Here is a 115,343-nt window from a genome sequence, read left to right as displayed (position 1 = left end):
TGCGGAGAGATCATCCTCGAAGGATACGATGTCCACTTGGTAGCCGCCATCATAGAAAGCCCGGTAATACTTATGAATTTCGTCGACATATTTCAAATCAACGGTCGGTCCGCTCGAATATTCGATTGCCCAGCGATTCTCCCAGTCGAACATAATGGCAACTCGGCTCGGCAGTCTCGAACCAAGAAGCTTCGTCCCCATAGCGTTCAGCTCAGCTCCAAGCTGTGCGCATTCGCGGAATACACGAGTATGCTCATGACCGACATGCTCAATAAGCGCGCCATGGTATTTCTCGCAAGCACCGACAGAGCGGCGCAACTGGAAGAACATCACGCTGTCCGAACCATGCGCGACGGCTTGATAGCTCCATAGGCGCATAATTCCGGGACGTTTGAGCGTGTTATACGCTTGCCAGTTCTGCTGGCTCGGCGTTTGCTCCATCAACAGAAACGGTGCTCCGCCTTTCAGCCCGCGCATCAGATCATGCGTCATCGCAACGTAGCTGGAGGGGGTATTCATGGAAGGATAGTTATCCCAGGCAATGATGTCCATATGCTTGGCCCATTTGAAATAATCAATTTGTTTATAGGTTCCCATTAAGTTAGTCGTAACGGGAATATCAGGCGTGTAAGCCTTAATGGCATCATATTCCAGCTTGTAACATTCAAGCATGCTGTCCGAATTGAAGCGGCTAAAGTCGAGCGAGATGCCTTGGAAACAAGTTTTGTCGTACGACCATTGCTCTGTTAGCGCGCTTGGCAGCACAATTTCGTCCCACTCGTAGAAGGTATGTCCCCAGAAACGGGTATTCCATTGTTCATTTAGTTTGTCCAAAGTGCCGTATTTCTTCTGCAGCCAACCGCGAAATGCGATTTCGCATTGATCGCAGTAACATTCGCCGCCATATTCATTGGAGACATGCCACAGCAGAACGGCAGGATGGTTCTGATAACGCTCTGCAAGCTTCGCGGCAAGGCGAGTGGAGTAGGTCCGGTAAACCTCGCTGTTTGGACAGGAGTTGTGGCGTCCACCGAATTTATGCTTCCGTCCTTCGAAATCGGTACGCAGAATTTCGGGATAACGCTTAGCCATCCAAGCGGGATGAGCACCCGTGCTTGTTGCCAAGCAGGCATAAATGCCGTTTGCATGGAGCATGTCCATAATCCGATCAAGGGTTTCAAAATCATAAGTATCCTCGCTTGGCTGAAGCAACGCCCATGAGAATACATTTACGGTAGCGATGTTCATTCCTGCAAGTTCCAGCATACGCATATCTTCCGGCCAGATGGCGGAATCCCACTGTTCGGGATTATAATCGCCGCCATATAACATTTTGGGCAGTTTCGAAGTATCCATAGTCGCAAATTCCTCCAGTGAAGTGAATGATAACAGCTTTATTTTATGGTAAGATGCGGATTAGAGATATATAAAAAAGAATAGGCAGGATATGATAATATGGAACAAATCATCGAGCGGAATAAAGGGTTCAATGACGGTCAGCAGCGCAGCCGCTACATGTTCACGCTGGGTGAGTACGAGCTGCCGCTTTATGTAGATAGTATCGGAATCAATCCGGACCAAGAAGCCGTGGACCGGACAAAGGGCTATCCGTGCTTCCATTGGCTGCAAACGATAGAGGGCGAAGGCGAGTTCGAGCTGAACGGAATTAAGTATTCGCTTCCGCCAGGCAACGGTTCCCTGCTATTTCCGGACGTCCCTCATTTCTATACAGCAAAGCCGGGCAAGAAGTGGGCGACCATGTATGTGACGTTCGGCGGTGTCCTGGCAGCATCGATGCTGGCTTCCCTGGGCATCCGGCAAACGGAATGGCTGAATTGGAACGAAGACGCGCCAATTACCTCGCAATTGGAGAGCATGATTGAACAAGCGCAGCATGATGAGGACAGGACAGGTCTGAATGCTTCCGCGCAGCTGTACCGATTTCTCACGATGATCAAAATATACGGCCAGAAGGGCGGACGTTCCTCAGTATTCCAGCATTTGGAGAAGCTGGACCCGCTTCTGCATTGGCTGGATTTCCATTACGGTGACCCGGATATCAGCCTGACCGATATGGCGGAGCAGCTTGGCATCAGCTCCCGTTATTTAAATTCATTATTCCGGCAGGCGTTCGGCATTACGGCCTATGCTTACTTAATTCGACTGCGGATGATTAAATCCAAGGAAATGATGAGCCTTGGCGACAAAAGGTCGATTAAAGAGATAGCGCAATTATCCGGCTATCGCGATCCCAGCCATTTCATTGCCGCATTCGGCAAAGCGGAAGGGATTACCCCGGAGCAGTTTCGTAAGCTGCACGGCTTAACGACGACCTGATAAGGAAACGGAGCGGAAGTGATTGCGATGGAGATGAAGCCATGCACGGCATGCAGAATAGAGAAGCCGCTTACAGCGTTCACGAAACGTGCGGGAAGCAGCGGCAGGCGCGGGATTTGCCGAACTTGTCTGCGTAAGAGGAAGCGGCAGACAGCGCCGGGAGATTCGGCGTTTGACAGTGTGGAGGAGGCTGTCCGGTTTCTGGAATTTGAACTTGAGGATGAGGAAGAGGACGGCGAGGCGCATGAATCTGTGCCTTTTGCAGCTGCCGATAATGATGCTCCCGCCAAGCCGACAAGGAAGCGGAAGCGTCGCCGCAAGAAGCGCAGTGCGGCCTCCAAGCCGACCGCCTCTGTCCATGATGGACAGTCAGCCTCTGCAGCGGCAGCTTCAGAGGCTGACCGTGAGCAGAAGGATGCAGCTGCTGTACAAATACAACCATCTGCATCGACTGCCGCGGTCGAAGCAGCGCCAATACCTGCAGCGAAGCGGAAGCGCAAACGTCGCCACAAACGATCGAAAGCCGCGAAGATCAAAAGCTTAAAAGCGGAAATCAGCGCTATAGAACAGGTTGCAGTTCGCCCGCCGGATCGGAACATAAATCCGATTAAAGGTGCTTTTACATACAAAACCTCGCTCCTTAATGATCGTGGCCGCGGACATATTCGGCTGCGCGGTCACCGCGAAACCGGGAAACGCTGGTCGACCGATATTCCGACGGAGATGGCTGTGCGGATGGTGGAGGAAGGTGCAGCCGGCATTATTAATCCCGGCTTGATCCACAAGCTCTATACGAAGACGGATTTCCGGCTGCTGGTGCTGCAGCGCGACGACTATATTTGCAAGTATTGCGGCCGTTATGGGGACACGATCGACCATGTGCTGCCGAAGTCAAAGGGAGGACTTTCGTCTCCCGCAAATTGCGTCTGCGCATGTGCCGCCTGCAACCTGAAAAAGGCGGATAAATTGGACTTTGTATTTGATGATTTTTAGCATCCAATGAGATGGTTTCCATATTTTATGAGGTGTATTTTGCTATTTCCCCGTGTTAACATGGGTGGCGTCGAAAGGTCGGCACACACGATAACCATAACAAGGAGGAAATATTCATGAAGATGCAACCATTTCGTATAGGTGTAGCTAGCGTACTCGCAGCCGGTTTGATCGTAGCTGGAGGAGGAGCAGCCCTGCAGAAGGCAGAAGCAGCCACAGTGAACAGTTCCGTCTCGTATAAGGTTACGAGCAGCGACACGATGTACAAGATCGCAACGAAATACGGGGTCAGCCTCAGCAAGCTGATTGCAGCGAATCCGAACATTGCGAACCCGAATGTCATTTGGGCGGGCATGACGATTAAGGTTCCGGTAACGACAGGTTCCTCGAACAGCGGATCGTCGAACAGCGGATCATCTAACACCAACACAGGAACCAGCACAACAGATAAGAGCACGTTTGCCGCTCAAGTCGTTACATTGGTTAACAAAGAACGTGCCAATGCAGGTCTGGGCATATTGAAATCCGATACGCTCTTGACGAAAGTCGCTTTGGACAAGGCGAAGGATATGTATGCGAACAACTACTTTGATCATAACTCGCCCACATACGGTTCGCCGTTTGATATGATGCGTGCTTATGGCGTTTCTTACTCCTATGCAGGTGAGAATATCGCGAAGGGTCAGCGTACGCCGGCAGAAGTCATGCAGGCATGGATGAACAGCCCGGGCCATAAAGCGAACATCCTCAGCAAAAACTTTAACAAACTCGGCGTTGCATATTACAACGGCGAGTGGGTGCAAGAATTCACGTCCTAATAATAAGATTAAATAGCTAAGAGCGGCCGTACATCGGCCGCTCTTTTTGCGTGTTATAAGTTGACGTTGTAATAACCGTCGGTTATTCTGTGACCAATGGTTATCAAACTAATCGAGACTAAATATGAGGTGCCGGTGCTATGACTACAAGAAGGCAACAATTAACGGAAGAGATGAAAGCAGCGATTCGTGCCGCAGCGGCAGCTTTATTCGCGGAGAAAGGGTATTCGGCTGTTACGATGCGTGAAATTGCCAAAGCAGCAGGCTGCTCGCATACCGCCATATATTTATATTTCAGAAATAAAGAAGAACTGCTTCAGCAGATTGCGATTCCCTCGCTGCTCAAGCTCGAACAGAAGCTGCAAGGCGAAATCAACAAGCCGGATACGGCGGCCCTGGATAAGCTGCTTGCCGTATGCAGCGAATATATCCTCTTCAGCCTGACGAGCGGCAGTCTGCAAACCGTCCTGTTCATGTCCGCCTCGGTACGAGTGGATGAACTGCAGCCGGAACTCGAGGTCAACGTCATTCGCAACCGACTGTTCGCTCACATAATGAAGGTATTGCATAGTGCGGTCTCTGAAGGGTCAGAGGAAGTGATGCAAGAGGCAGCATTGAATAATGGCCGGATCTTATTTTACTACCTGCAAGGCTTCATCAGCACCTACAGCAACCACTCCGAACCGACGGATGAGCTGCTCGCGCGGACGATGCCGATTTTCAAGCAAGGCATACAAACGCTGATTCGCGGTATGCGTTCACATTAAAACTTTCTCACTGAGCAGGGTTTGCAAGAATTAGAGGCGAAATCCTTAGGAAGACTTCATCACCCGGAGGGTATGAGACATGAGGCGTAAAGCCGTATATTGTAACAAGCCGCTTGCTGTGAATGTGAAGAGGAAGCTGGGTAAAGGGAATCATGGCGTGGACGATATCGATGCCAGATCTGATATGCACAATTACCAACGATTGATTAAATATTTGCCGGAGCCGATTTTTGTACATGACGGGAACGAAATCCTGTTCGCCAATCAAGCAGGTCTTAAACTGTTGAATATTACGGACAGCGGCGTCATTACAGGCGAGAAGAGCTTTCGTTACATACATCCGGATTATTGGGAGCGATCCGCAGAACGAGTTCAAGCGATTATGGAGACGGACGAGCCCAATGAATTTCTCGATTGCAAGGTGATTGCAGAAGGCGGGGAGATCATTGATGTCGAGGTATCCAGCACACGAATTCGCAATTACTTGAATAAAGGCACTGTTGTGCAGAGCGTGTTTCGCGATATACGCGAGAGGAAGAAAGAAGAGGAAGCGCTGATTCAATCGGAGAAGCTGTCTGTGGCCGGCCAAATGGCTGCAGGTATCGCTCACGAAATACGCAACCCCCTTACTTCGCTGATCGGCTTCTCTAAGTTTCTGAAGACGAAGATTGATCAATATCATGAGTATTTCGATATTATGCTTGTTGAATTGGACCGAATCAATTCGATCGTGCAGGAATTTATGGCGCTTGCCAAGCCGCAGGCCAATCAGTTCCGTAAGCATGACTTGGTCAAAATCATTCAAAGTGTATTGACGCTGCTTGAGACGCAGGCGATTCTGCGCGATGTGCAGATCGTCTCGCGTGCGGATGCCACTTCAGCGGAGCTGCTTTGCGACGAGAATCAGCTGAAGCAGGTATTCGTCAACGTGCTCAAGAATGCGATAGAGGCCATGCCGAGCGGAGGCGTAATCACGATTGACGTGAAGCTGCACCAGCAGAGCGAATTAATCGTTGAAATCATCGACCAAGGTGTAGGTATTCCACAGGATCAGCTGCCTAAACTGGGCGGCCCGTTCTTCACTACGAAAGACAGCGGAACGGGTCTTGGACTTATGATTTGTTATCGCATTATCGAAGGTCATCGAGGTCGAATGGACATTACGAGCATCCCTGAGAAAGGGACAACGGTGAGCATTTTTCTCCCGCGAAATGTATAGAAGTGGTAATTTCAAGAGCTGTTCCTGTATTTACCGGTAGGATTTGCTTTGCCGGATATGGTATTCTATTACGCGAGCCGAAACGTAACGTACGGGGGATCTTTTAGGGAGTGGCATAACTGCCCTCCGGCCTGTATTTCCGCATAAGGGAATGCAGCGCTGAACGCGCATATGGCGCTGGGGTGAATCGCTTATTCACGAAGCGTAGGGTTGAACTCCTCAATCCGAATCCGACAACTAACCTCGCAGGCCGCATGCGATAAGGAAGTTTATGACATAGCTTGTATAGCTGTGTGTCCTTCATCGCGATGACGGAATAAATCCGCACAAGCACAACGTGGATGATAGCCGTAAATCAAAAGGAGGCAATACAACTTGATGAAACATCTTTGGAAGAAAAGCGCGGTAATTGCAGCGCTTAGCTTTGCTGTTCTTACACACACGGCAAGCGCGGCATCGACGTACAGCGCGAAAGACGGCGACACCTTCTGGGAGCTTTCCAAGCAATTCGGCATTTCATTGGAGCAGATGCTGAAAGCTAATCCGATGATTGAGCCTACCAACATCTACGCGGGGCTTAGCATTGTTATCCCGGCTTCGAGTGTTGTGAAGACGTCGACGACTGCGAAGACAGCGCCGAAGGCGGAAGCGAAGGCTACTGCTAAGGCTTCACCTAAAGCAAAAGCAGTACCTAAGACAGCAGCAAAGGCAGCTCCGAAAGCCAAAGCGAAGGCTGCGCCGAAAGCTGTGAAAGCTGCGTCTAAAGCAGCAGTCGGTAAGTCGATGAAAATGACCTCCGTGGACAGAGAAGAAGAAATCATCACCATCGGCAGCAGCAATTATAACTATTCGGAAGTTGTTCAAGCTAAAGCAAGTGCGTATACAGCCGCTGCTTCTGAGAACGGCTCATGGGGCGCTGTTGACTACTTCGGTAACCCGCTTAAGCTTGGAACAATTGCAGTTGATCCGAAGATCATCCCGCTTGGCAGCAAGGTCTATGTTACTGGCTATGACCATGCCGGACTTCCGAGTGGCGGCATGATGGCCATTGCAGCTGATGCAGGCAGTGCCATCAAAGGCCAGCGTATTGATATTTTCATACCGCAATCACAAGAGCAAGCCAAGACGTTTGGCTTCCAATACGTGAAAGTATTCGTTCTGGAATAGCATATAGAGATGCAAACGGCAGCCCGGTCGGTGGGGCTGCCGTTTTGTTCGTTTCCATTACCTTGTCCGTGCACCGCGAGCCTCGGATTTATTCAGCAGCTCGGGCAGCGTGACGATCTGATACCCTTTGCTGCGGAGCAGCCGGATGAGCTTTGGCAGCGCAGCGACCGTGCCTGATAAATCTTGTCCTTCGCCGCCGCCGGCATGCTGCAATATAATCGAACCGGGCTGCAGCGTTCTCTTGATGTTGATGAGAATGGTGTTGCTGTCCAGGCCTTTCCAATCGACGGAATCCACATCCCAATTGACTACAATGTAACCACGCCGCCGCAGCCAGTCTACTTGCTGCGGCGTAATCTCGCCGTAGGGCGGCCGTATAAATTTGGGACTGTATCCGGCAAGAGGACGCAGAATCCAATCGGTTTGCCAAATTTGCTGCTCGAAGGCATAGCGGGAGATGCGTGAGAAGACCGCATGATCATACGAATGATTGCCGATAATATGGCCTTCCTTACGCATGCGCCTTACAAGAGCAGGGTGTTTCGCAGCGCGGTTGCCGACGACAAAGAAAGTCGCTCTTACTTTATAGCGAGCCAGTATTTCCAGTACCTGAGGCGTGTATCGCGGATCGGGCACATCATCGAAGGTCAGCGCCACTCTTCTTGATCCTCGCGGTCCCCATACAACGAATGAACCGGGAAATTGTTGCTGCAGCTTTACCCATGATATGGCGCTGCGTTTCTTCCTGCGTTTCTGCTCGCTGTTGAAAGAAGGCTGGGCATGCTTGGCACCGGCATTGATCCCGTGTCCGTCCGCGGCTTGCTCAGGCGTATTAGCACTGCTGACCTGCGGAAAGCCCTCAGATGAGGACCTGGCATCGTCAGCATATGTCGAGGAACTTAATAATGCGGACCAAGCAAGCAGAAGCAGCAGCACTAACACCCGCTTTGTTACAGGCATCCCGAACATGTTCTTCGTCCTCCGCTCCGTGCAAGAATAGCCGTGCAGTAACCGGTCGATCTCATTTTGCCCTGCCGTTCTATGATCATGCATGAAAAGATCCCTCTTTACACGGTTAGTCTCAAACACGTAACATGTAAGGGAATAAGTTGAAAAGGGGATAGAACATGCCAGCCATTGATATGCCGCTTCAAGAATTGAAAACGTATTCAGGAATCAATCCGAAACCTGCTGACTTCGATGCATACTGGGAACGCGCATTAACGGAAATGCGCCATACAGATGCTGCCGTCGAACTTATTCCTAGTTCCTTCCAAACGCCGCAGGCGGAATGCTTCGATCTCTACTTTACCGGCGTCAAAGGTGCGCGTGTTCATGCGCAATATGCGCGTCCTCGGAACGCGGCAGCGCCACATCCTGCAGTTGTTCAATTTCACGGTTATACCGGCCACTCCGGCGATTGGACGGAGCGTCTTGCTTATGTATCCCTTGGCTATTCCGTATTCGCTATGGATTGCCGCGGCCAAGGCGGCAAGTCCGAAGACACCGGCAGTGTGAAAGGCAATACCCATCAAGGCCACATCATCCGCGGTCTTGACGATGAGCCGGATCAGCTGCTGTTCCGTCACATCTTCCTCGACACAGCTCAGTTGGCAGGCATCGCGCTGAATATGCCTGAAGTCGATCCAAGCCGAGTCTATGCAATGGGCGGCTCGCAAGGCGGCGCTTTGACGATTGCCTGCGCGGCGCTTGAGCCGAGAGTAGCTAAGCTAGCGCCTGTATTCCCATTCCTCAGCGACTATAGACGCGTATGGGAAATGGATCTGGCGAAGGACGCCTACCATGAGCTGCGTACTTACTTCCGTCATTTCGATCCGCAGCATGAGCGCGAAGATGAAATTTTCACGAAGCTGGGTTACATAGACATTCAGCATTTAGCCGACCGGATTCAAGGCGAGGTGCTAATGGGCGTAGGGTTAATGGATACGATCTGTCCACCGTCCACACAGTTTGCGGCCTATAATAAGATTACCTCGACGAAACGCCTTGAAATTTTCCCGGACTTTGGTCATGAAGGGCTGCCGGGCTTGAATGATAAAATTATGCAATTTTTCTTAGCAGAATAGGGAGGGTACGTTCATGTTATTAGAAGCGAAGGATAAGCTGGTTATGATTGGCGATTCGATCACGGATTGCGGCCGGGCACGGCCTGTAGGAGAAGGGCTGTTCGATGCCATTGGCAAAGGTTATGTAGGCACTGTTGATGCATTGTTAACAGCAGCATATCCGGAGCGCGATATTCGCGTCGTGAACGTAGGAACGAGTGGCAATACAGTTCTTGATTTGAAGGCGCGCTGGCAAACGGATGTACTCGATTTAAAGCCGGATTGGCTCTCCATTATGATCGGCACTAACGATGTATGGCGCCAATTTGATACACCGCTTATTACAGAGTCGCATGTTTACCCGGAAGAGTACGCAGCAACACTGGAGGAACTCATCGTTCAGACAAGGCCGAAGCTGAAAGGGCTTGTACTCATGACGCCGTTCTACCTTGAACCGAATCCAAACGATGCGATGAGAGCTCAGATGGATCGCTACGGCGCAATCGTTCGTGATCTGGCAGCTAAGCATGATGCGCTGTTTGTGGATACGCAGGCTGCCTTCAACCGGGTTATGGAGCATATCTACCCGGCGACGATCGCATGGGATCGTGTTCATCCGAGTCAAGCCGGTCATGCGGTACTCGCAAGAGCCTTCCTGCAAGCGGTCGGATTCGATTATTCACAAGGGCTATAAGATAGCTGCTTCTGCCGATACAACAGAAGACCTCCCGATCAACCAGCGAAGGCTGAAGCGGGAGGTCTTCTTTATGCTGCTATGTATTTAGATTTTGAAGATCGCCATTGTACGCTGCAGCTGCATAACCGTCTGCTGCATTTTCTCGGTTTCGTTAACAACGGCTTGGACAGAGCCGATTTGATCGTTCATCGATGCAGATACTTGCTCGGTTCCCGCTGCGGATTGCTGCGTGATTGCAGAGATGCTTTGGATGGCGCTTGAAATTTTGCGGGCGCTCTCCATCATTTGGTCACTCTCGCCGGAGAATTGTGCAATCTGCTCGGTAATAAACTCAACGCTTGTCACAAGCTCTGTGAAAATCACTTCAGAGTCCCGAAGCATCTTCATTTGGAGCTGAACGACCTCTTCATTGACTTTGATGTTCTGGATGGCTTGTTTAACGCCCGTATCGATGCTGCGGACTAGATTGAAAACTTCCTTCGTGGAGGAAGTGGACTCCTCAGCAAGCTTGCGGACCTCTTGGGCAACGACTGCGAATCCGCGTCCATGCTCACCGGCGCGTGCTGCTTCAATGGAAGCGTTCAGCGACAACAGGTTGGTTTGCTCAGCCAAATCCGAAATCGTGCGCGTAATAGCGGAGATACCCGCTGCTTTGCGTGCCAGCTCTTCAATGGCTTCGGATACTTGGGAGGTTGCCTCAACGTTGCGCGACATCCCTGTCGACTGACTCTCAACCGCTTGCCGTCCGCGTTCAACCAAACTCAGCGTCTGTTCGGAGCGTTCGTTCATCACTTTCGTGGAGTGAGCGTAAGAGGATACTTTGTCTTCAATTTCGCGGATGGAGTCAGCCATGTCGCCGACATCCTCGGAAATTTGATTCGCCCCGGTTGCAAGTTCACCTGCAGAAGAGGCTACTTGCTCCATCACTTTTTTTAAATCAATATTTTTATCAAAGATGCTGCGGCTTGTGTCGTTGACGATTCTTGAGATCGTCGAGGTTTCTTTCAGAATATCACGGAGCTTGTCCACCATGCTGTTGAAGGAATGGCCAAGTTCGCCGAGCGATGCGGAGGAGGATACATCCACCTTCTGCGTAAAGTCGCCTTTCGCGATACCAAACGCGATTGAGGTCATTTCATCAATCGATGATGTAAGCGCTGTCTCGATTACTTTGACAAGAGGGAAGGTAACAGCTGCGGCAAGTACAATGATGACTAATCCAAGTATGAGACTTCCGCCGGTAAGTGCAAGGCCAAGCAATAGAGCGATGGAAAATGCAGCAACAATCGTGTAACAGCCGACAAGGAGCTTATTTCGAATAGATAAGGAATGGAACCATTGCATTATGGAAGCTCTCCTTTATATGGAATAGTTATATTATAGCACCACAGTACTTTTTGTCTATATTCGTCTATATCGGGGTGAATGTGTCGAAAGGAGGAGATGTATTTGTAAGGTAGATGTCGAAAGAACCAAAAATTTGTAATGTTTTTGTATAATTATTATTGTGCGAACGAAATTCATGTCTTATAATGGGCCTATTGGATGACTTGGAAAAATCATCTAAATAAGGATCGTGGAGGCGGAAACCTATGAATGTGGACGCAATGCCTTTAACTCGACAAGTGGACTACGTCTTTAAGCAATTGGCAGAGGAGCTTCTTCACGCTCAAGCCGGAACGGTAATCATTCAAATTCGCAATAATGCTGTCGGCAAATATGGCATTCGTCATCATCCGATTGAAAGCAGAAACGGTCAAATCGGGGAGTCTGAGCAGGGGATGACACATGAACAGGTACAAGCCTTCAGGCAGATGGCAATCGATTCCATCAAGCTGAAGCGGAACTGGACACATGGAGAAATCATGTATGATTTCTCGGTTCGCACCGGCACCGGCGCATGGTCAGCAAGCATTCTGTTCGAGAGTAACTACAACATGGCCAGCAGCATGTTCCGCTATACGCCTAAATTTGCACAGCATTCTTTTCGGGATGCTCCTTAATTAGTCACAGCAAAAAGCTGCCTCGGCACTCTGGGGCAGCTTTTTATTTGCCTAAATACGGCGATTTAACGAGAAGATCTACCTGCAAGCTGCATTTCTGCAATTTCAACAAGTTTGCGAGTAATGTTTCCGCCGATATAGCCGGCATCACGAGTTAACATGTCGCCGTAGTATCCGTCTTGTGCGAAAGAAATGCCAAGACTTCTTGCTACTTCATATTTCATTTGATCAAGTGCTGCACTAGCACCAGGTACGACCAAGCTGGAAGCCATCCTAATCACCTCCTTTGTGTACCCTTAGTATGGATTCACTGGAAGCTTTTATACGATTAAATTGGCATGATTTAGCATGTAATTTTTTCCAATTATTTCTCCTTTTACAATAGGAAGCCAAGTGCAAGAGGGAGCAAGAACAAACCATAATAGAAGACATTTGCAATCGTGGAGTGGGAAGGGTCGTGGTTGCAGTCACATGCGGCTGCATCAACACCACGCCAGCTGTCCCAGGCAGAATGAAGCTGATAGATGGCCGTAGCGAAGAGACCCATTGCGGAGAGCTTCACATAGAGGCCAAGAGCAGGCTCCACATATTGAAGCAGGCTTCCTGTCCGGACCAAATAGATAATGAACACACCGAAGCAAGTGAGAATGCAGCTTCTGATCAGATGATGAATGACGGCTCGTCGCTGCGCGGTAGCCAGCATATCCACGCCTCCTTATTGTCTGAAGATGAGTTTCTCTGTCACGATGGACAAGAGCCACACAGCAGCTACCAGGTACAAGCTGATGGCAATAATAACTTTGCTGCGGAACGCGGAGAAGAGCATGAGCAAGCTCTTCACATCTACCATCGGGCCGAACACCAGAAACCCAAGAAGCGCGCCGGGACCCAAGATTCCGTGAAACGACGAGGCGACAAAAGCGTCCGAGGTGGAGCAAAGCGACAATGCGAATGCGGCACCCATCATGAAGATATTCGCTTCAGCCGGATGCTCGCTGAACGACAGCAGTACGCTCGGATTGACTGCGGATTGGACAAGGGCCGTTAGGAAAGCGCCGATGATCAAATATTTGCCGATATCAAAAAACTCATCGGAGGCATGGTTGAAGGTAGCATGAATGCGTTCGCGGAAGCCGCTGTTCAAGCTGCCATAATTGTAGTTGTGGCCGTAAGCCGATTCGCCGGAGCGTCCGCCAATAAACGAATGCATGCCGAGCTTGAGCGGACTTCGTTTCATGAAACGAACCATGAGCAGTCCAAGCAGCATACAAACGAGGAATGCAAGTCCGATTCGAGAGTAAGCCATGGAGGGCTCGGAGCGGAAAGCGCTCAGTGTAGAAGCAAATACGATGGGATTAATGATTGGGCCGGCGAATATAAACACCATTCCGATGTAAGGCGGCATTCCTTTGCGAATCAGCCGCCTCACGACGGGAATCATGCCGCATTCGCACAGCGGCAAGAGCAGTCCGAGCAAACAGCCGAATAAAACGCCGACGATTGGATGGTTTGGCGTTATTCGGGCGATCATCGCATCGGAAACAAATACCTGCAGGAGTGCTGAGAAGAAGACGCCGAGCAGGATGAACGGGAAGGCTTCTATGATAATGCTGATGAATATATGCTGGAAATCATGCATGGCAAGTCGAGGTCTCCTTTCGGCGAGGCGAGGGAGGATCGTCCAGGCTCTCCCTACGATACAAGGTATGCTCGAAGTGAGCCAAGCAGGACAGCCGTCCGGAGACAATTTTACGTTGGCAGAATAGGCGCAGGCCGCTCTTGACATTTCATCCGGAGAGAGTATAATTCACGTAAATGCAATGATGGGAATAAGTAAGCGGGGAATGAATGCTTCAGAGAGCCGGTGGGTGGTGCGAACCGGTGCATGCGTCCGACTGCCGAATGGATCCTTGAGCAGAGATGAGGAAAGCTGGTCCGAAGTGACCTGCCGTATGCGTCTTCGTTTCGCTTCGCGTTAGGAAGCTTGAGGTTTACGGAGCAGAAGCGCGTTCTCATACGCTGTTCGTAAACAAATTAGGGTGGCACCACGGTCCTCGTCCCTTGCGGCGGAGGGCTTTTTTTGCGTTCAAATTTGGCAGTACAACAAGATCACAACCAATCAACCATAAGGGAGGAACCGACTATGCCACGCGTATTATCTGGCATCCAGCCAAGCGGTCAATTGACACTCGGCAACTACATCGGTGCGATTCAAAACTTTGTTAAACTTCAGGAAACCCATGAATGTTTCTTCATGGTCGTAGACTTGCATGCAATTACGGTCCCTCAGGAGCCCGCGGCACTAAGAGAGCAAACGGAATCGGTTGCGGCGCTGTTCATCGCGGCAGGTATTGATCCTGCTAAGGCGAGCGTATTCGCGCAATCTCATGTATCTGCGCATGCGGAGCTCGGCTGGTTGTTTACGACGCTTGCCTATATGGGCGAGCTTGAGCGGATGACACAATTCAAAGACAAATCGACAGGCAAAGACTCCGTCGGTGCCGGATTGTTCGTTTATCCGACGCTGATGGCTGCCGACATTCTCATGTACAATGCAGACCTTGTTCCGGTTGGCGACGACCAGAAGCAGCATCTGGAGCTTACGCGCGACTTGGCGCAGCGCTTCAATCAGCGCTACGGCGATATGTTCACCATTCCGGAGCCGTATATTCCGAAAGTCGGCGCACGTATTATGTCGCTCGATGATGGCACGAAGAAGATGAGCAAGAGCAATCCAAACCCGGCCAGCTACATTGCGCTGCTTGATCCTCCTGATGTGATTCGCAAGAAAATCAGCCGTGCAACGACCGATTCCGGCCGCGAGGTGAAGTTCAATCCGGCTGAGAAGCCGGAAGTCAGCAACCTGATGAGCATCTACTCGCACTGTGCGGGGCTTACGCTTGATGAAATCGAAGCGCGATATGAGGGGCAAGGTTACGGCGCGTTCAAGAAGGATCTGGCAGAGCATGTCGTTGCAAAGCTTGAGCCGCTGCAGCAGCGTTATGCGGAAATCCGCAGCTCGGGCGAAATTCATGAGATTCTCAAGCAAGGTGCGGAACGTGTATCCGTCATTGCCGATAAGACGCTTCGTGATGCGAAAGAGAGAATGGGCTTCCTTCTGCCGCGTTCTTAAGTTTCCTATATTGTAAGAAAGCTTAACGCCGCAGCCAAGGGAGGCTTCATCCTTGATTGCGGCGTTTCATTTTGGCATTAACGACGAACCCGGCACCGATACTGCAGATGGTCAATATGAACATCAGCACGGCAACCCACCCATTATAGCTAATGGAAATAGCTGTGGCACTCATGAGCAATACCGATAAAACCGCGAAAAACAAAGCCATTGGCTTCGACATTTGCGCACTCTCCTTAACCTTATAAAATTGTTTTTAAACTTTAGCATATTCTTCTCGCAAACGAATCATAATAAGTTTGCAACACACCATCGTAAGAGATGAAAGGAGAAATTCCACATGGCAGGACAACAATCTCGTAGCAGCAATACGCTGGTCGTACCGCAAGCAACCGCAGCGCTTCAACAAATGAAGTTTGAGGCAGCGCAAGAGTTGGGTATTCAAATTCCTTCAGACGGCTACTATGGCAACGTCTCGACTCGAGACGCAGGTTCATTGGGCGGTTACATCACTCGTAAACTCGTCCAAATTGCGGAACAGCAACTATCGGGTCAATCCAACTACCGTTAGAACGCTGCTAAGCAACAAATAATTACCGAAGAGTAACAGTCAGAAGCTCAAGGGCAACCTTGAGCTTCTGCTTTGTATGTTTACAGAATCAAATGTACTTATTGTTTCTTTCGAATAAGCTTCCTAAACGATAACAAGCGAAAAGCCTCTTCTATTGTGCAAGAAGAGGCTTCTCTAAGTCAATACGTATTCATTCTCAGCCGCTTCTGCAGCCGATCCTCGCTTAGCCATCCGACATAGGAGCCTAGTGTTTTAAACTCTGTATCCATCAGCAGCACCCCGACAAATGGATATTGCTTGCGATGACGATAACGCACATCCGACCAGCGAACTTCATAGCCCCAAGGATGCTCCTGCACCTCGGCGCAGGCGAAAGAGGTGAAGTAGAGGAAGGCACGAATGGAATGATCGTTCTTAGACTTCTCAACGGCGGGATGATCAGAGCATTTGGCTCGATCCATCCAGCGCAGCTTGCCTTGCCGATAATCACCGATTAAGAAGGAGTCGTCAGCGCGGCGTTTCACGACATTCCAATCATATAGCGATATGGTTGGAATCAAGATATAACGGTCACCGGCCTCATGCACGGTATCGATACGCACGAGCTGCTTCTGAAGCGCGTAATGCGCTGCCGTTCGCCAGCAATAGTAGACAATTAAGAAGGCGTAGAGCAGCGGGAATACGATTTGCGGATTTCCGATCTTAAGCCCCCACATTACGATCGCAATGAGATGAGCCAAGAAGATGACCGGGTCGAAAATATGGATAATGTTCCACGAAATCCATTTCTGATTGAACGGCCGCATCGCCTGCGTGCCGTACGTATTGAACAAGTCTACGAATACATGGACGACGACAGCGAGCAGTACCCAGCCCCCTAGATGGAGCCATGGAAGCTGAAAGCGAAATATCGATTGGAGCAGCAGGGTGATTAGCGCGGTCCAGATGCCAATGGCCGGCAGGGAATGTGATGCGCCGCGGTGGTTTCGGATGTAAGCCGCATTGCTCTTGAAGCGCAGCAATCCATCGAGATCGGGAGCTTGTGAACCAAGAACTGTGCCGATCAGCACGGCGGCATAGAGCGTTTGGTCAGAGGCGACGGCGGGATCAACAGAGGCGAGCCCTGCGAGTCCTAGTCCCATGACCAAATGCGTTCCGCTATCCATACAGGGAACCTCCTCGTGTTAAATATGCCTTGGTGTGGAAATGCTCAATCTGTGTAAAAATAAGAAAGTTGATACTTCTATTTGTACGCTTAAGTATTTTCCGAATCGTGGGCGATTATAAATAAATATTTGTTAACTCGGATTTGGGCCCCGAGAGGCTCAATAACTTTGCTGTCGAAAGGAAGAATGGCACATGTATATCTGCTTTGTTGAGTATCATATTGCACCTGAAAGTGAATCCTTATATCGTAGCTGGATTGCGGACAAGCCCGGCAATGGCGAAGCGTTCAAGCTGTACGAGGGCACCGACCAGCCGCTTCTCTTCGTTGAGATGTGGGAAGCGGCGAGCGAGCAGGAAGCGACGGACATCAAAAAAGAACGCTGCGGGGAGCGTTCTTCTTGGCGGGAGATGTCACAGTGGGTGCCGGGCGGCGTCCCTAAAGTCCATGCTTGGACCTTTAAGCCGATTAGCGGCCTGTCGGTACCGGAGTAGCTACCGGCGTCGTATTCGTAATCGTTTGGCCGTTAAACGTATATTCGTAGTTGATCGGGCCATCGAATGTAACGTAATCGAGATTAAGCGTAAGCAGTAAGTAACGCATTCCTGTCGACGGATCGCTGATAATGATATGATCGCGTCCAGCGGCTTCGATGATTCCGCGGAATACTTTGGCGTTCCATTCCCGGTTGTTCTCGTACGTCATATAAAAGGTTGCCATTTTACCGCGGTTCATCCGCAGAATATTCTCTACATAAGACTCTTCACTAACCGGAACCGTTACGACATTACCGCCGGACGGTGTAATGAATGAACCACTTGGTACCATGGGCGGAGCCATAGAAGCACCTGCAACGAAAGGTGTTGGCACCGCTGTCGGCATTGGTGTCGCTGTCGGATGCTGGTAGTAGCCGTAGCCGCCATACCCCCCGCCCGGGAACCCTCCCGTATTTGCTGGACTAACCGCTGTATTGTACCCATAACCGTTTGACATAAGAATTAATTCCTCGCTTTCGCATTATCAACTTTAAAAGGATCATTAATAAACTGCCGGGCACTCGCTCTGTTTCGGAGAATAGAAGCAATGTGCCTTGAATTTACCGACGAGCCTCTGATCCCACCATGTTGGAGGGCAACTGCCTGCCGGACGGAAGTACCACAATGCGTTCGTTGAAGGCCACAGGCGTTCACCGTTTATGACGCGTTTGGCCAGTGCGAGCTCATTGTCTCTGGCAGCTTGATAGAAGTAGCCTTTCTGCGTTGCTTCGAATCCCCCGGGGCTTTGGTATACCATCTGTTGAATGGTGCGAATGTTTTTGAAGTCGATGCAATTGCCCAGCACACGGTTGACACCAACATTACCTACCATCAACATGCCCTGGTTGCCTTCGCCTTCAGCTTCAGCGCGGAGGAGCCTTGCAAGCAGTTTGACTTCTTCGGAGTTGGATTTAATAGCTGCCATATCGCTTGAGTTCCACTTCCTTTCCATCAAGTGGGCCAATAACCACATTGATAGTGTATTGAGATATGGGCAAAATGGTTCCATAAGGTGTCAAATTCATGAACAAGAACCGCGAACATTGTCAACAGCTTGTTTTTTCGGTATGATAAAGAACGATTTTAAAACAAAAAAGATGGGTTAATTTTCACTCATAGGCATTGGAAGCGGGGAGACTGGCTGTGTTTAAAGAATATGTGGCCCTGACAAAACCGAACCTAGTAAGATTGAATGCTTTCGCGGGGTTTGGCGGGTTTTGGGTCGCTTCCAAATGGGATATTGATTGGTTGCTGCTGCTCTACATGCTGATTGGATCGGTCCTCACGATGGCTTCGGCATGTGTCATTAATAATTACTGGGATCGTGAGCTGGACAAGAAGATGGAACGCACGAAGAATCGCGCGCTTCCGACGAATCGTCTGAGTCCGACTAATGTATTGGTGTACGGGATCGTGCTTGGTATTGCAGGCGTTACCGTGCTGTTCACCATGGTGAATGCGCTGAGCGGCTGGCTCGGACTGCTTGGGTTTTTCGTGTATGTCGTCATATACACCATGTGGCTGAAGCGCACTTCGACTTGGAGCACGTCCATTGGCGGCGTTTCAGGCGCGATGCCTCCGGTAATCGGCTACTGCGCTGTAACCGGCGTTGTGGATGAAGGCGCATGGTTGTTGTTTGCACTCCTGTTTCTGTGGCAGCCTGCTCATTTCTGGTCGCTCGCAATCAGACGGGTGGAAGAGTATCGCGCGGCAGGTTTCCCGCTGCTGCCGGTCGTCAAAGGCGTTCATCGCACGAAGCTGCAAATGAACCCGTACATTCTGCTGTTGATTCCGACAGGAATTCTGTTCTTCACTTATGGTTACGTTGGTTATGCGTTTCTTATCATTTCGCTTCTCGGCGGTGTGCTCTGGCTGGTTCACACGTTGATCGGTCTTAAGGCGCAGGATAACAACAAATGGGCGAAAACGAATTTTATTATTTCCATTAACTATTTGATGATCGTATTTCTAGTCATGATCGTCGATACGAACGGCATCGGTTAGGAGGGCGATTCATGCCTATTATACGCAAATACGGATTTGCAATTGCAGTGCTGGCGTTATGTTTGGTCATGGCGATTTACTTGTACCTCTCCTCATCGAAAGATGCGAAGCCGAATTTGGATCAGAATTTGAAGGCACCGAGCTTTCAACTGACGGATTTGGATGGGAAGGAAGTAACGCTTGACGATTCCGAAGGTAAAGTGCGTGTTATTTACTTCTTCTATGCCAATTGCCCGGACATCTGCCCGCCTACGACTTATCTGATGACACAGGTGCAGGACAAGCTGAAGGAGAACGGAACCTTCGGCAAAGACGTGGAATTCATGTCGATCACCTTCGATCCGAAGCGCGATACGGCCGAGGCGATGCGGAAATTCGCCGGCAAGTTTGACATCGATGCGAGCGGCTGGAAGTTCCTCCGGGATGACAGCGAGGAACAAACGAAGCAGCTGATGAAGGACTTTGGCCTCGGACTTCTCAAAGATGAGGCAACAAACCTATTCACGCATACGGACACGATCACGTTCGTTGACCGGAAAGGCGTTGTTCGCAAATATTTAACGGGTTCGATCGACGAAACGCAAAGTCCGGAGAAGATTGTTAACGTCATAGACGCATTGGTAGAAGAGTAGCATGGCCATATTCTTATCGATATTATGGAACAACATCATCCCGTTGTCAGTCATGATTGCTATAGGCATCACGCTGCATCGGGTTTTTTCTTTGGATATCAAAACCTTATCCAAGCTGAACTTTTACTTGTTTTCACCGGCTATTATTTTTAAATTACTGTATACGACGGAGGTAACGCTGCAATCGGCGATGACCGTACTGTTGTTCTTCGTTATCTTTATGGGGCTTATGTATATCTGTGTGGAAGCAGTCATTCGGCTGCGGGGAATTGCCGGGGGAAGGCGCGGGGCGATGCGAAACAGCGTGCTGTTCTATAACAGTGCGAATTACGGGATTCCGCTCAATGAGCTTGTATTTGCCTCTAATCCGTTCACGTTGTCGATTCAAGTGCTGATTATGATGCTGCAGGCCTTGCTGCCGAACACCTACGGGATCTACAGCGTCAACGCACACCGAATTAGCGGCAAGGAGATTATACGGACGATTCTTAAGCAGCCGGTCATCTATGCGATTCCACTTGGGTTTCTGATGCGAGGTTTTCATGTACCGATCCCTCATGCCTTATCCGTACCGCTTGATTATTCGGCTAACGCCTTTATCGGTACGGCGCTTGTTACGCTTGGCGTTCAGCTGGGGAGTATGAAGTTTTCCATTCACAGCTTCATGGTGAAGGAAGTGCTGATTTCGTGCAGCATGCGTCTCTTACTGGGGCCGGTGCTGGCGTTTCTCGTGGTGTGGATGCTTGGACTGGATGGGCTGATGGCAAAGGCGCTCATCGTATCCTCCAGCGTACCAACCTCGCTTTCCAGTGTGCTGCTCGCAGTAGAGTTCGACAACGAGCAGGAATTTGCTTCGCAGGCTGTGTTGGCTTCAACTGTCTTAAGTATTGTAACGGTTACGCTCGTGATCTTCGTATTGAACGTTTAGCTTCTCGCTATTATAGGATTGAATCCTTAGAATCCATCTTCTTTACTCCATAGGGCGGTGCCTTGAGCAGGATACACGATGTATTCCTCGAGGCCCGCTTTTTCTAATTGCTCGATCAAGTATTCCTCAGGGGTCTTCTCTACACCAGGAAACCCGCGCCGCGTATGGATATGATCGGCATCCGGGAATGCATCCCGCAGCATGCCTCTGATTCGTCTGCCGGATGCATCATTATCGGTGAAAATGTATGCATGACGGTCGCCGACCTGTCGGCGCAGCTTCTCGATCTGGTTGACACCCGGCGTGCCCATCGTGCAGAAAATCGGTGTCTCCTCCGCAAGCACACGGCGCAGCCGGCTTCTGTCGTTCTTGCCCTCTACAATGATGGCGATATCATCCATCGCAATTCTCACCTCTTTCCACCATCTTATTATATTCCACGGGACATGGAAAACGAAAAACGGCCTGCCGTTAGGCAAGCCGTTTATGTCCGTGATTTGGGGATGTGGATTAGTACCAGCCGCCACAGCCGCAAATTACAATGACGAGCAGGATGAAAAGCACCAGGATGGAACCAGCAGAAGTAAATGCGCCATGATGGCCATGTCCTCCGCGATCAGCATCTACGAATTGAGACATTGTGAATGTCACCCCTCTTTCGCATGATGTCTAACAGGGCGTTTGGGGCTCTGCTTCACTGTGTAAAGCATTCTAGCCTCTTGCCACACTGTAATGTATGCCCCTGAGTGATAACAGCCCTGTGCAGTTACCCAGTTCCGGAAAAATGGGCGCTGGAGCTTGATCCACCTGCTTTGGTAGGCGAAGCATAGAAGGGGAGCACGCAAACGGCGATCATGAGGCTGAGGAAAGCAATGTAGTAAGGGGAGATAAATTCGCGTAACTGCCCCGCAAGCATCGGGCCCATGAAGGCGCCGATGGAGAAGGCGATGGATAAGATCGAGAACATCCGGCCATATCGGGTCCCGCCGCTTCGTTCGATGAGGAGCGAGGACAGTGCCGGGAAGATGACGCCTTTGGCCATGCCGACGAATAACAGCATGACCATGAAGGGAAGCGGGACACCGGCTGCAATGGCGAAATAAGTAAGTGCCAGCATGAAGGCTCCCCATAATGAGCGAAGAAACGGCGAGAGCTTGTTGAGGAACAGCATGCTGAGCGTGAACAGTGCGCCAAGGCTGACGACGGAGAACAAGAGCCCTGTTGTCATCATTCCTTCCTTCGTGGTCGACATTAGCGGCAGCTCGAAGGAAAGGATGCCTTGGGCACAGCTCATGGCAATGGGCAACGTGAAGATCAGCCATGGTATGGGAGGTGCCGGCTCCTTCGCGGCTCCCCGCATGCCAAGCGCCTCAGCATTCGCTTGCGTTGCCAGCGCTGTGGACTCCGGCGTAGTAGCTTTCAGAGGCGCTAATTCGCGGATAAAGAACATCGCGCAAGCAGCTGTCGCGATCAGAATCCAGCCGAGCACGGTGAAAGCCGTCGTGAAGCCAATCTGGGCAACGAGATAAGCGCCGACTGCAGGCGAGATTACCGATGCGACGGTATGCACAAGGCCATTGCCGGCCATGAGCTTGCGCTGCCGGATTTGGCTTGTAGCAATGCGTGCGAGCAGCGACATACAGGCCGGTGACAGAAAGGCGAGTACGAATCCGCTAATCGATCGGAGCACAAGCAGCTGCCATGGATTCGTCACCATGGCTTGCAGCAGCAGGATGCCGCCGGCAGCAGCCAGGCTGAAGACGATGAATAGCCGGCTGCCGAAACGGTCGACCCCATAACCGGCTATGAGATTGCCCGGCAGATGGGTGATGGAGTAAAGTCCCATCATCAGCCCGATAAAGGACGGTGCCGCGCCGAGCGAGACGGCAAATGGGGTCAAGATGGGATACTGGGCATGTAGATCAAAGAATGCCACAAACAGAAACAAATACAGCCAAATCGCAGTTTTCACGGGAATCCTCCTTCGGATTTGCATAAGCGCGCAGCGATATCGGTGTGGACAGTATGTTACTACTTGTACGCTTGGCCGGGCCGTGATATGTCTCACGGCGTTCAGTTGGTTTACGGTGGTAGGGTCATGGGTTATAATGTTTTGTATGTAGACTTTTTGGCAGGTATAATGGAGGAGACCAATCGATGGGCTTGGATTTTAACTATGATTTGGACACGTACGTACAATTCTTCAAGGACAAATGGCTATTTCTGGTTATAGCGCTGGTTGTGCTGTTCATCGTCGTTCGTATCGTAAAGACGGTCGTGAAATGGCTGATCGTGGTGGCTATTCTTGCAGGCGTCGTATTCTATAGCGGACATTCGCTTGAAGAATTGAAGAATCTCGGATCCGAGCTCGGTACGAAGGTTGCGGACAGCGTGAAGCAAGAGGCAATCTCAGCGATGGCCGGCGAAGCGCAGGATGCTACATTTACGACGAACAGCGACGGTACGTTTACGGTGAAAACCAAGAACTTAGAGCTGGACGGAACACCTGGTGAGAAAGAAGTGAAAGTGACCTTCCGCGGTACGCCGCTTGGCACTTGGAAGATTGATGCGACAATCCAATCCTTAATTGATCAAGCAAAGAAGAACGTCTAGTCTAGCCGAAGGCAAGTTTATGGACAAGTCTACGTTTAGGCGATGGAAGGAGGCTTCATCATGAATGCTTGGGTCGCTCCCTTATTGAAACCGGAACCGGTTGCGCTCATGGTGCTGATTATCCTGCTTGGCTCATTCATTCAAGGCATGAGAAGAGGTGCGTCGGGATCCGCGAAGCACCTTTTCTTTTTTATTTGGCAAGCGATTTCGGTCGTGATTGCGCTTGTGCTTGCCGGTAAAGGGGCTTCGCGGCTATCGCCGGTAATCCGTGATTGGCTGGAAGCCAGACACATCGTCGTGCCGCAGGAAGAGCTCAGTGCTGGGAAAGAGCTATGGTACACGGTAGTGACCAGCCTGCGTGACTTTGAGCTGCTTCGCTTCGGCGTGCTGTTTCTGATCTTGTACTCGTTCGTCCGATACTTGCTTCGGCTGCTGGAGCCGCTATGCTACATGCTCTATGATGCGCTGGTGCGGCCGGCGAACCAGGCGGATCAGGTCATTCGGCAGGGCCGGGCTTCCGCTTATGGCAAGCTCTCCGGAACTGCGAGCAGGACGACCGGGGCATTAATCGGCGCACTGCTGGGCGGAGGACGAGCCTTTCTTGTTATTGCCGTGCTGTTTGTGTATGTCACACTTGCTCCTCATGCGCTTGGAGCGGATGCCATTCGGGCGTCTGCGATTTACGCGAAGACGGCAGCGGAGCTGCTGGACCCGGTTGCAGGCGATGTGCTGAAGCGCGGACCGGTCATTACCGACGCGGTTCAGGCGGAGTTTCGCCGTGTGCTGCAGCGCAAATATGAGGTTATCGATGCAGCGGTCCCTGCCAACATTGAGGCCGCTGCGGCAGAAGTGACGAAACAATCGGATGATGACGAGGCGAAGGCGCGGGCACTCTATGATTGGATCGGATCACGTATTGCATATGACTGGGATAAAGCCAATAATTATGTAGAGCAAGGTGTTTGGAAAGAACAAACGCCAACTGAAACTTTTGATACCCGAAAAGGCGTCTGTATAGATGTGGCTAGATTGTATGCGGTGATGGCGCGTTCAGTCGGGCTTGATGTGCGTGTCGTTACGGGACTCGGCGCAACAGGCAACGGCAGTTATGGACCCCATGCTTGGAATGAGGTGCGTTTGGCAAGCAGCGGTGCTTGGATTCCGCTTGACGCAACATGGGCCTCCTCAGGCGATTGGTTTAACCCGGCTGGGTTCTCGAGCACGCATATAAGGGAAACTTGACCGTGTAGAAAGGAGATTTACAGTGGTGCAGGATGATCCGCAGAAGCGGGAGATTGTGAACCGGCGACATTTCTCGTTCCGGTTGAACTTATTCTTTTTTGCTACGTTTTTCGTATTCAGTGTACTTATTGTTCGATTAGCTATTTTGCAGTTTGTTGAAGGGCCCTCTCTGCGTGAGGAAGAAGAGAAGCGGGGCTCGAAGGATGTCCTGATCCCGCCGATTCGCGGCAATATTTATGACTCGGGCGGTGCGCCGATTGCCTATTCGACTTCGACCCAGTCGCTCCATTACAGCATAGAGCCGGGAACGAAGAAGGCAGATTCGATCGCCATGGCTCAGAAGCTGTTTGACGTGTTTCAGAAATACGGAAACCCAAAGGCTGCCGTGTCTTTAGAGCAAATTATTAAAAATATGGATCTGGACTACAAGAAAAATACGGTCACTGTCCCTAGGCGCATCAAGAGTGGTTTGACTCAGCAGGAGATTGCCTACTTCATGGAGAACCGCGACTTGTATCAAGGGATCGATATTGTAGAGGAAAGCATTCGGCATTACGATACGAGCCAGTTTGCTGTCCAATTAGTCGGCTACCTGAAGAAATTCGGCGGCGGTGCAGAGAACAATCTGTATAAGGATCGCGCCAAAACCGATGATCCTCGCCTGAAATATTTGCAGCAGGAGGATGTCGGCTACGACGGGCTGGAGTATATGTTCCAGGACGTGCTGCGGGGCAAGAACGGATTGAAGACGTATCCGGTGAACGCCGCAAGCCGAGTTATTGGACCGCCGGTCATTACGAAGCCGGATAAAGGCGATAACGTTTATCTGACTATCAATCGTAATGTTCAAGAAACAGCGGAACAAGCAATCATGGATCAGCTTCATTTTCTGCAAACGACGTCGGATCCTGATCGCCATGAGAAAAATGCGAAGACCGGCTACGCGGTAGCGATGGAGGTCAAGACCGGTAAAATCATTGCGATGGCCAGCATGCCGGATTACAATCCGAACATCTGGGAAGGCGGCACGATCAGCAAGGATGATTATGACAGCATTCAGTATGTGCTGCAGAATGGTACGATCAGCTCGGTAATCGGTCCTTATAGCGATCCGAAGGAGCAGCGTAAGCATCCATCTTCCGTCGTTTTCCTTGGTTCCACGCAGAAGCCGTTGTCTATCCTGATCGGGCTGAACGAGAAGCTTTTCACAACGACGACAACTTATACAGATACCGGCTCGTTCTTTTACGGTCGGGAAGGCTCAACCCGCCGCAGAATCGGGAATGCCAAAGGGCATGTGTACGGTGTGCTTGATCCCGCCAAAGCCATCGCGAAATCCTCCAACCCCTTCATGGCCAAGATGGTCGGGGATGCGCTTTACAGAAAAGAGCCGAAGAACGGCGTAGAGATCTGGGATTCCTACGTGAAACAATTCGGCCTTGGCGTAAATACCGAAAGCGGACTTCATAACGAGAGCAAAGGCGTTATCGGGTACTTCCACGAGAAAGAAGCTGCCAGTGTGCAGTCTGCATTAATTCTGGCTTCTTTCGGCCAGATGGGACGATATACGACGCTGCAGCTTGCCCAATATGCAGCAACGCTTGCCAGCCATGGCAAACGAATGAAGCCGCAGTTCGTGAAGGAAATCCGCGATGCGGATGGCAAGGTTGTGCAGGGCTTTCAGCCTGAGGTGCTCAATACCGTTAATTTCCCGGAGAAATATTGGGATGAGATCGAGGATGGCATGTCGAATGTTAGCGTAACTGAGTTCAACAACGCACCTTACAAGGTGCTCCGGAAAACCGGTACTTCGCAGCAGCAAGTTAGTGGAGCAACCGTTGAGAACTCCGTGTTTATCGCGTCTGCCCCTGCGGAAGACCCTGTTATTGCGGTAGCGGTTGTTATTCCGGAAGGCGGCTTTGGCGCTTATGGCGCGGCTCCTGTTGCGCGTAAGATTCTCGACGCGTATGACGATGCAATCGGGATGAACGGCGTGCCGAAGAAGCCGAAGGTTCCGGCGAAGGCACCTGTGCCACCAACGACGAACGGTACCGCCGGAACTCCGGCAGGTACGACAACGGAGAACGGCAAGACGGATACGACACAATGAGATGAGCATTTCACAGCGATACATGAGGGTTGTCCCGAAGTCAAGTTGGCTTTCGGGGCAGCCTTTTTAATGGGGAATAAGTTGCACATGAGAAACATTTTTGCATAAGATAAAACATGAAAGGATGCCATCCAATACCGCAAGGAGGGATCCATATGCGCCGTTCCAAGAAGCACGCCGCCCTTCGTCGCTTGCTGTACGCTATTTTATTTCTTACCGGTACACTTCTAGGGGTATAAGAGCAAGATGGAACACAAAAAGCACAAGATTGAATAACGCGTTTACGTGCAGGACTCACTATAATTAGAAAAGTAACGAGGCGCGATTGCCGCGGACGTTCATGGAGCAGGTTTGGATTCTGTTCAGAGTGTGCTAAAATTGGTACATTGATCGGTTGCAGTATTTGCAGTTCGCTTTATAGGGAGGGCTTCATGGGAACAATCAAGCTAGTCGCACTCGATATGGATGGAACATTGCTTAACGATCGGCAAGAGATTAGCAGTGAGAATGCGAAGTGGATTCACCGAGCGCTGGATGCCGGCGTAACCGTTTGTTTCGCGACCGGACGAGGCTTTCCGAGCGCACTGCCTTATGCAGAGCAGCTGAAGCTGGATACACCGATGATTACGGTGAACGGCGGGGAAATTTGGAAGCGTCCGCATGTGCTTCACAAGCGCACACTGATGTCGGCATCAACGTTGAAGCGTCTCCACGAGGAAGCATTAAAGTATCCGGAATGCTGGTACTGGGCTTATTCCACGATGGGGATCTACAACAAGGAACAGTGGATCGAGCCTGCCGGCGATTACGAGAATCATCATTGGCTGAAATTCGGTTATCACACCGAGGACGCGGCAACGCGCGAAGCTATTCTGAGAGAGACCTCAAGCTGGGGCGGGCTGGAGATTACGAATTCCTCGCCGTGGAATCTGGAGATGAATCCGGAAGGTGTATCCAAGGCTTCGGCCATTCGCGAGCTGTGCACGCTGCTTGGCATCGACATGTCGGAGGTTGCCGCAATGGGCGACAGCTTGAACGATATCGCGATGATCCGAGCCGTGGGTCTAGGCGTTGCGATGGGCAATGCGCAGGACGAAGTGAAGGCTGCGGCGGATGTCGTCACGGTGCATCACAATGAGGATGCGGTTGCGCGAGTGATTCAGGACTATGTGCTGAGGGGATGAGTACAGCATGGAGATAGCCGGTTGGATCTTAGTCATCATCTTGTTTGTGATTGGTATGGCCGGAGCCATTTATCCGATTCTGCCGGGTGCGCTTGCGATCTACGCGGCATTCTTCGTTTATGGCTTCTTTATCTCGTTCTCTCCGTTTGGCTTCTGGTTCTGGACGATCCAGTCACTCATCGTCATTGCGCTGTTTATCGCGGATTATGCCGTCAGTGCGTGGGGCGTCAAGAAGTATGGAGGCTCCAGGGCCTCGGTGATAGGCAGTACGATCGGATTGATTATCGGACCATTCGTCATTCCTGCCTTCGGTATCATTCTTGGACCGCTGCTTGGCGCAGTAATCGGTGAGCTGTTTGCCGGCGCGAAAGTGGACAAGGCCCTCAAAGCAGGGCTTGGTGCGGTAGTTGGGTTGTTCTCCAGCATGGTCGCCAAATTTATTATGCAAGCGGCTATGATTATTATTTTTATCATTTGGATCTAATTTGAGGAGGCAGACGAAGTTGATTAAAGTTACAGTATGGAACGAGTTTATGCATGAGAAATCCAATGAGGCCGTCATTAAGGTTTATCCGGATGGGATTCATACCGCTATTAAAGCAGGTATCGGCACGGACGGCTTCGAAGTAGCGACAGCTACATTGGAACAGCCTGAGCACGGCTTGACGGAGGAAGTGCTTGCGAATACGGACGTTCTGATCTGGTGGGGCCACATGGCTCACGATAAAGTGGAAGATGAGATCGTTGAGCGTGTACATAAACGCGTTATGAATGGCATGGGTCTGATCGTGCTTCATTCCGGTCACTTCTCTAAGATCTTCAAGAAGCTCATGGGCACAGGCTGCGACCTGAAATGGCGCGAAGCCGATGAGAAGGAGCGGATCTGGACCGTTAATCCGGCTCACCCGATCGCCGCAGGCATTCCGGAGCATTTCGAGATGGAACGCGAAGAAATGTACGGCGAGCACTTCGACATTCCACAGCCGGATGATCTCGTATTTGTCAGCTGGTTCGAAGGCGGCGAAGTATTCCGCAGCGGCTGCACTTGGCACCGCGGTCAAGGCAAAGTGTTCTACTTCCGCCCCGGTCACGAGACTTACCCGACTTATTACAACGAAACGATCCTTCAAGTAATTAAGAACGGTATCCGCTGGGCGGCTCCATCCAATGCGGCAGCACCGGTTCGGGGTCACCATCAACCGCTTGAAGTTATCAAAGCGAAATAAAGTTAGTGGTCAGGAGAACCAATGGTTAAAAAGGATTCTTTAATCAAAGGCACTATCATACTCGCAGCGGCAGCGCTGGTCGCCCGGTTTCTCGGGATCTTCCAGCGCATTCCGCTGGACTATATGACAGACAGCAACGGCGGCGGTTATTTTACCGTCGCTAATAATATTTATTTAATGCTTCTTATCGTAGCAACCGGAGGCATCCCAAGCGCAATCAGCAAAATGGTCTCTGAGCGGTATGCACAGGGCCGTCCGGATGAAGCGAAGCGGATTTACAAAGCGGCGCTCATATTCGGTTCAATTACCGGCGTGGTCATCACGATTCTGCTGCTTGTATTTGCTCCATTCTATGCGACGCATATCGCCGAGAACCCCGGCGCTGATTTGGCCGTGCGGGCCATTGCGCCTGCGCTGCTGTTCTTCCCGATCATTGCGATGATGAGAGGATACTTCCAAGGTCGTCAGCTTATGGCAGCCGGGGGCATCTCTCAAATCATTGAGCAAATTCTCCGTGTTATTACAGCGGTAGGCTTAGCTTATATCGTACTTGCTTGGGGCTGGGGACAGAGCTGGATTGCCGCTGCTGCGACCTTCGGGAGTGTGTTCGGGAGTGTCGGCGCTTTCTGCGTGATGCTATTCTACGCCAGGAAGCTGCGCAGACATGATGCGCTGGAGAAAGCCGGAGCTCCGGTGGCGGAGACGAAATCGGCTGCTAAGACGGGTCGTGCACCTCTGTCATTTAAGACGATTTATAAGGAAATGTTCCGAATATCAGTGCCGATCGTCATTACCTCGATGACCGTGCAATTTATTTATTTCTTTGACACGTCGCTCTTCATGAAGCTGACGCACGGGTATTACAACGCCGATGATGCGCGTCAAACGCTGGACTGGCTTGGGTTAAAGGCGCAGGCGTTGGCGGGCATTCCACCGATTCTGGCGATCGCGCTCAGTCAATCGATGATCCCGGTCATATCCGCTGCGTATTCCGTGCGTAATATGACAGAGGTAGAGCGTCAAGCCTCGCTCGTCATGCGCATAGTTGTCTTTACAGGCGTACCGGTTGCGCTCATTATGACGATTGCCGCTACGTCGATTAATGGTTTGCTCTTCGCGAATACAGGCGGTAGTTTGGCGATTGCTGCATTGACGGCCGGAACGATTTTCCAAATAACGATGATGACTAGCAATACCGTTCTAACCAGCATGAACAAGCCGCATATGCCGATGCGCCATGCTTTGATCGGTATTGTCGTAAAGGTTGTGACGAGCCTGGCTCTGGCGCCGTTCATGGGCGTTTACGGTCTGATCCTCTCATCGACGATTTGCTTTATGACGATTGCATCGCTCAATTTCCGCGCCATTCGCAAGGAAATTTCGCTGTCTATCCTCGGACGGCGTTGGGTCGGTTATGCCATTACGATCGTGGCGGCATCCGGCGCAGGCTGGCTCATCGATTATGTATGCAGACACTATATCAGCGGGATCCCGGCTAAGCTGACCTTCCTGATATCCTGTATCGCTGCAGGAGGCATCTCGTTCGGACTCTATGTCGCGCTGCTTGTGCTTCTTCGTGTCGTGAAGGCCGAAGATGTTCGGCAGTTCCCGGGGCCGCTGCGCAAGCTGCTGAACCCGCTGATGCGAGTTGCGGCGCGCTCATAAATACTGGATTGTTATTCCCACAAATTCCTCTTCATGGTAAAATGGACCTTAGTCTTTTTACCGCTGGAGAGGAGTTTTTTTATTGAAAAAGTGGCCCAGGTTGTGGAGAAATTCATGCTTACTGTTATTATCGATTCTAATATTGATTATGGCCGGATGTCAGGCACTCGGCGGCGTAGATTTCAATGCGATGCTGAAGCAGTCGCTGAAGGTTACCTCGTATGAAGGCAGCCAGTCGGTGGAATTCAAGCTGCTGTTGAAGGAAAATGCGCTTGTTGATGCTACAGATGAAGAGAAAGCAGTGCTCGATTTGATATCATCGGTCAAGCTTCAGCTTGACCATGTGATGGTCGCGCAAGCCGGTGCCATGTCCGTTACGGGCAAGCTGTCGCTTGGCGAGAAATCCATTGCGTTTAACGCTCAGATGGATGACAAGCTGACTGTGATTGACCTTGAAGGGGCGAAACGCCCGATCGTCATACATATGGCTAGTCTGACAGGTTCGGAGGAAGAAGGCGGATCAGGGCTTGACGATGCCACAGAAGCTAAGCTGACGGAAACCGTCAAGCAGATGATGGATGTCGCAGGCGACTATACGATTCATAATCTGCCGAATCCGAAGCACTTGTCCGTTAATGTCGGGCAAGAGCAAGTAGCCGACGAAACCGTAAACGGGATGAAAGTTCATGCGGAGCTGACAGGCATCGAGCTGTGGGATTGGGCGAAATCTTACGTAGAAGCGCTTCTTAGCGATAAGGCTGGGCTGAAAGACATGCTCACCCAATTGCTTGAGCTGGTTCAAAGTCAGAGTGATGCCTTGAAATCTACCGGTGCAGAGAGCATATTCGGTTCGCTGCCTGAAGAAGAGATCGATGGGGAGAGCGTAGAGGAAGCGACCGACAGCGTTGTGGAAATGCTAACGGAGCTGAAGGATGGAATGGCTCAAACCGAGCTGGAAGATCAAGAGCAGCTTAATCAGATTTTAACCAAAGATACGTATGTGAAAGGCGAGCTGTTTATCGACAGCAAGCTTGATATACGCAAGTCGGTAATCGAGGCATCGATTAAACCGAATCTGGCCGCGTTAGATGCTTTGGCTGCTGAAGCAGACGAGGCTGCAGAAGCAACGGTTGGTGAGGAAGAATTCGATGAGGTTCATATAGGAATAGGTGAGCTGGAAGACGCCTCTCCGATTGAAGGCATCTGGCTCAAAGTGACGACCGATCGCTGGAATGTGAACGGCAGCGTGACGCCGGATCAGCCGGTAGCGCCACGTCTTGCGATCGATGGCGAGCAATTGATGGAGATGGAGGGCTATGAAGTTCTTCGCACACTCGAGCCGGATTCCGTCTTATACAGCTTGCTACGAGAACAAGCGCACATTAGCAAACAAGCGATTACGATGTATGCCGCATACAGTGCAACTCCGCCGATTATAACGCCTGACGGCATAACGCTGATTCCGCTTCGCCGAACCGTTAACGGCTTCCATGCAACTATTCGGAAGGAAGCAGGCACACTAGTCGTATACGATGATGCGACCGGTTCTACGCTGGGGATGAGAACAGGCAGCAATAGTGTTAAACTAAACGGAAAGACCGTGACATGGAGCTTCCCGCCTACGGTCATCAACGGTGTCACTTATGTACCAGCACGCGATTTCGTGAAGGCGTTCGGCGGAACGCTGCAATGGAATACAGACGATTTCGAGGATGACTATCTGGTCATTTCACGCGAACCCTAACAAGGCTTCAACATTGAAAGGAGTACAACATTATCATGCAGATGATTACAACTGAACAAGCATTCCGAGATGCGGTCAACCGCGAGGATCTCGTAACGGTAGCGGTTTTCAAGACTACCTGGTGCAAGGATTGCCATTATATCGAGCCATTCATGCCTGATATCGAAAGCAGCTATGGAGACCGCATTCAGTTTCTGCAGATTGATCGCGACGATTTGCCGGATCTATGCAGTGAGCTGAACATTCTTGGCATTCCAAGCTTTATCGCGTTCAAGAAAGGGCAGGAGCTCGTTCGTTTCGTCAGCAAGCTGCGCAAGTCACGGGAGGAAATTGAGCAGTTTCTGGATCGGGCCGTACAAGTGGCGGAAGCACTTCCGAGTTCATAACGTAAACCCGGGTAAGGGAAGCCCGCAATGTGTCCGAATTGGCGCAGAGCGGGCTTTTCTATCTCGGAGTGAGGGCAGGCTGTGTTCACAGTTTGAACATGGTATTTGCCAACATAGTTCGTTATAATTGAGGTGATTCTTTCTGGAAGTTAGGTGGACATGTTGAATTCTAACCGATATCGTGCGCTTGCGATTGTAACGTGCATAGGGATGTTTTTGGTGTTGATTGCCGGTGCGCTTGTGACGAATACAGACTCCGGTCGCGGTTGTGGAACCGATTGGCCGCTATGTAACGGCAAATTTATACCGGCGTATACGCTGGAATCGTTAATCGAGTATTCGCACCGTTTGATTAGCGGAGGCATCGGCCTGCTTGTGCTTGCGACATTTATTGCAACGCTGAAGTGGTACCGCAATTTCAAAGAGCCGATTATTTACGCGTCAGGCTCAGGCTTCTTCACCTTATTGCAGGCTTTGCTCGGCGCTGCTGCGGTTGTATGGCCGACAACACCTGCCGTTCTCGCCCTTCACTTTGGGTTCTCTATTATGGCCTTCATGTTTACGCTGCTGCTTCTCTTATGGACCGGTAGGATGAAGAGAGGCGAGCTAACGGACAAGCCTGCTGCTCGTGTACCTCAATCCGTGTTTTACATGTCATTAGCTATTCTGATCTATAGCTATTTCGTTATTTACTTGGGTGCCTTTATCCGGCACACCGATTCAGCGGGCGGATGCATCGGCTGGCCGCTGTGCAACGGCGACCTTATTCCCGATATGGAAGGCGCCACAAGTTACGTCTTCATTCACCGAGTTGCTGCCGCCGTACTGTTCATTCTGATTACCTGGTTAATGATGCATGTGAAGCGCGTAGCGAGCGGAAATCAAGCGCTTCGCAGTACGATATTTCTCGTTTTCGTGCTTGTCGTCAGCCAAGTTCTGAGCGGAGCACTGCTTACGAAGACGATCGGCAATGAGGATTGGTTTGTTTTCACAAGTATATTGCACAATATCATCATCTCCATCCTGTTCGGGATTCTGTGCGACTTTATGATTCGAGCATGGAAGTGGCGCGAAGGACGAGGTTAATGCATTTCTAAGAAGACAACTTGTAACTTCAGGAGGACTGCCTAGTGCTTAGAATGCTGTTTGGTGAACCGCCGCGTGTCTCGGATGGCAAACTGCTTGAAACTTTGCAAGCGATGGAGCAGTACGCTGCTGCGCTTCATAAGTTAATCGAGCAGAGTCATGATGAGAATCACAAGCTTCGCAAATACGAAATTTACACACTTGGTCTTATTTCCTCGCTGGATGAGCTTGAGCAAAGTCAATATGCGGCGCGCAAATTCAGCGGCATGATTACGTCGGCTTCCTATTCGGTTATGTCTCCTGAAGAACAGTTGAATTATCACCGCTACGTGTACTTTGACAAGAATGCCTTCATCCGGCTGTTCTCGCTGCTTGATAAACTGGGTACGCTGATGAACGACTATCTTGGTTTACAAACAGAGCGGGTTAAGCCGCATTTCTCGTATTTCACCGTGCTGCGTACGATGGTGCAGCGGAAGGCATATTCAGAGCTGGCGCTGCCTCTATTCGAGCTCAAGGAGCTTGGTAAACCGACGATGAACCGAATCCGCAAACGGCGGAATACGGAGATCCATTTTATGAATTCGGAAATGCAGGACGATCTCAGACAAAGCCATGATTCATATTCAGAGCAGCATCAACTGGAGAATATTTCGCAGCAAATGAGCGATCTGGATGAAATGATGGATATGGTGCTGGACACATTGAAGCTAACCTTTCACCATGCTTATCGCCAGATGAGAAAATGATCTGAACTTGGGAGGGTGCCCATGGAGCTGGAAGGACGAACGGCTTTAATTACAGGCAGTGCGAAGGGTTTAGGCAAAATGACAGCGATGTCACTGGCTCAAATGGGCTGCGACATCGTACTGAACTATAAATCAAGCGAGCAGGAGGCGCTCTTGCTCGCTGAGGAAATTATCCGGCAATTCGGCGTTCGCGCAACAGCAATAGGCGCTGACATCGCCGTTCAAGGCGATGTAGCTCGTCTGGCCGCAGAGGCGCAGGCATGGTCGCAAACGGGCAGCATTGATATTCTGATCAATAACGCCGGCCCATTCATTCGCGAACGGCGGTTATTCGCGGATTATTCCGCAGAAGAAGTGATCGGCTTGGTAAACGGCAATTTGCTTGGCGTTATGCTGCTCGACCACCATTTGCTCGCAGGGATGCGCAATCGGCAGTGGGGACGTATTATCCACTTCGGCTTCGGTCATGCCGGAGAAGGCCGTGCATGGCCTCACAGAGCCGTCTATGCTTCTGCCAAGACGGGACTCGTATCCTTCACGAAGACGCTGGCTGTCGAAGAGGCAGGCAACGGCATTACGGTTCACATGGTTTGCCCTGGCGATATTCGCGGCGTGAACAAGGAGCGGACTATCGCGGAGGTTTCCGGTGAGCAAGATGACGAATCGCCGAGAGGGCGTCCCGGAAGCGGGGAGGATGTCGCCCGTGTCATTACGTTCCTATGCTTACCGCAATCGGATTATTTGACAGGAAACATCGTCGATGTAACCGGAGGTTTCGATCCGATTAAGACCTCCATTAAAACGTCATCCAACTAAACAAAAGAGTCTTGCCGTATCCGCCTTAGAGGCTGGATAACGGCAAGACTCTTTATTGTAAATAATGGGTGAAGAGGTTAAGAGATTAGAATACTTGCATAACCTCTTGTACGCCTTCGACTTCTTCAAGCAGAGCGCGTTCGATCCCTGCTTTAAGCGTAATTGTCGAGCTTGGGCAGCTGCCGCAAGCACCCACCAAACGAAGTTTCACAATGCCGTCCTCTACGTCGACGAGTTCAACGTCGCCGCCGTCGCGCTGCAAGAACGGGCGCAGCTTGTCAAGAACATCCAAAACTTCATCGTACATTGTGCTTTGTGCATTTTCACTCATTGCAATCCACTCCTTTCTCCCCTATTATAGTACAAAGCAGAGCAATTGAAAATGGATATCAACCACTCAAGTGTAGGTGAATAAATAAAAATGTTAAAAACTATGATAGAATTTTGTGCTAGCAATATGCACCACGGCACCGACCGTCTCATGAAGAAGCTAGAGGAAAATCCGGATTATGATGTGATCGAGTACGGCTGCCTGGGCAATTGCGGTGAATGCTATTTGGCTCCATTTGGTCTCGTGAATGGCGAGATCATCGCCGGCGAAACCATTGAAGAGTTGGAAGAACTAATGATGAAGGCCATTGTGAAGCAGCAGGCTGACCGTGAAGCATTAGATCGGCTGATCGATGATATGTAACCCATACTACCAGTTAGGTTCCATATCTTACTAGTTTAGCCGAAATGATGCTTCGACATCCATAAGACACCGCTCTTGAGAACACGTGGCACGCGGCCCATTAGAGGGGTACGGCCCATGAGTCCGAAGCCGGCTTTTTTACCAAGTGAACCGAGAACGCCTTTGAGCTTGATTTTGCCAAGTTTAGGTGTTTTGCCGCTCCATGTCGCTTGCATGACTTCCGCAACTTGTTTGCCTTGCCCTTCTGCAGCCTGGGCGCTTGGAGAGAACGGCAGGGAGGCGCAGTCGCCGACGATGAATACATCATTGTAATCCGGCAGCTGGTGGTTCTCATTAATGATGAGACGGCCTTGTGCGTCCTTCGGCAAGTTCATACGCTGAACCAGCGCAACAGGTTGAATACCTGCAGTCCAAACCGTTACGTCAGACAGAATAGGGCTTGGATTGTTCAGGTCATACAAGCAGCCTTCTTCAAGCTTATGCAGCGAAACATGACCGCGCATTTCCACTTCATGCTCGATAAACCACGATGAAACATATTCCTGCAGCTTACCCGGAAATGCAGACAGAATGCTCGGTCCGCGATCGACAATCCGGATATTGAGGTCAGGTCGACCTTCGCGCAGCTCCGATGCTACTTCTACACCGCTCAAACCACCGCCAACAATTGTGATTTGTCCGTATGGCTTCACATCGTTTAGTGCCAAATACGTTTTACGCGATCCGGAGAACGTCTGAATGCTGTTGGAGTACAGCTCCGCACCATCAATACCATGATATTTGTCCGTACAGCCAAGTGCGACTACGAGCCACTCGTATTCAAGCGGATCTTGGCCGGCAAGCTGGATATGCTTCGCATCCAAATCGATATCCGTTACTTCGCCATAAGTTACGATTAAACGTGGATCGGAAGGGAATGCAACACGCAGATCAATATCTGCAGCCGTTCCCGCTACTAAAGAATAATACTCCGTTTTCAACCCTTGAAACGGCATACGGTCAATAAGGACGACGATTGTGTCGTCTGGCAGTTCGCCCTCCAGCAAGGAATGGGCGACTGTAAGTCCTCCATAACCGCCGCCAAGAATGACAAAACGCTTCATTGTAATCCCAACTTTCTTTGTGTGCAATAAAAATCTTCTGCATTTCGTTAGTTATGCGGCGCCGGAAGCCGGCGTCCGCTGTTTGCTCTTACTCGTAGTATATGCCTCTGCGACCTAAGCCATCAGTGCTTGTCCTATCCAAAACGATGCCAAAACCTGCTTATTCGAAAACCTTCACTTCGTTGTAGAACGTATCGCGTTCAACCGGAATACGACCGGCCCCTTTAATGAGCCAGATCAAATCTTCGCGTGTAATGCCCTCTGGCGTAAGTGCGCCTGCTGCATGGCTGATCCGTTCTTTCACCATCGTGCCGTGTACATCGGAAGCGCCCATTGTAAGCGCAACTTGCGTGAGCTGTGTACCGATATTGATGAAATACGCTTTAATATGCTGGAAATTATCAAGCAGCAAGCGGCTGATCGCAATGGCCTTCAGATCGTCAAAGGCGGAGTTGCGGCGGCGAATGCTCGCTTTGGGGCTGATTGGCTGCATGGAAAGTGGAATGAACACTTGGAAGCCGTTCGTTTCATCCTGCAGCTCACGAATTTGAAGCATATGGTTGACGCGATCTTCGGTTTTCTCGACAGATCCGTAGAGCATGGTTGTGTGTGTGCGAAGACCAAGATTATGTGCCGTGCGATGTACCTCAAGATATTGGGAAACGTCGGCTTTGTCTACGCGCATCTTCTTGCGGTATTCGTCAGACAGAATTTCAGCGCCGCCGCCGGTTAAGCTTTGCAGGCCGGCTTTCATGAGCTCTTGAATAACTTCTCTGTAGCTTAGGCCGCTAATCCGCGAGAAAAAGTCGATTTCAGCAGCTGTGTACGCTTTGAGCGCAACATTAGGGAAGCGATCATGCAACGCTTGAAGCGAATCTACGTAGTATTGGAAAGGCACATGTGGATTATGGCCGCCGACGATATGGAATTCGCGTACATCAGGATGAATATGCTTCTCCACATACTCAATCATTTGAGCGCCGGTAAGCGTGTAAGCTCCTTCTTGACCTTCATCTTTGCGGAAGTTGCAGAACGCACAATGAGCTTCACAAACATTTGTGAAGTATAAGCTCATATTTTCGATAAAATATACTTTGCGTCCGTTCTTCTTGAGATTGACTTCGTTCGCCATTTGACCGATGGTGAGCAAATCGTCGGAACGATATAGAAATTCTCCATCTTCCCGAGTGAGACGTTCACCAGCACGAACCTTCTCGACAATAGCTTGCATTCGTGTAGCATCTGTAGGTATTACGACATTCATAAGAGTATCCTCCCAGTCCGCCGGGCACTCATTTCCAGGTCCGGTGTATAATGTATAAATTTAAAAAAAACAACATTGTGAAAAAAATTACTTACCCATACTCCAAAAACCCCACGCAAATAACTTCCCTTATTATAAACCTCATCATCAAGAGCGGCAACTATTAAGTCATGCCAGAGGACCTAATGGATGGAAGAAGCAGGGGGCAGCTTCCTTTCGATGCCGTGAAATTTAGGTTACAATAGGTAACAGAGGAACAAATCAATAAGAAAGAGGTGGACTTCATGGCGAATACATATACGTATTCTCGCAGGGAAGAAGTAGCCAACGCGATCACTCATGGCTTAGGTGCTGTATTAAGTGTTGCTGCGCTGGTACTGCTAATCGTGTTTGCTGCAATTAAAGGAAATGCTTCGCATGTGGTGAGCTTTACGATTTACGGCTCCATGATGCTGCTGTTGTATATTTCGTCTACACTCGTCCACAGCTTTCCGGAAGGGAAAGCGAAGAACGTTTTTGAAATTATGGATCATTCCTGCATTTATTTGTTCATAGCCGGAACCTATACGCCGATTGTGCTTCATATTGTGCAAGGGGCAGCAGGATGGACACTGTTTGGCATCGTATGGGGACTCGCATTGTGCGGTGTGGTGTTTAAAGCATTCTACGCCTCCAAGTTTCTCTTCACGTCCACGCTGCTTTATATCGGAATGGGCTGGATCATCGTATTTGCTTGGGGACCGCTTAAAGCACATCTGGCACCTGGCGGATTGCAGCTTCTGATTATCGGCGGTGTGCTGTATACGGTTGGTACTTTGTTCTATGTTTGGCGTAGCTTTAAGTATCATCATGCCGTATGGCATCTATTTGTACTAGGCGGCTCAGTGCTGCATTTCTTCGCGATTCTGCTGTATGTGCTGCCTGCGTAACCACTACAATTGGGTTGTCCGTGTATTGAGTCCTACTGCAATGTGGAGTATACTATAAAATATATAGTGAGTTAATTGCGATAATACAGGAGGGATACCATGATTAATATAAGCGAGACTGCAAACGAGAAAATCAAGGAAATGCTGGAGGCTGAAGAGTCGCCTGAGTTGTTCCTGCGCATTGGCGTGAAGGAAGGCGGCTGCAGCGGATTCTCATACGGCATGGGCTTCGATGACGAGCTTAACGATACAGACAAAACGATGGAGTTCAGCGGGTTGAAGGTTGTCGTTGACGGCGACAGCATGAAATACCTGAACGGCCTTGAAATTGACTATAAAGAATCCGCAATGGGCGGAGGCTTTACGATCAACAACCCGAACGCATCTGCAACATGCGGCTGCGGTTCGTCATTCAGAACGGCATCGGATGCGGGCAAACCTGCAGAAGCCGGCGAATGCTAATCGTTTGAAAGTAAGAAACCTCCCGGGGATTGAATGGGAGGTTTCTTTGTGTCTGCATTCGCAATATTAAACATTACCCAACCGCAATAGCCCGAATTTCCGCCATGACTGCGTCATCAAGCACCACATCGATCGCCGGTAGAACACCGAGAATATGGCTCGGCTTGCGTACGCCGACCAGAGCGCTTGTCAGAGCAGGGTGCGCAAGATCATATGCGACTGCAAGCTGCGGCAGTGTAATCTCATAGCGAGCAGCGATTAGTTTAAGCTTCTCGGCTCTGTCGACATTGCTGCGGAGGCCTTCGCCTGTATGCGCTTTGTTGCGTGAACGCCAATCATCTTCGCCAAATTTGGTGTCATACGTATAGTTGCCCGACAGCAAACCGGAAGTCAGGGGGCTGTAAGCGACAACGCCGATGCCGTTAGCCAAACAGAATGGAAGCAGCTCTTGCTCGGCTGCCGGACGCAAGATTGAATAGGGAGGCTGAAGCGAATCTACGTGTCTCACTGCGAGTGAACGTTCTAACTGCTCGACATTGTAGTTGCTGACGCCAACGTATCTGACTTTGCCGTCTTGAACAAGCTTGTCCATCGCACGCATCGTCTCTTCCGCTGATACTTCGCTATCCGGCCAGTGCATCTGATACAGATCAATATAGTCTGTACCGAGCCGCTTCAGAGAAGCTTCCGCTTCACGGATGACGGAATCGTAAGCACCGCTCTTGGTGATCGTTCCGGCATTATCCCAGACTAAGCCGCATTTTGTCGCGATTATGACCTTATCCCGATCGCCGCGAAGCGCTTCTCCGAGTACGACCTCCGAGTGTCCAAGCCCATAAACGGCTGCTGTATCATAGAAATTAATGCCTGCGTCAAGTGCTGTACGGATGCTGTCCACGGATTGAGCATCATCTTGATTGCCCCAAGCACTCGCCCAGCCGGCGCCTCCGATTGCCCATGAGCCAAAGCCGATTACAGAGATCTCAGGACCATTCTTGCCTAACTTACGATACTTCATCGTGGATTCACTCCTTCGTTTGGGTTACTTTCCCATTATAATAAACCGGAAAGCAAGAAGAAAGAAATCTGCACGAGATTGAGCATCAGTGATTTTTTGCGGAAGCGGCAAAACACCTAAGTCCGCTCATGAAGGTGACCTTTTTTCTGATTGTGACGTCGAATTAAGGTTCAACTCGGACGTCTTGGCACCGCATTTACAGTCTGGCTTCCTATCTTTTATGAGTAAGCAGCTAGAAGAAGAGTCCTAAACTAATATCATATTAAGTCCCGATTTTAACCTTTCAACACCCGGTAAGACGTGCATAAAGCGTCCATACCGGGTGTTTTGCGTGCGGCAAATGTCTCCCGTTTCATTGCCCGGGCAATACTGGGCACGATTTCTGCTCTATCAGCCTATTAAATAAGGCGAGTTTACCCTAACAATCATCCAAGAGATAGATGTCTGCGAGGCATATGCTGTCAACTATAGAACAGATATCAAAGAAAGGATGGGATTACGGAATGATGATATCGGAACAAGGCAGACAGTTGGCGAGCAAATGGGCGAAAACGGAGGCATTATTGTCGCACAGTCGTATAGCCCCTCATATTCCTCCAACACGCATGTTCTCGAGGATGAATTTAAACAGCATGCTGCAGTCGCATGGAATGGTCGTAATAAAGCCGGTATGCGGAGCAGGCGGCAACGGCGTCATTAAAGTGTCCAAAGAATCGGGTACCTACAAGTATACCTATTACTCCAAAACAAGCCGATTCAGTACGTTTGACGGCATGTATCAGTCTCTGCTTTCGAAGAAGAGCTCTCGTCGCTATTTGATTCAGAAAGGAATTCGTTTGGCTACAATTAGCGGCAGACCTATCGATTACCGTGTGAAATACGTGAAGCAGGCGAGCGGGCAATGGGCGATTACGGCGATCGTAGGTCGCTTGGCTAAACCGGGCTTATTCGTCACCAATATTTGCCGAGGCGGTACACTTCTCAGCGGTTCCGAGGGCATCAGAAGATCGTTCTCGAGCGGTGCGGTTGGTTCCAAGAAGCGTGAAATGCGGCTGCTTACTCAGCTTTCCACTGAAGTGCTTGAGGGGCGGTTCCCGGGGATTGGGCAGTTAGGCTTTGATTATGGCATCGACATGAATGGGAAAATATGGATTTTCGAAGTGAATACGAGGCCTCAATAGTAGTTAACCGGATTTAATATAATAGATTAATAGGTTGATAGAGTGTCATTAAACTTTTTTATCAAAAGTGGTTTTTGTCGGGCTGTGTATAACCGTATCCACAATATCCTCATTGGTATTTCCTCATTTTTCGACGATTACCCACATCTTACCAACATGCTGTCCACAAGTGTATGTGGATAAGAGGAACGCTTGTTCCTTCCTATTTGGACATGCTAAGATGAATTTGGATAAAAGAGGGAAGGAGTGGAGGATATGGATCAGCTGTCAGACGACCTTTTGCTCGATGCCTATGACGCAGCACATAAGTTCGAATTGGATCCGGAGTTTATTCTGTTACTGCGAGCGGAGCTGAAACGCAGACAACTTAATCCGGAAAATTACCGCAATACTGCCTAGAACTCGTCCCCGTATCAGTGCCACTTAGAAACAAACACTTCAAACGTCTTTACACAGTTTGAGCAATATACGATATGTCCACAGCTCTGTTCTGATTGTGACCATGAAGGAAGCGTCTCGTTATTTGTATACGTGTCAGGCTGATAAGGAGCATAAGGACCGGCAAAGTCTTCAAGCCGTCCGTAATCATCAGTTTGTAAGGAGCAAACCGGACAGATAGCCGTAAGCTGCTCCAAGCCATTGCAGATGGGACATAACATAGATAAGGGTACCCTCCTTTGCCATTGCGACGTAAATCAGCATGTCAGGCTAAAGACTAGGATACCCTTTTTTGATTTGTAATACGTGCAGAAAGTCGAAGGCTACAGCTTCATATTGCTGCTATGTCCGGGTGAGAGCTTAGCGGTAGGATCTACATAAACCTTGGCATTGTTGATGGCTGTGGGCGCTTCACCGAATCCAACTGCAATTAGCTTCAGCTTCCCGGGATAAGTGGTAACATCGCCTGCAGCGAATATACCGGGAACGCTCGTTTCCATCCGAGAGTCTACAACAATGGAGCCGTTATCGATCCGGAGTCCCCATTCGGCAATCGGACCAAGGGATGAAACGAAACCATAATTTACGATGAGGGCATCGACGACCGGAAGCTCCGTGAAATCGGATGTTTTGCCATGCTGTAAAGTGATGCGTTCAATATGGTGTGTACCATGCAGGGAAGTAATTTCATATGGTGTTAGTACGCGGACAGTGGACTTCAGTAAATTCTCGACGCTGTGCTCATGAGCTCGGAATTTATCTCTGCGATGCACCAACGTTACGCTTGCAGCGATTGGTTCAAGCATGAGCGACCAATCAACGGCCGAATCGCCGCCACCGGTGACTACGACATGTTTGCCTTTGAATTGATTCAAATTGCTAATGAAGTAATGGAGATTTTTTTTCTCATATTGGGTCGCTTGCGCGAGCTCCAACCGTCGCGGCTCGAAAGCACCGACTCCGGCGGTAATGATAACGGCTTTGGCAAAATGCGAGGTTTTGTCCGTCACAATCTCGAAAGAGCGCTCATCGTGCTTTATGACGTTGACGACTTTCTCCTCCAGGTGAATGTCCGGTTGGAATAATTCCATTTGCTTCTTCAATTGCTCCACAAGCTCACCTGCGGTTACTTTCGGAAATCCAGCCACATCATATATATACTTCTCCGGGTATAGCGCGGCTAATTGGCCCCCCAATTGAGGCATACTTTCAATGATCTTGACTGAGGCTTGGCGCATACCGCCATAGAATGAAGCAAACATACCTGCAGGGCCGCCGCCGATTATCGCAATATCGACATGCTGGGGATTAGTTGAGTTGGACACAGTTGACACCTCCAAAAAGGTAACAAAATGAACGAGCACATGCTGCCTTACATTTGGATGAATCTACATCTTCTTGTACATTATATCTGTTCGACAAGCTAAGAGGAAATAAGAAAATTGGATGTTATTCTAAATATTTTCGTATAAATTACCCTTGAACTTTACTGAAAAAGTTTGTAATATGTGAGGTATTAGTATTCGATTTGTCGAAAGTAGACACGGGCTATCATAAAAGTGGGATATGGGTCACACACTAACATTATTCATTGTCTGTGTTTGTGTAATTTTTCACAAAGTCTGTAAAGAAAAAGAAATTACGAATGGATGGGATCCTGCGATGAGCAACATACCGAAAATTGTTATTCTTGGTGCCGGTTACGGCGGTATCTTGACAGCACTGCGTCTTCAAAAAGAACTGAACTACAATGAAGCTGATGTAACGCTTGTAAACAAGCATGACTACCACTACTTTACAACGCATTTGCACATGCCGGCTGCGGGTACAGACAAAACCGAAAACGCGCGCGTGAGCATCTCCAAGCTGATTGACGAATTCAAAATCGATTTCGTTAAATCGACTGTTGTTCAAATCCGCACGCAAGACAAGAAGGTCATTCTTGAAGACGGTACGCTCTCTTACGATTATCTTGTAATCGGCCTTGGCGGCGAGCCGGAAACGTTCGGAATTCCAGGTATGCTTGAGCATGCAATGAATATTCGCAGCATTAACTCCGTTCGTCTAATCCGCGAACACATTGAGTACCAATTTGCCCGTTACAAACGCGAACCACACCGCACAGATTACCTTACTTTTGTTGTCGGCGGCGCCGGCTTCACAGGTATCGAGTTCGTGGGCGAGCTTGCTGATCGTCTTCCAGAGCTTTGCAAGCAGAACGACGTGGATCCATCGCTTGTTAAACTATATAACATTGAAGCTGCTCCAACTGCGCTTCCAGGTTTCGATCCGGAGCTCGTTGAGTACGCTATGCAAGTATTGACGAAGAAAGGCGTTACATTCCGCATCGGAACAGCGATCAAAGAATGTACTCCTGACGGCGTAGTCGTAGGCGACAACGAAGAAATTAAAGCAGCAACCGTTATCTGGGCAGCTGGCGTACGCGGTAACCGCTTGATCGAAGAAGCAGGCATCGAAACGATGCGCGGACGCGTTAAAGTGGATGAGTCGCTTCGCGTTCCGGGCCACGAGAACATCTATGTTGTTGGTGACAACTCCTTGATGTTCAACCCAGAAGGCCGTCCGTTCCCGCCAACTGCACAGATCGCTATGCAGCAAGGCGTAACTTGCGCGCACAACCTGGTAGCTTCGATTCGCAACCAACCGCTGAAGAAATTCGAATTCAAGAACAAAGGTACAGTTGCATCCCTTGGTAAAGGCGAAGCAGTGGGTCTTGCATTCGGCAAGAAATACAAAGGCGGCGTAGCAGCATTGCTTAAGAAAGCAATCGACGTTCGTTACCTGTACATCATCGGTGGTATTCCACTCGTACTTCGCAAAGGTAAATTCCTGTAATGCGACACTGCAGCGTGCAGGTTCGTGGTTTGCTGACGCGCGATGAACTGGATCGGTACAACGCGCTGATGGAAGTAGGCTCCTTCTTGGAGTCGCAGAACCGTTACGACTTGGCTTATACGGTGCAGAAGGAAGTCGATATTCTCATTTTGCCGGGCATTGAGCGGCTTAAGGAGAAGGGCAGGGAGCGCGACCGTCAGACGGAAGCGTATCTCGAAGCGAAACGTATCCTCGAAGAGGACGACGAAGACTAAACAAATAAAGCGGATGAGGCGTCCTGAGACGTTTCATCCGCTTTTCTTTATGTTATATGGCGAATAGCTCTTGCAGCTTCTCATCGGTCATCCGGTTACCGAGATAGAAGTCGCCGAAGTCGCCGAAGCGCGCACTTACTTCATCGAAGCGCATTTCATAGACGAGTTTCTTGAACTGAAGTGCATCTTCCGCGAACAGCGTGACACCCCACTCCCAGTTGTCGAAACCGACAGAACCGGTAATGATTTGTTTTACTTTGCCTGCATAGGTGCGTCCGATCATACCGTGGCTGCGCATCATTGTGCGGCGCTCGTCCATGCTGAGCATGTACCAGTTATCGTTGCCTTCGCGGCGTTTGTTCATTGGATAGAAGCAGATATGGTTCCATTTTGGCAGAATCGGCTTCAGTCGAGCGAGAATTTCCGGGTTTTGCATCGGGTCAGTTCCCGGTGCTGCCATATAGTTGCTCAATTCCACCACACTTACATAAGAATGAGCCGGAACTGTGAATTGGGCGAAGGTTGTTTTATTGAATGCATTCTCGATGTCATTGAGCTCTTCCAGCGTTTCGCGCAGATGCATCATGACGAAATCCGCTTTCTGGCCAACGATGGAATAGAATGCCGTGCTGCCTTGTTTATTATCTTCAATTGTCTGCCATTCGCTGAGGAAGGATTGAAGCTCGTCCAGCGCAATGGCGCGTTCGCCTTCATCCGCAAGCTTCCAAGCTGTCCAATCTATTGAGCGAAAATCGTGCAAGGCATACCAGCCTTCGAGCGTTTGTGCTGCTTCACTCATATTGCTCACTCCTTGTCATTTGTCTTTGTCGTCTACATTGTAACGTAACGCAGCAAAAGAGAGCAAATGACGGACTTGTGACAACACGCCTGAATGAATTGACTTCGGATGTGCCATCTACTACACTATTCGTAGCGAAAGGGGTAGACGACTCGGATGAACGGTGACGTTAATATTTTACAGCTGGTTATTGCAACAGTATTGTTCTTTGTAATGATGTTTGGAATCGGATTTATTCTGAATATGCTGCTGAAAACAACATTTATGCCGATTTACGCATTTATACTTGTACTTGTACCGCTTTTTGTTTGGCAAACATGGGATCATTCGAAGAGCTTTTCAGGCAATTTCACATCCTTTACCTTTGTAGATATTTTGCCGGCAATCGGTGCGCTGATCGGCGCTTATGTAAGTGGAGCGACCATTCGTGCGCTGCGCAAAGGCGGATACAAAATGTTCTAAACATGAAACATCAAACGGCATGGCCATACTAAGGGAAATTCGCAATCAGCTCTACTCGGGCTGACAACGAAAGCCGAGGTGTTGCGTTATGCCGTTTTTGAATATTGGCGATACCACACTGCATTATCATCAAGATGGTTCCGGGCAAACGCCTATCCTATGTGTTCATCCGCCTTGCTTGACCAGCCGATTGTTCGCAACTGTTCAGGAGAAATTAACGGCGAGTACCAACCTAATCCGCTTCGATATTCGCGGTCATGGATACAGCGAGGCGGGCAGCGGAAAGCTGACACTTGCGTTAATAGCGGAAGATATAAGAAGGCTGCTCGATGGTCTTGGGGTGAAGCAAGCGTATGTATGCTCCTATGGGGCAGGCTCGTTTCCGGCTTTGGCGGCCATGCTCGCTTATCCGGAGCGATTCCTCGGAGGCGTTATTGTATCCGGCGCTTCTGCTTATACGGATATCGTCACGCGCTCGAAGCTTCAGGCTGCATTCGTTTCAAGCATTCTCGGCCCCAAAGGACCCATTGCCTTCAAAGCGGCTTGGTCGGAGGCAGGGAGCAAATCCTCCTTCGAAGAGCTGCATACGGAAGCAAAGCTTGGCGACTCCACGAAATGGCGGGAATATACGGCTGCTTGCCTGGATAGTTCCGTCCAGAAGCGGCTTCCTCAATTGAAGCAGCCTGTTCTCGTTTTATATGGAACTGCTGATAAGACCGGTCAGAATTATGCGGCCGAACTTAAACGCCGACTGCCAAACAGTGAGCTGTATGGCATCATTGGAGCGGGGAGGCAGCTTCTTACGAAGGAGCCGGTGACGACAGCTTTCGTCATGACGCAGTGGCTGGCGAAACAGGAGCATCCTGAAATCGCGGATACGTTCGAAGAGCGAGAAGCCTTGCTGGATGAACTGATCAGCAAAGGCGTTCAAGAAGGAGCAGTTGACACGGCCACTCACCATTAGGTTTGCGAAAGTTCCCTCTGGCGGGGGAATTTTCTTTTTTCTGTGCCTCAAATGCAGGCCGCTTTTATGGTAAACTAGTAGGAAGAATAAAAGGCGGATGGAGTCAAATGAGATGCGGATCGGCAATTTGCACCACTTTACAGAGCATCATCGATGCTACATCTTTCGCGATTTTTCGCTGAGTGCGGTTGATCGCAAAATGGTCGGATTGATCTATCAATCTATGATTGGAGCGTTCGCGGCAGGGTTCTATCAGTTTCTATATCAGCAGGTGCCTGACGACCGAGTCGGTTATTCACCGCTTGAAGCGCAGCGCAAACTGCTGCTGGGGCTTGGCCTCGAAATGAACGAACGCGGCAGGCAAGATTTAATCAACCAAGCTTCTAAGCTGGAAGCGGTCGGCCTTCTGCAAGTGTCCAGGCTTGGAGTGCCGGACAATGACGATGTCGTGTATGAATACGAGTTGGTCAAGCCATTATCGCCGGATGAATTTTTTGGAAGCCCACATTTGACATTGCTGCTTCGCGATAAGGTCGGCAAGCACTCCGTTATTGCCCTGAGGGAATCGTTCTATGCCAAGGAGTCGGACGAGCTTGCCAGCGTGGAGCTGCAGCGCGATAATATAACTGTACCTTTCTACGAGCTGTTCCGATTGAATACGCAAGGCATTGACTTGGAGCTCGAACAGGCGCTTACAGAGGTTGCGCCGGCACGACAGCCTGCACCGAAGCCGCAGCTGGAAACAGCTGGTATTGGATACGGCGATATTATAATGCGATTCCCGCGTAATGCAGCGAACAGACATCATGTTGAACGGCTGCGCGGTGATCATGAAGCAGTTGCTCAATTGAATTACGTCGCTTATAAATACAATTTAACCGTAGTTGATTTAGTCCGGCTGCTTGATGAGGACCATGTATTCTCCGGCAAAGGCGATCTGCTCATCGATGAGCTTCAGCTGAAGGCCAATCAAATGTACCGTCAAGATCGGAAGCGCACGGATGAGCGGCAGCGTTTATATGGACGAGTGGCTGCGGCCAAAGCAGATCATGGATCGGACGACAGTGAAGAGCCGCCGGATGAAGTGGCTGTTCAGGCGGAGCACTACATGGAGGTTCCGACGCAGCTGGCAGGACGCTGCGACATTCATCAATATAATATGCTGATGCGGAATGAGCCGCACACGCGCTTTATTTCACGCTTTTTCCCGGGAGCTGTTCCGGATTGGATGATTCGGGTATTCGAGAAGATTGATCTTAATTATCGCATACAAGGTTCTGTTATTAACGTACTTATTCATTATGTAATCGTTCTAAATGATTCTCAGCGCGTTACTGAAGCGTATATCGACCGAGTAGCATCCAATATGCTCGTCAAAGGGATTGACTCGTTCGAGAAAGCAGTCGGTTATGTGCGTGACCAGGTGAAGCTCGAGAGCGACAAAGAACGCCGCCGCGACGGCGTGCAGCAGGCTCCGAGAGGGAACACGGGAGGCAGCTCCGGTGCACCGCGCGGACGCCGTAAACCGGCGATTCCGATCATGCCCGAAGCGCCAAGCGGAACGCCGCTTTCGGCCGAAGAGATGGAGGAAATCCGGCGAATGGCTCGCAAGCTGGATGGGAAAACGACGTAATTGAGGTGAAGGTTTATGGGGATGGAATCGCTGGGTGATTTGCTCAAGCAGATGCCGGGAGGCGGAAGCGCATTAAGGCAAGCGGATAAATTAATGGAAGAACTGCTTGCTGACCCACTCGTAGGCAAGCTTCGTTCCAAATATCCGGAGCTGGATAATGAAACAATACGGCTTAATTTAAATAAAATTTATCAATGTACCAAAGAATTTCGGATTTGCAGCAACTGTCCGGGACTTGACCAATGTCCGAATGATTTCGAAGGACACTATACAGAGCTCAGCTGTGAAACAGTTGGCGGCCAGGTGCAGTTGAACGATCGCAAAGTGACTTGCAAGAAGCTCATTGCCAGACAAAGCGAGAACAAGATCCGCAGTCGCATTCGCAGCTTCTATGTAGATGATCGAGCTTTATTAGAAGGCTACTCCGCGGATGAGATCGTGTCGAAGGATATCGAACGGATGAAAGCTGTCGGTCAGATTATCAAGTACATTAACGTAACCAAAGAAAGCGGACTCCAGAAGGAAGGGCTCTATCTAACAGGGTCGTTCGGTACGGGCAAGACGTTCCTCATGTGCTATATGCTCCATGAGCTTGCGAAGGCAGGTTTCACTGGCGCTATTGTGTATATGCCGGAGTTTGTGGAAGACTTGAAATCACTGATGCTGGAGCAAGGCAAGCTGAAGGAAACAGTCGATCTTATGAAGGAGACGGATCTTCTGATCTTCGATGATATCGGAGCGGAGAATTTGAATCCATGGGTGCGAGATCATGTTCTTGGTGCTATTCTGAATTATCGGATGAACCGTAAGCCGACGTTCTACACGTCCAATTATGGGTTAGATGCAATCGAACAGCATTTCAGCTTTACGAACAAAGACGGTGACGAGCTGCACAAGGGGCAGCGGCTGATGGATCGAATTCGGCCGTACGTCCAGCCTGTTCATGTGACAGGACATAATAAACGCGGCCTTCGTTAATTGTCTCCACATATACAGAAGAGCCTGCCGTCCATATAGACGGCAGGCTCTTTGCTTTACGCGCGGTACAGCAAGTTATAGAGCACTTGTGCGGATTCTGCGCGCGTTGTATGGCTGCGAGGAGAGAAGAGATGGTCACTGCCAACCATAAGGCCGGCATGAACGGCGGCTTGAACCGCTTCCTTCGCCCAGCTGCTGATGGCATTCTTGTCGTGGTAGGAATCAATGTCAGTCGCGCTGCCACTGGCTTGGCCGTGCTGCTTCTCATAGACGCGAGTAATCATAAGGGCTAATTCTTCGCGTGTAATCGGCTTGTTCGGTTCAAACTTTCCTGCGTTTGTGCCGGATGTAATGCCGTTCTCGTAGGCTGCAGCAGCAGCATCGGCATACCAGCTGCCGGCTTGGATATCGCTAAAAGGTGCAGCTTCTGTTGCTTTCAGGCCGAGGGCGCGAATGAGCATCGTAACAAACTCGGCACGCGTTACTTTCGCTAGAGGGCCGAAGCTGTTTGTGGAAATCCCTTGCACGACATGCTTCGCAGTCAACTCCTCAATCACATCAGCTGCCCAATGAGTCGCTGGTACGTCGACAAACTTCGTTGTGTACGAGAACACGCCATATTGACTGAAGTGGCCCACTTCGGCAGTTAAAATGTTACCTTTAAGGCTACCGCCGATGTACTCGATTACACCGCCATCCGAGAGATAATAAATCCCGGCGAGACGGGCATCCGCGCCTTCCGAGAGTTGAAGCTGCAGCGTTACCGGCTTCGTAAAGCTGCTTAACTTGTTCTTGGAGCCATCCTTGAATGCGATCGCAAGGGTCAGCTCAATGACTTGGCCTTGCGGCTTAAGGCCGGTAGCGGCTTCACCGAGCTTAGCAAGAGCAGAAGCAGCTTCACTGCTTGTCAGCTTGTTGAATTGAAGCGAGAGGCTGGCATCCTTATCGGAGCCGGCTAGCGCGGAGAGAGCGCTTAGCACTTCCTTCGGCAGTGTGACGGTTCCATTCGGAAGCAGAATTCGGAAGCTGTTATCGCCGATGGTTGAAATGACGGATGCTGGGATGTGCAGGTCCGAGCTAGCGGAAGTAATCTCACGGGCATCCAATGTGGCTACACCATTAGCAGCGGAAGAAACGTCCGACAGCTCGAATGGAACGATCGTCACACCTTCTGGAGCTGTTGGGTTGCCGTTATCTATGGGAGATGTAGGAATGCCGCTGCCGCTTGAGACTACAGTAAATGTCCTGGTCGAGACGTCAGTACCTTGTCCTGCTATAACTTGATAGCTGCTGCCGATTGCTGCGGTGCTAGGTAGTGTAAATGATGTGCTATAACGGCCATCGGCCGACTTCACGATATCGAAGAACAGGATTGTACTATCTGGACTGATGACCTTTACGATGACTTCAGCAGCATTAGTTGTGCCGCTGATCGAAACCGAACCGCCGGCAGTGACACCGGCTACAGCGTCAATTGTCGTGCCAGCAGCAGCTTGCGATGAACTCTCGGCATAGGCAGCTAATGGAGCTGCGACAGGGACAGCTAACGCGAATGACAAAGACAATGCCGTTAAGAGGAATGCTTTTCTCTTCAACTTGATGCTCCTTTCTAGTGTGGTGACCCGGACGGGACGTGGCAGGGGCAGGTGAGTGACAGTAGTCCGGGTTCACCGCTGTAAAAGCTGATTTTATGGAGTTGTCGTCATATTCGTGATCCGGCCTTTTACAGCCGCGGTAATGGTTCCGTAATTGAACGTTTTCAACACATAACTGTAGAAAGCATCAATATCGGTCGGTCCTGCTATCGGCTGCTTGCCTTGTGTAAGGATCGTGTAGTTGTCGCCGCCGGCTGCCATGAAGTTATTGACTACCGCTGTGTATTCAGCCGTATCGGTAATTGCGGTGCCATCTTCTTTCGTTAAGGAGACGATTCGCTCCGCGATCGGTTTACTGAAATCGGCCGTATAACGAAGTCCGGAGATTTGCAATGTTTTCGTGCTGGCTGCCGTTTCTCCCCATTGCTGCTGCAGCAATGTCTTAATTTGCGCGCCGGTCAGCGTCATCTTAATGAGCTGGTTCCCAAACGGTTGAATACGGAACAGATCGGAGTAGAGCACATTACCGAGCGGTAGATCAGCACGGATGCCGCCCGGGTTCATGAATGCAAAATCGGATTGCATAGAATCCTTCATGGCATCGGCGATCAAGCTGCCAAGCGCAATTTCTTGCGTATAGGCATTTTCTTTCTTATAGGCAACTTCAGTGGAGCCCACCGGCAGGGAAAGCTCTGGATGTCTGCCAAGGGCTGCTTGTACCATTGCACTAACTGCAGCATCCGGCGTGATACCGGCTTGATTGACGTCGACAATCGTCGCTTCCTTCTTCACGATATCATGTGTTTGCGGATCGATTTCAAGATCAACGTCGGCAAATGCCGTACCATAAGAGTAGGCTTGGAAAACGAGTTTGTTGTCGACGATTCCGTTTACTTTCGCATGGTTGTCACCGGCGAAGATAACGTCAACCTCGTCACTTACGGCATTTGCAAGGTCAGCTGCCTCGCCGGTAATTGTCGTACCGCTTTGTGAAGCGGGGTCGTGAGCAAGCACAACGATCGCTTTGACGCCTTGTGCGGTTAATTCATCAACGGCCGCGTTTACCACAGGAGCTTGATCCACGATATTTACCGGTGCAAGCGCGGAAGGAGAGACTTTGCTTGGCGTCAACATTGTGACAACACCGATGAAGCCGATTTTTTCCCCGCCGACCTCCTCAATGACATACGGTGCAATGATAGGTTCACCTGTCACTTTGTCGAGCACATTGGCATTGATATAATCGATAGTGGTTTTGGCATACGTGATACTCGTATTGATTGGATCTTGGCCCCCATTTAATTGAGCCATGAGCGCTGGAACCCCTTGATCAAATTCGTGATTGCCAAGTGTTCCGACTTTAAATCCGAGCAGTTCCATGAAATCGAGAGTAGGCTTGTCGCGCTCAAGCGATGAAACCGGCGAGCTTGCACCTACTGCATCGCCATTATGGACGAGCAGGGTATTTGCCGGGTTATCTGCTTTGTGCTGCTTGAGGTAGGTTGCCAAGTAAGCTGCACCACCCAGAACATTCCCTCCGGCTATGGTGGAGTAGTCCAACTGACCGTGAAAATCATTAATACCTAACAGCTGAACCTTCACATTCTCTGTTGGCTGTGTTGCATCACCGTGAAGATCAAGCTTGAAGACGCCGAATCCTTTCTCGTCGGTACGCTCAAGCGATGTGATTCGCGGATTAGCACTCAAGTATGTTTTGGCAGCCGGAGAAGTTGTAAACGTGACGTTAAGATCGCCTTGAACGGGTGCGATCGACCAGTTGTTGTCAGCGGCCGGATTAATCGTACCTTGCTCCGAGATGTAGTCCATCAGAACTTGGCGATTCTCGCTAGCGGAATCCAATACGAGCGGAGAACCTTTCACGCCAGGGAAGTTGCCTCCACCGAAAACACGGTAATTGTTGCTGACCACGATGAAATCTTGAGCTGGATCAACCGGTTGCCCGTTGTAGAGCAGGTTAACAATCCGGCTGGATGCTGCATCGTTGATTGTACCGTCTTTGGTGTACTTCGCCGGTTTAGTGACATCTACCTGATACGTGACGCCATCGATGACATCGAAGTTGAAAACCGGAAAGGATGAGTTCAGCAGCGGCTGTTCGGCTGTTTTGCTCGGATCGATCTGATTGAAAATTCCGGCAGACATTTCGAGCCAATCCTTAACGACGGAGCCTTTTACTTTAATGGCCTTCAGCGTATTGTCGTAGAGATACAAATCGCTGGCGCTCTTAATGGCAAGATCGCCTGCCTTAATATCCGAATATTCACTCGGACCATTGCGGCCGGCTTTGAACGGGGCGCCTACGGATAGAATCGGGAGATCCTTGTCCGGCGAGTTCTTAGTATTCAATTCTTGCTGTACGAACCACTTCTGCGCTTGCGTAACGATTTGCACGGAAGGGTCGTCCTGTACGAGTGCAAAGTAGCTGTAAATAGGAGCCGAAGTTTGACCAATCGCTTGGTTTGCATAGGCGATTGTCGCTGCATGTTCGGCTTTAATTGCATTGACGACCGCAGAATCAGCGTCAACAAGCGGAAGCTTCTTCACACTGTCATAGATATACTTGTTGGAGGATTGCGAAGCAGTAACCTTCCATTTGCCATTGGTTTTGTTCAGCGTAAGGTCGATGATGCCAAGATTGGCGCCGCCAAAACCAGCCTGTACAGCCGCAACGCCATTGATTGTGCCTTTCGCATTATCGACACCGGGAAGCGGGTTGCCGCCCGCGTCCTTGAAGAGCGGATCAAGCGCGCTGACACTGGCAGCAGGGAAAACCTTATGAGTATGCGAGAACGTAATGGCGTCGATGCCAGCAACTTTACTGAGCGGATAAACCGCATCCTCAGCACCTTTATCTGCCTCAGCATTAACATTGAAGCCGGAGTGTGTGAGGGCAACAACGACTTCTGCGCCTTCAGCGCGCATAAGAGGAACGAATTTCTCGGCTGTCGCTACGATGTCCTTCGTAGTGACTTTACCGTCGAGATTGCCTTTATCCCAATCCATGATTTGAGGAGTAACCAATCCGATGAAGCCTACTTTTACCGTCTGCGATTGACCGTTCTCGTCCTTGAACGTTTTGTCCATAATGACATACGGCTTGTACTTATTAACGTCGTTGCTTGGATCGGTGTCGTGATCGTCTACATAGACATTCGCGTTGACATACGGGAATTTAGCGTCATCGATGGCTTCATTCAAATAATCAAGTCCGTAATTGAATTCATGATTGCCGAATGTTGCAATATCGTAGCCCATTAAGTTCATTGCTTTATAGGCAGGATGAACGTCGCCGTCTTGGAGCGGCGCTACTTTGGCCATATACGTGCCGAGCGGCGTGCCTTGAAGCAAATCGCCGTTATCGACAAGCAGCGTATTCTTCACCTCTGAGCGTGCTTGCTTCACCAAAGTGGCTGTTTTAACTAGTCCAACATTCTCGGCGGGAGCATCCTTGTAATAATCGTAGTTCATGAAATTGGTGTGTACATCCGTCGTTTCCATGATGCGCAGCTTCAATGTCGAACCGATCGTGATCGGATCGGCCAGACTATTGCCCACATCAGCGAGCGTTCCGCTATAGGAGTCAACAACAAATACTTTGACGGACAGGCTGCTTCCCGTCTTATTGAAATGCGCTGTCACTTTCTCGCTGCCTGCAATATCTTTGGTCAAAGCTGCAATTCCGATCGGAACAGCGCCATCGAACAGTTCGAAAATAACCGTTTCTTCCCCGGCATGTCCTACAGTTGACGGGGCTACGACAGCACTGGCCAGAACACCGCCGGATGTATCCATCATTGCGTTTGTAATCGTAAAGGCTCGCTCATCGGCGGCTTGTGCGTGTACAGGGCTCGGAAGATAAGATGATGTCAGAAAGCCTGCGAGAAGGGAGGCGGCAATTGCAGTCCGCGACATTCTCTTGCGAATAGAAACCATTTTCTAGTAACTCCACCTTTCAATTGGTATAAGAAAAGTGTAACAACTAAGGTATTAAATTGGGTTAAAGATTATGTTCTATTCTTGTAAAGCAGGGAATGTATAGAAAAAACCGTACATCGGTTAGGATGTACGGTTTTTGGGATGAGATGCGATTATGGTTTGTAAATATCGTCGAACACGCCGCCATCGCTAAAGAACTTCGTTTGTGCTTTGTTCCAGCCGCCGAAATCGCGGATGTTCGTAAGCTCGACGTTTTTGAAGTTTTTCGTGAATTCCGCAGCGATTTTCGTGTTCGTCGGACGGTAGAAGTTCTGAGCAACGATACGCTGACCGGCGTTCGTGTAGAGATAGTCGAGATAGGCTTTAGCCACTTCCCGTGTACCGTGTTTCTCAGCGTTCTTCGTGACGACAGCAACCGGTGGCTCTGCAAGGATGCTATAGGAAGGGGTTACGATTTCAAAATCCTTGCCATGCTCTTTCAGCGCCAGGTAGGCTTCGTTCTCCCATGCCAGCAGCACATCGCCGATTCCTCGTTCAACAAAAGTCGTTGTCGAGCCGCGAGCACCGGAATCCAGTACAGGCACGTTCTTGAACAGCTTGGTTACGAATTCCGTTGCTTTCGCTTCACTGTTGTTATTGTGTTTTAAAGCATAACCCCATGCAGCAAGGAAGTTCCAGCGTGCGCCGCCGCTTGTTTTGGGGTTCGGTGTAATGACGGACACTTTATTCTTAACCAGATCGTTCCAATCTTTTATCTTCTTCGGGTTCCCTTTGCGTACTAGGAAGACGATTGTGGAAGTGTATGGCGAACTATTCTTAGCAAACCGCGATTCCCAGCCGTCATTAATCAAGCCGGTTTTCTGAATGGCATCAATGTCGTAGGCAAGAGCAAGTGTAACAACATCTGCTTGCAGCCCATCGATAACAGAACGAGCTTGTGCGCCGGATCCGCCATGCGATTGCTTAATCGTAACTTTCTGTCCGGTTCTGGCTTTCCAATAAGAAGCGAAGGCTTTATTGTACTGCACGTACAGCTCACGGGTCGGATCGTACGAGACGTTCAGCAGCTCGATATCCGGTTTTGCCGGTTTGGTTACGGCTGCAAAGCTGGTGGAGGATAAGGATAGGATTAATGCCAGTACGGTGATCGTGAGTAGCAGTTTTTTCTTCATCGTTCAACTCTCCCTTTATTATAGTGCTCCATCCCGATCTGACTGATTGGACAAAAAAGGAGGCCCAGGCAGAGTGCGTCCATGAAGAGAAACTTCAGGCTGCTGTTACTTGCCGGGGCCTCCGGTGGACCGGTGGGCTCGATGGATTCATCATAAGCTGACAATTCCTACCTGTCAACTATGAATTTAAAAGAAAACTAAAAATAAGCAAAACTAATCTATTTCATAAATATGTTAAAAAAAAGGATTGACAGGACAGCTTATCCATTGCTATCATCATCCCATAACCAACTAAACAGGTAGGATTAATTCTATTTCAACTACCGGTCAACGCGGAGTGGAAAAGCGTTATTTATCTGAAATAAGATGATGAGAGGTGCTTTTACATGACAAACATGAAAAAGAAGAATTCCAAGTTAACGCTCCACACGCTGTTGATCTTTATCGTATTTTCCCTCGCGCTGACAGGCTGCGGCTGGGACTCCAATTCCCCATCGAACACGAATCAAACCAATACGAATACAGGTGCAGCCAATAATACCAATGCAGACGGTACAGAACCAGCAACCGATAACGCGGCAAACACAGAATCTACTGAGCCGATCGAGCTGCTGAATGTTTCTTACGACCCGACGCGTGAATTATATGAAGCTTACAATAAACTGTTCGCCGATTATTGGGAGAAAGAGCATGGCCAGAAAGTAACGATCAAACAATCACATGCCGGCTCCGGCGCTCAATCGCGGGCTGTCATTGATGGACTCAAAGCCGATGTCGTCACACTTGCACTCGGTTACGATATCGATGCAATTGCAGAGAAAGGCCTGATCGATCCCGATTGGCAGCAGCAATTTGAGAATAACAGTGCGCCATATACATCGACGATCGTGTTCCTGGTTCGCAAAGGCAATCCGAAACAGATCAAGGATTGGAACGACCTGGTGAAACCGGGTGTAGAAGTCATCACGCCAAATCCGAAGACAAGCGGCGGCGCACGCTGGAACTATCTCGCGGCATGGGGCTATGCGCTTAAACAGAACAATGACGAAGAGTCGAAAGCACAAGAATTCGTCTCTAAGCTTTTCAAAAACGTACCTGTACTCGATTCCGGGGCACGCGGATCGACAACAACCTTCGTAGAGAAGGGCATCGGCGACGTGCTGCTCGCTTGGGAGAATGAAGCACTTCTTTCCGTGAAGGAGCTTGGCCCGGATAAATTCGATATTGTCTATCCTTCCATCAGTATTCTTGCAGAACCGCCGGTTGCCATTGTCGATAAGAACGTCGATAAGAAAGGTTCGCGCACAGTTGCGGAAGCTTATCTGGATTACCTTTACACCGAAGAAGCACAGAAGCTAGTCGCACAGAATTTCTACCGCCCGCAGCTGGCATCGGTAGCGGAGCAGTACGCGGAGCAATTCCCGGAAATGACTTTGCTGAATATCAACGATGATTTCGGCGGCTGGGCTGTTGCACAGAAGAAGCATTTTGCAGACGGCGGCGTATTTGATCAAATCTACGCACCCGGCTCATAAGCGAATCGACAGGAGCTGACTCTTCTAATGAAAAGTTCCACTTCAAGCAAAGCGAAGCCGCGCAGCATATTGCCGGGTTTCGGACTTTCCCTTGGATTCACCATTTTCTACTTGAGCGTACTGGTCATTATCCCGTTAGCCGGTATCTTCATTAAAACATCCGGTTTAACGCCGGCTCAGTTCTGGCATACGGTGTCTAATGCACGGGTAATCGCATCCTACAAAATCAGTTTCTTAACATCCTTCTATGCTGCACTAATCAATCTCGTATTCGGACTCGTCGTTGCCTGGGTGCTGGTACGCTACAAATTTCCGGGGAAAAAGCTGGTCGACAGCCTGATTGATTTGCCCTTTGCACTGCCAACCGCTGTTGCCGGCATTGCATTGACCGCAATCTACGCACCAAACGGCTGGATTGGTTCTTTGCTTGAACCGCTCGGTATCAAAGTGGCCTTCACGCCGCTTGGCATCACGTTAGCGCTTATCTTTATCGGATTGCCTTTCGTCGTAAGGACCGTTCAGCCTGTTCTTCAGGATCTGGATAACGAGGTGGAGGAAGCAGCCGTTATGCTCGGCGCATTCCGCTGGCGGACGTTCCGCCGGGTCATTCTGCCGGAGCTGATCCCGCCGCTGCTCACCGGATTTGCGCTTGCTTTTGCAAGAGGAATTGGTGAATACGGTTCGGTCGTCTTCATCTCCGGCAACATGCCGATGAAAACCGAAATCGCGCCGCTCCTGATCATGACGAAGCTTGAGCAGTACGATTACAAGGGAGCGACCGCCATCGCGCTTGTCATGCTGGTTGCATCCTTCCTGCTTCTTCTATTAATCAATTACTTGCAATGGCGGAGCAATCGCCGCGTTATTGCGGAATAGGAGCGTGTAAACTATGGCTGGTGCAGTTACGGTTCATTTAACCGAGAAGTCCGCGCAGCGTCCGAAACATATTAACGAGTCTGCCGGCATTCGAATAGTACTCATCTCCGTCGCGCTGCTGTTCCTGGTGCTTGTGGTGCTGCTGCCGCTGCTGTCGGTCTTTATTGAAGCATTCAAACGCGGAACAGAGGTGTATGTAGCCGCGCTGAAAGATCCCGATGCTTGGTCGGCACTGAGGCTGACTTTATTGACGGCAGTCATTGCGGTACCGCTTAACACGGTATTCGGCGTTGCCGCTGCTTGGGCCATCAGTAAGTTCCGGTTTCGGGGCAAAAACATACTTATTACGCTGATTGATTTACCTTTTGCCGTATCACCGGTCATCTCGGGTCTGGTCTTCGTGTTATTGTTCGGCGCACAAGGCTTCCTAGGACCGTGGTTGTCGGATCATAATATCCAAATTATCTTCGCATTGCCCGGTATCGTGCTTGCGACAACATTCGTTACGTTCCCGTTCGTTGCACGCGAACTGATCCCGCTGATGCAGGCGCAGGGCGTACAAGAAGAGGAAGCCGCCGCAAGCCTTGGCGCGAAGGGCTGGCAAATCTTCTGGCGCGTTACTCTCCCTAACATCAAATGGGGATTGCTCTACGGCATCATCCTCTGTAATGCGAGAGCGATGGGGGAGTTCGGTGCGGTATCGGTCGTATCCGGCCATATCCGCGGCGAGACCAATACGCTTCCGCTGCACATTGAAATTCTGTATAACGAGTATCAATTCTCTGCTTCGTTTGCGGTGGCTTCCTTGCTGGTGATGCTGGCATTGCTGACGCTGGTCGTGAAGAGCTTCATCGAATGGAAAACCGCGCAGAAAACGCCGAAAGAGGAGGGCTAAAGGATGCATATCGAGGTTCGCAACATCAATAAATCCTTTCAAGGCCACCAAGCCGTCAATGATGTCAGCTTCTCGATTGAACGCGGCAAGCTGATTGGTCTGCTTGGACCGAGCGGCGGCGGCAAATCAACGCTGCTGCGCATATTAGCGGGACTCGAGACACCGGATTCCGGCGATATCTTCATTAACGGGAAGCGGGTTAACGATGTTCAGCCGCAGCTTAGAGGAATCGGCTTTGTATTTCAAAATTACGCCTTGTTTAAACATATGACCGTGTTCGATAATATCGCGTTTGGACTGACGATTCGTAAGGCCAGTAAAGCTGAGATCAAGGAACGAGTCGGGGAGCTGCTCGACTTGACGGGGCTTCGGGGCTTCGAGCATCGCTATCCGCATCAGCTCTCGGGCGGACAAAGGCAGCGGGTGGCATTCGCAAGAGCGCTTGCTCCTAAGCCGGATCTGCTGCTGCTCGATGAGCCGTTCGCGGCCATCGACGCAAAAGTGCGCAAAGAGCTTCGCACTTGGCTGAAGCAGCTGATCAGCACGCTCGGCATCACCTCCATCTTCGTCACGCATGACCAAGACGAGGCGGTCGAGGTGGCGGACGAAATGCTGATCGTCCAGCAAGGAAAGCTGGAGCAGCAAGGGTCGCCCGTTCATATTTATACAGATCCGCAAACCGCATTCGTGGCGGGGTTTATCGGTCATTCCAGTGTGGTGGAGCAGCCTAGCGACCTTCGCGGCTTCGGCGGTTCCTCCTTGGCAGAGGGTGCTAAAGCGCTCATCCGTCCGGAGTTTGTCGAGGTAGGGCGCGAGCGGGAGATTCCGTTCCCATCCGCTGCCGAGAAAGGTAAGGTTCGTCATATTTTCTTCCGTGGCGCTCATTTGGAGCTTGATGTGGAAGTGGGCAACAATCGGTTGTCGGCACACCGTTCTCTGGATCAAGAGCCGTTGCAGCCGGGTGATGAAGTTTCCGTCCTTATTCACCGTTTATACGTTATTACTGACAAGTCGGCGACGATTGTGGAGAATCCACTGAAGATCGATCCGCTGCCAGTTCATATTTAATTCGTCCGGGAGGGATTTATAATGGCAAAGCCAATCGTACTGGATCAAGAATGGTTAGAGCGCATAGCAACACAGGTAAATGGGCTTGAATATGGTTCGGTGCTCATTACGGTTCATGACGGCAGAGTCGTCCAGATCGACCGTACAGAGCGCAAGCGGTTCGATGCGGCGACTGCCAAAACCGGGCAAACGGGGCAACAACGACAAGAACCAACAAACAGCACCGATAAATTAAAGGCTGTTAACGGATAGGATCGAGATTGAAGAAGCGCCGGACCACTCGTTGTGACGAGTGACCCGGCGCTTTTTGCTTTTCTGAGGGAGGGCTAATCGTTTCGTCAAGATTCGTTGCCTGTGCGTGTTGATCGTTCCGATTTCAAAGCTGCGGAAGCGGGCCAGAAGGCAGCTCGACCGCAAAGTACGGTTATCGCAGGAACTAGGAAAGGCCTTACGATAAAGGTATCCAGCAGCACACCGATTGCCGTTATTGTGCCGAACTGCACAAGCACTTGAATTGGCAAGGTAGCCAACACTGCGAATGTGCCTGCTAGAATCAGTCCTGCCGAGGTGATGACGGAGCCGGTCTGGGACACGCCTTCTTTCACCGCTTGGCGCAAGGGCATGTGACGTGCTTTCTTCCAAATGCTCGAAATCATGAAGATGTTATAATCTTCGCCTAGCGCAACGATAAAGACAAAGGAATACAGCGGAATGAGCCCCTGAATCGCTTCTGTGCCGAACAAGTAATGAAGCACGACCCAGCCGAGCCCAAGTGCGCTGTAGTAGGATAACAGTACGGTTGCTATCAAGTAGAGCATCGCTACCAAGGAACGCAAGTAAGCGAGCAATAGAATCGCGATGAGAATCAAGATGACCGGAATGATGAGTTTCGCGTCATCGCCGGTAGTTTGCTTGGTGTCGTACTGCTCTGCGGTTTGGCCGCCGATCCATACCTGCTTCGCGGTATCGGCTGTGCTGACGCCCGTCGTCGCAGTCAGTGCTTCTTCTGCTGCATGCCGCAGCTGCGGGATATGAGCAATCGCTTCGATCGAATACGGATTCACTGCCAGCTCGACCTCAAAGCGGAGCAGATCCGAATTCGTCGCGCCACGTACCGGATCGGTTACTTTCTTCACGAAAGGAAGAGCAGCCAAGGCGGATTGGACCGCTTCGCCTTGTTCTGCGGATTGCGTCTCTGTGATCACTTGCACAGGTGCGAGCTCACCTGCATTGAAATGACCTGCAATGAGGGTAAAGCCTTCTCGTGAAGGAGAATCCGCCGGGAACGACGATAGCGTGTCGAATGTGTATTTGATTTGGGAGGCGAAAATAACACAGATGACCAGGATGATCGTCGTTATAACCGCTATCCGCTTCGGCTTACGGACAACGAATTCTCCCAGTCGATCGCCAAGGGTCTGGCGTGCTTGTAGGGCAGGCGCGGCTTTACCTTTCTTCTTCGCTCGCGCGGCAGCCATCTCTTGCGTTCTCGGAATGAACGGGTAGAAGGATGCTCGGCCCAGTAGGCTGAGGAACGCAGGCACGAGCGTCAAGCTTGCGATCATCATGATCAGAATGGCTAAACTGAACGGAACCGCGAAGCGCTGAATGCTGCCGAACTCTGCCAGCAGCAGCACGAGCAGGGAGAAGACAACGGTTAGTCCGCTCATGGCAATCGCGCCGGAAGAGCCGCTGAACGCTTGTTTTAATGCTGTGAAAGGTTGGCGTTCTTCCTTCAATTCGCTGCGGAATCTGGCAATTAGGAAGAGGCAGTAATCGGTTCCGGCACCGAACAGCAGGACGGTCATGATGGATAAGCTCTGGGAGTCATAAGCAATCCAGCCCTGATCCGCCATCCAGCCTAACAGCGGTGTAATAGCACCGTATGCGAATCCGACCGCGATCAGCGGAATGAGAGCAAGTACCGGCGAACGGTAGATGAGCAGTAAGAAGAGCAGAACCAGAAATACGGTAGCAAGAAGCAAGGAAACGTCAGCGCTCTTGAACAAACCTGTTGCGTCAACTGAGATGCCCACAGGTCCTGATGCACGAACGGCAAGGCCGCTGCCGGACTCGTCTGCAAGCTTGGTTTGAAACGGATTTGCGGAATCCTTGAAGATAAGCGCTGTTTCAATCTCTATCTGGGTCAGGCCTTCTTTGAGTCCGTCGCTGCCTGCGGATTTATCAAACAGCACAGGCTGAACTAACGTAGTGCCGTCCTCAGAAACTTGCTGTTTCAGCGCCGGAAGCGGCAGCTTATCAAGCGGGACGACACTTTCTTGATGAGGGACAGGATGTGCTGCGAGCTGCTTCGCCAGCTGCTGAATGCCGGCCAAGTCCGCATCGGTGAGTCCATTCCCGCGGTACCAGGTTAAGAGTGCGGGGATACCGGTTTCGGATGGGAACTGCTCGGCGATCAGCTTCTCGGCTTGAACGGATGGTTTGCTTGCATTGAAGTTCGCCAGCGTATCGTCCTTCTGCTCTGAGGAACTAGGCAGGGTCATGTTGAGCAGAGCGACAATAACGATCCAGGCGGCAAGCGTTAGCCAGCGGCCGCGTTTGCCTCCGACTGCTTGCGTGAATGCTTCGAGCCATCTGACTATCATGTGGATGTACTCATCTCCTTTTGATTTTCACTTATCAAGCGATAAGTGATGATTAGAAAAAAAGGGCTATTCAGGCCGCCTACTCCGAAGGAGGTGAGGTGGCCGATAGTCCGAATAACAATACGTTGATGAGCATTTGGGCTTGATCATCCCAATTTTTCTTTGTGTCTGCTGCGCCTGCCGGAGAGAGGGTAGAGGCTGCGGCCAATGTCTGGTTGATGAGCCCCATCAATAGCCGCGCTGATTTCTCGGCATCCATTCCGAACTGTGCCGAGTCGCGCAGCTGTCCATTCTGCTGACCTGCTTCGAATATGGTAAGCAGCGGCGAAAGATAGGCGCTGCGCCATAGCTCATAGATAATTCGCTGAGACTCCGGAGCAAGCTCATGCCGAATGTCGTGAAACATCCGGCTGAGATCCTCGGGGTGATTAGCAAGCATATAGGCAGTGACATGGTAGAGGCGATGCCTTACATCTGTTTCTCTTCGAATGATGCCGCCCAGCGCACTTCGCGTACCTTCGCACACCGATCGCATGACATCTACGTACAGCGCTTGCTTATCCTTGAAGTGATGATATAACGCAGGCTGAGTTAAGCCGCAGGCATCGGCGATTTGTCGCGTGGATACGGCGCGGTAGCCGAGCTCCATAAACAGTTCCTTCGCCGTTCTAATAATCATGGCGCGTGTCTCTTGCGATTGATTCGATTTGGTGGCTACCATTGAAGAGGAAAGTTCCTTTCCCGCTAAATCTGCTTATCGCTTGATAAGCCGCTTGCTAAGATCATACTACTCCGCGAATCGCCAGTCAATTAATCGATGTCCAGCTTGTGCTTGACGTAGCTTGTGCGTGCTTCGATCCGTTTATCAGCGCTTTTCTTCTGCCGCTTGCTGACGGATTGCTCTTTGCGCGCTTGATGCGCCAGCTCTCGCCCGGTTTTCTTGTAGCTCTCATAGCGGCGCTCATCGAGCGCCCCGCTGCGCAGCGCTTCCTTCACGGCGCAGCCTTGCTCCGCTTGATGGCGGCAATCGCGGAACCGGCAGGTCTCTGCAATCGCTTCGATATCGGAGAACGCTTCCTGCCAGCCGTCATCGGCTTCCCACAGCTGCAGCTCGCGCATCCCCGGCGTATCCATCATGATGACGCCGCCCGGAAGCGGGAAGAGCTCGCGATGCGTAGTGGTATGGCGGCCGCGCGCATCATCCTCGCGGATGCCTTGCACGCGCTGCAGGTCGCCGCCCGCCAACCAGTTCAGCAGCGTTGATTTGCCGACGCCGGATGAGCCGGTTACGGCAATGGTGCGGCCTTGGAGCATATAAGGCGAGAGCGATTCGCGGCCTTCGTTCTCCAGAGCGCTGACCGCATGGACAGGAACCCCCGGTGCCGCGGCCTCAACTTCGGCGACTCTGCTCTCCGTATCGGTGCAGAGATCGGCTTTCGTCAGCAGAACGACAGGTGTTGCGCCGCTTTCCCAGGCTGCGATGAGGTAACGTTCGATCTTGCGAACGTTGTAATCCCCGTTGAGCGCATTGACGATGAAGAGCGTGTCGATGTTGGTGCCAATGACCTGTTCTTCCGGCACGCTGCCTGCTGCACGGCGGATCATCGCCGAGCGCCTTGGCAGGATACTGTGAATAATGGCACGCTGCTCACCGGGCAATAATTGTACGGCGACCCAGTCGCCGACGGCAGGGAATTCGCTGCGTGATGCAGCTTGGAATTGAAATTTGCCGCTGACTTCAGCGGCGTATTCACCGGCGTCGGTCATAATGCGATATCGATTCGTAAATTGAGCAACGACTCGTGCAGGCTCAAGGCTTACGCCGCTGCTGCTTTTGCCGCCGTTACTGTTGCCGGAAACATGGGTAAAAGCGTTCTCCCAGTATTCATTCCAGCCGTAGTCTTTCAGCCCGTAATTGTTCGAGCTCTCTTGCATGGGATGGTTCATGTTCAAAGTTGGTGTACCCCTTTATTAGTTGGATTGGTGGATGGATAACAAAAAAGACCGCAGGAAATAAACTCCTGCGGTCTTCGCTCTGATACGTTCTACGTACCGAAACGGACACAAAAAAACCGCAAGAAACCGGATTACGGTCTCTTGCGGCGGCTTGGGCGATCATAAATAAGCTAGGGCTGTATCCTTAGCTTACTTATTCATTCCCGAACTTGATCCGTCTGAGACCGATGCAACTGCAACTACTTCTTGTACGTTCATGACATTAGCTACCATTTGACATCAGCCTCCTTAGTTATCGTTAGTTGTCATTCTATGCGCTTCGAAGCGCCTTGTCAACTCATTCCATTAAAATGGCCTTGCTCCCGGATTCCGAGGCAAGGCCACATTATTACGAAATGATGAATTTGATAATCACCGCAGCGGCGAAAATAACGAACATCAGTCCAAAGAATCCGCCAAAGCCAAGTGCAACGTCGAATAGATCGTCGCGTGGTTCCTCGTTCAAATGCTCACGTGGGTCTCTTACATTTTCCATCGTTTTAACTTCCTCCTTAGACAACAACGATTGCTCCCCCTAGTATACCCAACTTCCAGAATAATTGTAAAGTCGGAGGTCGTGACAATTGTGAGGCAAATTTGTGCCGAAAGCCACTTCCAAGCGAGCCGAGTTCTACCGCAAAATAAGGCTCATTGTGGTACAATAAAGGATAGCCATGTGCCGGGAGGAGGACGACAATGGAGGATCAACCGAGAACGGAATCGGCCGCAGACAAGCGCCTTGCCGAGGAACGAATCCGCAGTAAGCTGGCTTTGCTGCCGGATCAGTCGGGCTGTTATTTGATGAAAGATGCCGAGGGCACCATTATTTATGTCGGCAAAGCTAAGGTACTGAAGAACCGGGTACGTTCGTATTTTAACGGCAGTCATAACGGAAAGACATTGCGGCTCGTTTCCTTGATCCGCGATTTCGAATACATTGTAACTTCGAGCAATATGGAAGCGTTGATACTGGAATGCAACCTGATTAAACAATATCATCCCCGTTATAACGTCCTGCTCAAAGATGACAAGACGTTCCCGTATATCAAAATAACGAATGAAACGCATCCGAAGCTTGAGGTAACGCGCCGGATCGTCAAAGATAAAGGCAAATATTTCGGACCGTATCCGAATGCATTCGCGGCTACTCAAACGAAGAAGCTGCTGGACCGGTTATATCCGCTGCGCAAATGCGGCACGCTGCCGGACAAGGTATGTTTGTACTACCATATCGGGCAATGTGTAGCGCCTTGCGAGTTCGATATTGCGCCGGGTACGTACGAGAACATGGTGCAGGAGATCACTCGATTCTTAAATGGCGGTCATGATGAAGTGAAGAAGACGCTTCAGGCTAAGATGGAATCGGCTGCAGAACTGATGGAATTCGAGCGTGCGAAGGAATATCGGGACCAGCTCATTGCCATTGATGCTGTCATGGAGAAGCAGAAAATTACGCTCAACGATGCGATGGATCGCGATGTCTTCGGTTATGCGATTGAGAAAGGCTGGATGTGCGTACAAATTATGTACATGCGGCAAGGGAAGCTGATCGAGCGAAGAGCGACGACGTTCCCGTATTACGGCGCGGCATACGATGATTTCATGACGTTCGTGACTCAGTATTATTCGGAAAATCCGGCGCTGCCTAAGGAAATTTTCTTGCCTTCCCCGCCGCAGGAAGCAGAGCTGGAAACGGCTGCGAGCGTGCAGGAGTCAGGCGTAGAATACATGGTAGAGGCCGTTCCTGCCGAGCATCATGCCGAAGGCGATGAGCAAGGTGAGCCGGAAGCAGGTTCAATGGAGGCCGAACTGCGAAATTCCTTGCAGAAATGGCTGAAGGTGAAGGTGTTCATGCCGCTGCGCGGACGCAAACGCGATGTTGTTACGATGGCAGTGAATAATGCAAAGGTGACGCTGGATGAGAAATTTAAGCTGATCGAGCGGGATGAGGAGCGCACCTTCAAAGCATCGGAAGGGCTGGCGGAGGCATTAGGCCTGTCGCAGGTTCGGCGTATAGAGGCATTCGATAATTCAAACATTCAAGGGACGGATCCCGTTTCGGCGATGGTGGTCTTTATGGATGGCAAGCCGGATAAGAAGGAATACCGCAAATACAAGGTCAAGACGGTCGTCGGACCTGATGATTATGGGACGATGCGTGAAGTCATTCGCCGCCGCTATGAGCGTGTGCTGAAGGAAGAGCTTCCGCTGCCGGATCTGATCATTGTCGACGGCGGTCGCGGTCAAATCTCCGCAGCACTCGATATTCTGGAGAATGAGCTTGGCTTGATGGTACCGGTGTGCGGACTTGTGAAGGACACCAAACATAAAACAGCGCAGCTCATGACGGGGGATCCGCCTGAAGTGGTGCCGCTGCCGCGCGACAGCCAGGAATTCTACTTGCTGCAGCGGATTCAAGACGAGGTTCACCGTTTTGCGATTACGTTCCACCGCGAACAGCGGGGCAAATCGATGGTGGCTTCCAAGCTGGACTCGATTCCGGGCATCGGAGAGAAACGGCGTAAGGCGCTGCTGAAGCATTTTGGCTCCATTAAGAAAATAAGAGAAGCAGCCATTGAAGATTTCCGGCCGCTGTCGATTGGCGAGAAGCTTGCCACTCAAATTATTGAAGCGCTGAAGGAAGAACAGCAGGAATAAGACCTTTCGGAAGAGAACGCCAGCTCTAAGATGAGCTGGCGTTTTTGTGAAACAGTTACCTTTATGGGCGGAGGGAATACAGGATGAAAGGGAAATGGATTCAAGGTCTCATGGTCGTTTCCGCTGTATCCGGAATGATCTGGCTGGGCGGGCTGGCATGGACGATGCAGGATTATTATACCGGGGGGTCCGGCAAGGGGGCTGCCCCGGTAACGTCTCTTGAAGTGAAGCCACTGCCGAATTTCAATGACGGGAAGTTCCGCGTCGTGGCACTGGGCGACTCCCTTACTCGCGGAGCCGGCGACCCGGAAGGCAAAGGGTACGTCGGGTACATGGTGGACGAGCTGAAGGCGAAGGCGGTTGGCCAAGAAATTCTCGTGAAGAACTACGGTGTTAATGGGATGCATACCCCTGAATTGACAGCATCGCTCGACAAGCCTGACGTTCGAGGAGAACTTAAGGCAGCGGATGTCATCGTAATCAGTACCGGCGGCAACGATCTGTTCCTGGGCGGCGAGACGCTTGTTAACTTGGATCCGTCCAACATCGCTGCGATTCAAGAAGCCTATGCGGAGCAATTGAATAACGTACTGAAGGATATACGATCCGTTAATCCTGCCGCGAAACTGTTCCTGATCGGGTTATACAATCCGTTTATCGCCTTGAAGGAAACGCAGACTACGACCAAGATCGTACGGGATTGGAATTACCAAACCGCAGAAACCGCGGCCAAATATACGGACACCGTGCTCGTGCCGACGTTGGATCTCTTTCAGTTGAAGGTTCAGGATTATCTGGCCAGAGATCAGTTTCATCCGAATGCGGAGGGCTACAAGCTCATCGGTGAACGGGTCGCGTCGCTCATCACTTGGGAGGGGGAGCGCAAATGATCAGCAAGGCAATGGGGATGACTGCTGCAAGCGAAAGCGAAGAGATTACTTTAGCTGTACAGGGACTCCGGAAAGTAATCGGTAAGCGGGAAATTATCCAAGGGCTCGACTTCGAGCTGAAACGAGGCGAGGTGTTCGGATTTCTTGGGCCCAACGGAGCGGGCAAGACGACGACCATCCGCATGCTCGTCGGTTTAATCAAGCCGACAGCCGGAACGATAAGGATTTGCGGTTATGATCTGCACTGCCAGTTCCCGGAGGCGACGAGGAACATGGGCTGCATCGTGGAGAATCCTGAGTTGTACAGTTTCTTGAGCGGCTGGGGAAATTTACAATACTTCGCCCGAATGATGCCTGGCATCGATGAGGCGCGGATCAACGAGGTTGTAGAGCTTGTCGGGCTGACAGCACGGATACACGATAAAGTGAAAACATATTCGCTGGGCATGAGGCAGCGACTGGGGATTGCTCAAGCGCTGCTCGGGAAGCCGAAGCTGCTCATTCTCGATGAGCCGACGAACGGGCTGGATCCATCGGGGATTCGGGAAATGAGAGAGTTTATCCGCTATTTGGCTGAACGTGAAGGACTCTCCGTGCTGGTATCGAGCCATCTGCTGAGCGAAATCCAACTGATGTGCGATCGTGTTGCCATCCTATCGAAGGGCCGCGTCATCCGTGTCGATACGGTAGACAACCTATTAGCTCAGCAAGAGAGAGTCAGCTGGCGGCTTAAGCCGATGAGTAAGGGAGAGGCATTGCTCCGGGAGTTGGCTGGCTCAGCCGAGGTACAGGGAGAGATGGTGCTGACGCCATATAACGAGGACGAGATCGGACGGTGGAACATGGCGCTAGTCGAGTCCGGTGTGACCGTAACCGAGATGAGCCGCAAACTGCCTTCGCTTGAGGACCTGTTCCTTGAGCTGACGGGAGGGGAAAGCATTGGTTAACCTCGTTTATAACGAAATGATCAAGATCACAGGCAAACGCAGGTTGTTCGTTGTCGCGCTAATCATCGCGATTCTGATCTCATTGTTCACTTATGCCCAGTATCAGCAGGCGGCGGAGAACCAGAAGCGCTTCGGCGACGTCGATTGGCGCACCGCACTTGAACAGCGAATCTCCGGTTGGGAAGCCCGGCTTGCTAATGGCGGAGGACGCGGCGACGAAGGTGAGCTGGAGCTGCGCATCGCCCAGCAGCAGTACTACCTGGATCAGAATGTCAACCCGTCAGAGCCGGGCGCGCCAACCTTTGTTCGCGGCTTCGTCGAGAATGGCATTTCGCTTCTGCTGCCGCTCATGATGATGATTGTCGCCGCTGACTTAGTTTCCTCCGAACACAGCTCAGGCACGATTAAAGTGTTACTGACCCGCTCTGTAAAGCGTTGGCGAATACTGCTTAGCAAATATTTAGCTCTCCTGTTATCGGTCTCTATTATCATTACGTTGTTCGGATTGTTGTCGGCGATTATTTCGGGTATCGTGTTTGGCTTTCAAGGCGGGGCTGCGCCGGTTCTGACCGGCTTCTCGGTGACAGGCGGTGAGCTTGATACTTCCGCTGTGCGAATCATACCCCAATGGCAGTTCATTCTCATGGAGATGGGACTCGCCTGGTTTGTGTCTGTTGTGGTGGCGACCATCACCTTCATGTTATCCGTTCTGGTTCGCACAACCGCTGCGGTCATGGGGATCATGCTGGCTTGTCTTATTGCGGGCACCATCTTGCGGTCGATGGTCGGTTCTTGGGAAACGGCGAAGTACTTGTTCATGGTCAACTTGGAGTTGATCGACTACTTACAGGATGCCGAACCGCCGATTGCGGGGATGTCGCTTGGTTTCTCGCTCCTGGTGCTGCTTCTCTGGGGAGTCGGTGCTTTGATCGTATCGTTCGTTTCCTTCACGCGGCGAGACGTTTATTAGCAGTCACAGTAAAGGCTCTCCCGGATCATGTGCCGGGAGAGCCTTTTATAGTGATTATATTGTATGAGGTTTCGGACGTTTTCTGTTGTCCGCGAATCGCATGAGCCATGCAATTGGAATCGGAAGCACGATGTAGACGATACCGACCAGGATATTGCTGGCCGAGCCCATAAACATCAAGGAGATCGCCATCATAACACTATCGAAGATCGCATGTGCGAACAACACTGTAATAAACCCGTATCGCAGGAACAAGAAGCTGAAGATCAGTCCGATAATCGTTAGCTCCAGCAGCCGCGTTGTAGAGGGGAATATCGGATAGGTAACATGACCCAGCGCCCAGATGACAGTTGGAATGAGGGAAGCGACGAACGAGTTCTTGAACCAACGCTTCATCAGACCGATACCGAACAATCGGAACACCGCTTCTTCCGAGATCGCGGCACACCAAGCGAGTACCGGGAAGATTAATGGTGCTGCCAGGTTATAAGGTGATTGGGTGACATCGGTCGTGGACCACGAGCCGTTTACTTGCATCAGGACGATAAAGATAACGGTTTGTAAGCCAAGCAGCATAAACGCGCATAGATAGCCAAGCCACATACTCCGCCATACATGCTCTCCATAGCCCGCTTGCCCGAATCGAGGCCATAAATTTCGGCCCATTCCCTTCCATAAACCATCTCCGCCAACGAGGGAGAAGTAGACGGCGAGCGCCATAATAACGGTGATCAAACAAGTGACGATCACCGCAACATACGCGACGGTGTCCGCATGCAAGATTTCGCCGTAGCCTGCCACAATTCCGTCTGTCATGTTGAAATCATTAGCCAAATACATAGCCAAGAAAATCACGGTTAATACGATTCCACGCAAGAACGACGTGTGTTTCCGATAAAGTGACGCATAAATGATGGCGAGAATAAACAACACGAAGGACAGGAACAAGCTGCCGATCGTCGACAAATAATTCGCGATCTGTTTCTGATTGTTCACATAGCTGACGTAATCGGAAGGGACTTGGAATTTCGGCTTATAGGAGGCAATAAGGAAGCTGCCATTCGCAAGCTTCTCACCACGAATGCTTAGCAGGAGCGGTGCTTCTCCAATAGAGGAATCTGCTGCTTTGTACCAAATTTGGCCTTTGGCATCATCCGTCTTATGCAGGGACAGCGCTGATTTAGCAAAGCCCTTGGAGGCTGCAAAAGCTAACGCGGCATCTGTGAGCTCTTTGCCTTGCGCAGGTACGGTATCCGATTCATTCAACCGATTCCACGCGACTACCGTCCCTTTTTGCATATGCACATAGACGAAAATCTCACTCTTATCCGGCATTTCCGCCGTTACTTGAAACGTGTCCGTAGGGTAATCCGTATCATAGTTCTTATTGTAGGTTTTCGTCAGCTTATTCTTCTCCAGGTAACCGTAGAGGAGGCTGTCGGATTGATGAACGGCATGCACATGTGCCGGGGGAGCGTGGAACTGCTTCTGTATGAAGGAAGAGGCAGCCGCTTCTGCTTTGCTCTTGGAAATGACCGACTCGCTGCCCGAATCGAAGAAAGTCTCAGCTGTGGAAGGAACGATTTGGATGAGTAAATAAATGATGATACCTATGCCGGCAAGCCAGGAAAATAATTTCCAATGGGGCTGGAGCTGCGTCGTATTCATTTGAACACCTCTGTCTCGAATAGTAGAACGATTGCGTGATATTCATTACCTTAACATAAATGAAACAATATTATCCATGGAACCGGGACCGTCCTACTTGGAAATGAAGGCAGGAACGGTTTATAATGTGAAACATTGGCTGGCAATGGCATCAGAAACATGGATGTCTTTGTCCTAACGGTTACGTTCATCAATTATATGAGTTTCATTTTGTATATAGTCGAGTCGAAGCAGAAGAAATCATGTTTGGATAGGGGATTAATACCATTATGAAAATCAATCAATTTGTCATTATAGGACTTGGCCGGTTTGGCTCGAGCTTGGCTCGCGAGCTGATTGAACTTGGCTACGACGTTCTTGGAATCGATAAAGATCCGGAAGTTGTACAGGATCTGAGCCAGGTTCTCACGCATACGGTAACGGCGGAATCGACTGATGAGGAAGTACTTCGTTCATTAGGCGTACGTAACTTTGACTGCGGAGTCGTGGCTATCGGAGATGACATTCAAGCGAGCATTCTGACTGCTATTCTGCTGAAGGATCTGGGCGTGAAGAAAGTCGTTGCCAAAGCGATGACCGAGCTTCATGGGCGTGTGCTTGAGAAAATCGGCGTGGACCGCGTCGTTTATCCGGAGCGGGATATGGGCATTCGTGTTGCGCATCAGCTGGTTTCGCCGAATTTACTCGACTATATCGAGCTGTCGAAGGATTACACGATTGCCGAGCTGGCAGTGCCGAAATGCTTGAGCGGCGTCTCGCTGCAGGATTTGAATGCGCGTGCGCGGTTTGGCTGCAGCATCGTTGCGATCAATAAGCCGAAGGGCATCATCATCGCGCCGACCGGAAACGATGTGCTCACGGAGAAGGATGTTATGGTGATCATCGGCACAAATCAGCAGATCGAGGAATTTGAAGATACCGTTATTCATTAGGAGAATGCAAGCGGTATGGTATTGGATACGAAAAATGGCAAACAATAAAGGACAGGGCCGGATTCGGCTTCTGTCCTTTGTTGTTTTTCGGGAAGAGGAGAGCTTCCTGCGTTGAGCTGTGACAGCCTTCCGCCTGCTGTTAAACCCGTGATCATTATTGAACTTATTATGCTGAGGTTTGATCACGGATTTAAAGGCAGGACGTAAACTCTCCAGGCTGTCACGCTCCCCTCCGGTCGCCTCTTCCCAGAAGCAACAATAAAGGACGGCACCCGAATCGGTGCTCCCGTCCTTTATTGTTGCGGGAGGGAGCGACTCCCACCACGCCGCATACCCGGCGTGGTTCGGATGAGGTGGATTGAACCGCTGGCTCTGCGCGGTTCAATGCTGTTAGCCGCAATCTCATGTGCGGCGTGATCATGCACCTAAGATGAATGAGCCGCAGAGCTGCGGGGGCAGCGATTGCGGCTCTATCCGGCCACCAGCGGAGCAGAATTTGCGGAGCTGGTCGCTCTTGGAAGTGCAGCGGGAAGGGGGGATGAAGATGGAGGGGCGTGGGGAAAGGGAACTGGCTGTAGAGCGTTAGCGATCACCTTTGAAAACGGGAATACACCGCGAGGTGCAAGTTCAATATTCCCGGGTTCAACAGCGACGGAAGCAGTTCCCTTGGACCTAAGCCCCGCCACTTCTTCATCCCTTTCTCCCGCATGCAGCACTCCCAACTCGCTACCCCCGCTTATAATGCGTAGCGATCTCGTCGATCCAGAGCCGTACCACCGGGCTTAAGCTCTCTGATTGCGCATGAATGAGCGAAGTCGTCCGCTTGGACTCGACTAATTCGCGGATCGGGATAACCAGGAGATCGTTATCGCGAAGCATCTCCGGCCGCAAATATGATTTGGGCAGCAGCGTGGCGGCGCGGCACGTATGCAACAGCCGGAGAATTGCTTCGAAGGAGTCGATTTCCATACGTACATCGGGGAGCAGGCGGTATTTTTCGAACAGTTCATCGGTCATAATTCGGTACCATGTGCCTTTGGAGAACAATATCATCGGCAGCGCGTTTAAATCGTTAATAACAGGCAAGCCTTTATCCATGACGAAATGATTGCGCGGCAGCACGAGCACTAGGTGATCGTCGAAGAGTGGCACGCATTTGAGCTGAGGATCATCGATGCGCGAAGCGACAATGCCTAGGTCGGCTTTGCGCTCGCGGACGAGTGTGACGATCTCATGTGTTTTGCCGGTGATGGCCTTGATATCGAGCTCGGGACTGCGGAGGGTCAGTGCTTGAATAAGATCAGGCAATGTCGTTTGCAGTGTCGTAAGACTCGCGCCAATGGTTAGAGTAGAACGGCCTGCGCTCTTATAATCGGCGACAAGGCTGAGATAGCGTAAGTGCTGCTGCCTGGCCTCGATGGCATACTCGTACGTAAGCTGTCCGATTCGAGTCAGCTCAAGCCGCTTGCCGACTCGGTGGAAGAGCAATGCGCCAAGATCCTGCTCCAGCTTGGCAATTTTGCGAGAGAGCGCGGGCTGGGATAGATTCAATGCGGCAGATGCCTTATTCATGCTGGATTGCTCCACGACAACGGCAAAAACATGTAATTCGTCTAACACAAGCAATCACCTCGCAGCTCAAAGTCTATATGCAAAAAAGGTATAACAATTAATGAATAATAAGCAATTCCATTATAAGCATAAAAGGAGTATCATGTGTACTGTGCCACCATAATGTATAAATCTATTATTTATTGACGCCCTCTGGGGCTAGCGTTACAATGGAGAATGGTTTTGGCGAATTATGGCGAATGCTACCCCACAGTTTGGAAAGGAGAACGTACAAGTTATGAAAGGAAATTCGTATTTATCGCGTAAGATCCACTCCTTACTCGGAGTAATTCCACTCGGTTTGTTCATCATCGAGCACATGATTACAAACTATTCGGCCTATGAGGGTGGAGCACAGGGGTTTTCGGATAGCATCAAGTTCTTGAATGATCTTCCGCTCGTTTTCTTCCTGGAATTGTTCGGCATTTGGCTGCCGCTTTTGTTCCACGGCGTGTATGGATTATATGTTGCTTATCAGTCGAACCTGAATACCGGTCAGTTCAAGTATGGCCGTAACTGGGCTTTTGCTGTTCAGCGTATAACCGGTGTAATCACGTTTATTTTTATCTTCTGGCATCTTTACCAAACCCGTTTGCAAGTTATGCTCGGTGAAGTGAAGCATGAGGAACTCGGCGGACTGATGCATGACATCACAAGCAATGGTTTCTATTTCGTGCTCTATGTGATCGGTGTTCTTGCTGCAACGTTCCACTTCAGCAACGGCATGTGGGCATTTCTCGTTAGCTGGGGAATTACAGTCGGACCGCGTGCACAACGCATCTCCTCGTTCCTTTGGATGGGTGTATTCGTCATTGTAGCGGTGATGTTCCTATTGTCGCTTGGCGCATTCCGCGGCGATGAATTTAAAGAGGCGGCCTCTGCTGCTCTGCAATTGACGAATCTCGTTTAAGTTTGAGACAAGGAGCGATAATGTAATGGCTAAAAACAAAATTATTGTCGTTGGCGGCGGTCTGGCCGGCCTAATGGCTACTATAAAAGCTGCAGAAGCAGGCGTTCATGTCGATCTGTTCTCCGTTGTGCCCGTTAAACGTTCGCACTCCGTATGTGCGCAAGGCGGAATTAACGGCGCGGTTAACACGAAGGGTGAAGGCGACTCCACCTGGGAGCATTTTGATGACACCGTTTATGGCGGGGACTTCCTAGCGAACCAACCACCTGTAAAAGCAATGTGCGATGCAGCACCAGGCATCATTCACTTGATGGACCGGATGGGCGTTATGTTCAACCGTACTCCGGAAGGTTTGCTTGATTTCCGTCGTTTCGGCGGTACGCAATATCACCGTACTGCTTTTGCAGGCGCTACTACAGGCCAACAATTGCTGTATGCATTGGATGAGCAGGTTCGCCGCTGGGAAACAGCCGGCCTTGTAACGAAGTACGAGCACTGGGAGTTCCTCGGTTCCATTCTGGACGACGAAGGTGCTTGCCGTGGTGTATCCGCTCAGGATCTTCGTTCGATGGAAGTACATACCTTCGCTGCGGATGCCGTTATTTTGGCGACAGGCGGCCCTGGTATTATTTTCGGGAAAACAACGAACTCCGTTATCAACACAGGTACTGCCGCAAGTGCGGTATACCAACAAGGCGTTCATTATGCGAACGGCGAATTCATTCAAATTCACCCGACGGCCATTCCGGGCGACGACAAGCTTCGTCTGATGTCGGAATCGGCGCGCGGTGAAGGAGGACGGATCTGGACGTACAAAGACGGCAAGCCTTGGTACTTCCTAGAGGAGAAATACCCGGCTTACGGAAACCTGGTTCCGCGTGATATCGCGACTCGCGAAATCTTCGACGTATGCGTTGAGCAGAAGCTCGGCATTAACGGCGAGAACATGGTTTACCTTGACCTGTCCCATAAAGATCCGAAGGTGCTTGATGTGAAGCTCGGCGGTATCATTGAGATTTATGAGAAGTTCATGGGGGATGACCCTCGTAAAATACCGATGAAAATCTTCCCTGCAGTTCATTATTCCATGGGCGGCATGTGGGTTGACTACAATCAAATGACGAACATTCCCGGCTTGTTCGCTTGCGGCGAATGTGAATATCAATATCATGGTGCGAACCGTCTCGGTGCGAACTCGCTGCTCTCCGCAATCTATGGCGGCATGATTACCGGACCTAAAGCAGTCGAGTACATCAAGGGCCTTAAGAAATCGGCAGAGGATATCTCCTCCTCCGTTTATGATCGTGCGAAGAAAGAGCAAACCGACAAGTATGAAAGCATCTTGAACATGAACGGCACAGAGAACGCGTATGTCCTGCACAAAGAACTCGGCGAGTGGATGACAAACAACATGACCGTTGTACGTTTCAACAAGAAGCTCGAAGAGACAATCGCGAAGATTAAAGAGCTGAAGCAGCGTTATCAGAATATCAATATCAACGATTCTGCACGGTGGAATAACGCAAGCGTAGCGTTCACTCGTCAGCTGTGGAACATGATGGAGCTTTCCGAAGCGATGACGCTTGGCGCACTTATGCGTAACGAAAGCCGCGGCGCGCATTACAAACCGGAATTCCCGGATCGTAACGATGAAGATTTCTTGAAAACGACGAAAGCGACGTGGACGCCGGAAGGCCCGCAAATTTCGTACGATGAAGTCGATGTCTCTCTCATTAAACCGCGTAAACGCGACTACTCCAAGGAAAAATAGAAAGGAGAATAACGATGGCGGAAACGGCAGTGAAAACAAAAACAGTAAAGCTGGTCATTACGCGTCAAGACGCTCCGAACTCTGGCTCGTATACGGAAGAGTTTGAAATTCCATATCGCCCGAATATGAACGTAATCGGTGCCTTGATGGAAATCCAGCGTAATCCTAAGAAACAAGACGGTCAAGGAACGGCTCCGGTATGTTGGGAATCCAACTGCCTGGAGGAAGTATGCGGCGCATGCTCCATGGTCATCAACGGCAAGCCTCGTCAAGCTTGCAGCGCGCTGATCGATAAACTGGAACAGCCGATTCGACTGCAGCCGATGAGCACGTTCCCTGTTGTGCGTGACTTGGTTATCAACCGTGAGCGGATGTTCAATGCGCTCAAACGGGTAAAAGCATGGATTCCGATCGACGGAACGTACGATCTTGGTCCAGGACCGCGTATGGCGGAAACGAAACGTCAATGGGCTTATGAATTGTCCAAATGCATGACCTGTGGGGTCTGCTTGGAATCCTGTCCGAACGTCAACGACCGCAACAGCTTCATCGGACCTGCGGCAATCTCGCAAGTTCGTTTGTTCAACGCTCACCCTACGGGCGAGATGAACCAAGAAGAGCGTCTGGAAACGCTGATGGAAGACGGCGGTATCGAAGGCTGCGGTAACTCGCAGAACTGCGTACGCTCGTGTCCGAAAGGCATTCCGCTGACGACTTCGATTGCGGCGATTAACAAGGATACGACCAAGCATTTGTTTAAAAAGTGGTTGGGGATGTAGGGTAAAGATAGGGCTCCCGTGGTGGGGCCACTTCGCACAGCTATTCCGATTTGCGCTCCCGTGGTACTCCGTACCAAAGTCGCTCAAATTCGGAATAGCTGTTGCTGCGTTTCCGCACCAAAGTCGCTCCGTTTAACCCTGCTGGTAGCAGGGGGAAGAAGCTAGACGTGATTGCTCCTCTGCTTAGCGAGGGACACTGCATGCAGGCAGTACGCTTTAGCGCTCCCGTGGTGCTTCGCACCACGGGAGCTCCAAATCGTACCGCCTGCGGCGCTCGTTCCCGCCGCCGCTCCAGAGTCGCGTGAAACCGAAGACTGCCGCTCCAGAGTCGCACGGAAAAGGCGTATCCAATTACCTATTGGATACGCCTTTAGTATGTTGAGAAGCCTAACGTTTTTTTCAAAACGTTGGTTTATCCTTTGTTTGTAAAACCTACAAATACAGATTGGCGAAGAATTCTCCGTTTATGCTCTCCATTCCAGGTTAATCCACTTCACCTCGAAAATCTAACGAACCGTAGAGGCGTTATTTGACTGGATTTGGGTCTTATGAAAAGCTAACGAACCGTAAAGGTCTTATTATGGAGAAATTGGCTCCAAACCAGATGCGAACCGCCAAATAGGACCTCCACGGTTCGTTAGAACCATCCACACTCCTCGAAACAAAAGCGGGCTGGACGTTGTGATGCTCTGGTCAGCAGCAAGCAGCAAGCAGCCCCTTTGGACCGAATTACCTATTGAATTCACCTGTTTGTAGCAATTTACGACAAGATTTTGGTGGAAGGTGCAACATTATAGCACGTTTTCCCGTAAGTAAAAAAGCTGCCGTCATTCACGGCAGCTTCTAACACCAATTCTCGCCCCAATCTTGAATCGATTGGATAACGGGTTCTAATCCCCGTCCTTTAGCAGTTAATTCATATTCAATTCGAACCGGCATTTCCGGATAGACGTTACGTTTAATGATTTCGAATTGTTCGAGCTCCTTCATCCGGTCGGTCAGCATCTTATCGCTCATCTCCGGGATTTGCTCTTTCATTTCTTTAAACCGCTTCGGCCCGCCGAGCAGAACGCGAACGATCATGCCAGTCCATTTTTTGCCGAGTAGCTCTGTTGCGCACTCATACTTTGGGCACATTTTGGAATAATCCACGTTATCACCCCACTTTTCAATGATTCTATTGTAGCACATGACGTTTTCAAAAGGGAGGGCTATTCGCCAAGAGAAGACAAATGCTTTTCATTCATTATATACTATATTTAAGTTAGTTGGATACACATGGGTAATTTTCCCAAAATCCTTATTAACTTTGCAAGCATAACCGAAATAATTCTAAGACGCTATAGAATTGTTATCATACCACGATATTGAGGTGCCGGATGTCGGACAACTGGGGATTTTATGAACGCCGGACGGAATCGGAGCAGCTGCGAGTGTTGATTAATGTCGGATATCGTACCTCCGCTCCGCTGACACCGTATACGGATTTGCTCTCGATTACGATTAACTTATATCCGGTTCGTGCGCATAATCGTTCGAATCGGGATTTTGTCAAACAATTGGAGCAGTTGGAATCCAAGCTTGAACATTGGCTGAAAAGTACTGTAGGTGCCATCTATATTGGGCGCATCAACGCAGCAACTCGGCTTGAGTTTTATTATTATACGAAAGGGCAGAGCCCTGATCTTCCCGAAATTCATGCTTGGCTGGATCAGAATTGGACTTTCCGAGCACAGGTCTATCGCAAACCAGATCCACAGTGGGAATTTTATAGGTTTATGCTGCCGGATGCACTTGAGGAGCTGTTTGTGCATAATGCACAGATGATCTATGCGCTGATTCACAAAGGGGATAATATCGGCGAGCCCAGGAATGTCTATCACTGGCTGCTGTTTCGGGAGGACGACGACAGACGCGAAATTGAGTCGATGCTCAAGGGATTAGGATATGTCATCGAGAAGGAGAAGGAGGGGAACCCCGAGCAGGGCTATCCGTATCCGCTGGTGATTAGCCGTTTCGAGGACGTTCGGCTTGATACGGTAAATGAGCGCGTACGCGAGCTTCATTCACTGCTGGCAGGCAGTGGAGGGCGTTACGATGGATGGGGCTCGGTGATGAAACTTTCCGCAGCGGGGCGGTTCCGCCGATACATCCGCCGGAACCTGAGTAACGTCGAAACAACGCTGCGCAAAGTATTCTTGAGACGAAACTCCGAATGAAGTTATTCGTTTATAGTCGTATGAGGACAAGCCCGGCAATGGTCAGTATGAAAGCTGTCCATTGATAAGTATTCAATCGCTCGCGATATAGGATGATCGAGCCTGCGGCCACTACCAAGCTGTTGGCGGCAAATACGGGGCCGGCTATGTTGGCTCGCCCCGTTTCGAGTGCGATTGCATAGAGCTGCAGTCCGCCGTAGGAGAACAGCCCGGCGACTAGCCCCCACTTCATTCCAATCGATGCTGAGCGAAGCGACTTCTGCATGAGTCTTGAACCTTCTTGCGCACCTGCACGAAAGCTGCCGAGCGAGCTCCTGCGGGATCGCTCTTGGCGCGCAACAAAGGCGAACCAAACAATCGATAAACTGTAAGCGACGAATAAGATCGGAGCGCTGCTTAGCCCAAGGTCTCCTGTGACCTTAAGCCCGCCATTACGAATCGCGAAGAGCAGAATGCTGATGCCTACGTAGAAGTACCATCGCGGTGCTATGCGGAAGGCTTTTTCTTTGCCTTGCATGGAGACAAGCACGACGGCGAGCAGGAGCAGCAGAACGCCGCCAAGCTCAGTCTTCGAAAGTTGTTCGTTATAGCCGAAGGTGCCAAGCGCAATGACCAGAATGATATTCATATTCGTTAGCGGTGATGTCAGGCTGGCAGGTCCCCACTCCAATGCTTTCATGAAGAGCGCATTCCCGAGGGCGGAGCCTGCACCGATAAGCAAGCCGGCGAGCCAAACGCGTGGATCAGCGAGCGATGGCAGCAACGTATGCTCCAAAACGGCGTGAATGCCAAATCCGCAGGTCCCGGAAATATAAAGACCCAGAAGCAGGTAAGCGGAGGAACCGCTCTGCATCTGGGACACCTTCATCCACCAGCCAGCCAACCCGAACAGTACCGCACTGCCTACGGCTGCTGCAAACCACATGTAACTTTCCACCAATCTCGTATTTTTAAATGTTACACAAATGAAATGGTTCTGTTATCGTTCCTTCATATTGGAGGGGTATTATAATAACCAAGACCCCCTTTTGATTATATATGACTTAGGACCTGCCGCGTGCAGGTCCACTTTTTTATCTACAGGGCTACACTTACGGGCTTCTTATTCTTGTAATAGAACCATTCCGTAAACCCGATTTCCTTCAGACGCTTCGCAACAAGCTCCCAATCTTCGCCGACTCGGCTCGGTTTATGAGCATCAGACCCGAAAGATACCGTCACACCAAAGTGCAATGCACGCTCCAATATCGCATCAGACGGATACCAGCCGCCGGCATCTTTGGTACTGCCGGAGGTGTTGATTTCGATGGAGACGCTGCTCTCCCCAATGACTTTGAGGCAATCATCAATCGCTGCATCGGCGGCAATGGCGGAGAAAGCAGGGTAATACCCTTTCATCGCATCGATATGACCGAGAATTTGGAACATGCCACTGCGGGCGGATTGGCCGATAAGCTCGTAATAATGGCGTTTCTCATCGATGTGCTGTGCTTCGGAGAGGTTCTTCCAGCGGTTTCGATTGAAGATGCTGACGCCGCGCGACTGATGGACGGAACCGATAATATAATCAAAAGGATAACCGGCATAGACATCGCGATAAACCTGAGCGTGCTGAGGGAAGAAATCGGACTCCACACCGAGCAGGACGTCGATAGTGCCTTCGTACTTGGCTTTAAGCCGCAGCACTTCCTCTACATAATGAACAAATTCGCTTTTTCCCATTGCAATGCCGGGATTCGGTTGATCCTGTTCGCTTGCAAAATAAGGGGAATGATCTGAAATTCCGATGACGGACAGTCCCGCCTTGATTCCGGCTTTAATATAATCCTCGATATTAGCGTCTGCATGCCCGCACCGGAAGTGGTGCGTATGTAAATCAAATTTCAAGCTGAATCTCCTCCTACTCGCTGCTAATGAAATGATCTTCGGGCATACCCTTCAAATCGCTCAAAAACTGCTGCATCGCTGAGTTGATGTACCGTCCTGACTTATAAACCAACCCGACAGGATGGCTCATATCGAGCTCATTGACTTTAATCCGCTTGAGCGTACCGAGTTGAACCTCTTTGGCAATGGAGAGCTTAGAGACCACTGCGGCGCCTAAATTGATTTCGACCATTCGCTTCACTTCCTCGCTGCTCGAAAGCTCCATGACGATGTTCGGGTGCAAGTTATATTTGCGGAAGATTTGATCCAGAAAACGTCGTCCTAATGTGTCCGGTGACAGCATAATCATGGGAATGTCCTTGAGTGATTCTACGGTAGTATGCTTCAAATGGCTCATGGGATGCTCGGGAGCAACGACGAGTTCGTAGGTGTCGTAATACAGGATGGATGTTTCCACATTTGGATTGCGTTCCGACAAATAGGTGATGCCGATATCTACGGTACCATTCTCTACGCTGGCCATAACGCCGGAAGAAGGCATGGAGTGAATCGTTGTTTTGATAAGCGGAAATTGGTTTTGAAAATAAGACAGCACCCGAGGCAAAATTTGAATCGCGATCGAAGAGGTCGTTCCCAGCACGATATGACCCTGCGGCGTTTGGCTTAGGTCAGAGAGCTTCTGCTTCAATTCTTCTACGATGGCTAATATACGCTCGGCGTGATCAAGAAACACTTGTCCGCGGTCCGTTAATGTGACGGGTTGATTCCGATCAATTAGAACCGTTTTAAACTCATCCTCTAAGCTCTTGACTTGGGCAGAAACGGCCGGCTGCGTTAGATTAAGCAGCTCTCCTGCTTTACGAAAGCTCATGGTGCGTGAGATGGTTAGCAACGTTTCGAGTTGGTTAATATTCACGGAATCCCTCCTTTAGCGATTAAAGATTTTTATCACAGCTATATATCATTATAATGTAAAATCAGCTCGACGGCAAAAGGTACGAAACAGCCTGTGGGCCGCCCGGAGTTGGAGCAGGATTCAATTAGGATGCTGTCGAATGTTGGTTTAAGGTGACAATTCATGCGCCATAAAGGAGCGAAAAGGATGAATCCGAAGGCAGTACGCAGCTGGATGATGTACGATTGGGCCAATTCTGCTTTTGCCACAACCATTATGGCCGCGGTCATGCCGATTTACTACAAAACGGTGGCTGGCGCAGATTTGAGCGGCAATACAGCTGAGAATTACTGGGGGTATACGCAAACCATTGCAATGATTTTCGTAGCCATTCTATGTCCGATTTTGGGAGCGATTGCTGACTATTCAGGTTCGAAGGTACGTTTCTTATCGGTGTTCATGTTCATCGGATCAATCGCGACCATCTGCATGGCGTTTGTTGGGACCAATGATTGGCTGCTTGCATCTATATTGGTTGTCATCGGTACGATCGGCTTTGCCGCATCCAATACGTTCTATGATGGATTAATTACGGAGGTTTCGACACCGGAGACACTCAATGCCGTGAGTAATAAAGGGTATGCGATGGGCTACTTAGGCGGCGGCTTGCTGCTGCTAGTCAATTTAATCATGATTGAGAAATGGTCGTTAGTGGGCTTTCCTAATAAAACAGTGGCAACGCAAACCGTCTTTGTTACGGTCGGGATCTGGTGGATCTTGTTCTCGCTTCCGATTATGCGCAATGTGAAGGAGACCGCCAGAGGGACCTCTGCAGGTTTCGGTGATCGGATTCAGCGCGGGATGAAACGGATCACCAATACGATGAAGACGCTGAAGCATTACCCGGAGCTGCTTAAGTATATGGCATCCTTCTGGTTCTTCAATGATGGGATTAGTACGGTGATCGTCATGGCGACGATTTATGGCAGCGGCATCGGAATTGAAACATCGGATTTGATAGCTGCACTTCTGATTACGCAGTTTGTCGGCTATCCGTGTACGCTGCTCTTCATCCGATTCGCCTCGCGTATCGGGATGAAGTACTCGCTTTATTGCTCGCTGCTTGTATATGTGCTGATTGTTATGCTTGGATACTTCATGACGAGCGCGCTTCATTTCTATGCGCTGGCTGTTATGGTCGGTTTCGTGCAAGGAGGGAGCCAAGCTACGGCAAGGTCGCTGTACGCCACTTTGGTGCCGCCAACGCGAACGGCCGAATTCTTCGGCTTCTTAAGCTTATCGAGCAAATTCGCCGCTGTAGCCGGACCAGCTGTATTCTCCGTTGTCGGCACGATAACAGGGTCCAGCCGGCTGGGCATACTTGCGCTCCTGGCGTTCTTCATCATTGGTATCATCCTGCTGTATTTTGTGGATTTTGCCAAAGGCCGCAAAGAAGCGTTGGCAGGAGAGGGGCTTGTGTAACTCGTAGCTGCCTGGTTGCCAATTCATCACAGCTATCATACGGGGCATCACTTGAATGCACTTCAAGCGATGCCTTTTTATATGTCGGAATTCCTATTGAACGAGAATGGAAAAGAAGGTATAATCATTCGAAAAGCGAACTGACGTTCGATCAGCGCTTCTACATGGTCAGTCAGAAGGAGGAGGCAGGTATGAAAGGGACGACACACTTGGCGATTGGCGTCGCGATCGGGGTGGTTGCTGCTGCCACGCATCCCATTACGCTAACCAATGCAGCGGCATTTATCATCGTTGCGGCATTTTCCGCCTTGAGCGCGGATCTGGACGGTACGAACATGCTGAGCAGCAAGCTTAGCAAGCCGGCAAGGATAATCCGCGCACTCATGCTGTGGGGCGGAGTCGCAGCAGGAGCAGCAGCGGGGTATTTATATTGGTTTGAAGATTTATTGTATCCGTATCTCACGATTGCCGCAGCAGCCGTGTTTCTTCTGGGTCTCATCTCTCGCAACGGTATGATTCGGGATGCGCTTGTGAGTATAATCGGCTTAGGGCTTCTGTATGCTGGTTATGCGATCGGTCATCATTGGCTGATGGGGCTTGGCCTGTATGTTGCATGGGTACCTTGGTTGAATCACCGAGGGTTAACGCATACCGTTTGGGCAGTTGCTGCATGGGGAGCAATCGGATGGGGGCTTGAGCAACAGCTGGAGATCGAAGGGATTGCCTACACTGCAATAAGCGGTTATCTATCCCATCTTATTGCGGATACACTGACGCCAAGCGGCGTCAAATGGTTGTACCCGCTGACTAAGAAGACCTTTAAGCTGCCATTCGGTTAAACATAACAAAAGCTCTCCTGAGGCCGCGAACGTCCCGGGAGAGCTTTATTAATTCGCCGATCATAGCCATTCTTTCTTGCGGAAAATGAAGAACATTCCGAAACCGAGCATGAGCATGAAAGTGAGCAGCAAGTAGGAGCCGCCGTGCAGATGAAGCCCGGGTATAAAGTCGAAATTCATTCCGTAAATTCCGGTGATGAAGGTGAGTGGCATGAAGATCGTGGTCAGTGCGGTAAAGACACGCATGATTTCATTCGCGCGGTTCGCAAGCGAAGACTGGTAAGCCTCTCGTAAGTTGCCCATCAGATCGCGGTAGGTCTCGAAGGTCTCGGCGATCTTAACGGCATTCTCATAGATATCGCTGAAGTACTTCTGCAATTGATCGTCGATCAGCTTCAGGTCTTTCTTATTAAGCGTTGCGATAAGCTCCTTCTGCGGTCCAAGTACTTTCTTGAGCCAGAGAATCTCGCTTCGAAGTCCGATGATTTCATTCAGATGCGATTTCTTGGTGTGGACCAGAATATCTTCTTCCAAGCTCTCGATCCGCGCTTCAATCCGATCGCCGACGAGGAAGTAATTATCAACGACGATATCGACCAAATGATAGAGGAAACGGTCGGGTCTGCTGACTTGCTCTTCGAGCAGGATCGGTTTCAACGCGCGAAGCTCGTTAATTTTCTGTTTCGTAACGGTAATAATATAATGGCGGCCCAGAAAAATGTTCAAGGCACGTAGGAAAATTTCTTCATCATCAAATCGGATGCTGTTAATTACAATAAAATAATGGCCTTCATGAATTTCAATCTTAGGCCTTTGCTCTTCTTCGCTCAGACAGTCTTCCACTGCCAGCTCATGCAGCGCGAATATCGGCTGGAGCACGGCGAGGTCATCTACGTCGGCATCAATCCAGTAGAAGCCTTCGGCAGGCGGCACGACGGCTGCTTGAATGTCATCAACCGGTGTGAAAACACCTTGATTCACGTGACGGATTTTCATCCGCGTTCCTCCTCTCGTTGTTGCAGTAATTCCCGGATGCCGGCTAAGAGGAGGAGAACAGAATCGCGCAACATCAAGCAAGCCATATTGCGCGCGGTGCCGCCCTGCTTGCTCTAGTCCATCTATCTAGAAGCGGCGCGTTTGCGAATACGGCTCGATGACGCGAGCCTTCCTGCTATCTTCCGTATAAACCGGTTATCAGTGCGGTTGCCCGCAGGCCTCGGGTCGCCTTCCATAGTCGTAAACACCCCTTTTGTGGTCAATTATTCACTAGTTAAAGCGTAATTCTTGTCTAGTATACTCCGACAATGTCTTTCCATTCAAGAAGAAAGTAGCGTCTATGGTTCTGTAACAGCATATGCAGGGAAAAGCCCATGGTTACGCGTTTTTTGACGATGGTAGAGGTGGGCTCCTTGACGGGAATAAAGGAATGATTTAAAGTAGGAGCTAAGGTATTTCCGTTAATTAAATAAGCAAGCTTTCTTATCAAGAGCAGGCGGAGGGACTAGCCCGATGAAGCCCGGCAACCGGCGTGTAAACGTACGGTGCTAATTCTTGCGGAAACGTATGTTTCTGAGAGATGAGAGGCGCATGAACGATACATTTGTGCCCCTCTCTAATGAGAGGGGCTATTTTCATTGCGCTCCTCAGTCACAATCCAAGCAGACAAGGAGAGATTATCATGCCGATTAAAGTACCAGACCAATTGCCTGCGAAAGATGTTCTGACTGATGAGAATATCTTTCTAATGGATGAGAGCGTAGCCTATCATCAAGATATCCGTCCGCTGCGGATCGCGATTCTCAACCTAATGCCAACTAAAGAAACGACCGAAACACAGCTGCTTCGCTTAATTGGGAACACGCCGCTGCAGGTGGAAGTCGTGCTGCTTCATCCGAGGACCCACACGTCGAAGAATACGTCGTCCGAGCATTTGGAGTCGTTTTATAAAACGTTCGAAGATATCAAGCATGAATACTATGATGGCTTGGTTATTACCGGCGCACCTGTAGAGACGCTTCCATTCGAAGAGGTCAACTATTGGGAAGAGCTGAAGGATATTATGGATTGGTCGGCTCGACGAGTAACGTCAACCTTCCATATTTGTTGGGGCGCACAGGCGGGATTGTATCACCACTACGGGATTCCCAAATACGAGTTGACGGACAAAGTGTTCGGCGTTTTCCCGCATACGGTGGAGAAGCGCAATGTTCCTCTTGTACGCGGCTTTGACGAACTGTTCCTGGTTCCGCAATCGCGTCATACGGAAGTACGCCGCGATGATATCGACAATGTTCCGGATCTGGATATCCTGTCTGAATCGCCGGATGCCGGCGTATATCTGGTCGCTTCCAAAGATGGCAGACAAGTATTCGTAACCGGCCATTCGGAGTATGATCCGTTGTCACTCAAAGCGGAATACGATCGTGATGTGGCCAAAGGAATGGATATTGCTTTGCCGAAGAATTACTATCCAAACAATGATCCGTCGAAGCTTCCGTTGTCGAGCTGGAGAGCGCATGCCAATCTGCTGTTCTCGAACTGGTTGAATTACTACGTTTATCAGCAAACCCCTTATGACTTAGGTGCAGGCATTTAGATATGAAGTTCATTATTCGACGAGAGGGAGTCACTTCAGATGAAAATAGAAAGCCGCTTAGCGCAAATTGGATCCATTAAAGAGCCTGTTACCGGAGCTGTCAGCTTCCCGGTCTACCAGGCAACAGCTTTCCGCCACCCGAAGCTTGGCGAAAGCACCGGCTTTGACTATGCCCGCACGAAGAGTCCGACTCGCAGCGTGCTGGAAGAAGCGGCTGCTGAGCTGGAGTCCGGTGATGCCGGATTTGCTTGCAGCAGCGGCATGGCTGCGCTGACCACTGTCTTCTCGCTGTTTGGCCAAGGCGATCATTTGCTCGTTTCCTTGGATCTATACGGCGGTACATACCGCTTGCTGGAGCGGATTATGACTCGCTTCGGCGTATCGGCTTCTTACGTGGACACGAATGACATTGATGCGATGAACCAGCTGATTACACCAGCTACGAAGGCGATCTTGATCGAGACACCGACGAATCCGCTGATGATGATTACGGATGTGGAACGGGTTTGTTCATGGGCAAAGTCCAAAGGACTGTTGTCCATTGTCGATAATACGCTGCTCACTCCGTTCTTCCAACGCCCGATCGAGCTTGGTGCTGACATTATCGTGCACAGTGCAACGAAGTACCTTGGCGGCCACAATGACGTGCTGGCAGGTCTTATCGTCACGAAGGGCAAGGAATTGTCCGCTGAAATAGGCTTCCTGCACAACTCACTCGGCGCTGTTCTTGGACCACAGGATTCGTGGCTGCTGATGCGCGGCATGAAGACGCTGGCGCTGCGGATGGAACGCCATCAAGCAAATGCGACGGCGATCGCAAACTGGCTGCTGACGCATGAAGTGATTGAGGATGTATACTATCCGGCACTTCCTCATCATCCGGGACATGAGGTGCAGAACCGTCAGTCCTCCGGCAACACAGGTATTTTCTCGTTCCGCTTGAAGAAAGCCGCTTATATAGAGCCGATCCTTCGTCATATTAAGCTGATTGCTTTCGCAGAGAGCCTCGGCGGCGTGGAATCGCTGATGACGTATCCGGCCGTTCAAACGCACGCGGATATTCCGCTGGAAATTCGTCAGCGGATCGGTGTCGATGACCGTCTGCTTCGTTTCTCAGTCGGCATTGAGCATGTGAATGATTTGATCGCGGATTTGGCGCAAGCCTTTGAAGCAGCAAAACGCGAGCTTGGGGAGGCATAAACCATCATGGCAGAGCAGAATCCGGACAAGGGCAAGAACAACAACGAGAAGCAATTTGCAACGAAATTGATTCATTTCGGGGCTGAGATCGACGAACATACCGGCGCTTCAAGCGTACCGATCTATCAAGCATCTACCTTCCATCATCACGATATCTTCAATCCGCCGACGTACGATTACAGCCGTTCCGGCAATCCGACACGTCAGGCTTTGGAGGATTACATTACGCTGCTTGAAGGCGGCGTTCGCGGGTTTGCTTTTGCATCCGGCATGGCAGCGATCTCGACCGCGTTCCTGCTGTTCTCGACGGGTGATCACATCATCGTAACCGAGGACGTTTATGGCGGTACCTACCGCCTGTTGACAACGGTGCTGAACCGTCTTGGCATTGAGTCCACCTTCGTGGACATGACTGACTTCGAGGCTGTGAAAGCAGCGCTTCAGCCGAATACGAAGGCGGTCTTCATGGAGACGCCTTCTAACCCAACGCTGAAAATTACCGATATCGGTGAGATCGCGACATGGGCGAAGGAGCATGAGCTGATTACGCTGCTGGACAATACATTTATGACACCGTACCATCAGCGCCCGATCGAGCTTGGGGTTGATATCGTGCTGCACAGCGCTACGAAGTTTCTGGGCGGCCACAGTGACGTGCTTGCAGGTCTTGCCGTTGTGGCAACCGAGAGCCTCGGCCGCAGGCTGAAGCAGCTGCAGAACGGTCTTGGCACCGTTCTGGGGGCACAAGAATCATGGCTGCTGATCCGCGGCATGAAGACGCTGCAAGCGCGTATGGAGCATAGCGAACGCGGTGCTCGCAAGCTGGCAGAATGGCTCGAGGGCAATCCGGAAGTTACACGCGTGTACTATCCGGGTCTTGCGAACCATCCGCGCCGCGAAGTTCATGAGAAACAATCGAAGGGTTACGGCGCAGTCGTATCCTTCGACGTAGGTGACGGCGAGCGCGCGAAAGCCGTTCTTAGCCGCGTGAAGCTTCCGCTCGTAGCGGTAAGTCTTGGCGCTGTTGAAAGTATTTTGTCTTATCCGGCTATGATGTCGCATGCGGCGATGCCGCGCGAGGTACGTCATGAACGCGGAATTACGGATGGTTTGCTTCGTTATTCGGTCGGTCTAGAGGATATTGATGACCTGATTGCGGATCTGGATCAAGCGCTTAAAGGCTAAATAATGCGATACGCGGCAGTCCCGGCGGACTAGCCGCGTTTTTCGCCGTTTTGGCTGGCTTTTTCGGCCGATGTCGGTGCATGACGCTGGTTGGCGTTTGTGGTAGTATTAGTTGAAACGTAGCAAGTGACGGATATGTTGATAGAGAAGGAGGTCTCCGACGTGCAACAGGTAGATCGCATTTTAGATAAAGCACTGCAAGGAGAACGGATTGGACTTGAGGAGTGCGTGACACTTTTTGAATCCGATGAAATTGAGAAAATGGGCCATGTGGCCAATCAGATTATGCTGCGGCACCACCCTGATCCGGTAACGACCTTTGTTGTCGGACGGAATATTAACTATACGAATGTATGCGATGTGTACTGCCGATTCTGCGCGTTTTATCGGGCACCCGGCTCGAAGGAAGGTTACGTGCTTTCGGATGAAGTCATCCTGCAGAAGATCAAAGAAACGATGGATGTCGGTGGAACCGAGATTCTGATGCAAGGCGGCGTGAATCCAGAGCTTCCGTTCTCGTATTACTTGGACTTATTGCGTAAGATTAAACAGCATTACCCAGGCATTACGATGCATTCCTTCTCCCCGGCGGAGATTCATAAGATGGTATTGCTCTCAGGCGGACAATCGCTTGAAGAGGTGCTGCGCGAGCTGAATCGTGCAGGACTGGACTCCCTTCCGGGCGGCGGCGGAGAGATTCTCGATGACCGGACAAGACGTAAGATCAGCCGGTTGAAGGGCTCCTGGACGGACTGGATGGACGTTATGAAGACCGCTCATCGCATCGGCATGAACACGACAGCTACGATGGTTATCGGGTTCGGCGAAGAGATGGAAGAGCGTGCGCTTCATTTACTTCGTGTCCGTGATGCACAGGATGAGTGTTTGGCGAACGGCTATGATTCCAAAGGTTTCCTGGCGTTTATTCCGTGGACATTCCAACCGGAGAACACGAATATGAAGCGGGAGAAAGCGACGCCTGAAGAGTATTTGAAAACATTAGCGATCAGCCGGATTACGCTCGACAATATCGATAACTTCCAATCTTCGTGGGTGACGATGGGGCCGGAAGTGGGCAAGCTTTCCCTTTCCTACGGCTGTAATGACTTCGGCAGCACGATGATCGAAGAGAACGTGGTTTCCGCTGCCGGTACGACGCATAAGGTCAACATTGATTCCATTCTTCGCTTAATTCGTGAGACAGGCAAGATCCCGGCACAGCGTAATACACGCTACGAGATTCTGAAGATGTATAACGAATCCGAAATGGCGCAGAACGACTTTATCATGCAAAACTAATCGATCTTCGCATCTATAAAGCTTCCCGTCAGGAAATGCATTTCCTGACGGGAAGCTTTTGTTCGTTTAGGGGAGAATGAAAATCCGCCTAATATACCACGATTGCCCTTCCATTCCAATCCCTCACTAGCTGTGCCAATGCCTACATCGTATATATGCTTTTGCAGAACCATATACTGTTAAGGAAGCCCGATTCGACCTCTGGATTTCATGTGCAATTGACCCTAATGAGTCCACCCTCGTCCGTTCGTTTAACGCCCAATTTGCCGAATTTCCGGCCACCATATCCAGCCCGCTTACCAGCTGGCTGCTATTCGCAAAAACTTTTAGGAGTGAGCCTATGGAACTGTTCACTGTTTCTTTGCTTTCGGCTTCCCATGAAGCGATTGATCGACTGCACCATTGTTTGAGCGAGGAATTTGTCGATTTACATAGCGATAAGGATACCGCTGTTCCGTTCGTAAGCTTCACAAGGCCAGAGTATGAAACAATGGAAATATCATGCCTCGTTGACCTTGCAGACTTCAAGCTCGCTGCGGATGGCCCGCAGATGTACCGAAGATCTGCAACCGCTTTTGCACGGTACATTATGTCTGAACTGGAGCCTATGCTGCTAAAGGCGATCATACGCAAACAGTTTCATTATGAAGTGGTCAAAGAGATCGAAGTGCTCGAGCGCTATTGCCAAAATATTCTTTACGGCGCCGCTGTTCCGGCTGTGCAGGAAGACGCTACCGATACGGCTATGCTGCGATCGGACAGAGAACGCCGGATGGGTAAAGTGGCGGATGAGATCGAGCAGTTTCTGAGCAGCAACACCCGATTGCATCTCGATGGGTTCGTTACGTTTAGACTTGCCGCTTACTGGCAAGAACTGAAGGAAGTCGTCGCCTATGCGGTAGACGAATATGTGATGGATAAGCAATACCAGGAATTTATATCGCTGCTCAAATATTTTGTCCGGATGCAGGAAGTGAAGCTCCCGATCGTGCATGTATTGCACAAGGGAGGCAGCGATTTCGTGCTTTACGATCAAGAGTTTCAAATGCTGGAAACCGTGCAGGCTGACCGCATCGTAGCGGAAATGCTGGAGTCTGAAATGAACATGGAGGACATGATCGTCAGTACGCTGATCACGGTATCGCCGCAGCAAATTGTCATACACACGAGGCAGCCGGAGCTGCCCGTGATGCGCACGTTAGAAACGATATTCGAGCATCGCGTGCGGCTCTGCTGCACGTGCGGGCATTGCAGCTACTTCTTCGATGAGCAAGGACTGCCTATTGTGCAGGCGACGGACGTCGTTTCGGAGAAACGTGTGCGCAATGTCATTCCTTGAGAAGAATTTGTACCGCAATATAGGCTTGACCTGTCAGCAGGTGTCAGATTATAATAATTGACATGTAAAAGCAATGACAAAGACATGTATCCCCAGCGATGCTCGATTCAGAGAGAGGAACCTAGGCTGAAATTTCCTCGCGATGCAGTGGCGATATACCCCTTTGTAGCTGTCCAGTTGAGCCCTCACTTCATTGTGAAGTTTGGAAGTAAGCTGTACCGGGCCGTTCCCGTTATAGGACGTCTACAAGGATCAGTGGCCGGCAAGGTTGGTAGGCGCTGATTGAACTAGGGTGGAACCACGGGTCTGTTAGAGCACTCGTCCCTTTGCGGGATGCGTGCTTTTTTTGTTGGCTGCATGCCGCATAGATTGTTAAATTTCGGTCTTGCGATGGCATCATGATGCGGCCGCAAGAACCACATCCAGGAGGAACGAAGGGTATGGCGATTCAAGTAAAGCTGCCGGACGGCGCTGTCCGGGAATACGAGCAGGGCACTACAATTGAAGAGGTTGCAGGTTCCATCAGCAATGGTCTGCGCAAGAACGCGATTGCCGGTAAAGTAAACGGTAAAGTGGTAGATGTGTATACACCGCTTGAAGGCGATGTTGCTCTGGAAATCGTTACGGTTGAATCCGCTGACGGTCTTGAAGTCTATCGTCACAGTACTGCGCATCTTATGGCACAAGCGATTAAACGTCTGTTCGGCAATAACGATGTGAAGCTTGGTATCGGTCCTGTCATCGAAGACGGCTTCTACTACGACATCGATATGGAGCAGTCCCTTACACCTGAGGATTTGGTCAGAATCGAGAAAGAAATGGAACGTATCGTGCAGGAGGATCTGGCAATCCGTCGCCGCGTAGTAAGCCGCGAGGAAGCGATTGCTATCTTTACGGAAATCGCCGATCCGCTCAAATTAGAGCTTATTCGCGACCTTCCTGCAGATTCGCAAATTACGATGTATGATCAAGGCGAATTCTTCGATCTATGCCGCGGGCCGCACTTGCCTTCCACTGGCAAGATTAAAGCATTCAAGCTGCTTAGCGTTGCCGGAGCATACTGGCGCGGCGATTCCAAGAACAAAATGCTGCAGCGTATCTACGGCACAGCTTTCCCTAAGAAAGCGCAGCTCGATGAGCATCTTCATTTTCTAGAGGAAGCGAAGAAACGCGATCACCGTAAACTGGGCCGTGAACTGAAGATGTTTACGTTCTCCCGTGAAGTGGGTCAAGGGCTTCCGCTGTGGCTGCCAAACGGTGCACGTCTGCGCAGAACAATGGAGCGTTATATCGTAGATTTGGAAGAAAGCTTGGGCTATCAGCATGTCTACACACCTGTGCTGGCTAACGTTGAATTATACAAAACAAGCGGACACTGGGAGCACTACAGCGAGGATATGTTCCCGAAAATGATCATGGACAACGAGGAGCTCGTTCTTCGTCCGATGAACTGCCCGCATCATATGATGGTGTTCAAGAGCGATATGCGCTCGTATCGCGACCTTCCGGTTCGAATCGCGGAGCTTGGCACTATGCACCGCTACGAAATGTCCGGTGCGCTGACAGGTTTGCACCGCGTGCGCGCGATGACGCTTAATGATGCTCACATCTTCTGTCGTCCTGATCAAATCAAAGAAGAATTCGCGCGCGTTGTCACGCTGATTCGTCAAGTTTATGAGGATTTCGGCATCAAGGACTACCGTTTCCGTCTATCCTACCGTGATCCGCAGGATACTGAGAAGTACTTCCAGAACGACGAAATGTGGGAAATGTCGCAGAAGATGCTTCGTGAGGTTGTTGAAGAGCTTGGCCTGCCATTCTTCGAAGCGGAAGGTGAAGCGGCTTTCTACGGTCCGAAGCTCGACGTTCAAATCAAGACAGCGCTTGGCAAAGAAGAGACACTCTCGACTGCACAGCTGGACTTCCTGCTGCCTGAGCGTTTCGAATTGGAATACGTTGGTGACGACGGCAAGAAACATCGTCCGGTCGTTATCCACCGCGGTATCATCAGCACAATGGAGCGTATGACAGCATTCTTGCTGGAGAACTTCGCTGGTGCACTGCCACTGTGGCTGTCCCCGGTTCAAGCCAAAATCATCCCGGTTTCGGTTGCATACGAAGCCTATGCACGTGAGCTTGAAGCGAAGCTGCAGCTTGCAGGCATCCGGGTCGAATCCGATCTTCGCAATGAGAAACTCGGGTACAAGATCCGTGAAGCACAGCTGGAGAAAGCACCATACATGCTCGTTATCGGGGAGAATGAAGCGAGCTCCGAATCCGTCTCCGTTCGTAAACGCGGTGAAGGTGACCTCGGCTCCATGCCGGTATCAGAGCTGATTGCATTGCTGAAAACGCAAATTGCCGAGAAACAAATCTAATCATTTCCCGCGCTGGTACATGATGCCGGCTGCCGCATAAAGCTTGTTGCACTTGGGTATCCTTCGAACTAAGGAGGATAACAACCCAGATGATGACAAGCTTTTTGTCGTTTCAACGTGTTCTAACCATCAGTACAGCAGGAATGATGATGATAATCGGCTTGTTATTTGCCGACTGTACCGCAGCGAGTAGTGTGGGGGCGGAGCTTGAGCGGCAAATTACGCAGCACCCTGTTAGCAAGCAGCCGAAAGCCAAGGCATTCAAGCCCATTCAAGTTATAGCAACAGGCTACACGGCAGGTGTGGAATCGACAGGTAAACGGCCGGGGCATCCGCAATACGGGATAACGTATTCGGGCGTTCGCGTGCGAAGAGCTTTTGTTTCGACAATCGCTGCAGATCCCAAAGTGTTTCCGATTGGAACCCTTCTGTACGTACCCGGATATGGATATGGTATCGTAGCCGATACCGGCTCTGCGATCAAAGGAAAGAAGATCGATTTGTATTTTGAAACAAGGAAGCAGGTATTCAAGCAGTGGGGGAAACGCAAGGTTACCGTTAAGGTGCTGAGGCGCGGCAACGGCAAGCTGACGGAAGCTTGGCTGAATGAGCTGAATGAAGCAGTCACGGCAGAGAAGACGATCCCAAGAGAGCTGCTTGAGTCCTAATCGACATAGAGAGAATGTTCGACGATTTGTTGAATATTCTCTTTTTTTTGCGGAAAAGGTATGTTAAAATACACGTTGAAAGCGCTACCATCTATAGTCGAGGGCGGATATCCATGAACATTGAATCATCTCACACAGAGCCAAATGTATTAGTGCAATTAGAGGCTTATGAGGACAAGCTGCTTGAGCTCTATAAAGAGATGATTCATGTAGCCTATGCGAAGGTGCATAACAAGTCGGATGCCCAGGATGCCGTTCAGGAAGCATGGGTGCGTATGCTCACGAAGCAAGGCACACTGAGGGAGCGCAGCAAGCTCTTCTCATGGGCGAAAGTGATCACAAGCAATATCGCACTGAACTTGAATAAGAAAGCGGCCCGGATGCGCCCCTCAAGCGAAATGGAGCATCTCTATAAGTCGCAAGAAGCCGGTTATCGAGATGAAGCGGCGGTCATGGTCGAGATCAATGAGCTGCTCGATTTGCTGGATCCGGCGTCTCGGGTAATGCTGCTTTACAAATTTTATTACGGCTTCAAGGATGCTGAAATCGCAGCGGTGATGCAGGTTCCGGTCGGAACGATCAAAGCTCGAATCCATCGAACGAAGCAGTTTTTGCGCGATAAAATGATTTAACAATAATTCATTTTCGACTTACATAAACTGTTCCCGGCCTTGCCATACTATTGGTTGTACGGGGAGGTGAGCAGGAATGGCGAAAAATAAAAACAATAAATTTAATGCAGCCCAAAGTAAATACAACGCAGAATTTGCGTCAGAAAACGCAGCAAACTCAGCAAATGCAACAACGAAAGCCGCTTCACAGAAAGCCGATAAATAAACATAACTTCCGCATTAATGAAGCAGTAAGTGAGAGGGACCCGGCGGGGTCCCTCTTTTCATTTGTGAAACTGTGAACTATACTATTAGTTAATTCTGACCAATTGTCGAAAAAAGGGGGATAATATCATGCCGCTATTGCAGCGTTTCCGAACTCCAGGCACGCCAAGTAAGCAAGAAGAAGCAGAACAAAATGTGGTGCTCACGCAATTAATCAATGAGTCATTAGTTATTTCGGATCAATTGACCGCTGCGGTAGAGGAAGTCAATCAGTCCATAGGCCAACTGACGGACATTGCCGATCAATCTGCTGTTACCGAGGGAGAGCTTCGGTTATGCAGTGAGCGTGCCATGGACCGCATAGGCGAGACGTTCTCGACGCTGCAGGAGGTGGCCGCATCTGCTGAACAAATCAGCGACACGGCGCAGCTGCTCGATACGGAAAGTAAAGAAACGAAGGAAGTTGTGCTTGAGGTTTGTCGTTCGCTTACGAACACAGATAAAGTGATGAATGATTTGCAGCAGCATAACGGAACGATGGACCGTCATATCCGCGAGCTGATTGAACAAACTTCGAGGATCAACGAGATCAACAGCTTTATCCAAGAGATTGTGTCCCAAACATCGCTGCTTGCGCTGAATGCTTCGATTGAGGCTGCGCATGCAGGTGAATTTGGCCGAGGCTTCTCAATTGTAGCCCAGCAAATCAAGAAGCTTGCGGAGCAAAGTCATGAGGCAGTAAGACGCTCCAGCGGTTTGGTTGAAGAGATTGAGAACGGGGTCAAGCAAGTGGTTAACTCCGTTGATTTGGAGAGATCCGCAGTAGAGCAAGGTATACAAGAGATGGCGCAAACAAAGAACCGCATGGATTTGATTTTCTCGCGTATTCATGAAGTAGACCGCTTGGTCAGCAAGAGCAGTACGGCAAGCAAGCAGCAGACGCTAAGCATGAACGCTACGACAGGCATGCTAAAGGATGTTGTCGATGCGGTGAACCAGACACTTGGAAGCGTAGACGAGACACTTGAGCTTACACATAAACAGCGCAGACAAATTAAGAAGCTGGACCGAATCAGCACTAATTTACATAAGTCATCCTCAGAGCTGACAAAAGCAATCGGGCAGGTCGGCATTAAGCACGAAGTGAAAGAAAGCGAAATAAACGTAAGCGCGACGCTCGAGAAGCTAAGCAAGCTGGCAGCAGATGCGAGACTATTCTCGCTTGACGAATCCGCGCATCAAGAGCAGCTCTCTCGATTGCTTGGGCAATTGCCGGAAATTGAGGCCATTTGGTCGAACCGCGATGACGGGTCGTTTATTTTCTCCCAGCCTGAGGCTGGTTTGTTGAATGCCAAAGGTCGTGAGTGGTGGAAGCGGGCGATGGAAGGGAAATCCTTCACATCGCCGGTGTACATCTCGGCGATTACGAAGAAACCTTGCTTGACCCTCTCGGTACCGATTCGTTCGGAGGAAGGTCGATTGATCGGTGTCGTAGGAGCTGACATCCGCGTCAAATAATTGCCAAGTATTTTGATGAAAAAGGTGTTTCCAAACGGGAAATGATCGTGTAAGATAAGTAGTGTGATAAATGATAACATGCGAAGGCAGGGGAGTTGTCATGACAGAACCAATTACTTACACACCACCTTCTCGTTTGAGACACCGTAAAGCAGCTGAAGTCATTCCTTTCCTCAACACATATATTGCTAAGAGAGAGCAAGAGATTGCGGAAATTGTGCAGATGGTCGAACGTTACGAGAAGCGTCGTCTACATGAAGAGCGCTCCTATCAATCGATGTCGACACTTCGCCGGATGCTTACGGGCAAGAAGCCGGATCATCATCTTGCCGTGGAATACATTCACTACGTGAAACGCCCTATGGAGAAAGTACGTAAACTCCGCCTTGAAGTGGAGCAAGCTCGTACGATTCTACATAATAACAATAATGCTGCAGATACCATCGAAGTCTCGAGTGAGATGGATGATGAGATGAATTAACATGTAACCGTCCGCGTGTGGACGGTTTTTTTGTTTCTATAAAGGAAGACGCCGCCTTCTCCCAAGATTGAACTCCGGAGAGAAGGCGGCGTCTTTGTAGTTTCTGTTACTTGCGTGACTTCAGCTGATCCAGATCGAGGAAATCATGGTCTTGATTATAGGCCGGTACTCCATGGATGCCGACATCAAGTCCGATAAGCTCTTCGTCCCTGGAGACGCGAACAGGCATGAATTTTCTGATAAGCAGAAGTACGCCCCATGTTAATGCAAAGCCCCAGAAGCTGACGATGACCAGGCCGAGTGCCTGTACACCCAGTAAATTCCAACCGCCGCCGTAGAACAAGCCATAGTACTCTTGTCCGATTCCTTTGGTCATCTCGGGCAGGGCGAAGAGACCGACTGCCAGTGTGCCAAGGCTGCCGCTGACGCCGTGTACGGCGAACGCGCCAACGGGATCGTCGACGCCTCTGCTCTCGAGAAACTCGGTTGCGAGGACCATTGCAATGCCGCATACCGAGCCGATCAAGATGGCCACGCCATCGGAAACGAAAGCACAGCCAGCTGTAATCCCGACCAGACCTGCAAGCGATCCGTTGATAACCATCGGCGGATCGGCTTTCTTATAACGCATCATAGTGAAGAGGATGCATATTGCTCCGCCTGCTGCGGCAGACAGCATAGTTGTAACCGCGATATGGCCGATGGAGCCGTTCGTGGCGCTGAGTGTACTGCCGGAGTTGAAGCCGAACCAGCCAAACCAAAGGATGAATGCACCAACTGATGCGAGTGGCAGATTGGAAGGAGGAACGATATTGCTTTTGCCTTCAGGTGTAAATTTACCGATACGCGGTCCGATGAAGATCGCTGCAGCGAGTGCTGCGAAACCGCCTAACGCATGGATAACTGCGGATCCGGCGAAGTCGATCATGCCAAGTTTGCCAAGCCAACCGCCAACCGCCCAAACCCAGTGTCCGGCAACCGGATAGATTAAACCGGTCATCGCGATCGCGTACAAGATATAAGCTCTAAAGTGAATGCGTTCCGCAACCGCCCCGGACACAATGGAAATAACGGCGATTACAAAAGCGCATTGAAACAGCCAATAAGTCTCGTGGGAGATGTTGAGCGAAATATGAGACATATCTCCATCTAGCAAGAAGCCGGTTGTTCCAATTAAACCGCCTGCATCTTTCCCGTACATCAGGCCGAATCCGATGAAGTAAAAGATTAGTGCGCCGAAGGCGATGTCCACGAATACCTTCATAATGATGCTGACTGCATTTTTCTGCCTCACGAAGCCTGCTTCCAGAAGCGCGAAGCCGCCTTCCATGAGTAGAATCATTGCCGCTGTCAGCACGACCCAAATTGTATCCAGCCCGGCGGACAGAGTGGCTAAATCCATGCTCTCATCTCCTCTAGTATGTCATGTTAGGTTTTATCTCTCATTCCAATCCGAAACCCATTATATAAGTGCCGTGTTAATGATGTCAACGAGTGAAGTGATAAGACCTAACATCAACTCGTCCAATTGAAAAAGAACACGTATCCGCTCCGTCTCCAGACGTAGGAAGGGGTCAACCGTGAGACCCTTTTATGTCGCTTGCGGCACCTGTTATACTTGGAGTACAAACCTTTGCAGATGCGATTGGGAGCTGGTGGCGGCAATGAACGGGAATTTTATAAGTCGGTTTATGTGGGGCCTCTTCATTATAGTAATGGGCGTAGGCTTAATGTTAAGACAAAGCGGCGTAGTCGATTTCGATATCGCAATGGTGGTTTCCACCTATTGGCCGTTGCTGCTGTTGTTCCTTGGCATCCAAGGGATGCTGCAGCGAGCTGTTCACGGAAGTGGATCGTTCTTCGGTTCAGCGATCATGCTCATCGTCGGCTTCGTATTTCTGGGGCGTAACTTAGAATGGTTTGCCTGGTCGGTCGGCGATGTGATGCAATTCGTAGGGCCGTTGGTGCTTATAATATTCGGTTTACGGATGATTCTTAAACCGAAGCCGAAGAAGAAAGAGCAGAATCCGGGCGAGGATTGGAAAGCCTACAATTACGGTCAAGTTCATGTAGACATTCCTCCGGCACCGCCGCTTCATCCGGATCCGACGAAGCCGTCTTCTGAGGTTCCCGCACCTAACGACGTGAGTGAGGCACATTCGGAGATGAAGGCAGAGGGCGAAGCAGTCATACCGCCTGTTCGTCCTAACGAAGCGTATACGAAGCTGCAGCATAAGAGGCAGAAGTGGGAAGAACAAGCTGCCAGAACCAGGGAGCACTTCGAGAGGCACGCGAATAATGTCAAGGAGCGCCAAGAAAGGCATTTGCGAAATGCCAGGCACCATCACCGGAATGGTCGCGTAGAGTGGTGGAATCATGATCCAAACGTGCAGACGCGATCGGGTTTTATCGGCGACATTTATTTGGGCCAAGATTATTGGGAACTCAAGCCGATGAATATCTCCCATTTTATCGGTGACACTGTGCTTGATCTGACGAAGGCGCAAATACTGCCGGGCGAGACCACAATTAATATCTCTTCCTTTATAGGCGACGTTAAAGTGTATTTGCCTGACGATTATGAAATCGGCGTGCACGTCGTTTCCAGCGCCTTTATCGGCGATGTAGCGGTGCTTGAACATAAAGAAGGCGGAATTTTTAAGAATATGGATATCGAAACGCCTTATTTTCAAGAGAATGACAAGAAAATCAGGCTCCACGTCAGTACGTTTATCGGTGATGTGCGCGTTACGAAGGTAGGGTGATGCGCACATGATGGTTCGATTGTTTCGCAATAACAAGTGGGATATGATTTTGCTATTTCTGGCTTCATCGACGATTTCGGTATTTCTCTGGCAGTTTGGGACCGAATTGACGGCAAAAGGGTACAGCAGGTCGCTGTGGATCGGCGTTGCTGTGCTTTTCTTATTGATCAGCGCCGTATTCGGGTATTGGGCAGCACAGCGGATTCAGCGTCAAATGGATTTGCTCGTGCTTGGCTTGAAGCAGGCAGCACACGGAAACTACAGCTCACGATTGCCGGAAGAAGGTTCGTTTACGCCGGCGTTCCGCGAATTTAACGATATGATGGAGTCGCTCGATGAGCGGATGCACTGGATTCAGCGCTCCGGTGAAGAACAGGTTATGAGGGAAACCGCTTCGAATGAAGCGGCGGTGCTGGAAGAGCGCAGAAGGCTTGCGCGCGATCTCCACGATACGGTTTCGCAGCAGCTGTTCGCTATACATATGTCGGCATCTTCTCTTCCGAAGCTGCTGGAGCTCAACCCGAGCCGGGCAAGTGACGTGATGGAGCAGTTGATCTCCATGTCGTCGATGGCGCAGAAGCAGATGCGCGGGTTTATTGCTCAGCTTAGACCGATGGAGCTTGAGGGCAGGTCGCTTCAAGAAGCGCTAGACAAATGGTTCCCGGACTACTGCCGTCAGAACGGGCTGCAAGGTGTACTCGAATGGCGTGTGCGGGAGAAGCTGTCTGAAGCGAAAGAGCACCAGTTGTTCCTGATTGTGCAGGAGGCGATGGCAAATATCGTGAAACATGCAGGCGCGCAAACAGCACTGTTAACGGTAGCGGAGACGGAACGGCAAATCGTGATGACTTTGCAGGATGACGGTTCCGGTTTCCGGGCGGATCAAGTGAAGCGAGGCTCATATGGGTTATCGACGATGCGGGAGCGGGCTAACAAGCTCGGCGGTGATGCCTCCATCATTAGTAAGCCGGGAAGCGGAACGAGAGTCAGAGTGACATTACCTAATTATTTGAATAAGGGAGAGAACCTTAGCGATGAGTTCAAATAACAGTTGGAAAATCATGATCGTCGACGATCATGATATGGTTCGAGCGGGATTGCGCACGTACTTGATGTTGGATCCGAAATTCGAAGTCATCGCCGAAGCGGCTAACGGTAAAGAAGCGCTGGATATGCTGAAGGCCGGCATACAAGACGGGCCGCCGCAGCTGGTCCTTATGGATCTAATGATGCCGGTGATGGACGGCGTTGAAGCAACTCGCCATATAATGAAGGAATTTCCTGAGCTCAAGATCGTCATGCTCACAAGCTTCCTTGAAGATGAGAAGGTTGTAGCGGCAGTTGAAGCGGGTGCGGTTAGTTATGTATTGAAGACCGTTTCGGCAGAGGAGCTCATCTACGCGCTCAATGGAGCGGCCAAAGGAATGCCGGTTATGACGCATGATGTCTCGCAGGCACTTACGAGAGGGCTGCGTCAGCGGAGTACGCAAGGGGCAGATGAAGGGCTGACGGACCGGGAGAAAGAAGTGCTTCTTCTTATTGCCGAAGGGATGGCTAACAAGGAAATTGCGGAAGAGCTTCATATTAGCATTAAGACGGTCAAAACGCATGTCAGCAACCTTCTGATGAAATGCGAGCTGGAAGACAGAACGCAGCTTGCCGTATACGCGCATCGTAAAGGTTGGGTAAAGACGGGATAGCAGGCATTCACTCCGGGCAAGCTAACGGTAAACATTAGGCCAGGAGGAGAATATAGAGCGATGATCCCCCTTGAATTCAAGCTGGAATCGAGTGAGAAGGAATTTACGGAAGTCCGAAGCATGCTGGAGGAGCACGAGTTCTCGCTTGGCGGGAATTGGGATTATGAGCATGGCTACTTTGACCGCTACCTGGATGAAGCGCATAAAGTGTGGCTGCGAATGCCTTTCGATGTGATAAACGGCAATATCGACAGTGATACACAGGACCTTGACGCCAAAATCAGAATGGGGCAGCCATTCGTACTGAAGCATCTATACAATGAAGGTTTGGATAAGCACGCTCAACCGAGGGCGCTCGGCAGTTTAATCGATCAGTTTCAGGAGCCGATCGATCCGGATGCCGAAGTCGAGTCCAAATGGGTGACGAAAGCGAAGGAAGTGCTGGGCGAAGTAGAGCAACGATTGCTGCAATGAGAGAGTCGCAGATTGCGCGATAACCGGGTAAGGCTGATTATTCAGCCAAGCCCGGTTTTTTTATGTTACATTATAACAATTTTAAGTTTGATTTAAGGTAGATTGTGCATGATAGAACTATGAAAGCTGAATGATTCGCTAAGCCAATCACAAGCAAGAACATAAAGCACTTATTACAAACTTAACAAACATGGGAAAACATTTGAGGAGGAATAAACAATGGACGATCAAAACAAAAAAAATAATGGTTACGAGGATTTCTTCAACAATGAAAATAACAGTAACCATAACGAAGATAATCGCGATAAAGATCACCAGCCGTACAACGCAAACGAAGGTAAGCCGCATGAGGAAACCGATAAGAGCTCTTACTACTATTCATACGGACCATTCAAATCCGGAGCTGCCGATTCTGAACCGCCGCAACGACCGGTCAGCGGCGACTCAACTGCTAACGCTGCTGCCCAAGGCGGATTTGGCGGCAGCCCGGATGGGTTGCATAACTCGGTTGAAGTTACGCCGCCTGCACAGCTTCGTGCATTCGCACCATCACAATCCGCAGCGCGCGGCGGCTGGCAAATGAAAGAAACCAAACGCAGTCCATTCAAGGCGATGTTTGCATCCTTCCTCGCCGGCGTAATCGTTGTTGGTTCACTTATGTTCGTATCGGATAAGCAGAATTGGTTCACTGCTGATCAAGCGCTCTCGCAATCCTCGGAGCAAGCAAGCTCCGCGGTGGGTAAAGCAGGCGATGACGGCAAAGTATCGGCAGCGGCCGATGTGGTCAGACCAAACAATATTGCACAGCTGTTTGAGAAAGCAAGTCCGGCTGTTGTTAAGATCGAAACCTTCACGAAGCAACGCAGCGGCGGAGGCACGCAAGGCAATTCGATGGATGATTTCTTCAGCCAATTCTTCGGAGACCAAGGCGGTCAAGGCGACCAAGGGCAGGGCGATGGTTCCGGACAAGGCGGAGCCGATCAAGGCAACGGCGAATTAACGCCGGAAGGAATCGGCACAGGGTTCTTCTTCGATTCCACTGGCTACATCTTAACGAACCAGCACGTTATCGGCGATGCCGATGAAATTCAAGTAACCGTGCAAGGTCACAATAAACCGCTTGTTGCCAAGAAGCTTGGCTCTGATTACAACTTGGATCTAGCGGTATTGAAAGTAGAAGGAACAGGCTTCCCGACACTCCCAATCGGCAGCTCCGACAAGATCAATATTGGAGATTGGGTTGTCGCGATCGGTAATCCATATGGCTTTGACCATACGGTAACAGTCGGCGTATTGAGCTCCAAGGAACGCCCGATCAGCATTCCGGATTCCCAAGGCACGCGTCAATACGAGCATTTGCTGCAAACGGACGCTTCCATTAACCCGGGTAACTCGGGCGGACCGCTGCTCAACCTGCAAGGTGAAGTAATCGGTATTAATACGGCCGTAAGCTCGCAGGCACAAGGCATTGGATTCGCAATCCCAACAAGCACGATTCAAGAAGTGCTGGAGAACCTGAAAGCGAATAAAGAAATTCCGAAGAAGCCGGTTCCATTCATCGGGGCGAACTTGGCTGAGATTACAGATGAAATCGCCAAAGAGCTTGGTTTATCCAGCAAAGAAGGCTCGATCGTATCGAGCGTACTGTACAAATCGCCTGCTTATATGGCAGATCTGAGACAATATGACGTTATCACCGGTCTGGACGGCACTAAATACAGCAACCGTGAAGATTTGATTGCTCAAATCCAGAAGAAAGCGGTAGGAGACACCGCAACGCTCAACATTATTCGTAACGGTGAGAAGATGGATCTGAAAGTAACCGTAGGCAATAAGAATGAGTTTGCAAGCCAGCAATAACAATAACAGCAGCATTAGCAATCGAACAGTGTTACCCGGGCGCAAACAGTCGCATAGACTGTCTGCGCTTCTTTTATGGAAGAATACGGACAAGCTGTTTCGTGGGAAACCGGTGTTGCGCTATAATATGTAGGCAGGTTTTGGAAGGAAAAACTAGTTGTTTGACGATGGGGGATTAGGATGAGAGCGCATATATTAGTAGTGGATGACGATGATAAAATAACTTCTCTGCTTCGACGAAGCCTGGCATTTGAGGGTTATGAGGTCGCGACGGCGAACAATGGGCATGAGGGCTTGAAGCAAATGCTCGTAAGCGATCCGGATTTGCTCATTCTGGACGTCATGATGCCGCAGCTGGATGGCTGGGAAGTTTGCCGCCGGGTTCGTGAAGGCGGAAGTACCGTGCCGATTCTGATGCTGACGGCAAAGGACGATATCACTGACCGTGTGCGCGGACTGGATCTGGGCGCAGATGATTATTTGGTAAAGCCGTTTGCGCTGGAGGAACTTCTGGCTCGTGTGCGTGCGCTGCTTCGACGCAAAACCGACAAGCTGGAAGAGAACTCGAGCAGCTTGCAGTTTGAAGACTTGACGCTGGATTTGGATTCGCGCGAAGCGATTCGTTCCGGACGCCGAATTGATCTCACTGCGAAGGAGTTCGACCTGCTTCAGCTGCTGATGCAGAATCCGCGGCGAGTGCTGACCCGCGATGCGATTATGGACAAAATATGGGGCTTTGATTACAGCGGCGAATCCAATGTGCTGGAGGTTTATATTGCCATGCTGCGCCAGAAGACGGAAGACGGCAAGAGCCCGCGCTTGATTCAGACGGTTCGGGGCACCGGGTACGTGCTTAGAGGCGAAGGAGGCTGATTCCATGTCGATTCGATTAAGGCTCACAATATGGTACTCGGTGATATTGGCAGTCACGCTTATTGCGTTTGGGGTCGCCATCTATTTCTTCGTCAACTACAACACGTACAAGGAAATGAGAGCCAAGATCGAGCAGCAAGTCAATGCGATCAATATTACGTCCACGCTGGATATGTTCGGTAATTATCAAACGCCGAATTTCGTTATCGGCGATGACGAGATGTTTATTCAAGTTGATAATTATAAGAATGGTGTCGTCAAGACGACGTCGAACCTGCGCAGGATCGACCAGCTTCTCCCTAAGCCGGACGTAAAGGAAATCAACGATAGCTACGAAGGGTTTGAGCATGTAAAGGCAGGACCTTATCCGTTTCTCGTATATCGGCATATTTTGAAGCAAAATAATGAAATATTCGGATTGCTGCAGGTTGCGGCTTATTCAGGCAGGGAAGATAAGTTTCTGACCGAGCTGCGGACGACCTTGATTTCTTCCCTGATTATTGTCGTACTCATCGCCTTTACGATTGGGTTATTTCTTGCGCGTCAGGCGCTGCGGCCGATTGAGAATGTCATTCGTGCGAGTGACCGAATCCAGAATGGTTCTGATCTCAGCGTGCGTATTCCGAGAGAAGGACCACCTAACGATGAGCTTGGACGCTTGGTCGATACGTTAAACGGCATGTTAGGCCGTATCGAAACGACCTACAATGGGTTGAACGAAGCCTACAAAGCGCAAAGGCGATTTGTCTCCGATGCATCGCATGAGCTTCGCACACCGCTTACGACGATTCGCGGAAATATCGAGCTGCTGGAGCGGATGTGGCTGCCGACGTTAACTCAGGGAACCGATGCAGACGGTGAAGGCATGCCGCAATTAAGTGAACAAGAACGCAGTCGGATGATGCTGACCCGTGAATCCATGCTGGATATCGCAGGCGAAGCGAAACGAATGTCCAGCCTTGTGAATGATCTATTGTCCCTTGCGCGCGCAGATGCCGGCTACCAAATGGAGAAGTCCGTGCAGCCGCTCCTGCCGCTGGTTGAGGACGTGGCACGTAAGGCACAGCTGCTTCCAAGAAAAGCAGAATGGAAAATCGGGAACCTTGATGCCATTTCAAACGTAGAAGTAAATGCGCATGCCGATTTTCTTCGTCAGCTCTTTTTTATCTTCGTCGAGAATGCATTCAAGTACACACCTGGCGGCTATGTAGAGCTGCGTGCCATTGTATCCGGCGATCAAGCCGGCATTGTCATCAAAGATACCGGAATTGGCATGGACCACGAGCAGGTTCCTTACATCTTCGAACGATTCTATCGTGCAGATGAATCGCGCGGTGAAACGAGCGGAACCGGCCTGGGATTGTCGATTGCCAAGTGGATTATTGATGAGCATGGCGGTTCGGTCGAGGTTTCGACGCGAGAAGGTGCGGGAACGACATTTGTCGTATGGCTTCCGATTGCTTTCCACGAGAAGTCGAATGAAGTATAATAAATAGAACTGGGTCTTAAAGAGGCCTGTCCGTGAACACTGGTTTAGCAGGAAAGCAGGTGCAAGCAGTATGGAAATTGTGAAAATTTCACCGCGTGGTTATTGCTACGGCGTCGTTGATGCCATGGTTCTGGCGTTGCAAACCGCCAAAAATTTAGACTTGCCGCGGCCGATCTATATTTTGGGCATGATCGTTCATAATAGTCATGTGACAGAAGCGTTTAAACAAGAAGGCATCATTACGCTTGACGGCGAGAACCGTTTGGAAATATTAGAACAAATCTCGAGCGGTACCGTTATTTTCACAGCGCATGGTGTTTCTCCGGAAGTACGCAGACGCGCGAGGGACAGAGGCTTGACGGTCGTGGATGCCACTTGCCCGGATGTAACCAAAACCCATGATCTGATCCGGGAGAAGGTTTCTGAGGGCTACGAGGTCATCTACATCGGCAAGAAGGGGCATCCGGAGCCGGAAGGCGCCATCGGTATTGCACCTGATCATGTTCATCTCATAGAGCGTGAGAATGAGATTGATGCGCTTGCGTTAAGCAGCGATCGAATCATTATTACGAATCAGACGACGATGTCGCAATGGGACATCAGGCATTTGATCAGCAAGCTGCTGAAGACATTCCCTACAGCAGAAATCCATAATGAAATTTGCTTGGCGACGCAGGTTCGGCAAGAAGCGGTTGCGGAACAAGCCAAGGAAGCCGAGCTATGTATCGTGGTAGGCGATCCCAGAAGCAACAATTCCAACCGGCTTGCGCAGGTATCGGAAGAGATTGCCGGCGTGCCGGCTTACCGCGTTTCGGATGTATCGGAGATTGATGTGGAGTGGTTGAAAGGCAAGAAGCGGGTAGCTGTAACTTCAGGGGCATCGACACCGACACCGTTAACAAAGGAAGTCATCGCTTACCTGGAGCAGTTTAACGACGAGGATTCCTCTACCTGGGAAGCACGGCGTACAGTCAACATGAACAAATTGTTGCCTACTGTGCGAGTGAAATCGTCGCTGTGAGTGAAAGGGGCGCTACTCAAATGACGACTTCAAGCAAACCGCGCTCGATGAAACGTTGGCTCAAATTGAAATATACGCAGCTTATGCGGGCACCAGGCGGCCCATCGTTTGTAGCACTCGGTTTCGCTATCGGTATTTTTGTCGAAATGTTTACTTTACCAACTTACGGGCTAGCCTTTTTCCTGATTTTCCCACTGATCTATATGATGAATGCCAGTTTGGCGGGCGCATTGATCGGTTTTGTTTTTGGCAAAATTATCTTTATTCCAGTCGCATTTATCAATAGTATGGTTGGCGGCTGGGTTCTTCCGAACCATATCAAAATTTCGGTGCCTTTAGCGCCGGAATGGCTCGACCACATGCTGCTTGTTAATTTAAAGCTGATAGTGGGCGGAATTATTGATGGTATGGTGCTTGGCGCGCTATTCTATTTCCCTGTGAAGATGACGCTGCAGTACGTGGCCAATAAACGCAAGGAGAAAAGAAAGCTTCGCCGGGTATCTGTCGAAGTGAAGCCAGTCACGGAATAAAACATAGGACAGCAAGCCGGTCTCTTGACGAGGCCGGTTTTTTCATGTATATTTGCTTTAGCGATTAAAAGCATAAAAGCCTAACAGCATAAAAGCGTCGAAGCGAACACGCGTCTAAGCGTGATAGAGAGGGAGTCGAACTTATGATCGTAATTACGCAAAATAATGTAACGGAAGAGCGAATTGGTGAGATCGTGCAGCATATCGAGAGAGCGGGGGTGCAGGCGCATGTTTCCCGCGGGACAGACCGGACGGTTATCGGTATTATCGGGAAAGCAGAGCCAACCTTGGCTGAGCATCTTCGTCAAATGAAAGGCGTCGAGAACGTCATCAAGATCTCGAAGTCCTATAAGCTCGCCAGCCGCGACTTCCATCCGGACGATACGGTCATTGAAATTAAAGGCGTGAAGATCGGCGGGGAGCATCTAGCCATTATGGGCGGCCCTTGCGCAGTAGAGACACCGGAGCAGATCGATGAGATTGCCAGACTGGTGAAAGCTGCCGGCGGCCAAATACTCCGCGGTGGTGCGTTTAAACCGCGCACAGGACCTTACAGCTTCCAAGGTATTGGAGTTGAAGGGCTCGCAATGATGGCGGAAGCAGGCCGCAAGCATGGGCTGCTCACGATTACGGAAGTAATGACGCCGGAATACGTAGATATCTGCTGTGAGTATGCTGATATTCTGCAAGTTGGCACACGTAACATGCAGAACTTTGATTTGCTGAGGAAGCTGGGTACGGTGAAGACGCCGGTTCTGCTTAAACGGGGCTTCAGTGCAACCTATGATGAATTCTTGAACGCTGCCGAATATATTCTTGCCGGCGGAAATCCGAACGTTATGCTTTGTGAGCGCGGTATTCGTACTTTCGAGACCTATACTAGAAATACGCTCGACTTGGCCGCGATTCCGGTGCTGCAATCACTCAGCCATCTGCCGGTTATTTCGGATCCGAGCCATGGAACAGGTCGTCGCGAGCTGGTTGAGCCGATGTCGAAAGCTTCTGTTGCTGCGGGTGCAAACGGTCTTATCATTGAAATGCATACAGATCCTGATAATTCCATGACGGGCGATGGCGTTCAATCGTTGTTCCCTGACCAATTCGCGAACCTTCTAAAAGAATTGGAACAGCTGGGAAAATTAGTAGGCAGACGCTTCGACACACCTAAAGAGCCAGCTGAATATTTCAATACTTGGATCAAATAATAATTCATGCCATTGTATAATTATCGGAATATAAGAAGCTGCGACCTTTCATTTATGGGGGCTGCAGCTTCTTGTTTTTGGCGTCAATACAGGGGATTTCAACAATCTGACAATTATGTGAAGTTATCTAACAAGTGCTTTAAAAAATACCTTACATGACTATTGACGGTATTAAACTTGAAACCCTATAATAACAATCATAGTTTCAGATCAGAAGTTGAACAATTAATGTCCTACACATCGCAAATGTTCGGAAATGGAGGAAATACCTAATGTCAGTTCAAAACGTATTGAGCACTATTAAAGAGAACAGCATCATGTTTGTAGATTTCCGTTTCGTGGATCTTTCCGGCCACGCGCACCACATCACACTTCCTTCCACGGAAGTAGATGCCGACACTTTTGTTAACGGCGTAGCTTTTGACGGTTCCTCGATCCCGGGTTTCCGCGGTATTGAAGAGTCTGATATGGTTATGATTCCGGACACAGAGTCCAGCTTCATCGATCCGTTCACAGATCACCCAACATTGAATATTATGTGTAACATTCATACGCCAGATGGCGAGCGCTATGAGCGCGATCCGCGCGGCATCGCTCAGAAAGCAGAAGAATTCCTACAGAAGTCCGGCGTGGGAACAGCAGCATACTTCGCACCTGAGTCCGAGTTCTTCATTTTCGACGAAGTTCGTTACGAAAGCAAAATGAACACTTCCTACTACGAAGTGGATTCCGCTGAAGCTGGCTGGAATACGGCTCGTAAAGAAGAAGGCGGTAACCTTGGTTACAAAATTCCTGTAAAAGGCGGCTACGTTCCGGTTGCTCCTGTTGACTCCCAACAAGATATCCGCAGCGAAATGGTTCGCATCATGCAAGAATCCGGCCTTCGCGTTGAGCGTCATCACCACGAAGTTGCAACAGCTGGTCAAGCTGAAATCAACTTCCGTTTCGATACGCTGACTAAAACAGCTGACAACCTTATGAAATACAAATACATCATCAACAACGTTGCTCGCCAATGGGGCAAAGTTGCAACATTTATGCCTAAGCCGCTTTTCGGCGACAACGGCAGCGGAATGCATGTTCACTCCTCCATCTTTGACGGTGATTCCCCACTGTTCTATGACAAAGGTGCTTATGCAAACCTGAGCCCACTGGCTATGCACTACATCGGCGGTATTTTGCACCACGCTCCGGCGTTGATCGCAATTACAAACCCGTCGACGAACTCCTTCAAGCGTCTTGTTCCAGGCTACGAAGCGCCAGTAAACCTTGTATTCTCGAAAGGTAACCGTTCCGCTGCAATCCGTATCCCGGTTGCTGCAGTTACGCCGAAAGGCTGCCGTATCGAGTTCCGTACACCGGACTCCACAGCTAACCCATACCTCGCATTCGCAGCGATGCTGCTTGCAGGTCTTGACGGTATCAAGCGCAAGCTGGACCCAGTTGCTCTTGGTTATGGTCCATTCGATAAAAACATCTATGATCTTCCTGAAGAAGAGAAGAAAGAAATTCGCTCGGTTCCAGGAACGCTTGATGAAGCGCTTGACGCTTTGGAAGCTGACAGCGAGTTCTTGACTGAAGGCGGCGTATTCTCCAAAGACTTCATCGACAACTTCGTACAACTGAAGCGTGCTGAAGCGAAAGCTGTTGCAATCCGTGTTCACCCGCACGAGTACAGTCTATACTTCGACTGCTAATCCGAACTTATTCTACAAATTACTTTCAGCGAGCTCTCTCACGGAGAGCTCGCTTTTCATTATTCATAAAAAACGCTAAATCCGAATATTCGTAATAAAACTGTTGGTTTTTGTTCGACTTTTTACACTTGATGCGAAGCGTGAAACTTGCTATCATACGGATAAGCAAATTGAAGAGTGGAGTGAGCTACAGTGACGAATCGTGCGTATAATTTTAATGCCGGACCAGCGGCATTGCCGCTGGAAGTATTGCAGCAGGCACAACAGGAATTTATTGATTATGCAGGTGCAGGCATGTCCATTATGGAAATGTCCCATCGCAGCAGCATTTTTGAAGAGGTTAATGACGGCGCGCAGTCGCTCCTTCGCGAATTGTTCGGAATTCCAAGCAATTATAAGGTACTATTCCTGCAAGGTGGAGCAAGTACGCAATTTGCTATGATCCCGATGAATTTGTTGCATGCAGGCCAAACTGCGGCATTCGTTAACACAGGCAGCTGGGCAGACAAAGCGATCAAGGAAGCGAAGCTGTTTGGCGAAACCGCGATCGTAGCTTCATCGGAATCGGATAAGTTCAATCGCATTCCAGACCTAAGCAGCCTGCAACTCCCGACAAATTCCGCATATCTGCATATTACGTCGAATGAAACGATTGAAGGCACGCAATTTGCGGCTTATCCGGAAACCGGCAATGTGACGCTGATCGGCGATATGTCGAGTGATATTCTCAGCCGTCCGGTCGATGTCAGCAAATTCGGTATGATTTATGCCGGTGCACAGAAGAACCTGGGACCATCCGGGGTAACGATTGTTATCGTACGCGAGGATTTGGTTTCGGAGAGCCCGAAAACGATCCCGACGATGCTTCGCTACGATACACATGTGAAGAACAATTCCCTCTACAATACACCGCCGTCTTTCTCGGTATATCTGGTTGGCCTCATGTTGAAATGGGTGAAGGAGAGAGGCGGCGTTGCGGCGATGGAGCAATTCAATCGCGACAAAACAAAGCTGATCTACGATACCATCGATAACAGCGGCGGCTTCTACCGCGGCTTTGCAGACGTGAATAGCCGTTCGCTCATGAACCTCACGTTCCGTCTCGGTTCGGAAGAGCTGGAGAAGCAGTTCGTGAAGGAATCCGAACAGCAAGGTTTTGTTGGCTTGAAAGGTCATCGCA

111 protein-coding genes, 2 riboswitches and 1 other annotated feature (2 of these 114 cut by a window edge) are annotated in these 115,343 nt (G+C 50.3%); of the genes, 77 read left to right on the top strand and 34 right to left on the bottom strand.

The genetic code is table 11. From position 1 onward, the window contains the following. A protein-coding gene (locus AC0YN4_RS16115) for a beta-galactosidase (protein WP_475782117.1) crosses the window boundary here: on the bottom strand, window positions 1-1,356 show its 5' portion. It extends 675 nt beyond the left edge of the window; only the first 1,356 of its 2,031 coding nucleotides appear in the window; it begins with the start codon at window positions 1,354-1,356; its stop codon lies off the left edge, out of view. Between the two features lie 99 nt (window positions 1,357-1,455). On the opposite strand from AC0YN4_RS16115, the gene AC0YN4_RS16110 reads away from it, so the two are divergent. The 6 genes from AC0YN4_RS16110 to AC0YN4_RS16085 all read left to right on the top strand — a co-directional run bounded on the left by AC0YN4_RS16110 (window position 1,456) and on the right by AC0YN4_RS16085 (window position 7,301). Further along, window positions 1,456-2,337: an AraC family transcriptional regulator gene (locus tag AC0YN4_RS16110; RefSeq protein ID WP_475782116.1), complete on the top strand. Its 882-nt coding sequence runs from the start codon at window positions 1,456-1,458 to the stop codon at window positions 2,335-2,337. Between the two features lie 27 nt (window positions 2,338-2,364). Next, entirely contained in the window at window positions 2,365-3,330 is a 966-nt protein-coding gene (locus tag AC0YN4_RS16105; protein ID WP_475782115.1) for an HNH endonuclease, read from the top strand. Between the two features lie 116 nt (window positions 3,331-3,446). Further along, window positions 3,447-4,148, top strand: a complete 702-nt coding sequence (locus tag AC0YN4_RS16100) for a CAP domain-containing protein (RefSeq protein ID WP_475782114.1) — start codon at window positions 3,447-3,449, stop codon at window positions 4,146-4,148. Between the two features lie 140 nt (window positions 4,149-4,288). Further along, complete coding sequence (locus AC0YN4_RS16095; protein WP_475782113.1) at window positions 4,289-4,915, top strand: TetR/AcrR family transcriptional regulator; 627 nt, start codon at window positions 4,289-4,291, stop codon at window positions 4,913-4,915. Window positions 4,916-4,994: 79 nt separating this feature from the next. Continuing rightward, entirely contained in the window at window positions 4,995-6,134 is a 1,140-nt protein-coding gene (locus tag AC0YN4_RS16090) for an ATP-binding protein (RefSeq protein ID WP_475782112.1), read from the top strand. A 65-nt stretch (window positions 6,135-6,199) separates the two neighbouring features. After that, window positions 6,200-6,402, top strand: a riboswitch (cyclic di-AMP (ydaO/yuaA leader). A gap of 107 nt (window positions 6,403-6,509) precedes the next feature. Next, window positions 6,510-7,301, top strand: a complete 792-nt coding sequence (locus tag AC0YN4_RS16085; RefSeq protein ID WP_475782111.1) for a 3D domain-containing protein — start codon at window positions 6,510-6,512, stop codon at window positions 7,299-7,301. Between the two features lie 57 nt (window positions 7,302-7,358). Here AC0YN4_RS16085 and AC0YN4_RS16080 read toward each other — a convergent pair whose 3' ends face one another. Then, window positions 7,359-8,354: a polysaccharide deacetylase family protein gene (locus AC0YN4_RS16080; RefSeq protein ID WP_475782110.1), complete on the bottom strand. Its 996-nt coding sequence runs from the start codon at window positions 8,352-8,354 to the stop codon at window positions 7,359-7,361. A 74-nt stretch (window positions 8,355-8,428) separates the two neighbouring features. Here AC0YN4_RS16080 and AC0YN4_RS16075 point away from each other — a divergent pair, with 74 nt between their 5' ends. Beyond that, a complete protein-coding gene (locus AC0YN4_RS16075; protein ID WP_475782109.1) occupies window positions 8,429-9,388 on the top strand; it encodes an alpha/beta fold hydrolase in 960 nt (319 codons plus the stop codon). 13 nt (window positions 9,389-9,401) lie between these two features. Further along, the gene (locus AC0YN4_RS16070; RefSeq protein WP_475782108.1) at window positions 9,402-10,061 is read left to right on the top strand and encodes an SGNH/GDSL hydrolase family protein; all 660 of its coding nucleotides are present in this window, start codon (window positions 9,402-9,404) and stop codon (window positions 10,059-10,061) included. Window positions 10,062-10,148: 87 nt separating this feature from the next. Here the strand turns inward: AC0YN4_RS16070 and AC0YN4_RS16065 are convergent, their stop codons facing one another. Then, the gene (locus AC0YN4_RS16065; RefSeq protein WP_475782107.1) at window positions 10,149-11,408 is read right to left on the bottom strand and encodes a methyl-accepting chemotaxis protein; all 1,260 of its coding nucleotides are present in this window, start codon (window positions 11,406-11,408) and stop codon (window positions 10,149-10,151) included. Window positions 11,409-11,656: 248 nt separating this feature from the next. Here AC0YN4_RS16065 and AC0YN4_RS16060 point away from each other — a divergent pair, with 248 nt between their 5' ends. Further along, complete coding sequence (locus tag AC0YN4_RS16060) at window positions 11,657-12,067, top strand: O-methyltransferase (RefSeq protein WP_475782106.1); 411 nt, start codon at window positions 11,657-11,659, stop codon at window positions 12,065-12,067. A 65-nt stretch (window positions 12,068-12,132) separates the two neighbouring features. On the opposite strand, the gene AC0YN4_RS16055 is transcribed toward AC0YN4_RS16060, so the two are convergent. From AC0YN4_RS16055 to AC0YN4_RS16045, 3 genes are all read right to left on the bottom strand, one after another. Next, the gene (locus AC0YN4_RS16055; RefSeq protein WP_090984719.1) at window positions 12,133-12,339 is read right to left on the bottom strand and encodes an alpha/beta-type small acid-soluble spore protein; all 207 of its coding nucleotides are present in this window, start codon (window positions 12,337-12,339) and stop codon (window positions 12,133-12,135) included. A 104-nt stretch (window positions 12,340-12,443) separates the two neighbouring features. Next, window positions 12,444-12,770, bottom strand: a complete 327-nt coding sequence (locus AC0YN4_RS16050; protein ID WP_475782105.1) for a DUF1980 domain-containing protein — start codon at window positions 12,768-12,770, stop codon at window positions 12,444-12,446. Window positions 12,771-12,782: 12 nt separating this feature from the next. Then, window positions 12,783-13,706: a permease gene (locus tag AC0YN4_RS16045; RefSeq protein WP_475836175.1), complete on the bottom strand. Its 924-nt coding sequence runs from the start codon at window positions 13,704-13,706 to the stop codon at window positions 12,783-12,785. 172 nt (window positions 13,707-13,878) lie between these two features. Further along, window positions 13,879-14,132 (top strand) — a binding site (T-box leader). 78 nt (window positions 14,133-14,210) lie between these two features. Here AC0YN4_RS16045 and trpS point away from each other — a divergent pair. Continuing rightward, a complete protein-coding gene (gene trpS / locus AC0YN4_RS16040; RefSeq protein WP_475836174.1) occupies window positions 14,211-15,200 on the top strand; it encodes a tryptophan--tRNA ligase in 990 nt (329 codons plus the stop codon). 46 nt (window positions 15,201-15,246) lie between these two features. Here trpS and AC0YN4_RS16035 read toward each other — a convergent pair whose 3' ends face one another. Continuing rightward, on the bottom strand, window positions 15,247-15,423 hold the full coding sequence (locus AC0YN4_RS16035) for a DUF5325 family protein (protein WP_475782102.1): 177 nt from the start codon (window positions 15,421-15,423) through the stop codon (window positions 15,247-15,249). A 117-nt stretch (window positions 15,424-15,540) separates the two neighbouring features. Between AC0YN4_RS16035 and AC0YN4_RS16030 the strand changes: the two genes are divergently transcribed. Beyond that, window positions 15,541-15,771: a small, acid-soluble spore protein, alpha/beta type gene (locus tag AC0YN4_RS16030; protein WP_475782101.1), complete on the top strand. Its 231-nt coding sequence runs from the start codon at window positions 15,541-15,543 to the stop codon at window positions 15,769-15,771. 179 nt (window positions 15,772-15,950) lie between these two features. On the opposite strand, the gene AC0YN4_RS16025 is transcribed toward AC0YN4_RS16030, so the two are convergent. After that, window positions 15,951-16,937 (bottom strand): metal-dependent hydrolase, encoded by a 987-nt coding sequence (locus tag AC0YN4_RS16025; protein WP_475836173.1) that lies wholly within the window; start codon window positions 16,935-16,937, stop codon window positions 15,951-15,953. A 193-nt stretch (window positions 16,938-17,130) separates the two neighbouring features. Between AC0YN4_RS16025 and AC0YN4_RS16020 the strand changes: the two genes are divergently transcribed. Next, window positions 17,131-17,430, top strand: coding sequence for a hypothetical protein (locus AC0YN4_RS16020; RefSeq protein ID WP_475836172.1), 300 nt, complete (start codon window positions 17,131-17,133; stop codon window positions 17,428-17,430). Here the strand turns inward: AC0YN4_RS16020 and gerQ are convergent. After that, window positions 17,405-17,929, bottom strand: coding sequence for a spore coat protein GerQ (gene gerQ / locus AC0YN4_RS16015; RefSeq protein WP_475782098.1), 525 nt, complete (start codon window positions 17,927-17,929; stop codon window positions 17,405-17,407). The two genes, AC0YN4_RS16020 and gerQ, sit on opposite strands and share 26 nt — an antisense overlap. 45 nt (window positions 17,930-17,974) lie before the next feature. Continuing rightward, window positions 17,975-18,397: a cell wall hydrolase gene (locus AC0YN4_RS16010; RefSeq protein ID WP_475782097.1), complete on the bottom strand. Its 423-nt coding sequence runs from the start codon at window positions 18,395-18,397 to the stop codon at window positions 17,975-17,977. A gap of 218 nt (window positions 18,398-18,615) precedes the next feature. On the opposite strand from AC0YN4_RS16010, the gene cyoE reads away from it, so the two are divergent. Genes cyoE through AC0YN4_RS15995 form a run of 3 tightly spaced genes read left to right on the top strand, consistent with a single transcriptional unit; the run spans window position 18,616 to window position 21,036 of the window. Beyond that, on the top strand, window positions 18,616-19,476 hold the full coding sequence (gene cyoE, locus AC0YN4_RS16005; protein WP_475782096.1) for a heme o synthase: 861 nt from the start codon (window positions 18,616-18,618) through the stop codon (window positions 19,474-19,476). A gap of 11 nt (window positions 19,477-19,487) precedes the next feature. After that, window positions 19,488-20,108: an SCO family protein gene (locus AC0YN4_RS16000; protein WP_475782095.1), complete on the top strand. Its 621-nt coding sequence runs from the start codon at window positions 19,488-19,490 to the stop codon at window positions 20,106-20,108. 1 nt (window position 20,109) lies between these two features. Then, a complete protein-coding gene (locus AC0YN4_RS15995; RefSeq protein ID WP_475782094.1) occupies window positions 20,110-21,036 on the top strand; it encodes an AEC family transporter in 927 nt (308 codons plus the stop codon). 26 nt (window positions 21,037-21,062) lie between these two features. On the opposite strand, the gene AC0YN4_RS15990 is transcribed toward AC0YN4_RS15995, so the two are convergent. The 3 genes from AC0YN4_RS15990 to AC0YN4_RS15980 form a co-directional block, all read right to left on the bottom strand. Further along, a complete protein-coding gene (locus AC0YN4_RS15990; RefSeq protein WP_090984743.1) occupies window positions 21,063-21,437 on the bottom strand; it encodes a DNA primase in 375 nt (124 codons plus the stop codon). A gap of 109 nt (window positions 21,438-21,546) precedes the next feature. Beyond that, window positions 21,547-21,675, bottom strand: coding sequence for a hypothetical protein (locus AC0YN4_RS15985; RefSeq protein WP_475782093.1), 129 nt, complete (start codon window positions 21,673-21,675; stop codon window positions 21,547-21,549). A 127-nt stretch (window positions 21,676-21,802) separates the two neighbouring features. Further along, the gene (locus AC0YN4_RS15980) at window positions 21,803-23,008 is read right to left on the bottom strand and encodes an MFS transporter (protein WP_475782092.1); all 1,206 of its coding nucleotides are present in this window, start codon (window positions 23,006-23,008) and stop codon (window positions 21,803-21,805) included. 185 nt (window positions 23,009-23,193) lie between these two features. Here AC0YN4_RS15980 and AC0YN4_RS15975 point away from each other — a divergent pair, with 185 nt between their 5' ends. The 12 genes from AC0YN4_RS15975 (at window position 23,194) to AC0YN4_RS15920 (ending at window position 35,857) form a co-directional block, all read left to right on the top strand. Then, window positions 23,194-23,649 carry a hypothetical protein gene (locus tag AC0YN4_RS15975; RefSeq protein WP_475782091.1) on the top strand — a complete coding sequence of 152 codons (456 nt, stop codon included), beginning with the start codon at window positions 23,194-23,196 and terminating at the stop codon, window positions 23,647-23,649. Between the two features lie 60 nt (window positions 23,650-23,709). Then, window positions 23,710-24,891, top strand: coding sequence for a transglutaminase domain-containing protein (locus AC0YN4_RS15970; RefSeq protein WP_475782090.1), 1,182 nt, complete (start codon window positions 23,710-23,712; stop codon window positions 24,889-24,891). Between the two features lie 22 nt (window positions 24,892-24,913). After that, complete coding sequence (locus tag AC0YN4_RS15965; RefSeq protein ID WP_475782089.1) at window positions 24,914-27,001, top strand: peptidoglycan D,D-transpeptidase FtsI family protein; 2,088 nt, start codon at window positions 24,914-24,916, stop codon at window positions 26,999-27,001. A gap of 431 nt (window positions 27,002-27,432) precedes the next feature. After that, entirely contained in the window at window positions 27,433-28,185 is a 753-nt protein-coding gene (locus AC0YN4_RS15960) for a Cof-type HAD-IIB family hydrolase (protein WP_475782088.1), read from the top strand. A 7-nt stretch (window positions 28,186-28,192) separates the two neighbouring features. After that, window positions 28,193-28,669, top strand: coding sequence for a DUF456 domain-containing protein (locus AC0YN4_RS15955; RefSeq protein WP_475782087.1), 477 nt, complete (start codon window positions 28,193-28,195; stop codon window positions 28,667-28,669). Between the two features lie 19 nt (window positions 28,670-28,688). Beyond that, on the top strand, window positions 28,689-29,411 hold the full coding sequence (locus AC0YN4_RS15950; protein WP_475782086.1) for a ThuA domain-containing protein: 723 nt from the start codon (window positions 28,689-28,691) through the stop codon (window positions 29,409-29,411). A 21-nt stretch (window positions 29,412-29,432) separates the two neighbouring features. Then, window positions 29,433-31,076, top strand: a complete 1,644-nt coding sequence (locus AC0YN4_RS15945; protein ID WP_475782085.1) for a putative polysaccharide biosynthesis protein — start codon at window positions 29,433-29,435, stop codon at window positions 31,074-31,076. Between the two features lie 148 nt (window positions 31,077-31,224). Then, on the top strand, window positions 31,225-32,820 hold the full coding sequence (locus tag AC0YN4_RS15940; protein WP_475836171.1) for a copper amine oxidase N-terminal domain-containing protein: 1,596 nt from the start codon (window positions 31,225-31,227) through the stop codon (window positions 32,818-32,820). A 35-nt stretch (window positions 32,821-32,855) separates the two neighbouring features. Next, the gene (locus AC0YN4_RS15935; RefSeq protein WP_475782083.1) at window positions 32,856-33,206 is read left to right on the top strand and encodes a thioredoxin family protein; all 351 of its coding nucleotides are present in this window, start codon (window positions 32,856-32,858) and stop codon (window positions 33,204-33,206) included. Window positions 33,207-33,365: 159 nt separating this feature from the next. Beyond that, entirely contained in the window at window positions 33,366-34,292 is a 927-nt protein-coding gene (locus tag AC0YN4_RS15930; RefSeq protein WP_475836170.1) for a COX15/CtaA family protein, read from the top strand. Window positions 34,293-34,345: 53 nt separating this feature from the next. Beyond that, on the top strand, window positions 34,346-35,041 hold the full coding sequence (locus AC0YN4_RS15925) for a Cthe_2314 family HEPN domain-containing protein (protein WP_475782465.1): 696 nt from the start codon (window positions 34,346-34,348) through the stop codon (window positions 35,039-35,041). Window positions 35,042-35,068: 27 nt separating this feature from the next. Next, window positions 35,069-35,857, top strand: a complete 789-nt coding sequence (locus AC0YN4_RS15920; protein WP_475782464.1) for an SDR family oxidoreductase — start codon at window positions 35,069-35,071, stop codon at window positions 35,855-35,857. 85 nt (window positions 35,858-35,942) lie between these two features. Here the strand turns inward: AC0YN4_RS15920 and AC0YN4_RS15915 are convergent, their stop codons facing one another. Next, a complete protein-coding gene (locus tag AC0YN4_RS15915; RefSeq protein ID WP_090578360.1) occupies window positions 35,943-36,188 on the bottom strand; it encodes a NifU family protein in 246 nt (81 codons plus the stop codon). A 90-nt stretch (window positions 36,189-36,278) separates the two neighbouring features. Between AC0YN4_RS15915 and AC0YN4_RS15910 the strand changes: the two genes are divergently transcribed. Then, window positions 36,279-36,551, top strand: coding sequence for a YuzB family protein (locus AC0YN4_RS15910; protein ID WP_090984765.1), 273 nt, complete (start codon window positions 36,279-36,281; stop codon window positions 36,549-36,551). Window positions 36,552-36,586: 35 nt separating this feature from the next. Here AC0YN4_RS15910 and AC0YN4_RS15905 read toward each other — a convergent pair whose 3' ends face one another. Together AC0YN4_RS15905 and mqnE are read right to left on the bottom strand one after the other, a co-directional pair. Continuing rightward, window positions 36,587-37,654 (bottom strand): NAD(P)/FAD-dependent oxidoreductase, encoded by a 1,068-nt coding sequence (locus AC0YN4_RS15905; protein ID WP_475782081.1) that lies wholly within the window; start codon window positions 37,652-37,654, stop codon window positions 36,587-36,589. Between the two features lie 160 nt (window positions 37,655-37,814). Continuing rightward, the gene (mqnE, locus tag AC0YN4_RS15900; protein ID WP_475782080.1) at window positions 37,815-38,918 is read right to left on the bottom strand and encodes an aminofutalosine synthase MqnE; all 1,104 of its coding nucleotides are present in this window, start codon (window positions 38,916-38,918) and stop codon (window positions 37,815-37,817) included. A gap of 284 nt (window positions 38,919-39,202) precedes the next feature. On the opposite strand from mqnE, the gene trhA reads away from it, so the two are divergent. Together trhA and erpA are read left to right on the top strand one after the other, a co-directional pair. After that, window positions 39,203-39,847, top strand: coding sequence for a PAQR family membrane homeostasis protein TrhA (trhA, locus tag AC0YN4_RS15895; protein WP_475836169.1), 645 nt, complete (start codon window positions 39,203-39,205; stop codon window positions 39,845-39,847). A 99-nt stretch (window positions 39,848-39,946) separates the two neighbouring features. Then, complete coding sequence (gene erpA / locus AC0YN4_RS15890; RefSeq protein WP_475782078.1) at window positions 39,947-40,309, top strand: iron-sulfur cluster insertion protein ErpA; 363 nt, start codon at window positions 39,947-39,949, stop codon at window positions 40,307-40,309. Window positions 40,310-40,382: 73 nt separating this feature from the next. On the opposite strand, the gene AC0YN4_RS15885 is transcribed toward erpA, so the two are convergent. Next, entirely contained in the window at window positions 40,383-41,327 is a 945-nt protein-coding gene (locus AC0YN4_RS15885) for an aldo/keto reductase (RefSeq protein ID WP_475836168.1), read from the bottom strand. A gap of 506 nt (window positions 41,328-41,833) precedes the next feature. Between AC0YN4_RS15885 and AC0YN4_RS15880 the strand changes: the two genes are divergently transcribed. Continuing rightward, entirely contained in the window at window positions 41,834-42,508 is a 675-nt protein-coding gene (locus AC0YN4_RS15880) for a YheC/YheD family protein (RefSeq protein ID WP_475782463.1), read from the top strand. Window positions 42,509-42,763: 255 nt separating this feature from the next. Beyond that, window positions 42,764-42,907, top strand: a complete 144-nt coding sequence (sda, locus tag AC0YN4_RS15875) for a sporulation histidine kinase inhibitor Sda (RefSeq protein WP_090982044.1) — start codon at window positions 42,764-42,766, stop codon at window positions 42,905-42,907. 362 nt (window positions 42,908-43,269) lie between these two features. Here the strand turns inward: sda and AC0YN4_RS15870 are convergent, their stop codons facing one another. Then, entirely contained in the window at window positions 43,270-44,208 is a 939-nt protein-coding gene (locus tag AC0YN4_RS15870) for an NAD(P)/FAD-dependent oxidoreductase (protein ID WP_475836475.1), read from the bottom strand. 400 nt (window positions 44,209-44,608) lie between these two features. Between AC0YN4_RS15870 and AC0YN4_RS15865 the strand changes: the two genes are divergently transcribed. Together AC0YN4_RS15865 and AC0YN4_RS15860 are read left to right on the top strand one after the other, a co-directional pair. Next, window positions 44,609-45,802 (top strand): NAD(P)/FAD-dependent oxidoreductase, encoded by a 1,194-nt coding sequence (locus AC0YN4_RS15865; RefSeq protein WP_090982039.1) that lies wholly within the window; start codon window positions 44,609-44,611, stop codon window positions 45,800-45,802. Continuing rightward, window positions 45,802-46,056, top strand: a complete 255-nt coding sequence (locus AC0YN4_RS15860) for a hypothetical protein (RefSeq protein ID WP_090982037.1) — start codon at window positions 45,802-45,804, stop codon at window positions 46,054-46,056. Before AC0YN4_RS15865 ends, AC0YN4_RS15860 begins: the two co-directional genes overlap by 1 nt. Window positions 46,057-46,108: 52 nt before the next feature. On the opposite strand, the gene hemQ is transcribed toward AC0YN4_RS15860, so the two are convergent. Then, a complete protein-coding gene (hemQ, locus tag AC0YN4_RS15855; RefSeq protein WP_475836167.1) occupies window positions 46,109-46,855 on the bottom strand; it encodes a hydrogen peroxide-dependent heme synthase in 747 nt (248 codons plus the stop codon). 156 nt (window positions 46,856-47,011) lie between these two features. On the opposite strand from hemQ, the gene AC0YN4_RS15850 reads away from it, so the two are divergent. From AC0YN4_RS15850 to dnaI, 4 genes are all read left to right on the top strand, one after another. Beyond that, window positions 47,012-47,317: a YuiB family protein gene (locus AC0YN4_RS15850; protein ID WP_475782075.1), complete on the top strand. Its 306-nt coding sequence runs from the start codon at window positions 47,012-47,014 to the stop codon at window positions 47,315-47,317. 88 nt (window positions 47,318-47,405) lie between these two features. After that, complete coding sequence (locus AC0YN4_RS15845) at window positions 47,406-48,281, top strand: alpha/beta fold hydrolase (RefSeq protein ID WP_475782074.1); 876 nt, start codon at window positions 47,406-47,408, stop codon at window positions 48,279-48,281. A 112-nt stretch (window positions 48,282-48,393) separates the two neighbouring features. Then, a complete protein-coding gene (locus AC0YN4_RS15840) occupies window positions 48,394-49,914 on the top strand; it encodes a replication initiation and membrane attachment family protein (RefSeq protein ID WP_475782461.1) in 1,521 nt (506 codons plus the stop codon). 21 nt (window positions 49,915-49,935) lie between these two features. Then, window positions 49,936-50,892, top strand: a complete 957-nt coding sequence (gene dnaI / locus AC0YN4_RS15835; protein ID WP_475782460.1) for a primosomal protein DnaI — start codon at window positions 49,936-49,938, stop codon at window positions 50,890-50,892. 56 nt (window positions 50,893-50,948) lie between these two features. On the opposite strand, the gene AC0YN4_RS15830 is transcribed toward dnaI, so the two are convergent. The 3 genes from AC0YN4_RS15830 to AC0YN4_RS15820 form a co-directional block, all read right to left on the bottom strand. Further along, window positions 50,949-52,487 carry an S-layer homology domain-containing protein gene (locus AC0YN4_RS15830; protein WP_475836166.1) on the bottom strand — a complete coding sequence of 513 codons (1,539 nt, stop codon included), beginning with the start codon at window positions 52,485-52,487 and terminating at the stop codon, window positions 50,949-50,951. 93 nt (window positions 52,488-52,580) lie between these two features. Further along, the gene (locus AC0YN4_RS15825; protein ID WP_475836165.1) at window positions 52,581-56,441 is read right to left on the bottom strand and encodes a bifunctional 2',3'-cyclic-nucleotide 2'-phosphodiesterase/3'-nucleotidase; all 3,861 of its coding nucleotides are present in this window, start codon (window positions 56,439-56,441) and stop codon (window positions 52,581-52,583) included. Between the two features lie 155 nt (window positions 56,442-56,596). Then, the gene (locus AC0YN4_RS15820; protein ID WP_475782071.1) at window positions 56,597-57,616 is read right to left on the bottom strand and encodes a sulfate ABC transporter substrate-binding protein; all 1,020 of its coding nucleotides are present in this window, start codon (window positions 57,614-57,616) and stop codon (window positions 56,597-56,599) included. Between the two features lie 395 nt (window positions 57,617-58,011). On the opposite strand from AC0YN4_RS15820, the gene AC0YN4_RS15815 reads away from it, so the two are divergent. The 5 genes from AC0YN4_RS15815 to AC0YN4_RS15795 are packed head-to-tail and all read left to right on the top strand — an operon-like array spanning window position 58,012 to window position 62,242. Further along, entirely contained in the window at window positions 58,012-59,151 is a 1,140-nt protein-coding gene (locus AC0YN4_RS15815) for a sulfate ABC transporter substrate-binding protein (protein ID WP_475782459.1), read from the top strand. A gap of 27 nt (window positions 59,152-59,178) precedes the next feature. Next, entirely contained in the window at window positions 59,179-60,027 is an 849-nt protein-coding gene (cysT, locus tag AC0YN4_RS15810; RefSeq protein ID WP_475782070.1) for a sulfate ABC transporter permease subunit CysT, read from the top strand. A gap of 13 nt (window positions 60,028-60,040) precedes the next feature. Next, a complete protein-coding gene (gene cysW / locus AC0YN4_RS15805; protein WP_475782069.1) occupies window positions 60,041-60,922 on the top strand; it encodes a sulfate ABC transporter permease subunit CysW in 882 nt (293 codons plus the stop codon). 3 nt (window positions 60,923-60,925) lie between these two features. Further along, window positions 60,926-61,990, top strand: coding sequence for an ABC transporter ATP-binding protein (locus tag AC0YN4_RS15800; RefSeq protein WP_475782068.1), 1,065 nt, complete (start codon window positions 60,926-60,928; stop codon window positions 61,988-61,990). Between the two features lie 21 nt (window positions 61,991-62,011). After that, window positions 62,012-62,242 carry a YezD family protein gene (locus AC0YN4_RS15795; protein ID WP_090982013.1) on the top strand — a complete coding sequence of 77 codons (231 nt, stop codon included), beginning with the start codon at window positions 62,012-62,014 and terminating at the stop codon, window positions 62,240-62,242. Window positions 62,243-62,328: 86 nt separating this feature from the next. On the opposite strand, the gene AC0YN4_RS15790 is transcribed toward AC0YN4_RS15795, so the two are convergent. The 4 genes from AC0YN4_RS15790 to AC0YN4_RS15775 form a co-directional block, all read right to left on the bottom strand. Continuing rightward, window positions 62,329-64,596, bottom strand: coding sequence for an MMPL family transporter (locus tag AC0YN4_RS15790; RefSeq protein ID WP_475836164.1), 2,268 nt, complete (start codon window positions 64,594-64,596; stop codon window positions 62,329-62,331). Window positions 64,597-64,675: 79 nt separating this feature from the next. Beyond that, window positions 64,676-65,275 (bottom strand): TetR/AcrR family transcriptional regulator, encoded by a 600-nt coding sequence (locus AC0YN4_RS15785; RefSeq protein WP_475836163.1) that lies wholly within the window; start codon window positions 65,273-65,275, stop codon window positions 64,676-64,678. Between the two features lie 131 nt (window positions 65,276-65,406). Beyond that, complete coding sequence (gene rsgA, locus AC0YN4_RS15780; protein ID WP_475836474.1) at window positions 65,407-66,543, bottom strand: ribosome small subunit-dependent GTPase A; 1,137 nt, start codon at window positions 66,541-66,543, stop codon at window positions 65,407-65,409. A 397-nt stretch (window positions 66,544-66,940) separates the two neighbouring features. After that, window positions 66,941-67,087: a YqzM family protein gene (locus AC0YN4_RS15775; protein ID WP_475782065.1), complete on the bottom strand. Its 147-nt coding sequence runs from the start codon at window positions 67,085-67,087 to the stop codon at window positions 66,941-66,943. Window positions 67,088-67,287: 200 nt separating this feature from the next. Here AC0YN4_RS15775 and uvrC point away from each other — a divergent pair, with 200 nt between their 5' ends. The 4 genes from uvrC (at window position 67,288) to AC0YN4_RS15755 (ending at window position 72,056) form a co-directional block, all read left to right on the top strand. Continuing rightward, the gene (gene uvrC / locus AC0YN4_RS15770) at window positions 67,288-69,249 is read left to right on the top strand and encodes an excinuclease ABC subunit UvrC (protein WP_475782064.1); all 1,962 of its coding nucleotides are present in this window, start codon (window positions 67,288-67,290) and stop codon (window positions 69,247-69,249) included. Window positions 69,250-69,332: 83 nt separating this feature from the next. After that, window positions 69,333-70,139: a GDSL-type esterase/lipase family protein gene (locus AC0YN4_RS15765; protein WP_475782063.1), complete on the top strand. Its 807-nt coding sequence runs from the start codon at window positions 69,333-69,335 to the stop codon at window positions 70,137-70,139. After that, the gene (locus AC0YN4_RS15760; RefSeq protein ID WP_475782062.1) at window positions 70,136-71,086 is read left to right on the top strand and encodes an ABC transporter ATP-binding protein; all 951 of its coding nucleotides are present in this window, start codon (window positions 70,136-70,138) and stop codon (window positions 71,084-71,086) included. The genes AC0YN4_RS15765 and AC0YN4_RS15760 overlap by 4 nt, the downstream gene beginning before the upstream one ends. Beyond that, window positions 71,079-72,056, top strand: a complete 978-nt coding sequence (locus AC0YN4_RS15755; RefSeq protein WP_475782061.1) for an ABC transporter permease — start codon at window positions 71,079-71,081, stop codon at window positions 72,054-72,056. Before AC0YN4_RS15760 ends, AC0YN4_RS15755 begins: the two co-directional genes overlap by 8 nt. A gap of 54 nt (window positions 72,057-72,110) precedes the next feature. Here the strand turns inward: AC0YN4_RS15755 and AC0YN4_RS15750 are convergent, their stop codons facing one another. Then, complete coding sequence (locus AC0YN4_RS15750) at window positions 72,111-73,724, bottom strand: CPBP family intramembrane glutamic endopeptidase (protein WP_475782060.1); 1,614 nt, start codon at window positions 73,722-73,724, stop codon at window positions 72,111-72,113. A gap of 269 nt (window positions 73,725-73,993) precedes the next feature. On the opposite strand from AC0YN4_RS15750, the gene AC0YN4_RS15745 reads away from it, so the two are divergent. Beyond that, window positions 73,994-74,656 (top strand): potassium channel family protein, encoded by a 663-nt coding sequence (locus AC0YN4_RS15745; RefSeq protein ID WP_090981997.1) that lies wholly within the window; start codon window positions 73,994-73,996, stop codon window positions 74,654-74,656. 726 nt (window positions 74,657-75,382) lie between these two features. On the opposite strand, the gene AC0YN4_RS15740 is transcribed toward AC0YN4_RS15745, so the two are convergent. Next, entirely contained in the window at window positions 75,383-76,276 is an 894-nt protein-coding gene (locus AC0YN4_RS15740; RefSeq protein ID WP_475782059.1) for a LysR family transcriptional regulator, read from the bottom strand. Window positions 76,277-76,505: 229 nt separating this feature from the next. On the opposite strand from AC0YN4_RS15740, the gene AC0YN4_RS15735 reads away from it, so the two are divergent. The 3 genes from AC0YN4_RS15735 to sdhB are packed head-to-tail and all read left to right on the top strand — an operon-like array spanning window position 76,506 to window position 79,727. Further along, window positions 76,506-77,177: a succinate dehydrogenase cytochrome b558 subunit gene (locus tag AC0YN4_RS15735; protein WP_475782058.1), complete on the top strand. Its 672-nt coding sequence runs from the start codon at window positions 76,506-76,508 to the stop codon at window positions 77,175-77,177. Between the two features lie 25 nt (window positions 77,178-77,202). Continuing rightward, window positions 77,203-78,948 (top strand): succinate dehydrogenase flavoprotein subunit, encoded by a 1,746-nt coding sequence (gene sdhA / locus AC0YN4_RS15730; protein ID WP_475782057.1) that lies wholly within the window; start codon window positions 77,203-77,205, stop codon window positions 78,946-78,948. 14 nt (window positions 78,949-78,962) lie between these two features. Then, window positions 78,963-79,727, top strand: a complete 765-nt coding sequence (gene sdhB / locus AC0YN4_RS15725; RefSeq protein ID WP_090981989.1) for a succinate dehydrogenase iron-sulfur subunit — start codon at window positions 78,963-78,965, stop codon at window positions 79,725-79,727. Between the two features lie 843 nt (window positions 79,728-80,570). Here the strand turns inward: sdhB and AC0YN4_RS15720 are convergent. Further along, window positions 80,571-80,879, bottom strand: a complete 309-nt coding sequence (locus tag AC0YN4_RS15720; protein WP_090981986.1) for a winged helix-turn-helix transcriptional regulator — start codon at window positions 80,877-80,879, stop codon at window positions 80,571-80,573. A gap of 227 nt (window positions 80,880-81,106) precedes the next feature. Here AC0YN4_RS15720 and AC0YN4_RS15715 point away from each other — a divergent pair, with 227 nt between their 5' ends. Beyond that, window positions 81,107-81,946, top strand: a complete 840-nt coding sequence (locus AC0YN4_RS15715; protein ID WP_475782056.1) for a DUF695 domain-containing protein — start codon at window positions 81,107-81,109, stop codon at window positions 81,944-81,946. A 10-nt stretch (window positions 81,947-81,956) separates the two neighbouring features. Here the strand turns inward: AC0YN4_RS15715 and AC0YN4_RS15710 are convergent, their stop codons facing one another. The 3 genes from AC0YN4_RS15710 to AC0YN4_RS15700 all read right to left on the bottom strand — a co-directional run bounded on the left by AC0YN4_RS15710 (window position 81,957) and on the right by AC0YN4_RS15700 (window position 84,749). Beyond that, on the bottom strand, window positions 81,957-82,871 hold the full coding sequence (locus tag AC0YN4_RS15710) for an EamA family transporter (RefSeq protein ID WP_475836162.1): 915 nt from the start codon (window positions 82,869-82,871) through the stop codon (window positions 81,957-81,959). Window positions 82,872-83,023: 152 nt separating this feature from the next. After that, complete coding sequence (locus tag AC0YN4_RS15705; RefSeq protein ID WP_475782054.1) at window positions 83,024-83,833, bottom strand: histidinol-phosphatase; 810 nt, start codon at window positions 83,831-83,833, stop codon at window positions 83,024-83,026. Window positions 83,834-83,846: 13 nt separating this feature from the next. Next, on the bottom strand, window positions 83,847-84,749 hold the full coding sequence (locus tag AC0YN4_RS15700; protein WP_090981979.1) for a LysR family transcriptional regulator: 903 nt from the start codon (window positions 84,747-84,749) through the stop codon (window positions 83,847-83,849). Window positions 84,750-84,935: 186 nt separating this feature from the next. Here AC0YN4_RS15700 and AC0YN4_RS15695 point away from each other — a divergent pair, with 186 nt between their 5' ends. Together AC0YN4_RS15695 and AC0YN4_RS15690 are read left to right on the top strand one after the other, a co-directional pair. Continuing rightward, a complete protein-coding gene (locus tag AC0YN4_RS15695) occupies window positions 84,936-86,210 on the top strand; it encodes an MFS transporter (RefSeq protein ID WP_475782053.1) in 1,275 nt (424 codons plus the stop codon). 191 nt (window positions 86,211-86,401) lie between these two features. After that, entirely contained in the window at window positions 86,402-87,049 is a 648-nt protein-coding gene (locus AC0YN4_RS15690) for a metal-dependent hydrolase (RefSeq protein ID WP_475782052.1), read from the top strand. Window positions 87,050-87,109: 60 nt separating this feature from the next. On the opposite strand, the gene corA is transcribed toward AC0YN4_RS15690, so the two are convergent. Beyond that, window positions 87,110-88,045, bottom strand: a complete 936-nt coding sequence (gene corA, locus AC0YN4_RS15685; RefSeq protein ID WP_475782051.1) for a magnesium/cobalt transporter CorA — start codon at window positions 88,043-88,045, stop codon at window positions 87,110-87,112. 480 nt (window positions 88,046-88,525) lie between these two features. Then, window positions 88,526-88,632, top strand: a riboswitch (SAM riboswitch). A gap of 95 nt (window positions 88,633-88,727) precedes the next feature. Here corA and metA point away from each other — a divergent pair. The 11 genes from metA (at window position 88,728) to AC0YN4_RS15630 (ending at window position 100,549) form a co-directional block, all read left to right on the top strand. Further along, entirely contained in the window at window positions 88,728-89,645 is a 918-nt protein-coding gene (gene metA / locus AC0YN4_RS15680; RefSeq protein ID WP_475782050.1) for a homoserine O-acetyltransferase MetA, read from the top strand. Between the two features lie 39 nt (window positions 89,646-89,684). Beyond that, window positions 89,685-90,845, top strand: coding sequence for a PLP-dependent transferase (locus AC0YN4_RS15675; RefSeq protein WP_475782049.1), 1,161 nt, complete (start codon window positions 89,685-89,687; stop codon window positions 90,843-90,845). A gap of 6 nt (window positions 90,846-90,851) precedes the next feature. Then, complete coding sequence (locus AC0YN4_RS15670; RefSeq protein WP_475782048.1) at window positions 90,852-92,030, top strand: aminotransferase class I/II-fold pyridoxal phosphate-dependent enzyme; 1,179 nt, start codon at window positions 90,852-90,854, stop codon at window positions 92,028-92,030. Window positions 92,031-92,192: 162 nt separating this feature from the next. Continuing rightward, window positions 92,193-93,329, top strand: coding sequence for a cyclic dehypoxanthinyl futalosine synthase (gene mqnC, locus AC0YN4_RS15665; RefSeq protein WP_475782047.1), 1,137 nt, complete (start codon window positions 92,193-92,195; stop codon window positions 93,327-93,329). Between the two features lie 340 nt (window positions 93,330-93,669). Then, complete coding sequence (locus AC0YN4_RS15660) at window positions 93,670-94,668, top strand: putative sporulation protein YtxC (protein ID WP_475782046.1); 999 nt, start codon at window positions 93,670-93,672, stop codon at window positions 94,666-94,668. A 440-nt stretch (window positions 94,669-95,108) separates the two neighbouring features. Continuing rightward, complete coding sequence (gene thrS, locus AC0YN4_RS15655; protein ID WP_475782045.1) at window positions 95,109-97,046, top strand: threonine--tRNA ligase; 1,938 nt, start codon at window positions 95,109-95,111, stop codon at window positions 97,044-97,046. Between the two features lie 89 nt (window positions 97,047-97,135). Further along, entirely contained in the window at window positions 97,136-97,714 is a 579-nt protein-coding gene (locus tag AC0YN4_RS15650; RefSeq protein ID WP_475836161.1) for a 3D domain-containing protein, read from the top strand. Between the two features lie 113 nt (window positions 97,715-97,827). Continuing rightward, the gene (locus AC0YN4_RS15645; RefSeq protein WP_475836160.1) at window positions 97,828-98,346 is read left to right on the top strand and encodes an RNA polymerase sigma factor; all 519 of its coding nucleotides are present in this window, start codon (window positions 97,828-97,830) and stop codon (window positions 98,344-98,346) included. A 76-nt stretch (window positions 98,347-98,422) separates the two neighbouring features. Further along, window positions 98,423-98,551: a hypothetical protein gene (locus tag AC0YN4_RS15640; protein ID WP_256208700.1), complete on the top strand. Its 129-nt coding sequence runs from the start codon at window positions 98,423-98,425 to the stop codon at window positions 98,549-98,551. A gap of 128 nt (window positions 98,552-98,679) precedes the next feature. Beyond that, the gene (locus tag AC0YN4_RS15635; RefSeq protein ID WP_475836159.1) at window positions 98,680-100,068 is read left to right on the top strand and encodes a methyl-accepting chemotaxis protein; all 1,389 of its coding nucleotides are present in this window, start codon (window positions 98,680-98,682) and stop codon (window positions 100,066-100,068) included. A 100-nt stretch (window positions 100,069-100,168) separates the two neighbouring features. Continuing rightward, entirely contained in the window at window positions 100,169-100,549 is a 381-nt protein-coding gene (locus tag AC0YN4_RS15630; protein WP_475782041.1) for a hypothetical protein, read from the top strand. Window positions 100,550-100,655: 106 nt separating this feature from the next. Here AC0YN4_RS15630 and AC0YN4_RS15625 read toward each other — a convergent pair whose 3' ends face one another. After that, window positions 100,656-101,951, bottom strand: a complete 1,296-nt coding sequence (locus AC0YN4_RS15625; RefSeq protein WP_475782040.1) for an ammonium transporter — start codon at window positions 101,949-101,951, stop codon at window positions 100,656-100,658. A 262-nt stretch (window positions 101,952-102,213) separates the two neighbouring features. Here AC0YN4_RS15625 and liaF point away from each other — a divergent pair, with 262 nt between their 5' ends. The 12 genes from liaF to serC form a co-directional block, all read left to right on the top strand. Continuing rightward, window positions 102,214-103,314, top strand: coding sequence for a cell wall-active antibiotics response protein LiaF (gene liaF, locus AC0YN4_RS15620; protein WP_475782039.1), 1,101 nt, complete (start codon window positions 102,214-102,216; stop codon window positions 103,312-103,314). Window positions 103,315-103,321: 7 nt separating this feature from the next. Beyond that, on the top strand, window positions 103,322-104,362 hold the full coding sequence (locus AC0YN4_RS15615) for a sensor histidine kinase (RefSeq protein ID WP_475836158.1): 1,041 nt from the start codon (window positions 103,322-103,324) through the stop codon (window positions 104,360-104,362). Then, a complete protein-coding gene (locus AC0YN4_RS15610) occupies window positions 104,349-105,014 on the top strand; it encodes a response regulator (RefSeq protein WP_475782037.1) in 666 nt (221 codons plus the stop codon). The genes AC0YN4_RS15615 and AC0YN4_RS15610 overlap by 14 nt, the downstream gene beginning before the upstream one ends. A gap of 60 nt (window positions 105,015-105,074) precedes the next feature. Beyond that, window positions 105,075-105,488, top strand: a complete 414-nt coding sequence (locus tag AC0YN4_RS15605) for a YugN family protein (RefSeq protein ID WP_090981947.1) — start codon at window positions 105,075-105,077, stop codon at window positions 105,486-105,488. A gap of 219 nt (window positions 105,489-105,707) precedes the next feature. After that, window positions 105,708-107,348, top strand: coding sequence for a S1C family serine protease (locus AC0YN4_RS15600; protein ID WP_475782036.1), 1,641 nt, complete (start codon window positions 105,708-105,710; stop codon window positions 107,346-107,348). A 180-nt stretch (window positions 107,349-107,528) separates the two neighbouring features. Further along, window positions 107,529-108,221: a response regulator transcription factor gene (locus AC0YN4_RS15595; RefSeq protein WP_475782035.1), complete on the top strand. Its 693-nt coding sequence runs from the start codon at window positions 107,529-107,531 to the stop codon at window positions 108,219-108,221. Between the two features lie 4 nt (window positions 108,222-108,225). Beyond that, window positions 108,226-109,710: a sensor histidine kinase gene (locus tag AC0YN4_RS15590; protein WP_475836157.1), complete on the top strand. Its 1,485-nt coding sequence runs from the start codon at window positions 108,226-108,228 to the stop codon at window positions 109,708-109,710. 70 nt (window positions 109,711-109,780) lie between these two features. Further along, window positions 109,781-110,731: a 4-hydroxy-3-methylbut-2-enyl diphosphate reductase gene (locus AC0YN4_RS15585; RefSeq protein ID WP_475782033.1), complete on the top strand. Its 951-nt coding sequence runs from the start codon at window positions 109,781-109,783 to the stop codon at window positions 110,729-110,731. 20 nt (window positions 110,732-110,751) lie between these two features. Then, window positions 110,752-111,261: a DUF2062 domain-containing protein gene (locus AC0YN4_RS15580; protein ID WP_475782032.1), complete on the top strand. Its 510-nt coding sequence runs from the start codon at window positions 110,752-110,754 to the stop codon at window positions 111,259-111,261. A 143-nt stretch (window positions 111,262-111,404) separates the two neighbouring features. After that, complete coding sequence (aroF, locus tag AC0YN4_RS15575) at window positions 111,405-112,466, top strand: 3-deoxy-7-phosphoheptulonate synthase (RefSeq protein WP_091220966.1); 1,062 nt, start codon at window positions 111,405-111,407, stop codon at window positions 112,464-112,466. 272 nt (window positions 112,467-112,738) lie between these two features. After that, a complete protein-coding gene (gene glnA, locus AC0YN4_RS15570) occupies window positions 112,739-114,163 on the top strand; it encodes a type I glutamate--ammonia ligase (RefSeq protein WP_475782031.1) in 1,425 nt (474 codons plus the stop codon). Between the two features lie 192 nt (window positions 114,164-114,355). Next, window positions 114,356-115,343, top strand: the 5' portion of a protein-coding gene (serC, locus tag AC0YN4_RS15565) for a 3-phosphoserine/phosphohydroxythreonine transaminase (RefSeq protein ID WP_475782030.1). 101 nt of this gene lie beyond the right edge of the window; the window shows 988 of its 1,089 coding nt (coding positions 1-988); it begins with the start codon at window positions 114,356-114,358; its stop codon lies off the right edge, out of view.

This window comes from Paenibacillus sp. J22R3, from assembly GCF_056269305.1.
This window is presented reverse-complemented; position numbering and strand designations above follow the sequence as displayed.

Bases quoted from the DNA above. Each gene is read 5' to 3' on its own strand.
- AC0YN4_RS16110 (WP_475782116.1), top strand. From the start codon at position 1,456: ATGGAACAAATCATCGAGCGGAATAAAGGGTTCAATGACGGTCAGCAG.
- AC0YN4_RS16105 (WP_475782115.1), top strand. From the start codon at position 2,365: ATGGAGATGAAGCCATGCACGGCATGCAGAATAGAGAAGCCGCTTACA.
- AC0YN4_RS16100 (WP_475782114.1), top strand. From the start codon at position 3,447: ATGAAGATGCAACCATTTCGTATAGGTGTAGCTAGCGTACTCGCAGCC.
- AC0YN4_RS16095 (WP_475782113.1), top strand. From the start codon at position 4,289: ATGACTACAAGAAGGCAACAATTAACGGAAGAGATGAAAGCAGCGATT.
- AC0YN4_RS16090 (WP_475782112.1), top strand. From the start codon at position 4,995: ATGAGGCGTAAAGCCGTATATTGTAACAAGCCGCTTGCTGTGAATGTG.
- AC0YN4_RS16080 (WP_475782110.1), bottom strand. From the start codon at position 8,354: ATGCATGATCATAGAACGGCAGGGCAAAATGAGATCGACCGGTTACTG.
- AC0YN4_RS16075 (WP_475782109.1), top strand. From the start codon at position 8,429: ATGCCAGCCATTGATATGCCGCTTCAAGAATTGAAAACGTATTCAGGA.
- AC0YN4_RS16070 (WP_475782108.1), top strand. From the start codon at position 9,402: ATGTTATTAGAAGCGAAGGATAAGCTGGTTATGATTGGCGATTCGATC.
- AC0YN4_RS16065 (WP_475782107.1), bottom strand. From the start codon at position 11,408: ATGCAATGGTTCCATTCCTTATCTATTCGAAATAAGCTCCTTGTCGGC.
- AC0YN4_RS16060 (WP_475782106.1), top strand. From the start codon at position 11,657: ATGAATGTGGACGCAATGCCTTTAACTCGACAAGTGGACTACGTCTTT.
- AC0YN4_RS16055 (WP_090984719.1), bottom strand. From the start codon at position 12,339: ATGGCTTCCAGCTTGGTCGTACCTGGTGCTAGTGCAGCACTTGATCAA.
- AC0YN4_RS16050 (WP_475782105.1), bottom strand. From the start codon at position 12,770: ATGCTGGCTACCGCGCAGCGACGAGCCGTCATTCATCATCTGATCAGA.
- AC0YN4_RS16045 (WP_475836175.1), bottom strand. From the start codon at position 13,706: ATGCATGATTTCCAGCATATATTCATCAGCATTATCATAGAAGCCTTC.
- trpS (WP_475836174.1), top strand. From the start codon at position 14,211: ATGCCACGCGTATTATCTGGCATCCAGCCAAGCGGTCAATTGACACTC.
- AC0YN4_RS16035 (WP_475782102.1), bottom strand. From the start codon at position 15,423: ATGTCGAAGCCAATGGCTTTGTTTTTCGCGGTTTTATCGGTATTGCTC.
- AC0YN4_RS16030 (WP_475782101.1), top strand. From the start codon at position 15,541: ATGGCAGGACAACAATCTCGTAGCAGCAATACGCTGGTCGTACCGCAA.
- AC0YN4_RS16025 (WP_475836173.1), bottom strand. From the start codon at position 16,937: ATGGATAGCGGAACGCATTTGGTCATGGGACTAGGACTCGCAGGGCTC.
- AC0YN4_RS16020 (WP_475836172.1), top strand. From the start codon at position 17,131: ATGTATATCTGCTTTGTTGAGTATCATATTGCACCTGAAAGTGAATCC.
- gerQ (WP_475782098.1), bottom strand. From the start codon at position 17,929: ATGTCAAACGGTTATGGGTACAATACAGCGGTTAGTCCAGCAAATACG.
- AC0YN4_RS16010 (WP_475782097.1), bottom strand. From the start codon at position 18,397: ATGGCAGCTATTAAATCCAACTCCGAAGAAGTCAAACTGCTTGCAAGG.
- AC0YN4_RS16000 (WP_475782095.1), top strand. From the start codon at position 19,488: ATGCCTATTATACGCAAATACGGATTTGCAATTGCAGTGCTGGCGTTA.
- AC0YN4_RS15995 (WP_475782094.1), top strand. From the start codon at position 20,110: ATGGCCATATTCTTATCGATATTATGGAACAACATCATCCCGTTGTCA.
- AC0YN4_RS15990 (WP_090984743.1), bottom strand. From the start codon at position 21,437: ATGGATGATATCGCCATCATTGTAGAGGGCAAGAACGACAGAAGCCGG.
- AC0YN4_RS15985 (WP_475782093.1), bottom strand. From the start codon at position 21,675: ATGTCTCAATTCGTAGATGCTGATCGCGGAGGACATGGCCATCATGGC.
- AC0YN4_RS15975 (WP_475782091.1), top strand. From the start codon at position 23,194: ATGGGCTTGGATTTTAACTATGATTTGGACACGTACGTACAATTCTTC.
- AC0YN4_RS15970 (WP_475782090.1), top strand. From the start codon at position 23,710: ATGAATGCTTGGGTCGCTCCCTTATTGAAACCGGAACCGGTTGCGCTC.
- AC0YN4_RS15960 (WP_475782088.1), top strand. From the start codon at position 27,433: ATGGGAACAATCAAGCTAGTCGCACTCGATATGGATGGAACATTGCTT.
- AC0YN4_RS15955 (WP_475782087.1), top strand. From the start codon at position 28,193: ATGGAGATAGCCGGTTGGATCTTAGTCATCATCTTGTTTGTGATTGGT.
- AC0YN4_RS15945 (WP_475782085.1), top strand. From the start codon at position 29,433: ATGGTTAAAAAGGATTCTTTAATCAAAGGCACTATCATACTCGCAGCG.
- AC0YN4_RS15940 (WP_475836171.1), top strand. From the start codon at position 31,225: ATGGCCGGATGTCAGGCACTCGGCGGCGTAGATTTCAATGCGATGCTG.
- AC0YN4_RS15935 (WP_475782083.1), top strand. From the start codon at position 32,856: ATGCAGATGATTACAACTGAACAAGCATTCCGAGATGCGGTCAACCGC.
- AC0YN4_RS15930 (WP_475836170.1), top strand. From the start codon at position 33,366: ATGTTGAATTCTAACCGATATCGTGCGCTTGCGATTGTAACGTGCATA.
- AC0YN4_RS15925 (WP_475782465.1), top strand. From the start codon at position 34,346: ATGCTGTTTGGTGAACCGCCGCGTGTCTCGGATGGCAAACTGCTTGAA.
- AC0YN4_RS15915 (WP_090578360.1), bottom strand. From the start codon at position 36,188: ATGAGTGAAAATGCACAAAGCACAATGTACGATGAAGTTTTGGATGTT.
- AC0YN4_RS15910 (WP_090984765.1), top strand. From the start codon at position 36,279: ATGTTAAAAACTATGATAGAATTTTGTGCTAGCAATATGCACCACGGC.
- AC0YN4_RS15905 (WP_475782081.1), bottom strand. From the start codon at position 37,654: ATGAAGCGTTTTGTCATTCTTGGCGGCGGTTATGGAGGACTTACAGTC.
- mqnE (WP_475782080.1), bottom strand. From the start codon at position 38,918: ATGAATGTCGTAATACCTACAGATGCTACACGAATGCAAGCTATTGTC.
- trhA (WP_475836169.1), top strand. From the start codon at position 39,203: ATGGCGAATACATATACGTATTCTCGCAGGGAAGAAGTAGCCAACGCG.
- erpA (WP_475782078.1), top strand. From the start codon at position 39,947: ATGATTAATATAAGCGAGACTGCAAACGAGAAAATCAAGGAAATGCTG.
- AC0YN4_RS15885 (WP_475836168.1), bottom strand. From the start codon at position 41,327: ATGAAGTATCGTAAGTTAGGCAAGAATGGTCCTGAGATCTCTGTAATC.
- AC0YN4_RS15880 (WP_475782463.1), top strand. From the start codon at position 41,834: ATGATATCGGAACAAGGCAGACAGTTGGCGAGCAAATGGGCGAAAACG.
- sda (WP_090982044.1), top strand. From the start codon at position 42,764: ATGGATCAGCTGTCAGACGACCTTTTGCTCGATGCCTATGACGCAGCA.
- AC0YN4_RS15870 (WP_475836475.1), bottom strand. From the start codon at position 44,208: ATGTTTGCTTCATTCTATGGCGGTATGCGCCAAGCCTCAGTCAAGATC.
- AC0YN4_RS15865 (WP_090982039.1), top strand. From the start codon at position 44,609: ATGAGCAACATACCGAAAATTGTTATTCTTGGTGCCGGTTACGGCGGT.
- AC0YN4_RS15860 (WP_090982037.1), top strand. From the start codon at position 45,802: ATGCGACACTGCAGCGTGCAGGTTCGTGGTTTGCTGACGCGCGATGAA.
- hemQ (WP_475836167.1), bottom strand. From the start codon at position 46,855: ATGAGTGAAGCAGCACAAACGCTCGAAGGCTGGTATGCCTTGCACGAT.
- AC0YN4_RS15850 (WP_475782075.1), top strand. From the start codon at position 47,012: ATGAACGGTGACGTTAATATTTTACAGCTGGTTATTGCAACAGTATTG.
- AC0YN4_RS15845 (WP_475782074.1), top strand. From the start codon at position 47,406: ATGCCGTTTTTGAATATTGGCGATACCACACTGCATTATCATCAAGAT.
- AC0YN4_RS15840 (WP_475782461.1), top strand. From the start codon at position 48,394: ATGCGGATCGGCAATTTGCACCACTTTACAGAGCATCATCGATGCTAC.
- dnaI (WP_475782460.1), top strand. From the start codon at position 49,936: ATGGAATCGCTGGGTGATTTGCTCAAGCAGATGCCGGGAGGCGGAAGC.
- AC0YN4_RS15825 (WP_475836165.1), bottom strand. From the start codon at position 56,441: ATGGTTTCTATTCGCAAGAGAATGTCGCGGACTGCAATTGCCGCCTCC.
- AC0YN4_RS15820 (WP_475782071.1), bottom strand. From the start codon at position 57,616: ATGAAGAAAAAACTGCTACTCACGATCACCGTACTGGCATTAATCCTA.
- AC0YN4_RS15815 (WP_475782459.1), top strand. From the start codon at position 58,012: ATGAAAAAGAAGAATTCCAAGTTAACGCTCCACACGCTGTTGATCTTT.
- cysT (WP_475782070.1), top strand. From the start codon at position 59,179: ATGAAAAGTTCCACTTCAAGCAAAGCGAAGCCGCGCAGCATATTGCCG.
- cysW (WP_475782069.1), top strand. From the start codon at position 60,041: ATGGCTGGTGCAGTTACGGTTCATTTAACCGAGAAGTCCGCGCAGCGT.
- AC0YN4_RS15800 (WP_475782068.1), top strand. From the start codon at position 60,926: ATGCATATCGAGGTTCGCAACATCAATAAATCCTTTCAAGGCCACCAA.
- AC0YN4_RS15795 (WP_090982013.1), top strand. From the start codon at position 62,012: ATGGCAAAGCCAATCGTACTGGATCAAGAATGGTTAGAGCGCATAGCA.
- AC0YN4_RS15790 (WP_475836164.1), bottom strand. From the start codon at position 64,596: ATGATAGTCAGATGGCTCGAAGCATTCACGCAAGCAGTCGGAGGCAAA.
- AC0YN4_RS15785 (WP_475836163.1), bottom strand. From the start codon at position 65,275: ATGATTATTAGAACGGCGAAGGAACTGTTTATGGAGCTCGGCTACCGC.
- rsgA (WP_475836474.1), bottom strand. From the start codon at position 66,543: ATGAACCATCCCATGCAAGAGAGCTCGAACAATTACGGGCTGAAAGAC.
- AC0YN4_RS15775 (WP_475782065.1), bottom strand. From the start codon at position 67,087: ATGGAAAATGTAAGAGACCCACGTGAGCATTTGAACGAGGAACCACGC.
- uvrC (WP_475782064.1), top strand. From the start codon at position 67,288: ATGGAGGATCAACCGAGAACGGAATCGGCCGCAGACAAGCGCCTTGCC.
- AC0YN4_RS15765 (WP_475782063.1), top strand. From the start codon at position 69,333: ATGAAAGGGAAATGGATTCAAGGTCTCATGGTCGTTTCCGCTGTATCC.
- AC0YN4_RS15760 (WP_475782062.1), top strand. From the start codon at position 70,136: ATGATCAGCAAGGCAATGGGGATGACTGCTGCAAGCGAAAGCGAAGAG.
- AC0YN4_RS15750 (WP_475782060.1), bottom strand. From the start codon at position 73,724: ATGAATACGACGCAGCTCCAGCCCCATTGGAAATTATTTTCCTGGCTT.
- AC0YN4_RS15745 (WP_090981997.1), top strand. From the start codon at position 73,994: ATGAAAATCAATCAATTTGTCATTATAGGACTTGGCCGGTTTGGCTCG.
- AC0YN4_RS15735 (WP_475782058.1), top strand. From the start codon at position 76,506: ATGAAAGGAAATTCGTATTTATCGCGTAAGATCCACTCCTTACTCGGA.
- sdhA (WP_475782057.1), top strand. From the start codon at position 77,203: ATGGCTAAAAACAAAATTATTGTCGTTGGCGGCGGTCTGGCCGGCCTA.
- sdhB (WP_090981989.1), top strand. From the start codon at position 78,963: ATGGCGGAAACGGCAGTGAAAACAAAAACAGTAAAGCTGGTCATTACG.
- AC0YN4_RS15715 (WP_475782056.1), top strand. From the start codon at position 81,107: ATGTCGGACAACTGGGGATTTTATGAACGCCGGACGGAATCGGAGCAG.
- AC0YN4_RS15710 (WP_475836162.1), bottom strand. From the start codon at position 82,871: ATGTGGTTTGCAGCAGCCGTAGGCAGTGCGGTACTGTTCGGGTTGGCT.
- AC0YN4_RS15695 (WP_475782053.1), top strand. From the start codon at position 84,936: ATGAATCCGAAGGCAGTACGCAGCTGGATGATGTACGATTGGGCCAAT.
- AC0YN4_RS15690 (WP_475782052.1), top strand. From the start codon at position 86,402: ATGAAAGGGACGACACACTTGGCGATTGGCGTCGCGATCGGGGTGGTT.
- corA (WP_475782051.1), bottom strand. From the start codon at position 88,045: ATGAAAATCCGTCACGTGAATCAAGGTGTTTTCACACCGGTTGATGAC.
- metA (WP_475782050.1), top strand. From the start codon at position 88,728: ATGCCGATTAAAGTACCAGACCAATTGCCTGCGAAAGATGTTCTGACT.
- AC0YN4_RS15675 (WP_475782049.1), top strand. From the start codon at position 89,685: ATGAAAATAGAAAGCCGCTTAGCGCAAATTGGATCCATTAAAGAGCCT.
- AC0YN4_RS15670 (WP_475782048.1), top strand. From the start codon at position 90,852: ATGGCAGAGCAGAATCCGGACAAGGGCAAGAACAACAACGAGAAGCAA.
- AC0YN4_RS15660 (WP_475782046.1), top strand. From the start codon at position 93,670: ATGGAACTGTTCACTGTTTCTTTGCTTTCGGCTTCCCATGAAGCGATT.
- thrS (WP_475782045.1), top strand. From the start codon at position 95,109: ATGGCGATTCAAGTAAAGCTGCCGGACGGCGCTGTCCGGGAATACGAG.
- AC0YN4_RS15650 (WP_475836161.1), top strand. From the start codon at position 97,136: ATGATGACAAGCTTTTTGTCGTTTCAACGTGTTCTAACCATCAGTACA.
- AC0YN4_RS15645 (WP_475836160.1), top strand. From the start codon at position 97,828: ATGAACATTGAATCATCTCACACAGAGCCAAATGTATTAGTGCAATTA.
- AC0YN4_RS15640 (WP_256208700.1), top strand. From the start codon at position 98,423: ATGGCGAAAAATAAAAACAATAAATTTAATGCAGCCCAAAGTAAATAC.
- AC0YN4_RS15635 (WP_475836159.1), top strand. From the start codon at position 98,680: ATGCCGCTATTGCAGCGTTTCCGAACTCCAGGCACGCCAAGTAAGCAA.
- AC0YN4_RS15630 (WP_475782041.1), top strand. From the start codon at position 100,169: ATGACAGAACCAATTACTTACACACCACCTTCTCGTTTGAGACACCGT.
- AC0YN4_RS15625 (WP_475782040.1), bottom strand. From the start codon at position 101,951: ATGGATTTAGCCACTCTGTCCGCCGGGCTGGATACAATTTGGGTCGTG.
- liaF (WP_475782039.1), top strand. From the start codon at position 102,214: ATGAACGGGAATTTTATAAGTCGGTTTATGTGGGGCCTCTTCATTATA.
- AC0YN4_RS15615 (WP_475836158.1), top strand. From the start codon at position 103,322: ATGATGGTTCGATTGTTTCGCAATAACAAGTGGGATATGATTTTGCTA.
- AC0YN4_RS15610 (WP_475782037.1), top strand. From the start codon at position 104,349: ATGAGTTCAAATAACAGTTGGAAAATCATGATCGTCGACGATCATGAT.
- AC0YN4_RS15605 (WP_090981947.1), top strand. From the start codon at position 105,075: ATGATCCCCCTTGAATTCAAGCTGGAATCGAGTGAGAAGGAATTTACG.
- AC0YN4_RS15600 (WP_475782036.1), top strand. From the start codon at position 105,708: ATGGACGATCAAAACAAAAAAAATAATGGTTACGAGGATTTCTTCAAC.
- AC0YN4_RS15595 (WP_475782035.1), top strand. From the start codon at position 107,529: ATGAGAGCGCATATATTAGTAGTGGATGACGATGATAAAATAACTTCT.
- AC0YN4_RS15590 (WP_475836157.1), top strand. From the start codon at position 108,226: ATGTCGATTCGATTAAGGCTCACAATATGGTACTCGGTGATATTGGCA.
- AC0YN4_RS15585 (WP_475782033.1), top strand. From the start codon at position 109,781: ATGGAAATTGTGAAAATTTCACCGCGTGGTTATTGCTACGGCGTCGTT.
- AC0YN4_RS15580 (WP_475782032.1), top strand. From the start codon at position 110,752: ATGACGACTTCAAGCAAACCGCGCTCGATGAAACGTTGGCTCAAATTG.
- aroF (WP_091220966.1), top strand. From the start codon at position 111,405: ATGATCGTAATTACGCAAAATAATGTAACGGAAGAGCGAATTGGTGAG.
- glnA (WP_475782031.1), top strand. From the start codon at position 112,739: ATGTCAGTTCAAAACGTATTGAGCACTATTAAAGAGAACAGCATCATG.